This window comes from Streptomyces sp. NPDC058246 (assembly GCF_042881985.1).
Lineage (GTDB): Bacteria > Actinomycetota > Actinomycetes > Streptomycetales > Streptomycetaceae > Streptomyces.
In genome coordinates this window covers 397,849-492,775 of record NZ_JBHVWZ010000002.1, presented here as the reverse complement: position 1 = coordinate 492,775, position 94,927 = coordinate 397,849, and the positions used below count along the sequence as shown (strand labels likewise).

77 protein-coding genes, 3 pseudogenes and 1 riboswitch (1 of these 81 cut by a window edge) are annotated in these 94,927 nt (G+C 70.8%); of the genes and pseudogenes, 29 read left to right on the top strand and 51 right to left on the bottom strand.

Annotated features, from left to right (window positions below):
* Positions 1-288: 288 nt before the first annotated feature.
* The 11 genes and pseudogenes from ACFVXA_RS04715 to ACFVXA_RS04665 all read right to left on the bottom strand — a co-directional run bounded on the left by ACFVXA_RS04715 (position 289) and on the right by ACFVXA_RS04665 (position 15,985).
* Positions 289-1,383 carry a hypothetical protein gene (locus ACFVXA_RS04715; protein WP_390023812.1) on the bottom strand — a complete coding sequence of 365 codons (1,095 nt, stop codon included), beginning with the start codon at positions 1,381-1,383 and terminating at the stop codon, positions 289-291.
* Positions 1,383-2,045, bottom strand: coding sequence for an RNA polymerase sigma factor (locus ACFVXA_RS04710; protein ID WP_362021644.1), 663 nt, complete (start codon positions 2,043-2,045; stop codon positions 1,383-1,385). The genes ACFVXA_RS04715 and ACFVXA_RS04710 overlap by 1 nt, the downstream gene beginning before the upstream one ends.
* 612 nt (positions 2,046-2,657) lie before the next feature.
* Positions 2,658-3,350, bottom strand: a complete 693-nt coding sequence (locus ACFVXA_RS04705; RefSeq protein ID WP_389756647.1) for a hypothetical protein — start codon at positions 3,348-3,350, stop codon at positions 2,658-2,660.
* Between the two features lie 177 nt (positions 3,351-3,527).
* Positions 3,528-4,145 (bottom strand): RNA polymerase sigma factor, encoded by a 618-nt coding sequence (locus ACFVXA_RS04700; RefSeq protein ID WP_362022035.1) that lies wholly within the window; start codon positions 4,143-4,145, stop codon positions 3,528-3,530.
* A 128-nt stretch (positions 4,146-4,273) separates the two neighbouring features.
* Entirely contained in the window at positions 4,274-4,714 is a 441-nt protein-coding gene (locus ACFVXA_RS04695) for a hypothetical protein (protein WP_362021649.1), read from the bottom strand.
* A 251-nt stretch (positions 4,715-4,965) separates the two neighbouring features.
* Positions 4,966-5,235, bottom strand: a complete 270-nt coding sequence (locus ACFVXA_RS04690) for a L,D-transpeptidase family protein (protein WP_383911190.1) — start codon at positions 5,233-5,235, stop codon at positions 4,966-4,968.
* A 401-nt stretch (positions 5,236-5,636) separates the two neighbouring features.
* On the bottom strand, positions 5,637-6,107 hold the full coding sequence (locus ACFVXA_RS04685; protein WP_390023810.1) for an SMI1/KNR4 family protein: 471 nt from the start codon (positions 6,105-6,107) through the stop codon (positions 5,637-5,639).
* Between the two features lie 230 nt (positions 6,108-6,337).
* Positions 6,338-6,544: pseudogene (locus ACFVXA_RS04680) on the bottom strand (transposase family protein); the annotation flags it as partial.
* A 142-nt stretch (positions 6,545-6,686) separates the two neighbouring features.
* Positions 6,687-7,238, bottom strand: coding sequence for an SMI1/KNR4 family protein (locus ACFVXA_RS04675; RefSeq protein WP_390023808.1), 552 nt, complete (start codon positions 7,236-7,238; stop codon positions 6,687-6,689).
* A 573-nt stretch (positions 7,239-7,811) separates the two neighbouring features.
* The gene (locus ACFVXA_RS04670; protein ID WP_362021655.1) at positions 7,812-8,339 is read right to left on the bottom strand and encodes a hypothetical protein; all 528 of its coding nucleotides are present in this window, start codon (positions 8,337-8,339) and stop codon (positions 7,812-7,814) included.
* On the bottom strand, positions 8,333-15,985 hold the full coding sequence (locus tag ACFVXA_RS04665) for a DNRLRE domain-containing protein (protein ID WP_390023849.1): 7,653 nt from the start codon (positions 15,983-15,985) through the stop codon (positions 8,333-8,335). Before ACFVXA_RS04665 ends, ACFVXA_RS04670 begins: the two co-directional genes overlap by 7 nt.
* A gap of 1,382 nt (positions 15,986-17,367) precedes the next feature.
* Here ACFVXA_RS04665 and ACFVXA_RS04660 point away from each other — a divergent pair.
* Positions 17,368-17,907, top strand: a complete 540-nt coding sequence (locus ACFVXA_RS04660; protein ID WP_390023806.1) for a hypothetical protein — start codon at positions 17,368-17,370, stop codon at positions 17,905-17,907.
* 109 nt (positions 17,908-18,016) lie between these two features.
* Positions 18,017-20,770, top strand: coding sequence for an FG-GAP-like repeat-containing protein (locus ACFVXA_RS04655; RefSeq protein WP_390023804.1), 2,754 nt, complete (start codon positions 18,017-18,019; stop codon positions 20,768-20,770).
* A 115-nt stretch (positions 20,771-20,885) separates the two neighbouring features.
* Here the strand turns inward: ACFVXA_RS04655 and ACFVXA_RS04650 are convergent, their stop codons facing one another.
* From ACFVXA_RS04650 to ACFVXA_RS04630, 5 genes are all read right to left on the bottom strand, one after another.
* Positions 20,886-21,266, bottom strand: a complete 381-nt coding sequence (locus tag ACFVXA_RS04650) for a hypothetical protein (protein ID WP_362021667.1) — start codon at positions 21,264-21,266, stop codon at positions 20,886-20,888.
* Between the two features lie 119 nt (positions 21,267-21,385).
* Complete coding sequence (locus ACFVXA_RS04645) at positions 21,386-21,958, bottom strand: hypothetical protein (protein WP_383903842.1); 573 nt, start codon at positions 21,956-21,958, stop codon at positions 21,386-21,388.
* Positions 21,959-22,043: 85 nt separating this feature from the next.
* Positions 22,044-22,565 carry a hypothetical protein gene (locus tag ACFVXA_RS04640; protein WP_390023802.1) on the bottom strand — a complete coding sequence of 174 codons (522 nt, stop codon included), beginning with the start codon at positions 22,563-22,565 and terminating at the stop codon, positions 22,044-22,046.
* 243 nt (positions 22,566-22,808) lie between these two features.
* Positions 22,809-24,410 (bottom strand): glycoside hydrolase family 20 protein, encoded by a 1,602-nt coding sequence (locus ACFVXA_RS04635; RefSeq protein WP_390023800.1) that lies wholly within the window; start codon positions 24,408-24,410, stop codon positions 22,809-22,811.
* A gap of 52 nt (positions 24,411-24,462) precedes the next feature.
* The gene (locus ACFVXA_RS04630; RefSeq protein ID WP_362021678.1) at positions 24,463-24,624 is read right to left on the bottom strand and encodes a hypothetical protein; all 162 of its coding nucleotides are present in this window, start codon (positions 24,622-24,624) and stop codon (positions 24,463-24,465) included.
* A 74-nt stretch (positions 24,625-24,698) separates the two neighbouring features.
* Between ACFVXA_RS04630 and ACFVXA_RS04625 the strand changes: the two genes are divergently transcribed.
* The 9 genes from ACFVXA_RS04625 (at position 24,699) to ACFVXA_RS04585 (ending at position 31,517) form a co-directional block, all read left to right on the top strand.
* Positions 24,699-25,301: a 2-oxo-4-hydroxy-4-carboxy-5-ureidoimidazoline decarboxylase gene (locus ACFVXA_RS04625; protein WP_362021681.1), complete on the top strand. Its 603-nt coding sequence runs from the start codon at positions 24,699-24,701 to the stop codon at positions 25,299-25,301.
* A gap of 231 nt (positions 25,302-25,532) precedes the next feature.
* The gene (gene sdhC, locus ACFVXA_RS04620) at positions 25,533-25,913 is read left to right on the top strand and encodes a succinate dehydrogenase, cytochrome b556 subunit (RefSeq protein WP_362021684.1); all 381 of its coding nucleotides are present in this window, start codon (positions 25,533-25,535) and stop codon (positions 25,911-25,913) included.
* Positions 25,914-25,918: 5 nt separating this feature from the next.
* The gene (locus ACFVXA_RS04615) at positions 25,919-26,410 is read left to right on the top strand and encodes a succinate dehydrogenase hydrophobic membrane anchor subunit (RefSeq protein ID WP_362021687.1); all 492 of its coding nucleotides are present in this window, start codon (positions 25,919-25,921) and stop codon (positions 26,408-26,410) included.
* A 22-nt stretch (positions 26,411-26,432) separates the two neighbouring features.
* The gene (sdhA, locus tag ACFVXA_RS04610; protein ID WP_383735747.1) at positions 26,433-28,187 is read left to right on the top strand and encodes a succinate dehydrogenase flavoprotein subunit; all 1,755 of its coding nucleotides are present in this window, start codon (positions 26,433-26,435) and stop codon (positions 28,185-28,187) included.
* Positions 28,187-28,966 carry a succinate dehydrogenase iron-sulfur subunit gene (locus tag ACFVXA_RS04605; protein ID WP_362021692.1) on the top strand — a complete coding sequence of 260 codons (780 nt, stop codon included), beginning with the start codon at positions 28,187-28,189 and terminating at the stop codon, positions 28,964-28,966. The genes sdhA and ACFVXA_RS04605 overlap by 1 nt, the downstream gene beginning before the upstream one ends.
* Before the next feature lie 314 nt (positions 28,967-29,280).
* A complete protein-coding gene (locus ACFVXA_RS04600) occupies positions 29,281-29,691 on the top strand; it encodes a VOC family protein (protein ID WP_390023798.1) in 411 nt (136 codons plus the stop codon).
* Between the two features lie 86 nt (positions 29,692-29,777).
* A complete protein-coding gene (locus ACFVXA_RS04595) occupies positions 29,778-30,185 on the top strand; it encodes a hypothetical protein (protein WP_362021699.1) in 408 nt (135 codons plus the stop codon).
* Positions 30,186-30,190: 5 nt separating this feature from the next.
* Positions 30,191-30,706 carry a thiol-disulfide oxidoreductase DCC family protein gene (locus ACFVXA_RS04590; protein ID WP_390023847.1) on the top strand — a complete coding sequence of 172 codons (516 nt, stop codon included), beginning with the start codon at positions 30,191-30,193 and terminating at the stop codon, positions 30,704-30,706.
* A 10-nt stretch (positions 30,707-30,716) separates the two neighbouring features.
* Positions 30,717-31,517: a TetR/AcrR family transcriptional regulator gene (locus tag ACFVXA_RS04585; RefSeq protein WP_383735755.1), complete on the top strand. Its 801-nt coding sequence runs from the start codon at positions 30,717-30,719 to the stop codon at positions 31,515-31,517.
* Positions 31,518-31,649: 132 nt separating this feature from the next.
* Here ACFVXA_RS04585 and ACFVXA_RS04580 read toward each other — a convergent pair whose 3' ends face one another.
* Entirely contained in the window at positions 31,650-34,055 is a 2,406-nt protein-coding gene (locus ACFVXA_RS04580; protein WP_390023845.1) for an MMPL family transporter, read from the bottom strand.
* Positions 34,056-34,229: 174 nt separating this feature from the next.
* On the opposite strand from ACFVXA_RS04580, the gene ACFVXA_RS04575 reads away from it, so the two are divergent.
* The 3 genes from ACFVXA_RS04575 to ACFVXA_RS04565 all read left to right on the top strand — a co-directional run bounded on the left by ACFVXA_RS04575 (position 34,230) and on the right by ACFVXA_RS04565 (position 38,764).
* Complete coding sequence (locus ACFVXA_RS04575; protein ID WP_362021703.1) at positions 34,230-34,919, top strand: response regulator transcription factor; 690 nt, start codon at positions 34,230-34,232, stop codon at positions 34,917-34,919.
* Positions 34,920-34,933: 14 nt separating this feature from the next.
* Positions 34,934-36,478 (top strand): ATP-binding protein, encoded by a 1,545-nt coding sequence (locus tag ACFVXA_RS04570; protein WP_383735758.1) that lies wholly within the window; start codon positions 34,934-34,936, stop codon positions 36,476-36,478.
* Between the two features lie 294 nt (positions 36,479-36,772).
* Positions 36,773-38,764, top strand: a complete 1,992-nt coding sequence (locus ACFVXA_RS04565) for a sulfatase-like hydrolase/transferase (protein WP_390023797.1) — start codon at positions 36,773-36,775, stop codon at positions 38,762-38,764.
* A 109-nt stretch (positions 38,765-38,873) separates the two neighbouring features.
* Here ACFVXA_RS04565 and ACFVXA_RS04560 read toward each other — a convergent pair whose 3' ends face one another.
* The 3 genes from ACFVXA_RS04560 to ACFVXA_RS04550 form a co-directional block, all read right to left on the bottom strand.
* Complete coding sequence (locus ACFVXA_RS04560; protein ID WP_389512927.1) at positions 38,874-40,430, bottom strand: ABC transporter substrate-binding protein; 1,557 nt, start codon at positions 40,428-40,430, stop codon at positions 38,874-38,876.
* Between the two features lie 146 nt (positions 40,431-40,576).
* Positions 40,577-41,917, bottom strand: coding sequence for a metallophosphoesterase (locus tag ACFVXA_RS04555; RefSeq protein WP_390023795.1), 1,341 nt, complete (start codon positions 41,915-41,917; stop codon positions 40,577-40,579).
* A 39-nt stretch (positions 41,918-41,956) separates the two neighbouring features.
* Positions 41,957-42,199: an SCO4848 family membrane protein gene (locus tag ACFVXA_RS04550; RefSeq protein ID WP_390023793.1), complete on the bottom strand. Its 243-nt coding sequence runs from the start codon at positions 42,197-42,199 to the stop codon at positions 41,957-41,959.
* Between the two features lie 172 nt (positions 42,200-42,371).
* On the opposite strand from ACFVXA_RS04550, the gene ACFVXA_RS04545 reads away from it, so the two are divergent.
* Positions 42,372-43,652, top strand: a complete 1,281-nt coding sequence (locus ACFVXA_RS04545; protein ID WP_362021720.1) for a D-alanyl-D-alanine carboxypeptidase — start codon at positions 42,372-42,374, stop codon at positions 43,650-43,652.
* Here ACFVXA_RS04545 and ACFVXA_RS04540 read toward each other — a convergent pair.
* From ACFVXA_RS04540 to ACFVXA_RS04525, 4 genes are all read right to left on the bottom strand, one after another.
* Positions 43,606-44,619, bottom strand: a complete 1,014-nt coding sequence (locus tag ACFVXA_RS04540) for a YihY/virulence factor BrkB family protein (RefSeq protein WP_390023791.1) — start codon at positions 44,617-44,619, stop codon at positions 43,606-43,608. The genes ACFVXA_RS04545 and ACFVXA_RS04540 overlap by 47 nt on opposite strands.
* Positions 44,607-45,128: a GtrA family protein gene (locus tag ACFVXA_RS04535; RefSeq protein WP_390023843.1), complete on the bottom strand. Its 522-nt coding sequence runs from the start codon at positions 45,126-45,128 to the stop codon at positions 44,607-44,609. Before ACFVXA_RS04535 ends, ACFVXA_RS04540 begins: the two co-directional genes overlap by 13 nt.
* A gap of 95 nt (positions 45,129-45,223) precedes the next feature.
* Positions 45,224-46,168 (bottom strand): decaprenyl-phosphate phosphoribosyltransferase, encoded by a 945-nt coding sequence (locus ACFVXA_RS04530; protein ID WP_362021726.1) that lies wholly within the window; start codon positions 46,166-46,168, stop codon positions 45,224-45,226.
* Positions 46,165-46,671, bottom strand: coding sequence for a phosphatase PAP2 family protein (locus tag ACFVXA_RS04525; RefSeq protein ID WP_389747340.1), 507 nt, complete (start codon positions 46,669-46,671; stop codon positions 46,165-46,167). The genes ACFVXA_RS04530 and ACFVXA_RS04525 overlap by 4 nt, the downstream gene beginning before the upstream one ends.
* Between ACFVXA_RS04525 and ACFVXA_RS04520 the strand changes: the two genes are divergently transcribed.
* From ACFVXA_RS04520 to ACFVXA_RS04510, 3 genes are all read left to right on the top strand, one after another.
* Positions 46,621-46,758, top strand: coding sequence for a hypothetical protein (locus tag ACFVXA_RS04520; RefSeq protein WP_383736218.1), 138 nt, complete (start codon positions 46,621-46,623; stop codon positions 46,756-46,758). The two genes, ACFVXA_RS04525 and ACFVXA_RS04520, sit on opposite strands and share 51 nt — an antisense overlap.
* A gap of 124 nt (positions 46,759-46,882) precedes the next feature.
* Complete coding sequence (locus tag ACFVXA_RS04515) at positions 46,883-48,232, top strand: FAD-binding oxidoreductase (RefSeq protein ID WP_362021729.1); 1,350 nt, start codon at positions 46,883-46,885, stop codon at positions 48,230-48,232.
* A gap of 151 nt (positions 48,233-48,383) precedes the next feature.
* The gene (locus tag ACFVXA_RS04510; protein WP_362021731.1) at positions 48,384-49,139 is read left to right on the top strand and encodes a decaprenylphospho-beta-D-erythro-pentofuranosid-2-ulose 2-reductase; all 756 of its coding nucleotides are present in this window, start codon (positions 48,384-48,386) and stop codon (positions 49,137-49,139) included.
* Between the two features lie 25 nt (positions 49,140-49,164).
* Here the strand turns inward: ACFVXA_RS04510 and ACFVXA_RS04505 are convergent, their stop codons facing one another.
* Both ACFVXA_RS04505 and trpS read right to left on the bottom strand, forming a co-directional pair.
* The gene (locus tag ACFVXA_RS04505; RefSeq protein WP_362021734.1) at positions 49,165-49,749 is read right to left on the bottom strand and encodes a 2'-5' RNA ligase family protein; all 585 of its coding nucleotides are present in this window, start codon (positions 49,747-49,749) and stop codon (positions 49,165-49,167) included.
* Between the two features lie 263 nt (positions 49,750-50,012).
* Entirely contained in the window at positions 50,013-51,026 is a 1,014-nt protein-coding gene (trpS, locus tag ACFVXA_RS04500) for a tryptophan--tRNA ligase (RefSeq protein ID WP_362021737.1), read from the bottom strand.
* A 145-nt stretch (positions 51,027-51,171) separates the two neighbouring features.
* On the opposite strand from trpS, the gene ACFVXA_RS04495 reads away from it, so the two are divergent.
* Genes ACFVXA_RS04495 through ACFVXA_RS04485 form a run of 3 tightly spaced genes read left to right on the top strand, consistent with a single transcriptional unit; the run spans position 51,172 to position 53,353 of the window.
* Positions 51,172-51,741 (top strand): RNA polymerase sigma factor, encoded by a 570-nt coding sequence (locus ACFVXA_RS04495; protein ID WP_390023841.1) that lies wholly within the window; start codon positions 51,172-51,174, stop codon positions 51,739-51,741.
* A complete protein-coding gene (locus tag ACFVXA_RS04490) occupies positions 51,734-52,612 on the top strand; it encodes a hypothetical protein (protein WP_390023789.1) in 879 nt (292 codons plus the stop codon). The genes ACFVXA_RS04495 and ACFVXA_RS04490 overlap by 8 nt, the downstream gene beginning before the upstream one ends.
* Before the next feature lie 39 nt (positions 52,613-52,651).
* Positions 52,652-53,353 carry a hypothetical protein gene (locus ACFVXA_RS04485; protein WP_390023787.1) on the top strand — a complete coding sequence of 234 codons (702 nt, stop codon included), beginning with the start codon at positions 52,652-52,654 and terminating at the stop codon, positions 53,351-53,353.
* A 23-nt stretch (positions 53,354-53,376) separates the two neighbouring features.
* Here ACFVXA_RS04485 and ACFVXA_RS04480 read toward each other — a convergent pair whose 3' ends face one another.
* A complete protein-coding gene (locus tag ACFVXA_RS04480; RefSeq protein ID WP_362021745.1) occupies positions 53,377-54,825 on the bottom strand; it encodes a glycine hydroxymethyltransferase in 1,449 nt (482 codons plus the stop codon).
* 34 nt (positions 54,826-54,859) lie between these two features.
* A riboswitch (ZMP/ZTP riboswitch) is annotated at positions 54,860-54,948 on the bottom strand.
* 210 nt (positions 54,949-55,158) lie between these two features.
* Here ACFVXA_RS04480 and rocD point away from each other — a divergent pair.
* A complete protein-coding gene (rocD, locus tag ACFVXA_RS04475) occupies positions 55,159-56,373 on the top strand; it encodes an ornithine--oxo-acid transaminase (protein ID WP_390023785.1) in 1,215 nt (404 codons plus the stop codon).
* A gap of 11 nt (positions 56,374-56,384) precedes the next feature.
* Here the strand turns inward: rocD and ACFVXA_RS04470 are convergent, their stop codons facing one another.
* Together ACFVXA_RS04470 and ACFVXA_RS04465 are read right to left on the bottom strand one after the other, a co-directional pair.
* Positions 56,385-57,572: a glutathionylspermidine synthase family protein gene (locus ACFVXA_RS04470; RefSeq protein WP_362021750.1), complete on the bottom strand. Its 1,188-nt coding sequence runs from the start codon at positions 57,570-57,572 to the stop codon at positions 56,385-56,387.
* A 30-nt stretch (positions 57,573-57,602) separates the two neighbouring features.
* On the bottom strand, positions 57,603-57,953 hold the full coding sequence (locus ACFVXA_RS04465) for a hypothetical protein (RefSeq protein ID WP_362021753.1): 351 nt from the start codon (positions 57,951-57,953) through the stop codon (positions 57,603-57,605).
* A 140-nt stretch (positions 57,954-58,093) separates the two neighbouring features.
* Between ACFVXA_RS04465 and ACFVXA_RS04460 the strand changes: the two genes are divergently transcribed.
* Positions 58,094-58,936, top strand: coding sequence for a hypothetical protein (locus ACFVXA_RS04460; RefSeq protein ID WP_362022055.1), 843 nt, complete (start codon positions 58,094-58,096; stop codon positions 58,934-58,936).
* Positions 58,937-59,205: 269 nt separating this feature from the next.
* Here ACFVXA_RS04460 and ACFVXA_RS04455 read toward each other — a convergent pair whose 3' ends face one another.
* On the bottom strand, positions 59,206-60,597 hold the full coding sequence (locus tag ACFVXA_RS04455; protein ID WP_390023783.1) for a PLP-dependent aminotransferase family protein: 1,392 nt from the start codon (positions 60,595-60,597) through the stop codon (positions 59,206-59,208).
* A gap of 46 nt (positions 60,598-60,643) precedes the next feature.
* Between ACFVXA_RS04455 and ACFVXA_RS04450 the strand changes: the two genes are divergently transcribed.
* Both ACFVXA_RS04450 and ACFVXA_RS04445 read left to right on the top strand, forming a co-directional pair.
* Positions 60,644-61,153 carry a carboxymuconolactone decarboxylase family protein gene (locus tag ACFVXA_RS04450; protein WP_383903884.1) on the top strand — a complete coding sequence of 170 codons (510 nt, stop codon included), beginning with the start codon at positions 60,644-60,646 and terminating at the stop codon, positions 61,151-61,153.
* On the top strand, positions 61,150-61,899 hold the full coding sequence (locus ACFVXA_RS04445; RefSeq protein WP_389937426.1) for an isocitrate lyase/phosphoenolpyruvate mutase family protein: 750 nt from the start codon (positions 61,150-61,152) through the stop codon (positions 61,897-61,899). The genes ACFVXA_RS04450 and ACFVXA_RS04445 overlap by 4 nt, the downstream gene beginning before the upstream one ends.
* A gap of 81 nt (positions 61,900-61,980) precedes the next feature.
* On the opposite strand, the gene ACFVXA_RS04440 is transcribed toward ACFVXA_RS04445, so the two are convergent.
* The 5 genes from ACFVXA_RS04440 to ACFVXA_RS04420 all read right to left on the bottom strand — a co-directional run bounded on the left by ACFVXA_RS04440 (position 61,981) and on the right by ACFVXA_RS04420 (position 69,415).
* Positions 61,981-62,955, bottom strand: a complete 975-nt coding sequence (locus tag ACFVXA_RS04440) for an ABC transporter substrate-binding protein (RefSeq protein WP_362021763.1) — start codon at positions 62,953-62,955, stop codon at positions 61,981-61,983.
* A 1-nt stretch (position 62,956) separates the two neighbouring features.
* Positions 62,957-64,915 (bottom strand): ABC transporter permease, encoded by a 1,959-nt coding sequence (locus ACFVXA_RS04435; RefSeq protein ID WP_390023781.1) that lies wholly within the window; start codon positions 64,913-64,915, stop codon positions 62,957-62,959.
* A complete protein-coding gene (locus ACFVXA_RS04430; RefSeq protein ID WP_390023779.1) occupies positions 64,915-66,093 on the bottom strand; it encodes a glycine betaine/L-proline ABC transporter ATP-binding protein in 1,179 nt (392 codons plus the stop codon). The genes ACFVXA_RS04435 and ACFVXA_RS04430 overlap by 1 nt, the downstream gene beginning before the upstream one ends.
* A gap of 17 nt (positions 66,094-66,110) precedes the next feature.
* Entirely contained in the window at positions 66,111-67,679 is a 1,569-nt protein-coding gene (locus ACFVXA_RS04425) for a GMC family oxidoreductase (RefSeq protein ID WP_383903889.1), read from the bottom strand.
* Positions 67,680-67,903: 224 nt separating this feature from the next.
* Complete coding sequence (locus tag ACFVXA_RS04420) at positions 67,904-69,415, bottom strand: aldehyde dehydrogenase family protein (RefSeq protein WP_390023777.1); 1,512 nt, start codon at positions 69,413-69,415, stop codon at positions 67,904-67,906.
* 220 nt (positions 69,416-69,635) lie between these two features.
* On the opposite strand from ACFVXA_RS04420, the gene ACFVXA_RS04415 reads away from it, so the two are divergent.
* The gene (locus ACFVXA_RS04415) at positions 69,636-70,535 is read left to right on the top strand and encodes a GNAT family N-acetyltransferase (RefSeq protein ID WP_390023775.1); all 900 of its coding nucleotides are present in this window, start codon (positions 69,636-69,638) and stop codon (positions 70,533-70,535) included.
* Positions 70,536-70,654: 119 nt separating this feature from the next.
* Here ACFVXA_RS04415 and ACFVXA_RS04410 read toward each other — a convergent pair whose 3' ends face one another.
* From ACFVXA_RS04410 to ACFVXA_RS04385, 6 genes and pseudogenes are all read right to left on the bottom strand, one after another.
* The gene (locus ACFVXA_RS04410; protein ID WP_389755408.1) at positions 70,655-71,644 is read right to left on the bottom strand and encodes a malate dehydrogenase; all 990 of its coding nucleotides are present in this window, start codon (positions 71,642-71,644) and stop codon (positions 70,655-70,657) included.
* Between the two features lie 473 nt (positions 71,645-72,117).
* Positions 72,118-73,335, bottom strand: a complete 1,218-nt coding sequence (locus tag ACFVXA_RS04405) for a DUF2690 domain-containing protein (protein WP_390023773.1) — start codon at positions 73,333-73,335, stop codon at positions 72,118-72,120.
* A gap of 784 nt (positions 73,336-74,119) precedes the next feature.
* Positions 74,120-74,440, bottom strand: a pseudogene (locus ACFVXA_RS04400) (helix-turn-helix domain-containing protein); the annotation flags it as partial.
* A 445-nt stretch (positions 74,441-74,885) separates the two neighbouring features.
* Positions 74,886-74,981, bottom strand: a pseudogene (locus tag ACFVXA_RS04395) (DNA-binding response regulator); the annotation flags it as partial.
* Positions 74,982-75,061: 80 nt separating this feature from the next.
* The gene (locus ACFVXA_RS04390; protein ID WP_389937454.1) at positions 75,062-75,592 is read right to left on the bottom strand and encodes a DUF3017 domain-containing protein; all 531 of its coding nucleotides are present in this window, start codon (positions 75,590-75,592) and stop codon (positions 75,062-75,064) included.
* Positions 75,593-75,779: 187 nt separating this feature from the next.
* A complete protein-coding gene (locus ACFVXA_RS04385) occupies positions 75,780-76,634 on the bottom strand; it encodes a bifunctional methylenetetrahydrofolate dehydrogenase/methenyltetrahydrofolate cyclohydrolase (RefSeq protein WP_362021786.1) in 855 nt (284 codons plus the stop codon).
* Between the two features lie 286 nt (positions 76,635-76,920).
* Here ACFVXA_RS04385 and ACFVXA_RS04380 point away from each other — a divergent pair, with 286 nt between their 5' ends.
* Positions 76,921-77,574, top strand: coding sequence for a hypothetical protein (locus ACFVXA_RS04380; protein ID WP_362021789.1), 654 nt, complete (start codon positions 76,921-76,923; stop codon positions 77,572-77,574).
* Between the two features lie 315 nt (positions 77,575-77,889).
* Here ACFVXA_RS04380 and purH read toward each other — a convergent pair whose 3' ends face one another.
* Positions 77,890-79,467: a bifunctional phosphoribosylaminoimidazolecarboxamide formyltransferase/IMP cyclohydrolase gene (gene purH / locus ACFVXA_RS04375; RefSeq protein WP_362021791.1), complete on the bottom strand. Its 1,578-nt coding sequence runs from the start codon at positions 79,465-79,467 to the stop codon at positions 77,890-77,892.
* A complete protein-coding gene (gene purN / locus ACFVXA_RS04370; protein ID WP_362021794.1) occupies positions 79,464-80,084 on the bottom strand; it encodes a phosphoribosylglycinamide formyltransferase in 621 nt (206 codons plus the stop codon). Before purN ends, purH begins: the two co-directional genes overlap by 4 nt.
* A gap of 315 nt (positions 80,085-80,399) precedes the next feature.
* Between purN and ACFVXA_RS04365 the strand changes: the two genes are divergently transcribed.
* On the top strand, positions 80,400-81,239 hold the full coding sequence (locus ACFVXA_RS04365; protein ID WP_389463271.1) for a hypothetical protein: 840 nt from the start codon (positions 80,400-80,402) through the stop codon (positions 81,237-81,239).
* A gap of 204 nt (positions 81,240-81,443) precedes the next feature.
* Here ACFVXA_RS04365 and ACFVXA_RS04360 read toward each other — a convergent pair whose 3' ends face one another.
* Complete coding sequence (locus tag ACFVXA_RS04360; RefSeq protein ID WP_390023839.1) at positions 81,444-83,216, bottom strand: DUF6350 family protein; 1,773 nt, start codon at positions 83,214-83,216, stop codon at positions 81,444-81,446.
* Positions 83,217-83,341: 125 nt separating this feature from the next.
* Between ACFVXA_RS04360 and ACFVXA_RS04355 the strand changes: the two genes are divergently transcribed.
* On the top strand, positions 83,342-84,487 hold the full coding sequence (locus tag ACFVXA_RS04355) for a sigma factor-like helix-turn-helix DNA-binding protein (protein WP_383735826.1): 1,146 nt from the start codon (positions 83,342-83,344) through the stop codon (positions 84,485-84,487).
* A gap of 272 nt (positions 84,488-84,759) precedes the next feature.
* Here the strand turns inward: ACFVXA_RS04355 and sucD are convergent, their stop codons facing one another.
* From sucD to ACFVXA_RS04320, 7 genes are all read right to left on the bottom strand, one after another.
* Positions 84,760-85,644, bottom strand: a complete 885-nt coding sequence (sucD, locus tag ACFVXA_RS04350) for a succinate--CoA ligase subunit alpha (protein WP_164370410.1) — start codon at positions 85,642-85,644, stop codon at positions 84,760-84,762.
* Positions 85,645-85,665: 21 nt separating this feature from the next.
* On the bottom strand, positions 85,666-86,844 hold the full coding sequence (gene sucC / locus ACFVXA_RS04345) for an ADP-forming succinate--CoA ligase subunit beta (RefSeq protein WP_390023771.1): 1,179 nt from the start codon (positions 86,842-86,844) through the stop codon (positions 85,666-85,668).
* Between the two features lie 624 nt (positions 86,845-87,468).
* Positions 87,469-89,130 carry a hypothetical protein gene (locus ACFVXA_RS04340; protein WP_390023769.1) on the bottom strand — a complete coding sequence of 554 codons (1,662 nt, stop codon included), beginning with the start codon at positions 89,128-89,130 and terminating at the stop codon, positions 87,469-87,471.
* Positions 89,131-89,269: 139 nt separating this feature from the next.
* Positions 89,270-90,394 carry a hypothetical protein gene (locus tag ACFVXA_RS04335; protein ID WP_390023767.1) on the bottom strand — a complete coding sequence of 375 codons (1,125 nt, stop codon included), beginning with the start codon at positions 90,392-90,394 and terminating at the stop codon, positions 89,270-89,272.
* Between the two features lie 128 nt (positions 90,395-90,522).
* Positions 90,523-91,755: a VWA domain-containing protein gene (locus tag ACFVXA_RS04330; protein ID WP_384399189.1), complete on the bottom strand. Its 1,233-nt coding sequence runs from the start codon at positions 91,753-91,755 to the stop codon at positions 90,523-90,525.
* The gene (locus ACFVXA_RS04325) at positions 91,752-94,391 is read right to left on the bottom strand and encodes a DUF5682 family protein (protein WP_390023765.1); all 2,640 of its coding nucleotides are present in this window, start codon (positions 94,389-94,391) and stop codon (positions 91,752-91,754) included. Before ACFVXA_RS04325 ends, ACFVXA_RS04330 begins: the two co-directional genes overlap by 4 nt.
* Positions 94,388-94,927, bottom strand: the 3' portion of a protein-coding gene (locus ACFVXA_RS04320; protein WP_389463268.1) for an AAA family ATPase. The gene runs 627 nt beyond the window's last position; only the last 540 of its 1,167 coding nucleotides appear in the window; its start codon lies off the right edge, out of view — the gene reads right to left on this strand; it ends in the stop codon at positions 94,388-94,390. Before ACFVXA_RS04320 ends, ACFVXA_RS04325 begins: the two co-directional genes overlap by 4 nt.

Below are 94,927 nucleotides of genomic sequence, written 5' to 3'. Positions count from 1 at the left end.
GGCCCCGCGGGGGGCCATGGGTGGTGGGTTGGGGACCCCGCGGGGGGGGTGGCGGGCGGATTGGGGGGGGGGGGGGGGGGGGGCGGGGGGCCCGGGGCCCCCCCCGCGCCAATGTGCACCGGGCCATGGGTACGGGGGGAACCCCGGCTCAGTGCGACGGCCGATGACCAGTCGGCTCACTCATTACTGCGCCACGGCGGCCGAAAACGTCACACCCGAGCCGAAGAAACTTCAAAGAAAAACGAAACCGCAGGTCAGAGGCGTGCGCATGAGCAGGGGCCGGGCGGCTCAGTGGCCGGTGAGCAGCGCCAGTGCGCTGTACGTCCCGGACGGCGCCCCGGTCTCGGTCGGCTTCCTCGGCAGCAGCGGGCTCAGGGCCGACACCACCGGTGACGGGGTGAGGACGCCGCCGTTGCCACGGGGGTCATTGCCGCCCGGCAGTATGTGGTGGCCGTCACCGTCACCACCGTGGTCCTGACCGCCCTGGTCGGAGCCCTGCCCGGACCCCTGGCTGTCGCCGTTCCCGTCCTGGTTGTCACCGTTCTTGTCGTCGCCGGCCTGGCCCAGGATGCCGACGCAGTACGACTTCACCCGGCCGCCGCCGCCCGCCGCGTCCTCCAGGGCGCGTCGGCGACCGGCCGTGAGGTCCTTGCCGTCGAGGACCTCACGGCAGAACCTGCGCGTGCGGGTCCACCACTCGCGCGAACGGTCGGCGGTTCCCGACGCGTCGGACCCCGGCCGCGCGCTCGCCCCACCACCGGCCGCCTTGTCGTCGCCCGAGGAGCCCTGGTCCGACGGGCCGTTGGTGGTGCCGTCCGGTGTCGGGGCCTGGGAGCCGCCGGTCCCGGAGGATCCGGGCGACGGCGAGACGAGCGGGCGCTCCGGGGTTCCGGCGGCCGTGACCGAGGCGGCCGGAGTCGGCCGGTCGTTACTGAACGGAGTCGGCAGCACTCCGGTTCCGGCCGCGACGGCGACCCCGCCGAGCATTCCGGCGGCCAGCGCGGCGGCGATTCCGAAGCGGGCCGGGCGGCCCCAACGGGCCCGGGGACCACTCGGGGCCGGGCGTCCCAGCCGTACCAGACCGGCTTCGCGGGCGTGCGCCGCGGGCCGCGCGAGACCGCTCTCGCCGAGCCGCGCGGGCGCCTGGTCCCGGTCCGCCCGCGCCTTGCGGAACGCGGCCAACGCGGCTGCCTCGCCTGGGAGTTCGGCGTGTTCGGCGAGGTCGGCACCGTTCAGCGAGGGTGCGGCGGCCAGGGCGCCGAGGGCGTCGGCGAGGCGGTCCGCCTGCTCGCGGGTGTCGGCGTCGACGGCTTCCAGCGGCTCTCCGCGCAACAAACGCTCCGCTGCATCGCGGTCCAGCCACCTGTACTGCTCGTCGGCCATCACATGTCCTTCTGCGTCCGCGAACGCGTATGCGTCACACCCGCGGACGTCACCGCGCGTGTGCGCGATCCTCTTTGTGGGGGAACGGCACCGAGCGCCCCCGCGGATTCCGCATCCGCGCCGAGCAGCTCCGCGAGGCGCTTCAGTCCGCGGTGCGCCGCCGTGCGGACCGCGCCGGGGCGCTTGCCGAGGGTCTCGGCGGCGGACTTGGCGTCGAGGCCGACCACGACCCGCAGCACGACGGCCTCCGCCTGGTCCTGCGGAAGCTGGGCGATGAGCGAGAGGGTGCTGTCGGTGGCCAGGGACTCGATGGCCTCGCCGGCGGTGTCGGACTCGGCGGCCTTCCCGGTCAACTCGGTCTCGTCGCCGCCGATCGCAGGGCGGCGCCCGCGCATCCGTATGTGGTCGAGGGCGCGGTTGCGGGCGATCCGGGCGGCCCAGCCGCGGAAGCGGTCCGCGTCGCCGCTGAACCGCTCCAGGTCACGGGCGATCTGCAACCAGGCCTCGGACGTGACGTCCTCCGCGTCCGGGTCGCCGACCAGTGTCCGTACGTATCCGAGCAACCGTGGATGCACAGCGCGGTACACAGTCCGGAACGCGGTCTCGTCCCCGTCCTGTGCCGCAAGCACCGCGGCGGTCAGCTCCGCGTCGTCCCCCTGCACCGCGCCCCTCTTTGCGCCTAAACCGGCGCCGCTCTCGCGGACCGGGTCCTCGCCGTCGTGGTCCCTCAATTGATGGTTGCGGTCTCGGGTCCCTCGTCGTTGCGGTCGTCCGTCCTCCGCAGTCCGGCGCGAATGGCACGTTACGGCCTGAAACCGCTGCCCGTCCATGTTCGTACAGCATGCAACTATCCCGCGACGGGGAGAGGTGTGACACAAAACGCAGTCGCGGCGCTGTAGAAAGTACGGGCCGCCGCGCGGCCCGTGCCGCGCGACGGCCGGGGCCTCTCCTGTGGGGGGTGGCGGCCCCGGTCGTTGCCACGGTGTCTCCCTGCGTGGCCCAGCCGGCGCGAGACCTCATGGACACGGCAAACGGCTCGTCCTGGACCGCTACGGGGCCACGGCTCTTCCTCTTCCTCAGGCCCCGGCCGATCGATCCACTTTCTCGTGGCCGGCCCTGTCCTGGCCGTGCGGGCGCCGCTGGGCTGGACCTGCTTCCGCCGACGGGTGGGACGCGCAGAATCCGCCGCAGCCGCGTGAAAGGCCCTTGGCGACCATGCCGCGCACACGCTCGTTCGTGCCCTTGGGCTTCTGCTTCTCCATGTCCCCGGACTTCTAGTTGTTCTTGGACTTCGTCGGCTTCGGGGTCGACGTTGCCGCTGCCGGGGTGTCGGACGTGGTGGCCGGGCTCGGGGTGCTGTCCGCCTTGTTCGCCTTCTTCGTCTTCGTCGGCCTGACGGCCTCGCCCAACTGCTCGGCGCAGTAGGCCGCGACGTTCTCCTCACCGCCCGCGGCGGTGATGAGCCGCTGCCAGGCCGTCGAGTTCAGGGCCTTGCCGCGGCCCTTGACGGATGCGTACGCGCGGCAGTGGGCCTCGGTGTCCTTGGCCTGCGACGGACGGCCGGAAGGTTCGGCGTGCGCGGAGGCACCGGGTCCGGCGGAGCCCGGCGCGGAGGAAGCGGCATCCTCGGGTTCCGTGGTGTCGGCCGCGGACCGGTCCGGGCTGCTGCTCGACGTCCGGGTGCCGGACCTGCCACGGCCGTCGCTGTCGTCGTCCGACGACGAACCGATGGCCGCGACGGCGACCCCGCCCAGGGTCACGCTGGCCAGCAGCACGGCGAACGTGGCCTTCAGCGAGTGGCCCAACCTCCGCTGCTCGCGGGGGCGCCAGTCGTCCCGCCGCCGTGTCCGCGCGGCGTGCGCGCCGTTGTCCCGCGCGGCCCGGAAGGCGGCGACGGCCTGCGCCTCGGCGTGTGCGGCGGCCTCGGTACCGTTCACCCGGCCGCGTACGGCGGCGGCGAGGAGCACTTCCAGGGCGGTTTCTTCGTTCGGGGAAGTCCCCGGAGTCCCGGGACTCGAGGGAGTCGCAGGGCTCGACGGGTGCGCGAGCCGACGGTCGGAGGCCCCCCCGTCGCCGTGCCGTTCACCCATGTCCGATTCCATCCCTGCCCGAGAACCTCTTGCCGATCGACGACCTGCTGTCGTTCATCCCGACTCCCCCAGCGTCCGGGGTCCCTCATCCGTCACACCCGCGGCGCCGAGCTGCCGCGCGAGGCGCTTCAGGCCGCGGTGAGCGGCGGTGCGCACCGCGCCCGGACGCTTGCCCAGCACCCGCGCCGCCGACGGCCCGTCGAGACCGACCACGACCCGCAGCAGTACGGCCTCGGCCTGATCGCGCGGCAGCCGCGAGACCAGCTCCAGGGCGTACTCCGTGGAGAGAGTCTCCAGCGCCTCGTCGTGGGTGCTGTGGGAGCCGGGCAGTTCGAGTACGTCCTGCTCGAGCGCGGACCCCCGGGGCCGTACCTTCAGCCGTCGCAGATGGTCCAGCGCCCGATGCCGGGCGATGGTCGCGGTCCAGCCGCGGAACCCGGCACCGTCCCCGCGGAACCGTCCCAGGTCCCGGGCGATCTCCAGCCAGGCGTCGGACGCCACGTCCTCCGCGTCGTCACCGACGATGCCGCGCAGATACCCGAGCAGTCCTGGCTGCACGATCCGGTACGCGACCGCGAAGGCGGCCTCGTCCCCGTCCTGCGCCCGCGCAACGGCCACGCCCAGTTCCCCGTCGTACGCCTGCACGCGGCGGGATTCCCCTCCCTGGCCCAACACTGTCCTCGTTCGTACCGAGTTCGCCCGATTGCGCTCTGCCGACACGACGGTCGCGTCGACACCCCCATGGTCATCAGCGTCAGCCCCCACAGAAATGTCACAGCGCGTCAGACGCCCCGTCCGACTCAGGCGGACCGATGGCCGCAGATGACCGCGGACCTGGGGGCGCGTCCGTGCAGTTGCAGATACAGCATCCGCACGGACTCCCGCTCTCCCGTTTCGAAACGTTTCACGACCTTGCCGAGCGGATTCCACACCCGGCCGTCGGGCATCCGTACGCCGACGGGCTGGCCGAACAACTCCCGCTGCTCGGAGTCGAATTCGATCCACTGCGCCCCGGCGCGCCGCACCAGGACCTCTCCGGTGTAGGCGCCGAGCCCGAACAGCACATGCCGTACGTCGGCGCGCTCGGACTCCCCCTTCCGCAGCCCGTCGACGATGAAGTCGACGACCCGCAGACTGTTCACGGAGTAGTCCAGCGGCAACCGGTTCCGCGCCGTCACCTGCCGCACGAACTGTGCCGCGTGCCGCCGCATCCACACCGCGGCCGGCGTCCGCTCCTCCATGACTCCCCGCCCCTCGTCTCCATGGCCACATGACCCCGTACGACCGGGGCACACGACCGGGGCGTGGTCACGTCCCGGTCCACCAGACCCAGCGGGACGGAGGCGCCGAACATCACGTGTACCGCGCGTGATGAACGTCATGGGGCGAGGTTCCCTGTTCCGTACAACCATTTGCTCGACTCGAGCGTCCCGGAGCGCTCGGGAACCCTCTCGGCCGCGACGGCCGGACCGTGACACGGTCATCCCGCCGCTCAGCCGATGGCGATCCGCGGATGCGCGCCCGGCCTGATCCAGGCCATGATCCGGTCCATCGTCGCGCGCGGCACGGAGACGCACCCGGCCGTCGCGCCCTGCCCGTTGACGTGCAGGAAGATCCCGGCGCCGCGACGGGGCGTCGCCGGACAGCGGTTGAAGTCGATGACGAGCGCCTTGGCGTACTGGGTCGAGTGGTCGACGAGGTGCTCGCTGCCCCGTTCGCCGGCATCGGTGAGCGGGAAGTCGGCACCCGCGGCGGTGTGCATCGAGTTGGCTTGCTGACGATGGTCCCCGTCGAGTGGAGGGCTTCGGGCCGCTGGGTCCGCCGGACGGTGGCCGTGCAGGACGCGGCACTCGTCTGCCCTGGCAGGACGAGCTCCTGGCAGGACGAGTTCCTCGTTCCCCTTCACCGCGAAGGTCCACCCGCCCTCGGCCGTCATTGCCTCCCGGGCCCGCGCGAGGAATTCCTCCGTACTTCCGCTGGGGAACCTCGGCCGGATGTCGGTAAGCCGTGTGCGCGAGAAGCGCATGCACGGTTTGACGGGCGGGGGCCGGAAACGGAGACCTCACAGGCGACCGCGCCAGTCCCCGACCTACTGAATGGCGATCGCCCCCAGGAATCCTGCGGGCGATCGCTGTTCGCCTGTGCCTGCGGATCAGTTGCCGATCAGCCGATGCGGTCGCTCAGGCCCAGTACCTTCGGGTCGTCGGTGGGGAAGTCCCTGGGCATGCCCGGCACGTCGATGGTGCGCCCGTACACGCCGGCCAGGAACTCGACGGCACCGACCGGGAACTCGATCCAGTCGGCGTTGTCCGTGCGGACGACCACCGGCCATGCGTCCGGGTCCGCAGGGCTCGTCTTCCAGTACAAGACGTCCCCCGAATTGGAATCCCCCCAGGAAATCAGGCCTCCCGGCTGCGGATAGGGAACGTAGTCCTCGGTGTCGCCCATCTCGTACAGATCCTGAAGGATCTCGTCCTCCCTGGCCTCGGACGCCCACAACGCCTCGGTGCCGGGCCGGGGAACGGACACGCTCAGGAAGTCGTCGATGACCAGCACCGGGTAAGCCTCCGCCAGAGCGCGGAAGTCCGAGGGCAGCGCCGTCCCGAGGACCGCTTCAAGGGTGGCCCAGTCCACAGCGCGCCCTCCTGACACACGCCACCGCCTCATCGACGGCAGCGCGGCCTCCAACTCTCCTACCCTCAGCATGGCGTCTGTCACCTCAAGTCTTCCTGCCGGGAGCGTACGGGGTGGGGCGGCACGGACAGCCGCCCCACCCCGTGGGGCCGCCCGTACGTCTACGACGCCTCCAGCACTCGTGATGCGGGTGGTGGAGCGTCGGAGCTTGCGGAGGGGTCGCCAGGAGGGACGAACGCCTTTGCAGTTGCCGACCGGAGGGCTTCGGCGAGCGTGGGGGCGAGGGCGGCCAGGATCGCGACGGCCTCGTTGATGTACCGGTAGGCGGTTGTGGTCCCGATGCCGAACCCGGCGACGAGTTGGGCGCAGGTGTTGCCGATGCGCAGGTGGGCGAGGGTGAGCAGGGCCTGCCGGCCAGTGCCCAGGTGCCGCCACCGCGCAAACACGGCACCTTCGTGGATCTTGAAGCGTAGACAACTCCATGATCCATATGGGCTGTGTTCGCCTACTTCCGGGGCTCGCCACCGACATCAACCGACCCAACTTCGGGCGAGCCTGGCAAACGCCGGGGCCCTGTCGTCACAGGGTGTATCCAGGTTCGAATGTCGCTCCAAGGGCGTGTTGCGCAATCCCGAAGGGGCGGAAGTCGGTGTCCGTCAGGACACGGTACAAGAATTCCGAGGTTGACATGTCAGAGGTGTGCCACTGATCGATATCACCGGACCGTGCGAGGATCGGCCACTTACCGGATTCCGCAGAGTCCATCAGCCAGAAATATTGGTCGCCCCATTCCGTGGATCCCCACGAAACGAGGCCCTCACCGCCCGGCTCGTAAATCTTGTACGGAGTGACGGCGGACACGTCGCCGAGATCCGGGTCCCGGTCGGCGGCGAGAGCGGCCCGCCATTGCGTCACCAGGTCGAACACCTGGCCCTCGTCGTACGCCAGGAAGGTGACCGTGTCACTGAAGAGGCCCCCACCGAAAGCCTCGTAGAGCTCTTTGTAGTCGGGGGGCAGTGGCGCACCGATTTCCCTTTCGGTCGCCTCCCAGTCGACGGGGATACCGGCGGGCTCCCGTCCGACGAATTCCAGAAGTCGCTGGACCCACACATCAAGGCCTTTCGTGCGCAAGAGGAGAGCAGAAGCGGGAGGCACGGGCGGGCGGTGAGCGATCCACCGCCCGCCCGTGCCTCCCCAGGTGCAGTTGCAGCCCGAGTGAGCCCGGCACCGCGCCCGCCAACTCCCGTGCCTGCTCAGCGCGTTCCCTGGTCTGGCACAGGAAAGACCGCCATCGTCCACCCCGCCAGGGACGGGCAGGGCCTCGATTTCCTCGGCTTCCACCTCCGCAAGGTGGAGTAGTGGCGTCGGCGCGGCAGGTTCCACCTGCAACGCCGGCCGTCCAAGCGGGCGATGGGGGTGCTGCGGGACAAGATCCGCGCGGCCACTGGCCGTCAGCTCGTGGTGTTCCGCCTGTCCGGGAACGTACGCAGGTGGCAGCGCATGCCGGCCGGTGAACGATGTCGGTAAGCCGTGTGCGCGACAAGCACATGCAGGGTTTGACGGGCGGGGGCTGGAAACGGAGCCCTCACAGGCGACCGTGCCAGTCCCCGACCCTGCTGAATGACGATCGCCCCCAGGAACCCTGGGGGCGATCGCTGTTCACATGTGCCTGTGGATCAGCTGCCGATCAGTCGATGCGGTCGCTCAGGACACTACCTTCGGGGCGTCACTCGGGAAGCCCTCGGGCAGGCCCGGCACGTCGATGGTCCGCCGGTACACGCCGGTCAGGAACTCCACGGCACCGACCGGGAACTCCGACCAGTCACCGTTGGCCCCCCGCACCACCACAGGCCAGGAGTCCGGGTCGGGTGAGCTCATCCTCCAGTAGAGGTAGTCCCCCTCATTGGACTCCGCCCAGCGCAACAGACCACCGGGCCGCGGGTAGGGGACGTAGTCCTCGGTGTCGCCCATCTCGTACAGATCCTGGAGGATCTCGGCCGACTCCCTGGCCCCGGACGCCCATGCCGTCTCGACCCCGGGCCGCGGCACGGACAGGAAGAGGAAGTCGTCGATGACCAGTGCCGGATACGCCTCCGCCAGGGACCGGTAGTCGGACGGCAGCGCCGTACCCAGGTCCGCTTCGAGGGCAGCCCAGTCCACGCTACGACCCGCCGCCACACGCCACTGCGTCATCGACGGAAGCGCGGCCTCCAACTCTTCGACCCTCAGCATGTCGTCTGCCAATCCATGCTGTTCTGAACCACGACGTTGCTGAACAATGGCCCGTCCTCGGTGTAGGCGGACATGGTGATGCTGTCCGGTATTCCCGTGGTGTGACTGTAGTTGAGCTTCCCTGTGTACTGGACCCACTTTCCGGCCGCGAGCTGCTTCTCCATCTTGGTCTCGCACCGCCGCATACCACTGGTGTTCTGGCGCCCGAACCCGGTGAAGAGGTTCTGCGAGACCCAGTCGCCGCCCATCTTGTCCCCGAGGATGTGCGAGCGGTGGAAAATGGGGTCTCCGTTCAGGTCCTTGTTCTGCGCCGGGTCCGGGAATCCGTAGACGTCCACCTTGCTACTGGTGGACCTCTTCGCCCCCTTGGGCTTGTAGTCGCTGGGGCAGATCAGCGCAGTCGCCCCCTGGGAACGGCCCGCCCCGTCCAGCGGCTGGTACTGGAAGCGGGACGACTTGGGCTCGGAGTCACACCGCTGCTTGTTGTTCGAGTCGCCGGGCAGGGGACCGGGACGCCGGGGAGCCGGCTCCGGCTCCGGCTCCGGCTCCGGGTCGTCGTCGCTGCTGAAGAGGTCCGAGATGCTCGACGTGATCGAGGTGAAGGCGTCGTTGAGGGAGTCCGACACGTCCTTGTCGGTCGCGACCGCGTACGTCACGACCACGGCGACCACGACGAGCGCGCCGACGCCTTCGATCGCATCGTCGATGCCGAAGATGTGGCCGTCCAGTTCGACGTTGCTCACCGGGTTGCCGCCGCCGAAGGCGTAGCGGTTTCCGGTGAACGGGTCGGCACCGAGACCCATGTCGGCCAGCGCGCCGGTGTACATGTCCCGGCTGGTGAACCGGTTGAGGCCCGGGCTGTAGTCACGGAAGCCCATGTCGTACGTGCCGGACTGGGCGTCCCAGCGCTTGCCGTTGTACCGGTACGGGTTGTAGTCCTCCTTGGTGGGGTTCTGGGCGTCGGGCTTGTCGATGCCGGTGAACTCGGAGGTGTCGTCGCTGCCGTAGGCGGTGTAGCCGTAAGTGGCCTTGGTGTCACCGTTCTTGTCGGTCAGCGCGTCGACGTCGGTGTGGCTGTTGTAGCTGTAGTACGTGTCCTCGGTCGTGCCGTCCGTGTTCTGCTTGACCTGGGACAGGCGCTCGCCCCACGGGCTGTACTGGAAGGACTTGGACAGCTGGCCGGCGACCTTCTCATCCAGGACCTCGCTGGAAAGACCCAGGTATTCGAAGTCTGTGGTCTTGCCGTCGGCGGTCTTGGACAGGGTGCGGTCGAGCGGGTCGAAGGTGTACTTCGTCGACTTCATCGCGCCGGTCCCGTCCATCTTCTGGGAATCGACGACGTGGTCGAAGCCGTCGTACACGCTGCGGCCGACGACCTTTCCGTTGCTGGTGACCGACTCCTGGCGGCCGAACGGGTCGTAGTTGTACTGGAACGCCGTACCCGCGACGGACGCGCTCTGCAGCCGGTTGCGGTCGTAGGCAAAGGTCGTGGACGTGTCCTTGACCGTCTGGCTGATGACGTTGGAGTTGTCGTCGTGGACGTACGTGTCGGTCGACGCGCCGTTGCCGGTCTTGACCGACTTGGCGAGCCGGTCGACCGGGTCGTAGGTGTAGTTGGTCGTGGAGTCGAGGTACGCCGAGTGGTTGTCGGCGTTCATCTTCTTCGCGACGTCCTGTGCCTGGTTGCCGTTGGCGTCGTAGTCGTAGGTGTGCGAGGTCGCGAGGGTGCCGTCGGCCTTCTTCTCCACGGCGGTCTTGAGCGCACCGTCGAGGAAGTAGGTGTTGTCGACCGTGTTGCCGTTGTTCTTGGTCTCCCGCAGGACCTGACTGCGATCGGTGTACGTGTACGACGTGACCTTGGGAGACGTGTCCGTGGCGGACTTGCCGACCGAGATCGTCTTGGTCTGTTCACGCGCGTCGTACGTGTACGCGGAGTACTGGTCCGGGTGGGTGACCGTGAGCGGCTGGCTGTCGGCGTCGTAGCTGTAGGAGGTGGACTTCTTCTCCTGGCCCGCGAGCGACTCGGTGACCTTCTGGATCTGGTCCAGGCCCGTGTAGGCGACGGTGTAGTCGTCGACCGGCGCACCGGGTGAGGTGTCGTCGATCGTCGTCAGGTTGCCGTTGACGTCGTAGGCGTAGGCGAAGGTGTGCTTCTCGTTGTCCGTGTCGCTCGAGTTGTCGCGGACGAGCTTGACGCCGTCGGCGACGGTGATGCCGGTGCTGCTCTGGTCGAGCTTCAGCGTGGTGGCGTTGCCCTGCTTGAGGCTGTACGAGCCGAGCGACACCCACGTGCCCGTGCCCGCGTTCTGGTCCTTCGTGACGACCGGTTCGGTGGTCCCGTCGTGGACGAGCGTGTACTTGGCGCCCGTCGCTGCCCCGGTCACCTTCGGGAACTTCACGTACGCGGTGTACGTGCCGTCCTTCGGGATGTTGAGCGTCCAGGTGAAGGCGTCGGAGCCAGTGCCGGACGCGTGCGTCCGGTGGTCGTAGCCCTGCTGGCCGCTGATGTCACCCTTCGTCCACGTACCCGTGGACGAGGTGTTCTGGGTGTCGGAGTTGTCGACGAGCGGGACAGCGCTGCCGACCGGCACACCGTCGTCCGACTTCGACTTCAGCTTGCCGTCCGGGTAGAACGACCAGCTCATCGTGCGGTTGGCGGAGCCTCCCGCCGAGGTGATGGTGCGCGCGGTCTGCCGGCCCAGCTCGTTGTAGTCGTACGTGGTGACGATGTCCCACGGATCCGTCGACGACTTGGTCAAGCCGTTGTCGAAGTACGAGTACGTGGTGTCGTTGCGGACTGTCTGGCCCTCGGACGGCGGCATCGAGGTCTTGGCGACCCTGCCCACCGCGTCGTAGGACGTCTGGGTGTAGACGTTCGGGTTGTTGTAGCGGCCGTCCGCCGGGTCGTACGGCTGGAACTGCTTCACCGGGCGGTTCAGCTCGTCGTACTCGGTACGGGAGGTGAAGTCGTCGGCGGTCGCCGTTGCGACACCGCGCGGAGTGATCACCTTCGTGGTGTTGCCGACCTGGTCGTACTCGTACTTCGTCGACCGTGTCGTGGTGCCCTCGTGCGGGACCTTGACCTCGGTCTGCTTGCCCCGCTCGTCGTAGGTGATCAGGGTCTCGTTGTTCTCGGCGTCCTTGCTGGCGACGACGAGCGAGTCCTTGTCATAGGTACGCGAGCTGGTCTTGCCCAGCGCGTCGGTGACCGATACGACCCGGTGGTTCAGGTCGTAGGCCGACTTGGAGGTGTAGTCGGCGGGGTCCGTGGTCGCGTTCTTCTTCGGGTCGATGACCGTGACGACGTTGCCGACGTTGTCGTACTCGTACGAGATCTTGTCGCCGGCGGCGTTGACCACGGAGGTGGGCTGGTAGATCGCGTCGTAGTTGTAGGTGGTGGCGTAGTCGTTCGGGTCCGCGGTGGTCGCGGTTCCCTTCGGCTGGGTGGTCGACTTCAGGTTGCCGACCTTGTCGTACGTGTAGTCGGTCCTGCGCTCGGGACCGCTCGGCGTGTCCGTCGGGTCCGTCGACGAGACCATCTGGTCCGCGGAGTCGTACGTCGCCGTCATCACGGCCCCGTTGGGAGCGGTGGAGGTGGTGATGTTGTCGTTGGCGTCGTACACCGGCGCGGGGCTCGTGATCAGGACACCGGCTGCCTGGTCCTTGGGCACCGTCTTGACCAGCGGACGACCGTACGTGTCGTACGTCTGCGTGGTCTTCTTGCCCAGCGCATCGGTGATCTGGGTGACCTGACCGCGCTCGTCGTAGATGGACGACGTGGACTTGTTCAGCGCGTCCGTGATGGTGTTCGGGTAGCCGACCGGCGTGAAATCGCTGTACGTCGTCGGGTTGCCGTTGGCGTCCGTCGCTTTGGTCAGCTCACCGTAGGCGTCGTACTCGTACTTGGTGGTGTAGTCGTCCGGCACCGTGGTGGTCGCGACGCCCTTGGGGTCCGTGACCGTCTTCAGGTTGCCGAAGCTGTCGTACCCGAACTGCCAGGCCCGGCCCTCCGGGGAGGTCTTGCGGAACAGGTCCGCCGAGAAGCCGTCCGCACGCGTCTGGTACTCGTACTTCGCCGCGTTCGCCGGCCACTTGGAGGTGTCCGAGACACAGGTGGTCGTCTGGTCCGGCACTCCCGCCTTGTTGTTCTCCGCGTCGCGCTGCCAGAGCGGGTAGCCCGTCTTCTGGTCGTAGCAGTACGCGGTCTTGGCGCCGTTGTCCTCCTCCAGGTACGTGACGTTGTTGTCGGCGTCCCAGCTCATCTTCGCGGTCTGGGACTTGGCGTTGGTCGTCTGGACCGGGCGGCCGAAGTCGTCCGTCACGTACTTCGTGGCGTGCGTCTCGGCATCCGTCACCGTGCTGTCGGTGAACTTCGTGTTCGCGGTGTCCGCCGCGTATGCGAAGCCCGTCGCCCCGTTCAGACGGTCCGTGATCGTCTTCGTCCACCAGTGGTACTTCGGGTCGTCACCGTTCTGCGGCGCGTAGTACGCCAGCTTGGTGTCGTGGCCGCGCGGGTCGGTGGCCGTCACCAGCTTGACGTTCTTGTTGCCCTGGGTGGCGTCGTAGGTGAACTTGAAGACCTTCGGCTGGGACGAGCCGTCGCCGTCGGTGAACCGACCGAGCAGGCCCTTCGTCGTGTAGTAGAAGGAGACCTTGCGGCCCGAGATGTCCGTCATGGACTTCACGTGGTCGTAGATCTTCGAGTTCGTGAGGTTGGTGTCGCTGACCTTGGCGCCCGTGTCGTCGATGTAGTCGTACGACGCGTCGCCCTTCTTGTAGTAGGTGACCGTCAGGGACTGGCGGGACGCCGGGTCCGTTATGTACGTGAGGAACTTGGTCGGCTTGTTGTTGGACTTGCGTTCCTCGTATGTGAACGTCTGCGTGTTGCCGTTCTTGTCGACCGTGGACGTCAGGTAGCCGTCGCAGCCGAAGAGGAAGCGGGTGCCGTCGGGGCGCGTGAGCGTCCAGGCGTCGGGGATCGGGTCCTTGTTCGGCGTGCAGTCCAGGCCCGTCTTCATCGTGACCCTGTAGTGGACACCGGCCGGGGCCTTCCACGTACCGTCCGCCTGCTTGGTGAAGACGTGGGTCGTGCCGTCACCGTCCGGGAGACGGATCTCCGTCGGGTTCGGGTTGGGGTGGAAGTCCAGCGATGCGCCGAGGCGGATGGGACCGGCTGCCTGGCCGGACCAGCCCGCGCCGAGCACGGTGTCGGACGTGTCGAGTGAGTTGTACGAGAAGCGGGCGAAGGTGCTCAGACCACGGCCCGGGTTCGTGAACGCGTTGTACGACCACACGCTGTTGCCGGAGGCCAGGTTGTTCATGACCGTCGAGCCCGCGCCCGTGTTCTTCCCGGTGTACGAGTAGAACTTCTCCAGGCCCAGCGCGTTGGAGGTCGGGTCCTCGACCGCCACGTCCTGCTTCAGGGACGGGATGCCGCCGGTGCCGGCCGACAGCCAGCTGCCGTCCGAGACCTTCCTGACGTCCCAGCCCAGCACGTAGTCGGTGCGCTTGTTGCCCTCATCGGAGTTGATGGGGGTCTTGACCTGCGCCTGGATCGTCGCCGACTGGCCGGGCGAGAGCGCCGGGACGGCCGTGGAGAGCTGGTTGCCGCCGGTCGTCACGTCCGTGCCGTCCGGAAGCTTCCAGGTGTACGACATCACGCGCTCACCGGCGGCCCAGGCGGCGCTGGTGGTGTTGGTGACCGTCATGTCCACCGTGTAGGTGGAGTTGGGGGTCATCCGGGCCGGGGTCTGCGGCGCGTAGTACGTGTCGTCGGTAGTGGAGTCCACGTAGATCACGCGCAGCAGCGGGCCGAGCTGCGGGTCGGGGGCCTCCGACGACAGGAACAGCGAGCGCTCCTGCGGGCCGGTGGCGGACTCGTCCTTGAGCTTGACCAGCGCGCCCTTGTTGGAGGACGGGGTCTTGATCCAGCCCTGGGTGAGCGACGTGGCGTCCCAGAAGTGGCGGCCCACCTCCGAGACCGTCGCGACGGTGTCCGAGACGGTCGAGGAGAAGTCACCGCCCGGTGCCGTCCACGCCGTGCTCGACGCGGCGTTGTTCCAGGTGGCCGTCGTTTCGTCGAAGTCCTTGGTCAGACCATGGAGTTCGTAGATGGCGCCGTCGGTGCCGGTCGTGGTCTCCGCGCCCCACATGAACAGGCGCGACTCCAGCACGGTGGCCGTGGTCGGGATGCTCGACGTGGTGAACTTCAGCGCCGCGCGGGTCTTGCCGTAGGTGGTGGAGTTGTTGCCGACGCTCAGCCACTTCTGGCCGACACCGAAGGAGGCGATGGTGTCCTCGTTGGTGGTCGGCTGGCCGGACGCGAGGGTCGTGTCCGTGACGCCGGAGGTGCCCTGGATCAGCCGCATGGTGCGGCCCGCCTTCGGAACGCCGACTATGCGGGTCGGGGAGCCGAGCAGCCCGCCGTTCTTCGTCTTCACCGCGAGCTGGTAGTAGTACGACCGGCCGATCTCCACCGAGGAGGAGTCCGGCGTCGGGGTCGCGGTGGTGTCCGTGTAGGCGGTGGCCGACTTGTCGATCGGCGCGACCAGGGTCGCCGCGGACGGCGTGAACGCCTGTTGCGTGGAGCGGTGCAGCTGGTACTCGACGGGGTCGAGGCCGGGGTCACCGGTGGTGTTCGTGTACGCCTTCCAGCTCAGCTCCGGGCCGGTGCCGTGCACCACGGTCGGCGAGTTCAGCGTCGTACCGACGGTGCCGTAGGTGACGGTCAGCCGTGGGATGGTGGCCGTCTCACCGCCGTAGTCGCCGTCACCGGACTCGTAGCGCGGCCCGCCGGTGGGGGCGGTGGCCGTCTCGTCGGTGGCCTTGAGCACGAAGCCGTTGTTGGTGGAGGTGCCGTCCAGCCACTGCTGGACGGTGTCCGTCACCGGGAACTTGTGCCACTGGTTGTACTCGCCGACGTTTTTCACGATCGACGCCGGGTTCACGAACCGCACCGCGTCCGCGATCACCGCGGTCGTCGCGGAGGCCGGGCCGTCGCCGAGGACGACCTTCCCCGCCGTGCCCTTGTCGAAGTTGATCTGCGAGCCGCCGTTCAGCGACGCCCACACACCGTTGGTGCCGGACTGCTGGTTCACCGTGTAGGTGGCCGTGCCGTCCTTGGACGTCACCGTGTACGGCGCGTTCGTCGCCCGGTCCGTGGCCGCCACGTAGTGCGCGTCGACCCGATAGGAGGCGGTGTCCTTGATGTTCGGCTGCCAGGTGTAGGTGTCCCCGGCGACGGTGTCCTTGTTGGCGCGGTAGTCGGCGCCGATGCCGTACTGCGCCAGCGACGAGGTCGAGGCGGGCCAGCTGCCCACGGCCGCCGTGGTGCCCGCGTCGCCGTCGTCGACCTGGACGCTGGTACCGGACAGCTCACCCACCAGGGAGCTGGTGTTGGTCCAGTTCGCCGTCGACTCGGTCCACGCGCCGGTCGCCCGGTAGGCGCCGATGGTGACATCGTTGGCATTGGTGGTGTGCGCCTGATCGAAGTACATCTCCAGGCGCGCGGAGTCGACCTTCGTACCCGCGGGAATCTCGCTCAGCGGGAACTTGATCAGCGAGCGGGCGGTGCCCGTGTCGGTCTTGCCCGCCGCCAGCTTCCAGGTCGTGTTGAAGTTCGTCGACGCCTGGTCGGAGAGGACCATGGTGTCCTGGGAGTCGGTCGGCGACGGCGCGATGGTGATCGTCGGGTCGATGACGACCGGGTACTGCCGTTCCTTCGCGGCCAGCCACTTCGTGTCCGGCGTGACCGTCAGCTTCCAGGACGTGCCGTCGCGGGTCAGCTTCTGGCTGACCTTGGTGCTGTAGGTCTTCCCGAAGACGGACTTGTCCGCCTTCTTCGCGTCCGTCATGTACGGCGCCGGGATCACCAGCTCCGGGGTGTGCGGCAGCTCGCCGTACAGCGCGATGGAACCGTCCTTGCGGGCCTTCGGCGTCAGCCCGTCCGTGTCCAGGGTGAAGGTGAACTTCAGTGGACCGGTGGGGCGTTCGGAGAGGGTGATGTTCTCCTTCACCCGGCCGGGGCCGACGGCGTACTCCAGGTCCGCGCCGTGCAGCGCGTTCTTGTACGTGACCGTGGAGCCCTTGGCCGTCGGCTTCAGGTCGCCGGCCGCGCCCTCCGCGCCGAGAGTGACCGAGCGGCCGTCGGGTGCCGCGAAACGCACCAGGCGGTCGGCGTCCTTGCCGAACCAACTGCGGCCGTTGTTCGTGGTGTTGGCGAGCTCGAAGCCCTTCGCTCCGCTGCCGCGGACCGTCGTGTCGATCGACTTCCAGGTGGCCTTCTTGCCGGTGCCGTTGCGGTACGACGTCGGCACCGCCGACAGCTCCGCCTGGACGCTGCCGTCCGACATCTGCCAGAAGCGCGCGTCCGCCGTACGCCGACTCGTGAGCTCCTTGACCCGCTTGGCCCTGGGCGCGTTCCTGCCCTTCGGCAGCTTCTGCCGGTCGGCGATGTCCAGCTCGTCGTGGGACGGAGGCTCGGCGTGCCCCGCGCCGTCGCCGTCCGAGAACCAGTCCTTGAGCGTGTCGACGACACCCTTGCCGCCGCCGTCCTCCGTGGACGAGGCGGCGTAGGCGAGTTGTGGCAGCGCGGTACTCACGACCGCGGACACCACAAGACAGGAGATCACTCTCCCGTATCGGACTTTCACGTCCAATGCCCTCTCTGTTGCGGCGCCGCCCCCATTCCGGCCTTTCGCGTGCGGGTGACGCGCCTGCCGAAATGCGGGCACGCCGAACCACCAGCCGGGCGTTTCCCGGCCGGTCATGAACGAACGGCCTTTCCTGCTTTCCTGTGAGCCGCCTTTGCGGCAGGCCGAGTTCTAATCAGCTGGACGAGGCCATGTCAACGGAGGCGACAATCCGGACACCCACCTCAACGCAGGTCAGGACCGGTGAACCGGGCGGCCGATTGGTCGGATTTTTCCCGTCGTTGGATCGGGACAGGGCCCATGAGATATAACCGCACGGTTCTTCAGCCGCCCGCATTCATTCCCGGAATGCGGGCCGATCCGAAAGGGGGATCGCCATGCCATCCGCACCGAATCCGGACGACACCGGCGCCCCGGAAGTCGCCGATACGTCGGAATGCTCCGACACCCCGGAAGCAGCCGGGAATTCGCCGGAAGCATCGGAGAAAAGACCCTCGAAGGGCGCGGACCTCCGTGGAATCGCCGTGGGCGGCGTGCTCCTCGCCGGCTGTGCCGGAGTCGTCGTCTACGGCGTGCTCCACACCGCCGAGAAGCCGGAACGGCACCATGCGCCGACCGCCGCGGTGACGTACGAGGTCGAAGGCAAGGGCAGGGCCGACATCACGTACCAGGCGCGCAGCGAGTCCGGGGACGCCGTGGTGGCGGACGATGTCGCGCTGCCGTGGAAGAGGACCGTGAGCGTGCCGCTCGGCACGTCGCCCCTGGTGACCATCACCCTCGGCGAGAAGGGCGGCCGCGCCAGTTGCCAACTCGCCGTGCGGGGCCGGCACGTTCAGACCGCCACCGCCTTCGGGAAGTTCGGGCGGGCCACCTGCCAGAGCGAACTGCCCTCGCCGGAGCCGTCGGTTCCGCAGTGAGGTGCGGCGCACCTACCGCCGTGATGTTCGGCAGGTGCCGTGCGCTGCATAGGAAGCCACCCCCTGATGCGGGTGGGTCAACTGTGAAGGTTCTCTAGGGGTGGGGTAGTTGAGTCGCAGGACGACGCATGCGTACAAACCGCTGAGTCTGAAGCGCAGAGCGTGGATCACGATCGGCGCCGTCGTGCTCGGTGGTGCGGGCGCCGTCACATACGCCGTCGCGAACCCGACGCACCAGGCGGACAAGGCCGGCGGGTACCGCAAGCCCGCCGTGCACACGGTCAAGCTCAAGGACAAGGGCGCAGGCCGCAAGGGCCTGGACCAGCAGGGCACCGACCGGTTCAGCGCGGTGCTGCTGACCTGGAGCGACCCGGACGCGAAGCCCAAGGGCACACCCGAGGTCCGCTACCGCGAGCTGGAGACGGGCAGGTGGTCGGGCTGGCAGAAGCTGCCCGACGACCCGTTCTCGGCCGACGGCGACGAGGCCGCGCGGGCCGGAACCCGCGGCGGCACCGCGTCCCTGTGGACCGGTGACGCGAACGGCGTCGAGGTGCGCGTGATCGGAGCGGACGGGACACCCGCGAAGGACCAGCCGTCCGGGATGGACGTGCGGCTGCTCGACCCGGGCACCGATCCGGCCGGTACGACGACGAACACGGAGCCCGCCGCGTACGCCTACCCGGCGCAGGAGACCACGCCCGCCACGACCGACCCGGTGACCCCGACCGACTCGGCGTCCCCCACCGACACGGCATCCCCGACCGATACGGCATCCCCCACCGACACAGCGGCGCCGACCGGCTCGGCGACCCCGACGGACCCGTCTCCGCCCGCCGACACCACGTCGCCGAGCGCGAGCCCGACCGATACCGCCTCCCCGACCCCCTCCCCCTCCCCCTCCGACACCGTCCCGGCCCCCCGGCCGTCGACCGTCGTGAAGCCCCCCGTCATCTCCCAGGCACAGTGGGGCGCCTCGACGGACTACGACGGCACGCCCGAGTACGGCACCGAGATCAAGGCCGCCGTCATCCACCACACCGGCGTCGACAGCGACAACAAGCTCTCCTGCGGCGAGTCCCGGGCCCGGCTGCGCACCATCCAGCAGGAGCACTTCTCGCGCGGCTACTTCGACATCGGCTACAACTTCGTCGTCGACAAGTGCGGCCAGATCTTCGAGGGCCGCAGCGGCGGCATGGACCTGCCGGTGATCGGCGCCCACGACATCGGGTTCAACACCAACACGGTCGGCATCTCGTACATCGGCAACTACGAGACCGCGAAGCCGAGTCGGGCAGGCCTCGAGGCCATCTCCCGGATCGTCGCCTGGAAGTTCGGCATGTACGGGGTCGACCCGAACGCCAAGGTCACGCTGGTCTCCGGCAGCCCCAAGGGCCAGGACGGCAACCTGATCGAGAAGGGCACCTCGATCACGCTCCCCACGGTCTTCGGCCACCGCGACACCAACGCGACCGCCTGCCCCGGCGCCAACCTCTACCCGAAGCTCGCCGAGATCCGCCGGTACGCGGCGAGCGCCGGCAGGAACTCCGCGATCCCGACCGCCGACTTCAACCGCGACGGCGTCAGCGACCTCGTCGCCGGTACGCCCAAGGCCTCGGGCGGAGTCGGCAGCGTCACGCTCGTGCCGGGCGACCTCAACGGCCCGGTCCCCGCGTCCAAGGTGACGCTGACCCAGAACAGCGCGGGCGTCCCGGGCTCGTCCGAGGCGGGCGACAACTGGGGAGCCGCCACCGCGTGGGGCGACGTCAACGGCGACGGCTCCGCGGACCTCGCGATCGGCGCGCCCGGCGAGGACGACACCAGCGGCAACGCCGACCGGGGTTCGGTCACCGTGCTGTACGGTCCCGCCCTCAACACCGGTTTCTCGTACGCTACTTCGGGCGTCACCGCGGCCGGCGCCAAGCTCGGCTCGGCCGTCACGGTCGGCGACTTCGACGCCGACGGCAAGGCGGATGTGTTCGCCGCGGGCACCGGCAGGGGCGGCAACTGGAACGCCCGCCTGACCCGCGGCGCCACCCAGACGGGCACGCTCACCACCTCGACGAGCGCGATCGCGTACGCCGACGCCACGACCGGTGACTTCAACCGGGACGGTTACGCGGACGTGGCCCTCAACTACCGTGACGCGGGCGGCATCGGCCGGGTCACCTGGTTCAAGGGCGGCGCGTCGGGCCTGACGAAGGTCTCCACGCTCAGCGTCAAGGGCGGCCGTTCGATCGCGGCGGGCGACGTCAACGGCAACGGCTACGACGACCTCGTCATCGGCCAGCCGTACGCCTCCGAGTCCGGCTCGGCCTCCGGCGGCCAGGTCACCATGGTCCCCGGCACCTCCACCGGCTTCACCACCACCGGCATGACGACGATCCAGCAGGACACCACGGGCGTTCCGGGCACCAACGAGTCCGGCGACGCGCTCGGCGCGTCGGTGTCGGTCGGCGACTACAACCTCGACGGCTACGCGGACGTCTTCGCGGGCGCCCCGGACGAGGACATCACGCGGGACGGCGTCAACCGCTCCGACGCGGGTACGGCGATCCTCCTCAAGGGCACCTCGACGGGCCTCACCGGCTCGGGTGCGATCGCCGTCTCGCAGGACACCTCCGGCCTCCCCGGCTCCACCGAGACCGGCGACCAGCTGGGCTCGGCCGTCTCGCTCACCGACCTCTCCGGGTACGGGCGCACCGACCTGACCCTCGGCACCGAGGGCGAGGACGGCGGCGACGGCGTCCTGCTGTACGTGCCGAGCAACAGCACGGGACTCGGGCTCACCCAGGCCGCGGTCTACGGCAGGACCCAGCTCGGTACGCCGGCGGGGGCGCACCTGGGGCAGACGCTGACGCCGTAGCGCGCGGGCCTTCGCCATCCGGCCGGGGCGTGCACCGCGCACGTCCCGGCAGTCCCGCCGTCCGGCAGTCCCGCAGTCCCGCAGTCCGGCAGTCCGGCAGTCCGGCAGTCCCGCCCTACCTCGTGGCCTCCCTGCACAGCAGCCGCAGCGACCCGTCCCCCGCGTAGCAGCGGCGCGCCTCGTCGATCGGGTCCCACAGGCGGCCGTCGGGGGTGCGCAGCCAATGGTCACCCCCGGTTTCCCACCACTCGGCGCCCGTATAGCGCGCGACGACCTCGCCGGCGTACGCGCCGAAGCCGCGCAGCACGGTCTCCACGGCGGCGTACGGCGCCCCGTCCCGGCGTATCTCCTCGATCAGCCGGTCGACGCGCCACAGGCTCTGCGCCGAGTAGTCGAGGCGCAGCCGGGCGCCCTCGCGCATCGTCGCGACCGTGTCCGACGCCCAACGCAGGGGCTTCGTCGCAGCTGAGGGCCTGGTTTCCTGAGTTGCGTTCACATCGGGAAAAGCGCCCGCCGAGCGGAATTCGTCACCGGTCCCGGCCGTGTTCGCGACACCGGCTCAGGACCGCCATGTCCACCGCAATACGGTCACAGGAACCCCGCGCGGAATCAGGTTTACGCCCTCCCGCGCGCCCTGCGTGACACCACCGCGCGCAGTACGCGCCGCCCCTCCGTCGAGACGTGCAGAGCGAGGCGGAGTCCGCCGGCGCCATGGCTCGCGAGCAGTTCCAGGATGGTGACCTGGCGGCGCAGTTCGGCGGCGACCAGCGGCGACATGCCGTCCGTACGGCCCTCGCGGCGGGCTGTCACACAGGACGCCGCGTCCTCGGCGGCGTCGAGCAGCCGGTGGACCTGGAGCGCCGCCACCGAGCAGGCGTCGGCCCAGGTGCGCAGTGCGCCGGCCGAGGGCTCGGCGGGGATGGCTGCGAGCATCCGGCGGGCGAGTACGGCGGCCTCGTCCTCGTCGGTGACGGCCGGATCGGGGTCGCCCGCGTCCAGCTTGGCGCGCACCTGGTCCAGCTGCGTGCCCCATTCCTCCCACGTGTCCGTTTCCGCCAGACTCCCCCACAGGGGCCGCAGGCTGTCGTCCTCGCCGCCCAGCAGGGGCACGCACCGATCCAAACAAGCCAGACCGCTCACCGCCAGACCTCGCTCGTCGGCCTGAGCGATCAGTTCCACCAGGCTCATCACGCCTCCCTCGAATCCCTCGACAGGGCGCCTGTTTCTTACGGAGCCCGCACTTCCCCTTACTGCGTGCGACGGACCAGGAGTGTCACAGCGGCACTACACCGAGCCGGTCGAGGAACCGGAAGAAGAGGTTTTCGGCCAACTGGCCGCGCTCCGGGTCGGAGGCCTCGGTCAGTACGCCGAGGAGGGGCTGGGCGGGGACGGTGTGCCCGGCCTCGGCGGCCCAGGCGACGGCCCGGTCCACGGCGTCGGCCGGCTCCAGGAAGTAGTCGTCGACGCCGAGTTCGCCCTCGCCGCCCACATACCGGGCCATCGCCTCCCGTGCCAGACACGCCGTCCACGCGCCGCCGTCCGGCGCGGCCGCCTCGACGGCCACGCAGTCGCTGTCCATGACGTATCCGAAGAGCGCGGGCGCGCCGGTCTCCCGGGCGAGCGTGCTCATGTTCCCCATCTCGCCGTGGCCGCTCGGATACTCCCAGACCTGCCAGCCGTCGGGCGCCGTGGTCCGCAGCACCAGGCCGCCCCCGCCCCCCGCCTCCGCCAGCGCGTCCAGCTCCGCGAGCGGCCGCTCGCTTCTGCCCACGACGTAGTAGCCCCAGTAGCCCATGCCGGTTCCCCCCGGTGTCTCGGTTCGGCGGCTCGGGGCGAATACACCACAGCGGTGCGGGGGTTGGCCAGAGAACGGGACGATTCGGTCGGACCACCTCAGACGCCGACCGGCACCGGGCCCTGGTGCGCCTTCTCGTTCCGCATGCGGGTCAGCCGCAGCACGACCAGCCATCGACCAGCCCGTGCCGACCGCGCCCCGCGAGGCTCGCTCGCCCAGCCGCTCCGTCCCCGAGGCTGCTCGCTAGCCCAAGCCGTCGGCGAGTTTCTTGAAGTCGGCCCAGGACAGTGCGGGTCGGCCCGGGTCCCACAGCTTCTGCACGGTCGCGCGCAGCGGCATCCGGATGCCCGCCGCCACCTGGTCCTGGGTCTGCGCGGCCGAGCGATCGCACCAGACGGCGAAGACCCCGCCGAGGATCTGCCCGTCGTACCGCGCGGGGACCGCCGTGGAACCGCGCACGACGAGCGGGGTCCACTGCTCGTAGATGCGCTGCCCGGTCGGGTAGACGAAGGTCTGCGGCTGGCCGAGGACGTAGTAGAGGTACTCGTCGTTGTAGTTGATGAGCTTGCGCCCCGCGCTGAGGTACTCGACGGGCTGCCGGGCCCCGAGCTCCTTGCCGGTCCAGTACGCCACCTGCAGATCGCTGTCCGCCTTGACCGTGCCCCCACGGAAGAAGCCGTCGTTCCACGCCCGCAGGGTCCGGTGGTGTCCGCGCATGACCTGGGCGCGGTCGTTGAGCCAGCCGGTCGCCAGGTCGGCGACGGTCGCGCCGGATCCGTACTTGTTCCTGGCCGCGGCGGCCAGCTGCGGGAACGACGCCGCCGGGTTCGACACCGTCAGCGCCTGGTACTCGTCGCCGCCGAGATGCCAGTAGGCGCCGGGGAAGAGGCCGGCGTACTCGTTGAGGAGATCGTCGACGAGCTGTGCCGCGGCGGGCTTGGAGATGTCGACGGCCCCGCGCGTGGCGATCCCCTGGACGTTGCGCAGCTGGAGGTCGGGGTGCGCGGCGATGACGGCGCCCAGGTGGCCCGGTGAGTCGATCTCGGGCACCACCGTGATGTGCCGGCTCGCCGCGAGGTCGATGATCGCGCGCACCTCCGCCTTGCTGAGGTGCTGTTTCGACACGATCTCGGGGTGCGTGTCCGACTGGATGCGGAAACCCTGGTCGTCGGAGAAGTGCAGCCCGAGCTCGTTGAACTTCAGATCGCCCAGCTCCCGGACCCGGTCCTCGATCCAGGCCGCCGTGAAGTTCTTGCGCGCGATGTCGAGCATGAACCCGCGCTGCGGCTTCGCGGGCCGGTCCCGGACGACGCCCTCCGGCGCCGTACCGCCGCCGTGCACCTCCTGCTTGAGCGTGCGCGTGCCGTAGAAGACACCGGTGTCCTGCGGGGCGGTGATCGTGACCCGCCGGTTCTCGACCGTCAGGGTGTACGACTCCGGTCCCGCGGTCCCTTTGTCGAGGCCGAGCTCGACGTCCCCGTCCTGGGCATTCGTCTGTCCCGCGTACGCCAGCTTGAGCTCCCCGGCGAGCAGCCGCCCCTCGTCGGCGAGGCCGGGGTCGTCCACGACCACGCGGGCGCCGGCGGTGGGGCGCCAGCCGGGACCGCGCGCCGGGGTGTGCTCGCGTACGGCGGGGATGGTGCGCGGGGTCTGGGAGAGGGGATACGTGCCGGTCGGAGAGGGTGACGGCGAGGGAGTGGCCGTGGGCGAGCCGGCGGGCGAGGCCGCCGATGTGGCGGCCGGCGACACCCGCGCTCCCACCGGCGCTCCGGCGCCGCCGGAGGGCCACAGCGCGAGGGTCGCGGCGGCCGCTCCCGCCACCGCGACCCCGGTGGCGATCGCCACCGGCCGTCTCCTGCTCCCCGCCGGCGCCCGCCGCCTTCCCGTACTCACCACATCACGCCCCTGACTTCGCCATCGAGGTCCGCTTCAGGTCGTACATCTCCAGGATGTACGTCTCCACGTCGTGCGTCTTCTCGGGGAACCTAAGCCCCTGCCCCCGCCGCCGACCGTCCACCACACGTTCCGAAACTCTCCCGTGCGGGTGAAATTCGGGCATCCGTCGGACAGCTCCTGACACTCCTCGATAGCGTGAGCGGCACAACTCTCACTTCTTCCCCTGCCGAAACACACGTGGCGCCCACAGGACGTCAACGGATCCCCTCTCCATCCCACCGCCGAGGACCCACGCTGACGTCGCACCGTCTCCCACGCCTCCCCGGCCAGGTCGCCCTCCCCGAGCAGAAGAGCGCGGCGCCGTCCCCGGCCCGCCTGGAGGGGTTCAACGCCGCGCCCGCCGACGCGGTGGTGCGCGCCCTCCTGACCTGCTGCCGCAGCTTGCGCTGGGCCCATCGCCTGGCCGACCACCGGCCCTACCCGGACCTGGGCGCGCTGCTGGCCGCGGCCGACGAGGCGGCGTACGACCTGACCCCGGCCGACCTCGCCGAGGCGCTGGCCGGCGAGTCGCTCACGCTGCTCCCGGACGGCGCGTACTCCGCCGCCCACACCGCGCTGAGTGCCGCGCACGCCGCATACGAGAGCCGATTCGGACACGTGTTCGTCATCTGCCTGGACGGCATGGCCCCGGACGAGGCCCTGGACCAGGTGCTCGCCGCCATCCGATCACGATTGACAAACGATCCGGAGGAGGAACGGGTGATCACGGCGGAGGAGCTGCGCCGCCTGGCGAGGGGCCGCCTGACCCGTCTTGTACGCCACTTTCACGTGCCCCTTTGAGGGCGCGCGGAACCGCGCGACCAGCCACAGACCGCCCCGCGGGCGCCTGAGGGCCGCCCGTAATAGCCCGAACGTGCCTCATTGATTGCCAGTTTGATCACATAGATAGGGCCGCTGTAAACGTTCCGACAACACGTCGCTACGATGGCCAGGGCCGGTGGACCGTACCCGGCCGGGCCGACCGACACAGAAGCCGGCAGGCCCCAATCCCCGCTCCCGGAGGGTTCTTCCGTGCCGGCTGGAACGCTGTACCGCGGCCGGGAAGGAATGTGGTCCTGGGTGGCTCATCGAGTCACCGGCGTCCTCATCTTCTTCTTCCTGTTCGTACACGTGCTGGACACCGCTCTCGTCCGTGTCTCCCCCGAGGAATACGACACGGTCGTATCCACGTACAAGACGCCGATCGTCGCGCTGCTGGAGTACGGCCTCGTCGCCGCCATCCTCTTCCACGCGCTCAACGGCCTGCGAGTCATCGCCGTCGACTTCTGGTCGAAGGGCCCGCGCTACCAGAAGCAGATGCTCTGGTCCGTCGTCGGTATCTGGGTCGTGCTGATGGCCGGGGCCCTGTACCCCGTCCTCGGTCACGCATTCCGCGAAGTATTCGGGAGCTGACGCAGATGTCCACTACTGAGACCGCCGCTTCCGGCATCGGCCCCGTCGAGGGCGCGGGCGGGTTCCCGGCGTACAGCGTCGACAACCCGGCCCCGCTCATCGAGGCCCCGCGCAAGCGCACCAAGAAGACCCCGAAGTCGACCCGCGGCAACTTCGAGATGTACGGCTGGCTCTTCATGCGCCTGTCCGGCATCGTCCTGGTCGTCCTGGTCCTCGGCCACCTGCTCATCCAGCTCGTCCTCGACGGTGGCGTCTCCAAGATCGGCTTCGCCTTCGTGGCCGGCCGCTGGGCGTCCCCGTGGTGGCAGGCCTGGGACCTGGCGATGCTGTGGCTCGCCATGCTGCACGGCGCCAACGGCCTGCGTACCGTCATCAACGACTACGCGGAGCGCGCGAACACCCGCCTGTGGCTGAAGGGCCTGCTCTACACCGCCACGGTGTTCACCATCCTGCTGGGCACGCTGGTGATCTTCACCTTCGACCCGAACATCCGCTAGGCACGGGGCTGAGGCAACCACCATGAAGATCCACAAGTACGACACCGTCATCGTCGGCGCCGGTGGCGCCGGCATGCGCGCCGCCATCGAGGCGACGAAGCGCAGCCGCACCGCCGTGCTGACGAAGCTCTACCCCACCCGCTCCCACACGGGCGCCGCGCAGGGCGGCATGGCCGCCGCGCTGGCCAACGTGGAGGAGGACAACTGGGAGTGGCACACCTTCGACACCGTCAAGGGCGGTGACTACCTGGTCGACCAGGACGCCGCCGAGATCCTCGCGAAGGAGGCCATCGACTCCGTCCTCGACCTGGAGAAGATGGGCCTGCCCTTCAACCGGACGCCGGACGGGACGATCGACCAGCGCCGCTTCGGCGGTCACAGCCGCAACCACGGTGAGGCGCCGGTCCGCCGGTCCTGCTACGCGGCCGACCGCACCGGCCACATGATCCTCCAGACGCTGTACCAGAACTGCGTCAAGGAGGGCGTGGAGTTCTTCAACGAGTTCTACGTCCTCGACCAGCTCATCACCGAGATCGACGGCGTCAAGCACTCGGCCGGCGTCGTCGCGTACGAGCTGGCGACCGGCGAGATCCACGTCTTCCAGGCGAAGGCCGTGATCTACGCGTCCGGCGGCACCGGCAAGTTCTTCAAGGTGACGTCCAACGCGCACACCCTGACCGGTGACGGCCAGGCGGCGGTCTACCGTCGCGGGCTGCCGCTGGAGGACATGGAGTTCTTCCAGTTCCACCCGACCGGCATCTGGCGGATGGGCATCCTGCTGACGGAGGGCGCCCGCGGTGAGGGCGGCATCCTCCGCAACAAGGACGGCGAGCGCTTCATGGAGAAGTACGCGCCGGTCATGAAGGACCTCGCGTCCCGTGACGTCGTGTCCCGCTCCATCTACACGGAGATCCGTGAGGGCCGCGGCTGCGGTCCCGAGGGCGACCACGTCTACCTCGACCTCACCCACCTCCCGCCGGAGCAGCTGGACGCCAAGCTGCCCGACATCACGGAGTTCGCCCGCACCTACCTGGGCATCGAGCCGTACACGGACCCGATCCCGATCCAGCCCACCGCGCACTACGCGATGGGCGGCATCCCGACGAACGTCGAGGGTGAGGTCCTGAGCGACAACACGACCGTCGTCCCGGGCCTGTACGCGGCCGGCGAGGTCGCGTGCGTGTCCGTGCACGGTGCGAACCGCCTCGGCACGAACTCCCTCCTCGACATCAACGTCTTCGGACGTCGTGCGGGCATCGCCGCGGCCGAGTACTCCGTGAAGGCCGACTACGTCGAGCTGCCCGAGGACCCGGCCTCGCAGGTCGTCTCCCAGGTCGAGCACCTGCGCACCTCCACGGGCACCGAGCGGGTCGCCGACATCCGCCGGGAGCTCCAGGAGTGCATGGACGCCAACGTGATGGTGTTCCGCACCGAGCAGACGATCAAGACGGCGGTCGAGAAGATCGCGGAGCTGCGCGAGCGCTACCGGAACGTCTCGATCCAGGACAAGGGCAAGCGGTTCAACACCGACCTCCTCGAGGCCATCGAGCTGGGCAACCTGCTCGACCTGGCCGAGGTCATGGCCGTTTCCGCCCTCGCCCGCAAGGAGTCCCGCGGCGGTCACTACCGCGAGGACTACCCGAACCGCGACGACGTCAACTTCATGCGCCACACCATGGCGTACCGCGAGGTCGGCGACGACGGCACCGAGTCCATCCGTCTCGACTACAAGCCGGTCGTCCAGACCCGCTACCAGCCGATGGAGCGTAAGTACTGATGGCTACCCCGACCCTCGACAAGGCGGACAGCGCCGGCCAGCCCGAGGCGGGCTTCGCCGACTCCCCGTACATCACCGCCACGTTCCGCATCCGCCGCTTCAACCCGGAGATCTCGGCGGAGGCGACCTGGGAAGACTTCCAGCTGGAGATCGACCCGAAGGAACGTGTCCTCGACGCGCTGCACAAGATCAAGTGGGACCAGGACGGAACGCTCACCTTCCGTCGCTCCTGCGCGCACGGCATCTGCGGCTCGGACGCCATGCGGATCAACGGCAAGAACCGCCTTGCCTGCAAGACGCTGATCAAGGACCTCAACCCCGAGAAGCCGATCACGGTCGAGGCCATAAAGGGCCTGACGGTCCTGAAGGACCTGGTCGTCGACATGGACCCGTTCTTCCAGGCGTACCGCGACGTGATGCCCTTCCTCATCACGAAGGACACCAACGAGCCGACGCGCGAGCGTCTGCAGTCCGCCGAGGACCGCGAGCGCTTCGACGACACGACGAAGTGCATCCTCTGCGCGGCGTGCACATCCTCGTGCCCGGTCTTCTGGAACGACGGCCAGTACTTCGGCCCGGCCGCCATCGTCAACGCCCACCGCTTCATCTTCGACAGCCGTGACGAAGCGGGCGAGCAGCGCCTCGAAATCCTCAACGACAAGGACGGCGTGTGGCGTTGCCGCACGACCTTCAACTGCACGGACGCCTGCCCGCGCGGTATCGAGGTCACGAAGGCGATCCAGGAAGTGAAGCGCGCCCTGATCACGCGCCGCTTCTGACGTCTCTGCCTGTACGTCTCTGTGGGCCCCGTCCCGGCTTGTCGCCGGGGCGGGGCCCACGCCGTACCGGAGGCCGGGTCAGCTGCCCACGAGCACCAGAAACCCGTCCCCGGCGAAGGCCCTGAGCGCGAGCTCGGTCTGTGCCACCGACGGTACGAGCCACCACTGACAATCGGTCACCGCGAGTTCGATCGCCATGTCCCCCATGACGTCGAGACGGTCCGGGGTGGGCGCTTCACCTCAACGGGTGATCACATGTTCGGCCCGCGGTCAGCCCCCCGGGCCCCTGGAGGGCCCCGACCTAATCTGATGGCATGTCAGATGACGTGTCATACGAGCTGCTCGGGTTCGACAACGTGCTGCTGTCCGTCGGGGATCTCGGCGAGGCCGTGGGGTTCTACGAGCGGGCGGGGTTTCCGGTGGCGTTCCGGCTGGACGAGGCCGGGATCGCGCTGCTGAAGGTGGGCAAGGAGACGCCGGGCGTGCTGTTGCGGCTGGACGAGGAGCTGAGCCGTCGGCCGCCGTCGTGGGCCTCGCCGCGGGTGTGGCTGGAGGTGCGGGACGCGCGGGCCGCGGCGGACGCCCTGGCGTCGGCCGGCATTCAGCCACTGGACGCCCCCTTCCCCGTCGCCACCGGCTGGACCGTCGAGTTCGCCGACCCCTGGGGCAACGTCATCGGATTCACGGACTACGGAAAACGGCCCGAGCTCGGCCGCCCGAGCTGACCGCCCCCCTGACTTGAACATGTTCAAAAGCAGGTCTACATTCTTTCTCGACAGCGTTTTGAACGCGTTCAAGAAGGGGTGGGGACATGGACCTCACGGTCGTCGCGTACGTCGTCTATCTGCTGGTCAGCATCGGGCTGACCGTCTGGGTGGCGCGCACGCTGAGCCACAACGGGCGGATCTTCCTGGCCGACGTCCTGCACGGGAACGAGAAGCTCGCCGAAGCCGTCAACCACCTGCTGGTGGTGGGCTTCTACCTCGTCAACCTCGGCTTCATCGCGCTCTATCTGAGCGGAAGCGACGAGATCACGAACACCCGCCAGGTCTTCGAGGCCCTGTCGACCAAGCTCGGCGTGGTGCTGCTGGTCCTCGGCATCATGCACCTGGGGAACGTGTACGTGCTCAACAGGATCCGGCGGCGGGGCGCGATGGAGCGGGAGCAGCTGCCGCCCGTCGCCCCGACCGGGTGGGTCGCGCCGACGGCCGGGGCGTGACCTCGATGGCCGGCCTCGCAGCCGTCCGGGACCGGGGCGCCGCGCGCGTCCCGGTCCTCGGGCTCACCGTTCTGTACGACGCGCGGTGCTCCCTGTGCTCCTTCCTTCGGGACTGGCTCGGCAAGCAGGCGCAGTTGGTGCCGCTCCGGTTCGTTCCGGCCGGCTCCGAGGAGGCTCGGCGGCGTTTCCCCGGGCTCGACCACCGGGCCACCCTGGACGAGATCACCGTCGTAGGGGACGGCGGGCAGCTGTATCAGGGGGCCGCCGCCTGGGTCGTCACCCTGTGGGCCCTGCGCGAGTACCGGTCGCTCGCCCATCGGCTCAGCACGCCGGCCGGTGCACGGCTCGCGCGGGGTGCGACGCTCGCCGCCGCCAAGTGGCGGGAGGCCCGCGCCCCGGACCGCTGGGACGGTGGCGTGTACCACTGGGGCGACGGCTGGACCTACGACCCGAGCGCGGGCTGGACGTACGACCCCGCCGCCTGCGACTGCGGCGGCGGTGCCCCCGGTTCCACTCGTTAGGCTCGTCCCCGTGCCAGCACCAGCAGACAGCCCCGGACAGGACAGCTCCCGACAGGACGGCCCCGGACGGGACAGCTCCGACGAGGGCTCCGAAAAGGGCTCCGCGAAGACCCCCGCCAAGAGCGAGCAGACACGTGCCCTGATCCTGGAGACGGCGATGCGGCTGTTCCAGGAGCGCGGGTACGACAAGACGACCATGCGGGCGATCGCCCAGGAGGCCGGGGTCTCCGTCGGCAACGCGTACTACTACTTCGCCGGCAAGGAGCACCTGATCCAGGGCTTCTACGACCGGATCGCCGCCGAGCATCAGGTGGCGGTCCGGGATGTGCTGGACCACGAGACCGATCTGGAGGCCCGGCTCGGCGGGGTGCTCAAGGCATGGCTGGACATCGCCAGGCCGTACCACGAGTTCGCGGTGCAGTTCTTCAAGAACGCCGCCGATCCGGACAGCCCGCTCAGCCCGTTCTCCCCCGAGTCGGAGCACGCGCGCGTGGAGGCCATCAGCGTCCACCGGGAGGTGCTGGCCGGCGCGAAGACGAAGGTGCCGGCGGAACTCCGGGACGTGCTGCCCGAGTTGATGTGGCTTTCCCAGATGGGGCTCGTCCTGTACTGGGTCTTCGACCGGACCGAAGGGCGCGAGCGCAGCTACCGGCTGGCCGAGCGCGGGGCCCGGCTCACCGCGCGGGGCGTCTACATGGCCCGCTTCCGGGTGCTGCGGCCCCTCGTCCACGAGGTGCACGAGCTGTTCACGGACTTCCTGCCCGGGATGACCAAGGCCTTGCCCGACCCGGCCAAGAAGGGTGCCTCCTAGGGCCTGTCCGGCATGATCCGCCGGACAGGCCCCAGGGGACCGTTTTTGAACGGGTCCCCGAGAAGACCCGGTTGGGATTCAGGGCCCGGTAGGAATCAGAGCCTGGTAGGAATCAGGGCCCCGCAGAGCGGCTCAGTTCACCGCGTCGACCTCTCCCTCGGCCAACTCCACGTCGTACACCAGTGGTCCGTCCTCCACGACCACGTGCCGTGCGCGGGCGCCGTGCGACGCGGCCGACGCCGCGAGCAGGTACGTGCCGGGCGCCGGCACCGACACGATGTACGAGCCGTCCGCCAGCGAGGTGACACGGTCGAGTTGGCGGCCGCCCTTCGACAGAAGGGTCACCACCGCGGCCTCGACCGGGTCGCCCTCGGCGGTGCGGACGAAGCCGTGGACCACCGAGGCGCCGCCCACCGCGGGAGACTCCTCCAGGACCTCCTCCTTCGGCTCCACCGCCAGATGCGGCAACCGCTTCTCCAGCCCGGCGGGCAGCCACCAGTTGGACTTGCCGAGCAGATGCATCGCGGCCGGCACCAGGGCCGTACGGAGAATGAAGGCGTCGAGGGCGACGGCCGCGGCGAGCCCGACGCCCGCCATCGCGGCCCCCGAGTCACCGCTCAGCACGAAGGCCAGGAAGACACAGACCATGATCAGGGCGGCGGAGTTGATGACCCGGCTGGTCTCCGCGAGACCCACCCGGACAGCCCGCGCGTTGTCCTTCGTGTGCACCCACTCCTCGTGCATCCGGCTCACCAGGAAGACCTGGTAGTCCATCGAGAGGCCGAAGAGCAGGGACAGCATGATGACCGGCAGGAAGGCGTTGATCGGCCCCTCCTTGCCGAGCCCGAGCAGGTCCAGGCCCCAGCCCCACTGGAAGACCGCGGTGAGGACGCCGAAGGAGGCCGCCGCGGCGATCAGGTTCATCAGTGCGGCCGTCAGCGGCACCACCAAGGAGCGGAAGGCCACCAGCAGGAGCAGGAAGCCCAGACCGATGATCGTGGCGATGAAGTACGGCAGCCGGTCACCGGTGATGGACGCGAAGTCCTTGGAGACGGCGGTCACGCCACCGACGTGGGCGGTGGCCCCGGCGTCCGGAATCACCGTGTCGCGCAAGGTGTCGATGAGCTGGTCGGTCTGCTCCGACTGCGGTGAGGTCTTCGGCACCACCTGGATCACCGAGACCCCGTGCGCGGGCGGGAGCGCGGCGACCCGGGCGACCCCGTCGGTCTCACGGATGCCCCGCACCAGCGCGTCGGAGTCCCCGCCGGACGACACCACCTGCAACGGGCCGTTGAACCCGGGCCCGAATCCCTCGGCGAGCAGGTCGTACGCCTGCCTGGTCGTCGTCGAGGCGTCGTCGTTGCCCTGGTCGGTGGCGCCGAGGCGCAGCGACAGTACGGGCAGCGCCAGGACGGCCATGACGACCAGGGCCACGGCGGCGATCGTACGAGGGCGGCGCTGCACGTTCGCCGACCAGCGTGCCGCGGCACCGCTCGCCCGCTCCGGCTCGGGCCCCTTGGCCTCCAGCTTGCGGCGCTGGCGGCGGCTGAGCACCCGGGTGCCGAGGAGTCCGAGCAGGGCCGGCAGCAGGGTGACCGCCGCGAGCACGCTGAAGATGACCGTGAGCGAGGTGCCGATGACCACGCCGTCCAGGAAGCGCAGGTTCGTCACGAGCATCCCGGCGAGCGCGATGCACACCGTGCCGCCCGCGAACAGCACCGCCCGGCCGGAGGTGTTCAGGGCGGTGACCGCCGACTCCTGCGGGTCCATGCCGCGCAGGATGCCGCGCCGGTGCCGGGTGACGATGAACAGCGCGTAGTCGATGCCGACGCCCAGGCCGATCAGCGTGGCGAGCAGCGGGGCCAGGTCGGGGATGTCGGTGGTGTGGCTGAGCAGCTGCGTGGAGAACAGGCCCGTGCCCACTCCGAAGAGCGCGATGGCGATCGGCAGCAGCATCGCGAAGAGGGATCCGAAGGCGAGGAAGAGGACGAGGGCCGCGGCCAGGATGCCGACCATCTCGGCGAGTCCGGTGGGCGGTTCCTGCACCCGCTGGATCGCCTGACCGCCCAGTTCGACCTGAAGGCCGGAGCGCTCGGCGTTCTGCGCGGTGTCGACGACGCTCTGCACCAGTTCCTTGGGCACGGCGTTCGCCTGCTCGGCGAAGGTGATCTGGGCGTACGCGATCCTCCCGTTGAAACTGATCTGCGCCGCACCCTGTCGGCCCGAGTACGGGCTGGTGACGCCGCCGACGCCCTTCATCCTGGAGATCTTGTCCAGCGCGGGCTGGATCCGGGTCTCTACGGACTGGTCCCGTACCGTGCCCCCGTCGACCTTCCACACCACCGTGTCGGTGTCGCCCGCGCTGTCCGGGAAGGCCTTTTCCATCAGGTCGTACGCGCGTTTGGAGTCCGTGTTCGGGAGGGAGAAGACGTTCGCGTAGTCCGTGCCCGCGGTGGACGCCGCGAAGCCCAGTCCGAACAGCGCCCCCACCCACAGCAACAGGACCACCAGCCGGTGCCGATAGCACCACCGTGCCAATGTCGCCACGCTCAAGCTCCTTAGTTCACAGTCGATCGGTCCGTTGGTCCCCCAGGTCCTGGGCTACAGGATCGGCGGCGCCGCGCGCGCGTGGACACGACCCGCCCATGACTCTCAAGGAACTCCAAGGCGCGGACCGCCCCCGCTGTCGGTGCCGCTGCGGATACTGGGGGCATGACCGCACACGAGGGAGCCACCGTCCTCGTCGTCGAGGACGAGCCGAGCATCGCGGACGTCCTCTCCATCGCGCTGCGCTACCACCGCTTCGAGGTGATGACCGCGGGCACCGTCCGCCAGGCGCTCGCGCTCGCCGAGCGCACCCGTCCCGACGCGGCGCTGCTCGACGTGATGCTGCCGGACGGCGACGGCCGGGCACTGGGCCGCGAACTGCGACTGCGCCGGCCGGACCTGGCGATCGTCTTCCTCACCGCGCGGGACGCGCCCGCCGAGATCGTGGGCGCGCTCGGCTTCGGCGACGACTACATCACCAAGCCGTTCAACATTGACGAGGTCGTCGCCCGGATCACCGCCGTACTGCGACGTACGCGCCCCGACGACGTCCTGCCCCAGCGCCCGCCCCTGCGGTACGGCGACCTGGAGCTGGACGAGACGACCTATCGCGTCCACCGCGCGGGCCGCACGGTCGAGCTCACCCCCACCGAGTACGCCCTGCTGCGCTTCCTGGTCCGCAACGGCGGCCGGATCGTGCCCAAGGAGCAACTCCTGCGCCATGTGTGGCAGTACGAGCACTCGGCCGAGTCGACCGTGGTGGAGACGTACATCAGCTATCTGCGGCGCAAGCTCGAACCGCTCGGGCCGCCGGTGATCCAGACGCGGCGGGGCGTCGGGTACGGGCTCGCGTGAAGAGCCTGCCGCGCATGAAGATCCCGGACCGGGCGAAGTCCCTGGCACGCGTGAAGATCCCGGGGCGCGTGAAGAATCCGGGGGGCGTGAAGAACGCGGGGGGCGTGAAGAACGCGGGGGGCGTGAGGGGTCGGCGCCCGCTGTGCCGGCACGGTGTGCATTCCCTGCGCGGCAAGCTGACGCTCGCGAACGTGGGACTGCTGGCCCTCGGCATCGTCGTGGCGACCGCCGTCAGCCTGATGGGCATGCGGCACTACCTGCTCGACCAGATCGACACGGACCTCTCCCATACACGGGACTCGCTGAGCAGTACGCGGCTGACGATGCGGCAGATCGACTCGTTGAGCGCGCTGGCGCTCGTACGCGACCACATGCTGGCACCCACGGACGGGTCGGCGAAGCCGGACTCGATCTTCGCGGCGGTCGACGCGACCGGGAAGGCCGTCGACGTCGCCGGCTTCACGCCCACCAGCACCCAGCGCGCGCTCGCCGCCGCCGTGCACGACCCCCGCGCGCTCGCCGCCGACAGCGAGCCGCACGACATCACGGTGCACGGCGCCTCCTACCGGGCGACCGGGGCACGGCTCGCCGACGGGACGTACATCCTGCTGGCCAACTCGACCGACGCGCTGCACAAGGGCATAGCGAAGGCGCTCAAGCTCGATGTGGCGATCGGGACGCTGCTGTTGGCGCTGCTCGCGTGCCTGACGATGTTCAGCGTGCGCCGCCGGATGCGGCCGCTGGAGGACATGGTGGAGACCTCGTCGGCGATCGCCGAGGGGGATCTCACCCGGCGCGTGCCCTCCAGCCACCATCCGACCCAGGAGGTCGAACAGCTGCGGCTCGCCCTCAACTCCATGCTCCACCAGGTCGAGTCGGCGTACCGGACGCGCGAACGCAGCGCGGCCCAGCTGCGCCGTTTCGTCGGCGACGCCTCGCACGAACTGCGCACACCGCTGTCGGCGATACGCGGCTATCTCCAGCTGTACGAGAAGGGAATGCTGACCGATCCCGTCGAACGCAGGCGGGCCTGGGACCGGATGAACGCGGAGGCCGACCGCATGGGCCGGCTCGTGGACGAACTGCTCACCCTCGCCCGGCTCGACCAGCGGCCCGAACTCCGCTTCAGGAACGTCGATCTGAGCCGCCTGGTGCGGGACGCGGCCGAGGACCTGCGGGCCCAGCAGCCGGGGCGCCCGGTGACCGTGGGCGCCGACGGAACACTGCTCGTCCGGGCCGACGAGTCGGGGCTGCGCCAGGTGCTCGGCAACCTCGTGGGCAACGTACGCACCCACACCTCCGCCGAAGTGCCGGTGCGGCTGGGTCTGGAGCGCGAGGACGGCGTCGTACGACTGTGTGTCGCGGACCAGGGCCCGGGGCTCCCGGAGGAGGACGCGGCGCGCATCTTCGACCGGTTCTTCCGGGCGGGCGGCGGAGCGGGCAGCGGACTCGGGATGGCGATCGTGCAGGGCGTGGTGACGGCACACGGGGGCGAGGTGGCGGTACGGACGGCACCGGGAGCGGGGCTGGCGGTGACGGTGACCCTTCCGGCGCGGTGACGCTCGTGCCGTCGGGGCGGTGACACTCGTGCCTTCGGCGCGATGACGCTCATGCTTCCGGGGCGGTGACACTCGTGCCTTCGGCGCCATGACGCTCGTGCTTTCAGGGCGGTGATGGTGACATCTTCTCCACGGTGACCTGCTGGAACGGACTTGGGGAGAAGCTGACCTGGATGATTGAACACGGGCCGCCACGGCGCCGTACACAGATTCAGGTACAGATGAAGGCGGCCCCGACGTCCCCAGCCTGGTCCGCCGCGCCACCACCGGGCTTCGCACGGAAGGACCGCCGGGTTGTCGTTCAACACGAGCTCTCGACAGCTGCCGAACACGGACGAGGAGCCTCCGGAGGAGGGTCCCGCGCCGGAGGCCGCCGCGGAGGACACGGCCGAGCCGCCCACCTCGGGCGACCACGAGGCCCCGGCCACAGCCACAGCCACAGCCACGTCCGAGGACAGTGAAGCCCCGGCCACAACCCCGTCCGAGGACGGCGAAGCAGCCCCCGCCCAAGCAGCCCCCGCCCAAGCCACCTCCGAGGCCGGCGATGCCCCGGCCGAAGCCGCCGCCGAGGCCGGCGAAGCCTCCGCGGAAGGCGCCCCCGCCTCCGCCTCCGCGCCCACCCGCGGCCGGTGGCGCTGGCGCGGATGGCGGGAGAAGTACCCCGTGGCGGCCCGCACCCTGGCGTGGACCACGACCGTCGTGGCCGCCGCGCTGGTGCTGTTCGCACTGGTCATGCCGAACCAGGCCGACAGCTTCCGGCTCGCGGAGTTCATCCGCATCCCGGTGGAGGCGATCTTCGGCGCCGCCGTGCTGATCGTCCTGCCGCGCACTCCGCGGATCGCCGTGGCGGCGCTCGCCGGGCTGAGCCTGGGCGTACTGACCATCCTGAACTTCCTCGACGTCGGCTTCAACGAATACCTCGGGCGCGGATTCAACGTCGTCCTCGACTGGTCCCTGTTCAGCGACGCGCAGGCGTATCTCCAGGACACGTTCGGCAAGAACGGCGCGCTCGGCATCGTGGTCCTGGTCGTGGCGCTGGTGATCGCCGTACTCGCCCTGATGACCCTGTCGGTCGTCCGGCTGGGCAACCTGGTGGCGCGGAACACCGAGATGGCGACGCGTACGACGCTGGTGCTGGCCATCGTCTGGGTCACCTGCGCGGCGCTCGGCGTGCAGTTCAACGGCGTACCGGTCGCCTCGGAGCACACCACGCTGGCCGTCCAGGACCGTGCCACGCGGGTGCGGGCCACCCTGCGCGACGAGGCGGCGTTCGCCAAGGTGGCCAAGAAGGACACCTTCGCCGACACCCCCCCGGACCAACTGCTGACGGGGCTGCGCGGCAAGGACATGATGATCACCTTCATCGAGAGCTACGGCCGCAGCGCGATCGAGGACGCGGTCATGGCGCCGGGCGTCGACGCGACCCTCACCGCCGAGAACGAGAAGCTGACCCAGGCCGGGTTCGCGGCGAAGAGCGGCTGGCTGACGTCGGCGACGTACGGCGGAAGCAGCTGGCTGGGCCACTCCACCTTCCTGTCCGGCCTGTGGATCAACAACCAGCAGCGCTACCGCACTGTCACCGCGGGCGATCACCTGACCCTCCCCGGTGCCTTCAAGAAGACGGGCGCCTGGGACACCGTCGGTGTCATGCCGGGCGTCCAGAAGGCCTGGCCCGAGCAGCACTTCTACGGCATCGACAAGCTCTACGACTCCCGCGATCTCGGCTACAAGGGACCAAAGTTCAGCTGGTCGACCATGCCCGACCAGTACGCGCTGACCGCGTTCGAGCGCCTGGTGCACGGCAAGAAGCACGACAAGCCGCTGATGTCGACGATCATCCTGACCTCCAGCCACCAGCCCTGGGCGCCGATCCCCAAGCTGGTCCCGCAGGACCAGGTCGGGGACGGTTCGATCTACGACGCCATCGAGAAGGCGGGCAAGAAGCCCGGGGACATCGTCACCGACTCCACCAAGTCCAAGGAGGAGTACGGCAAGTCCATCCAGTACTCGGTGTCGAGCCTGATCAACTACCTGGTGAAGTACGGCAACAAGAACACCGTGCTGATCTTCCTCGGCGACCACCAGCCCATCGCCCGGGTCAGCGGCAACCACGCCAGCCGTGACGTGCCGGTCTCGATCGTCGCCAAGGACCCGAAGGTGCTCGACAAGATCGCCGACTGGGGCTGGGCGGACGGACTGCAGCCGAAGCACGACACCCCGGTCTGGAAGATGAGTGACTTCCGGGACCGCTTCCTGACGACGTACGGCTCCACGCCCCACCCCTGAGCCACCTGGGCGCCGCGGCCGGCGGCGCCCGACCGTGGGTCTCGGGGACACGACCACCGGCGGTGAGGTCACCGGGGTGCGGGAGCACCCGGCGAGATCACGTCAGTGGTCATATCCAGCCCAGCCGCCAGAGGCGGAAGACACCGGTCCCGTCCGACAGATACTGACCGCCTCCGACGTCCTCACTGCTGAGCACATACTCCTTGCGCTGCCACAGGGGAATCAGCGGCACGTCCTGCGCCACGACTTCCTGGAGCTGCCGGAAGGAGGCGGTCGTGCGGCTGCGGTCCTCGTACTGCCGGCTCTCCAGAATCACCTGGTCGGCCGCCTTGCTGCTGTAGCCGTTCTTCATGCTGTTGCCGGTGCCGACGAGCGGCGCGCCGAAGGTGTCCGGGTCGGGGTAGTCGGCGACCCAGCCGACCGCCCACGCGTCCAACTGGCCCTCGGCGTACCGCTTCTGGAAGTCGGTCCACTCGTAGCCCTTGGTCGACACCTTGAACAGCCCGCTCGCCTCCAGCTGCCGCTTGAGCTCGGCGGCCTCCGGCCCCGCGGCGCCGCGCCCCTCGGCGTACCCGTAGGTGAAGCGCACGGGCAGCGTCACCCCGGCCTCGGTCAGCAGGGCCTTCGCCTTCTTCGCGTCGGGCCTGGGGTAGTCGTCGAAGAACGACGTCGCGTGCCCCGTGATCCCCGCGGGGATCAGCCCGTACAGCGCGTCGGTGGTGCCCTTGTACGTCTGGCTGACCAGTTCCTCGCGGTTGATGAGCGCGGCGATGGCCTGCCGTACCCGCCGGTCGTGCAGGGGCGAGTTCGCGCGCACGTTGAGGACGAGGTTGCGCGTCTCGGCGCTGTCGACCTCCGTGACCCGCTGCTTCGGGTCACTCGGCGAGAGGTCGGCGAGCATCTCGGGGGGCAGCTGGCGGGCGGCGACGTCGAACTGCTTCGCCTTCCAGCCCGCTTCCAGCGCCTGCGAGTCGGCGTAGTAGCGCAGCACGATGGGCCGGCCGGTCTCCTTGACCGCGCCCTTGTAGTGCGGGTTGGTGGCGAGAACGGCCCGCTTGTTCTTCGTATACGTCTTCAGGGCGTACATTCCGGTGCCGTCGGCGCCGGTGTCGGTGCGCAGGGCGCGCTTGGGGTAGCGGGTGTGGTCGACGATCGAGCCGGCGCCGGTGGCGACCTTGAACGGGAAGGTGGCGTCGGGCGAGGACAGATGGAAGGTGACCGTGAGGTCCCGCGCGTCGACCGAGCCGAGAGTGGTGAAGAGGGACGCGGGTCCCACCTCGGAGTTGATGCGCTTCACCCGCTCGAAGGAGAACTTCACGTCCTCGGCGGTCATCTTGCGCCCGCTCGGGAACGTCAGGTCGTCGCGCAACGTACAGCGATACGTGCGCAGCCCGCTGCCCACGAAGCCGCAGCTCTTCGCCGCGTCCGGCACGGGGGCGGCGCCACCCGGCTCGAACGTCAGCAGCGACTGGAACACATTGCTGAACAGCGCCCAGGAGCCCGCGTCGTACGCGCCCGCCGGATCGAGTGACGTGACGGCGTCCGTCGTGCCGACCGTGATCGTCTTGTTGCTGTTCTGCTTCGCCGGCAGTAACTGCCAGCCACCCACACCCACGCCCGCCAGCACAAGAAGCGTCGCGAGAATCCGTATGCGAACCGATCGCATCGGTGCCCCTCCCCAGGCCCACCGCGTGTCACTCCCCTAGTGACGCGGATCACCTAACCACAGGAGTTTCAACCGGGGGAAGAGTTCCGGAAGAGTGGGCCGAGCGGATTCAAACGATCATTTCAGGCCTGTTTCACAGCCCACTCTCAGGCTTGTCCGGACGCCAGCTCCACGACCGTGATGTCCGAGGGAGCACCCACCCGCGTGGGTGGTCCCCAGGCCCCCGCTCCCCGGGAGACGTACAACTGGGTGTCGCCGTACCGCTCCAGTCCCGCGACTGTCGGGTTGGCCGCGGCGGCGATGAAGTTCCCCGGCCACAACTGCCCTCCATGGGTGTGCCCGGACAACTGCAGATCGACTCCGTACCGCACGGCCTCATGAATCTGCACGGGCTGATGTGCGAGCAGCACACACGCCCGCGCCGTGTCCCGGTCCCCGAGCGCCTTCCCGAAGTCGGGCCCCTGCCCCTCGCTCTCCCCCTGTACGTCATTCACGCCCGCGAGATCGAATCCGGCCATCTCGGTCCGCGCGTTCTCCAGCGGGTGGATCCCCAGCGCCCGTACTTCTTGGACCCACTGCTCGGCACCCGAGAAGTACTCGTGATTCCCCGTCACGAAGTACGCCCCATGCCGCGCCCTGAGCCGAGCGAGCGGTGCCGCCGCCGGACCGAGGTCCTTCACGCTCCCGTCGACCAGGTCACCGACCACGGCGATGAGATCGGGCTGCGTGGAATTGATGGTGTCCACGACCTTCTGCGCGAACCCGCGGCCGAGCACCGGCCCCAGATGGATGTCGCTGACCACCGCGATCCGGAACCCATGAGCCGACCTCGGCAGCTTCGCCAACGGCACGGTGACCCGCTTCACCCTGGGCCCCCGCAGCACGCCGTACGTCCCGTACCCGACCGTCCCCACGGCGGCGGCCGCGGCGGCCCCGCCCACCACCCGGGAGACGAAGAGCCGCCGCGAGGGGTCACCGGCGCTCGACGGGGGGCGGCCCGCACCCGCCGATCCGACCGAAGAGGACGCTCCGGACTGTCCGACCGCGGCGGAGGGCCCGTCGACGCCCTCGGCTTCCGAATCCGCCGATTCCTCCCCGGACCGAGGACGGACGCTCCGGGGCGGCTCCGGCTCACCCCCGGCGGCAGGCGCGGGCGGGAGGGCCGTTCGCCGCTCCATGACCCGCCGTGCCACCGGCCGTACGAACTCCCCCGCCAGCAGCGCCAGCACCAGATAGATCGCCAGTGCCATCCACAGGAACCCGGGCCAGGCCAGCACCCGCTGAAGCCAGAACGGTGCCCCGGCGCGCTCACTCGCGACGGCGCCGAGCATCGACAGGGGCCCCGCGACGAACAGGACCGCACCCACCCGGCGGGCCACCCCCGGCCCGGCCGTGGTGTCCCGCACCAACCGGCGCCACGCGTACCAGTGCAGCCCACCGAGCACGGCCAGCGCGGCCACGCCCGTCAGCACGAAGACGATGACCATGCCGCGCTGTCCCCCGTAAGCCGTATCCCCGTTGTCCCGTTATGACGTCTGGCGCAAAGCGCGCACCCCGCGCAACCCGATGACCCCGACGACCATCCCCAACACAAAGGAGACGACGGCGAGCGTCAGGTGCACCCAGAAGTACGCCGTCGGATCGCCCGCGTCGTCGAACGCGAGCCCGCTGCCGTCCTTCCAAAGGTTCTTGACGAAAGTGATCCAGATGACCCAGCTCCACACCCCGAAGGCGAGCAGGAACCAGGAGACGGGGCGGCTGAGCTTCATGGGTCCAGTATCGCCGCGCCCGTCCGGGACCCGGCGCCGGGGTGGGAAGGGCGAGAGGACCCGACCGATCGGTGGGGCGTACCGACCAGCCGATGGGGCTTCGCGACCGGCCGATGGGACTTCGCGACCCGCTGATGGGACTTCCCGACCCGATCCCTGTACTTTCTCGACCGTGCCCGCCACCAATAAGACCGCCAGGCGATCCTTGCTGGTCACTTCCGCCACCCTGTTGTCCCTTTCGCTCACCGCACCCGCGTTCGCGGACACGAGCCCGACAGCGACGCCGGCCACGAGCCCGTCGGCCACTCCCCCGGCGAACATGTCGAGCGTCGGAGGCGAACGGCTCGGCCGGCCCGGAACCCAGGTGAACCTCGGCAGCGGCGCCCCCGTGCTTCCCAAGGACCTCACCGCGCGCTCCTGGATCGTCACGGACGCGGAGTCCGGCGACGTGCTGGCCGCCCACAACGCGCACTGGCGGCTGCCCCCGGCGAGCACGCTGAAGATGCTGTTCGCCGACACGGTGCTGCCGAAGTTCCCGAAGAGCACGAAGCACAAGGTGGTCCCCACCGACCTGGCGGGCATCGGCGCGGGCTCCAGCATGGTGGGGATAAGGGAGAACGAGACCTACACGGTCCACGACCTGTGGCTCGGCGTCTTCCTGCGCTCGGGCAACGACGCCGTACACGTGCTGTCCGCGATGAACCACGGCGTGGAGCAGACGGTGAAGGACATGCAGGCGCACGCCGAGGAGCTCCAGGCCCTCGACACCCACGTGGTCAGCCCCGACGGCTACGACGCGAAGGGCCAGGTGTCGTCGGCGTACGACCTGACCCTGTTCGCCCGCTCCGGACTGCAGAAGAAGGACTTCCGGGAGTACTGCTCGACGGTACGGGCGACGTTCCCGGGCGAGACCACAAAGAACAAAAAGGGCAAAACAACCCGAGAGTCCTTCGAGATCCAGAACACCAACCGCCTCCTGACGGGCGACAGCGACGTCTCCACCTACCAGGGCATCGCGGGCGTGAAGAACGGCAACACCACCAACGCGGGCGCCACCTTCACCGGCGTCGCCGAGCGCGACGGCAGAGTGCTGCTCGTCACGGTCATGAACCCGGAGAAGAACGAGCACAACGAGGTCTACAAGGAGGCCGCGCGGCTCTTCGACTGGGGCTTCAAGGCGAGCGGCAAGGTCCAGCCGGTGGGTGAGCTGGTACCGCCGAAGGGCGTCGACACGAGCGCACAGCCCGGCGCGAACGCCTCCAGCCCCGCCGCGGGCAGGACCGGCGACGCGTCCACCAAGCCGGTGGCCGCCGCCACCGGCGCGCGGGGCCGTTCGAGCGGCTTCGGGGTCGCCCTGGCCGTGACCGGCGGCCTCCTGGTCCTGCTCGCGGCCGGTGTCTTCCTGGTCAACCGCCGGTGGCCGCTGCCGGATCTGATGCGCCGCCGCCGCTGACCCCCGGGGCCTTCGAGGCCGCCGAGTCCTTCGAGGCCTTCGAGTCCCTCGAGGCCGCCGAGTCCGTCGAGTCCGTCGAGTCCGTCGGATCCTCTCGATCCTGCCGGTCCGCCGGGGAGTCATCGCTCTGCGTCGCCGTCCAGGCGGCGCAGAACAACAGCAGCTTGGCGGTGAAGTTGATCCACAGCAGCAGCGCGATCGGCACCCCGAAGGCGCCGTACATGCTCTTCGACGCCACTCCCCGCATATAGCCGCTGAGCAGCAGCTTCAGCAGCTCGAACCCGGCGGCGCCGATGAGCGCGGCGACGATCAGCCGACGGCGCGGCGGCTCCACGCCGGGCAGCAGCGTGAGGACGTACAGCAGGACCAGGAAGTCGGCGAGCACGGCGACGGCGAACGCGGCGACCTGGAGCAGCACGCTTCCCCAGCCGTTCTCGTCGATGCCGAGGTGCCGGGCCGACCAACCCACCATCGTGGACGCGACGGTGGAGGCGGCGATGGTGACCAGCACGGCGCCGCCGAGCCCGACGAGTACGCCGGCGTCCGTGAGCTTGCGCAGGAAGGGGTTCTCCTCGCCGTCGGGCAGCTCCCAGACCGCACGCAGGCAGTCCCGCATCGAGCCGACCCAGCCGATGCCGGTGAACAGCAGGACGGCACCCGCGATGAGACCGATCGTGCCGGCGTTCTGCACCAGGCCGTTGATGTCCAGCTGGTCGGAGATTCCCGGCACCTGCTCGGCGATCTTGTCCTGGAGCTGCTGCTGCTGGCTGGTGCTCAGCGTGGCGGCCGCGACCGCGGCGGTGACCGTCAACAGCGGGAAGAGCGCCACGAAGCTGATGAACGTCATCGCCGCGGCGAGCCTCGTCCACTTCACCCGGTCCAGCCGCTCGTACGACCGCCACGCGTGCGTGGCCATCAGGCGCGTGACCAGGGGCCCCACACCGGGAAGCTTCTTCAGCCAGTCCATGATCCGACTCTGCCCCCGTCTCGCCCACCTCGAACACCTCGGAAAACCAAGGTCCGGGTACCCCAAAAACGCAGGACAGTGGCGAGTGCCATACCGATTCCGGCTCCGGAGACGGTGTCCGCGCGCTGCGAGGTGAACCCGAGGCCGTAGTGGCTGACGGCGATGCACAGCAGTTGGAGGAGGGCGCCCGCGACGTTCACCGCGAAGAAGATCACGTACTGGCGCGGGCCGCGTGTGGTCGTGTGCCGGTAGGTGCCGAGCGCGTTGCCCGCGTACGCCACCGAGCAACCGGCAACGAAGGCCAGCGCCTTGGCGGCGAGCGGGTCGAGGCCCACGGGGCCGCGCAGCCAGACGAAGAGGCCGAGGTCGGCGGCGTAGGCGAGGATTCCGGCGGTGGCGAAGCCGAGGAGTTCCCGGGCGAGTCCGTTGCGGGCGGTGAGCCTGGGGGCAACCGGCGCCCCGGCGACCGCCTCCGTGACGGCTGCCTCCGTGGCGACTGTCTCTGTGATGACTGCCTCCCTGACGGCTGCCTCCGTGGCGAGCCGCCCCTCGGCGACCGGCAGGTGGGTGACCGGCCCCGGGGCGACCGGCCCCTCGGCGACGGTCACCAGTTGGCCACGGCGAGGCCGTACATCGCCAGCCACACCAGTCCGATGAGCGCGAGCGGGCGGTCGCGCAGGACCACGTCCTCGGGTTCGCCCGCCGTGCCCCGGTCGGCGAACACGGCGTACCGCAGGATGGCCAGGATGAACGCGACCATCGACAACTGCCTCCAGGGGAGCACCCCGGCGCTGGGCACGCCGCCCTCCTCCAGGGCCCACAGGCAGTAGCCGAGGACGGAGACCCCGGCGGCCAGCTGCCAGACGAAGCGCAGGTAGCCGGTGGTGTACCCGGTGAGCAACGCGCGCGTGGCGCCCTCCTTCCCGGCCATCTGCACGGCTTCGGAGTAACGCTTCGCCGAGACCATGAACAGTGCCCCGAAACCGGTGGTGATCAGGAACCAGCGCGAGAGCGGAATGCCGAGGGCGAGACCGCCGATCATCGCGCGCATCAGGAACCCGGTCGTGACGACGACGAGGTCCACGACCAGGACGTGTTTCAGGGTGACGCAGTACGCCAGTTGCATGCCGACGTAGGCGGTCAGCAGCGCGGCGACGACGGGCGAGCAGAACCAGGCGGCGGCGGTCGGCGCGAGGACCGCGAGGGCGCCCCCGACGGCGTACGCGACCTGCACGGGGACCTGGCCGGCGGCGACCGGGCGGTGACACTTGACCGGGTGGGCACGGTCGGCGACGGCGTCCCGGGCGTCGTTGATCAGATACACCGCGCAGGCGCAGGCCGTGAACAGCGCGAAGACGAGCGCGAGTTGGGCGAGCGCGTGCCGTGCGAAGAGCTGGCCCGCGGCAGCCGGGGCGGCCACGACCAGCACGTTCTTCACCCACTGGCGGGGGCGCGCGGTCCTGATCAGCCCCTTGGCGAGGCCGGTGAGGCTCCTCGCGGGTGCCGCGGCGGCCGGTGGGCGCTCCAGGAGTGCGGCGCGCTCAGTCATTGGACGGCCCCGATCCAGCGGGCGCCCAGACGGGCCGTCAGGGCCCCCAGGGCGGCGCCCGCGGCGACGTCCGAGGGGTAGTGGACGCCGACGACCAATCGCGAGACGCACATGGCTGCGGCGAGCGGAGGGACCACGGACGCGCCGAGGGCGCCGTAGGCGACCGCGGCGGCCGCCGCCGAGGTGGCGTGCGAGCTCGGGAAGGAGTGCCGCCCGGCCGTGCGCACCAGCGGCACCACGTGCGCGGGGCGCGGACGGCGCACGATTCGTTTCACACCCATGCTGGCGGCGTGCGCGGCGGCGGTGAGCGCCGTCGCGCGCAACCACGCGCCGCGCCGCTCCCGGTCGACGGCCGCCCCCGCGAGCCCCGCCGCGAGCCACAGCGCGCCGTGCTCCCCACTCCAGGACAGGGCGCGCGCGGCAGCCGCCACGCGCTGGTCCATGGCCCACGCATGGAGTGCCGACAGCAGTCGGCGATCCATGTCATCACGTTGGTCGTCCATGCCATCAAGTCGGTGCCCGACGACGTCGAGCCGTCGATCCATGCAGTCATGGTCGTCAAGGTCGTCCATGCGATCTCACTCTTCTAGGGAGCGGGCGCAGAACCGAGTTAATTAATGACGACATCCCATTAATCACCCATTTCGGTGAGGAGCCGTGAGGGCTGGGGACATAGGGGCGTTATGCACCCATACCGGCGCTACGGTCACGGTCATGCCTGCCGACACCGTCTCCGTCACCGGTTGGGGCCGCACCTCCCCGACCACCGCCCGCCTGGTCCGCCCGCGCACCTACGAGGAGGCCGCCGCCGCCGTCCGGGAGTGCGGGACCCGCGGAGGCATCGCCCGGGGCCTCGGGCGGGCCTACGGGGACGCGGCCCAGAACGCGGGCGGGGCCGTGCTCGACATGACGGGCCTGGACCGGATCCACGCGATCGACGCGGCGGGCGGCACCGTCCTGTGCGACGCGGGGGTGTCCCTGCACCGGCTGATGGAAGTCCTGCTGCCCCTCGGCTGGTTCGTGCCGGTCACGCCCGGGACCCGCTATGTGACCGTCGGCGGCGCGATCGGCGCGGACATCCACGGCAAGAACCACCATGTGTCGGGCTCGTTCGCCCGGCACGTCCTCTCCTTCGAGCTGCTGACCGCGGACGGCGAGATCCGTACGGTCGGCCGGGGCACGCCCCTCTTCGACGCCACGGCCGGCGGCATGGGCCTGACCGGCGTGATCCTCACGGCGACCGTCCAGCTCCTGCCCGTCGAGACCTCGCTGATGTCCGTCGACACGGAACGCGCGGCGGATCTGGACGACTTGATGGCCCGCCTCGCCGCCACGGACCACCACTACCGCTACTCCGTCGCCTGGATCGATCTGCTCGCGCGCGGGGCGTCGATGGGGCGCTCGGTGCTGACCCGCGGTGATCACGCGCCCCTGGGCGCCCTGCCGCCACGCGCGCGGAGACACCCGTTGACGTTCCGTCCCTCGCAGTTCCCGTCCGCGCCCGCCTTCCTGCCGGAAGGGCTCCTGGGGCGTACGGCGGTGGGCCTCTTCAATGAGCTCTGGTACCGGAAGGCACCACGCGCGCGTACCGGTGAACTGATGAAGATCTCGACCTTCTTCCACCCCCTCGACGGGGTGCCGCACTGGAACCGCGTCTACGGGCGCGGCGGCTTCGTGCAGTACCAGTTCGTCGTCGGGTACGGGCGTGAGGAGGCCCTGCGCCGGATCGTGCAGCGCATCTCCCAGCGCCGGTGCCCGTCCTTCCTCGCCGTACTGAAGCGCTTCGGGACGGCCGATCCGGGCTGGCTCTCGTTCCCGATGCCGGGCTGGACCCTCGCCCTGGACATCCCCGCGAACCTGCCGGGGCTCGGCACCTTCCTCGACGAACTGGACGAGGAGGTGGCCGCGGCCGACGGGCGGGTGTACCTCGCCAAGGACGCGCGGCTGCGGCCCGAGCTGCTGGCCGGGATGTATCCACGGCTCGATGACTTCCGTTCCCTGCGCCGGGAGTCGGACCCCCGAGGAGTCTTCACCTCGGACCTGTCCCGCCGCCTCGCCCTCTAGGCCCCGGCCCCTGGTCCCTGATCCCCGGTCCCTAGCCCCCGGGTCCCTAGTCCCTAGTCCCTAGCCCCTAGCCCTGGCCCCTGGTCTCCAGACCCTGGCCCACCAAGCCCCCAGTCCCCAGTCCCCCCGTCCCCAGTCTCTAGGAGCTGTCATGAAGGACGCCTTCGGCATCCCCCAGTCCCTGCTGATCCTCGGCGGCACGTCCGAGATCGCGCTGGCCACCGCGCGCCGCCTGATCGTCCGGCGCACCCGCACGGTGTGGCTCGCCGGACGGCCGTCGCCCGCTCTGGAGCAGGCCGCCGAACAGCTCCGCACGATGGGCGCGGACGCCCGCACCGTCGCCTTCGACGCCCTCGACCCCGAGTCCCACGAGGCCGTGCTCGGCAAGGTCTTCTCGGAGGGCGACATCGACATGGTGCTGCTCGCGTTCGGAGTCCTCGGCGACCAGGCGCGCGACGAGCGGGAGCCCGTCGCGGCGGTGCGGGTCGCCCAGACCAACTACACGGGCGCGGTGTCCGCCGGCCTGGTGTGCGCGCGGGCACTCCAGTCCCAGGGACACGGCTCCCTGGTGGTGCTCTCCTCGGTGGCCGGCGAGCGCGCCCGCCGCTCCAACTTCATCTACGGCTCCAGCAAGGCGGGCCTGGACGCCTTCGCGCAGGGTCTGGGCGACGCGCTGCACGGCACGGGCGTGCATGTGATGGTCGTACGCCCCGGGTTCGTCCGTACGAGGATGACGGCGGGCCTGCCGCAGACACCACTGGCGACCACCCCGGAGGCGGTCGCCACGGCCGTCGAGGCGGGGCTGCGACGCCGCTCGGAGACGGTGTGGGTACCGGGGACACTGCGGCTGGTGATGTCGGCGCTGCGGCACGTACCGCGACCGGTGTTCCGGCGGCTGCCGATCTGACGTACCGCCGGAAAACGTGACGGGGCTACTGGCGCGCCGGCAGTGTGGCGTCCCGCTCGGGCGCGCAGGCCTGCGGGGGCACCACCGTGCCGCCGAAGGTGAACTCGCGGAGCTTGCGCCAGACGCCGTCCGCGCCCTGCTCGTAGAGCGCGAATCCGGTGCAGGGCCAGTCGGCCTCGTACCCGGACAGTTCCTCGAAGGCCCGGTCCATCGCCGCGTCGTCGATCCCGTGCGCCACGGTGACGTGCGGGTGGTACGGGAACTGCAGCCCGCGCGCGACGGGCCCGGAGGCATCCCGGACCTGCTTCTGCAGCCAGGTGCAGGCCTCGGCGCCCTCGACGACCCGTACGTACACGACGGGCGACAGGGGGCGGAAGGTGCCCGTCCCTGACAACCGCATCGGGAAGGGGCGCCCGGCCCCCGCGACCTCGACGAGATGCGCCTCGATCGCGGGCAGCGCCGAGTCGTCGACCTCCGTCGGCGGCAGCAGGGTGACATGCGTGGGGATGCCGGAAGCCGCGGGGTCGCCGAAGCCCGCGCGCCGCTCCTGGAGCAGGCTGCCGTGAGGCTCCGGGACCGCGATCGACACGCCGATCGTTACGGTCCCCACGTCGTCTCCTGTCGTTGTTCTCGAAGTTCTCGGAGGTCTCGAAGTTCTCGAAGGTTCTAAGGGCCGGTGCCTTCCGCGCGGGCAGGGGTGGCTGCTCGGCGGGTTCGGCTATCGACTGTACGGCGGTGTGGCCCGCCTTCGGCGGCCGTACGAGTGTCGCGCTCGTCTCGTACGGACTGCCGAACAGGCTGTGGTAGGGGCCGCCGTGCCGCTGTCGTGCGACAGCGGTGTCGGCTGCCGTACGGCGGCGGCGGTCTCGTTCGTCAGTGCTTGGCGGGCAGGAAGCCGACCTTGTCGTACGCCTGGGAGAGCGTCTCCGCGGCGACGGCACGCGCCTTCTCGGCACCCTTGGCCAGGATCGAGTCGAGCGTCTCCGGGTCGTCCAGATACTGCTGGGTGCGTTCCCGGAACGGCGTCACGAAGTCGACCATGACCTCGGCGAGGTCCGTCTTGAGCGCACCGTAGCCCTTACCGGCGTACTGCTGCTCCAGTTCCGCGATACCGGTTCCGGTGAGGGTCGAGTAGATGGTCAGCAGATTGCTGATACCCGGTTTCTGCTCCGCGTCATACCTGATGACGGTGTCCGTGTCGGTGACCGCGCTCTTGACCTTCTTGGCGGTGGCCTTCGGCTCGTCGAGCAGGTTGATGAGGCCCTTCGGAGTCGACGCCGACTTGCTCATCTTGATCGACGGTTCCTGGAGATCGAAGATCTTCGCCGTCTCCTTGAGGATGTACGGCTTCGGGACCGTGAAGGTCTCGCCGAAACGGCCGTTGAAACGCTCGGCGAGGTCGCGGGTGAGCTCGATGTGCTGGCGCTGGTCCTCGCCGACCGGGACCTCGTTGGCCTGGTAGAGCAGGATGTCCGCGACCTGGAGGATCGGGTACGTGAAGAGGCCGACCGAGGCGCGCTCGGCGCCCTGCCTGGCGGACTTGTCCTTGAACTGGGTCATGCGGCTCGCCTCGCCGAAGCCGGTGAGGCAGTTCATGATCCAGGCGAGCTGGGCGTGCTCGGGGACGTGGCTCTGCACGAAGAGGGTGCAGCGGTCCGGGTCGAGACCCGCGGCGAGCAGCTGCGCGGTGGCGAGCCGGGTGTTGGCGCGCAGGTCCGCGGGGTCCTGCGGAATGGTGATCGCGTGCAGGTCGACGACCATGTAGAACGCGTCGTGGGACTCCTGCAGGGCCACCCACTGGCGGACGGCGCCAAGGTAGTTGCCGAGGTGGAACGAGCCTGCGGTGGGCTGGATTCCGGAGAGCACACGGGGACGGTCTGAAGCCATGCTCACCATTCTCTCAGGTGTGGGCGCCCGGTCCGGAACTGGTCGGAAACTGAGGGGACACGGGTGGGAACCGATCGGCCTCGGGCGGTGTAGCAAGAGTGTGAGGACGCGGGAGGGGGGCCGCATCGTCGTCGACGAGGCCGCGGTGATCGCACGCGTACGCGCCGGAGAGCCGGAGGCGTACGCGGAGCTGGTCCGTGCCCATACGGGCATCGCGATCAGGGCGGCCAGGGCGCTCGGGGCGGGGGCGGACGCGGAGGACGTGGTGCAGCAGGCCTTCATCAAGGCGTACTGCTCGCTGGGGCGCTACAGGGACGACGCGGCGTTCAAGCCGTGGCTGCTCTCGATCGTCGCCAATGAGACGCGGAACACAGTGCGGACGGCGGTGCGCCGGCGGACGCTGGCCGGCCGCGAGGCGGCGTTCGCGGAGGCGGAGCCGCTGATACCGGAATCGGCGGACCCGGCGGTCGCGGCGCTGGAGACGGAGCGCCGTGCTGCGTTGCTGGCCGCCCTGGAGCAGCTGAGCGAGGAGCACCGCCTCGTCGTCACGTACCGCTACCTCCTGGAGATGGACGAACCGGAGACGGCCCAGGCCCTGGGCTGGCCACGCGGCACGGTGAAGTCCCGCCTCAACCGCGCCCTGCGCAAGCTGGGCCGACTGCTGCCGGGCTTGGGACCCGGAGATCCTCGGAAAGGGGGTGATGATCATGAGTGAGCGGTACGAGGAGGGGGGTGCGGTGGACCCGGAGCCGACCGGTGACGGCGGCCGGGGTGCCCGTGCGGGTGGCGCGCGGCTGCCGGAGGAGCTGCGGGCGCTGGGGCGGTCGCTGGACGGGCCGGGGGCGGCCGGCAGCGAGTCGATGGTCGAGCGGGTGCTGGAGCGGATACTCGCCGAGAGGATCCCGGTCCCGGTGGCCGAGCCGCCGGGGCCCCGCGAGCGGCTGAGGGCGGTGCGCCGCTGGGCGCGGGCGCGTCGGCGCGCGCTGGGCGCGGGTCTGTGCGGTCTGCTGACGGTGCTCGTGCTCACGCCTCCGGTGCGTGCCGCGGTCGTCGAGTGGTTCGGCTTCGGCGGGGTCGAGGTGCGGTACGACCCGTCGGCGGTGCCCTCGCCCGGGGCCCGCGTGCCCGGCTGCGGGCCGTCGATGACATTGGCGGAGGCGGGGCGGCGGGCCGGGTTCGCGCCCCTTGTGCCCGACGCGCTCGGGGTGCCGGACGCGGTGACGGTGACGCGCGAGCCGAAGGGGCGGCTCCTGATGAGCCTGTGCTGGCGCGATCATGGAGGCACGGTCCGGCTGGACGAGTATCCGGCGGGGCTGGACATGGGCTTCACCAAGACCGTGCGGGAGCCACCGGAGTGGGTGCCGCTGGGCGGAGCCGAGGACTACGCCCCTCAGGCGCTGTGGTTCGCGAAGCCACATCTGCTGAGCTTCTGGCTGATCGACGCGGAGGGCGACCGCTTCACCCGCTCCGAGCGGACCGCGGGGCCCACGCTGCTGTGGATGCAGGGCGGTGACACCACCCTCCGGCTCGAGGGGGTGGCGTCGAAGGCACGGGCCGTGGAGATGGCGAAGTCGCTGAACCACTGATGGGGGACCGATGAGGGGGGGACGGATGAGGGGGGACGGATGAGGTTCCAGGTCGGACGAGCGAGGTTGTGGCTCCTGGTGCTGGTCTCCATGGCGCTGACCGCGCTCGCCGCACCGCGAGCGCACGCCTCGGGGGGCACGACTGCGTACGCGAAGGCCGACACCCCGGATCTGGCCCTGGTCATCGCCGGTGACACGGGGCGGACGACCGTACTGCACGTAGGGGAGGAGGACTTCGTCCGGCTCTGGCGGTTGCTGGCGCCCAGATACACGGGGACGGAGCGGGTGCCCGAGGCGTGGGCGGCGGGGCACTACCCGCCGGTGCGGGCCACCGTGATCTGGGGCCTGAGCGGGGTCGGGGGCTGGCCGCAGACCAGCAGAGCGCCCGGCGGGGATGTCGCCATCGAGCGTGCGGACCAGGTGTTCGTCGCGGCGGACGGCACGCCCTGGGTGCGGTCGGATCCCTCACCCGACGTGGCGGACGACGACATCCGCTGGCATCGGGCGCCGCGCTCGGTGTTCGACCAGTTGGAGGAGCAGTCGGGCCTGTTCGGGCCGGTGAGCGCTCCGGCGAGTGTCACGGAACCCGCAGCGGCGGAGCACCCGAGATGGGCGATGGCAGGGCTGGCGGCGGGCCTGATCCTCGGTGTGGGCGGCACCCTGCTGATACGCCGCGCGGCGGCCCGGCGTGAGGATGCCGGACCACCGCGGGAACCACGACAGGAGCTGATCGACTTGTAGCCCCGGGTGGGGCGCCGGGCGCGTCAGCCGAGGTCGATCTCCGGGTAGAGCGGGAAGCCGGTGAGCAGGTCGGTGGCCCGGTGCGAGATCTCGTCGGAGATCTTCGGGTCCAGGACGTGCTGGGCCTTGGACGGGCTGCCCTTGGCGGTGGTGCCGGGCTCGGCGGCGGTGAGGACGCGGTCGATCAGACCGGCGATCTCGTCCATCTCGGTCGTGCCCAGACCACGGGTGGTCAGCGCGGGCGTGCCGATGCGGATTCCGGAGGTGTACCAGGCGCCGTTGGGGTCGGCGGGGATGGCGTTGCGGTTGGTGACGATGCCCGAGTCGAGGAGCGCGGACTCGGCCTGGCGGCCGGTGAGGCCGTAGGAGGAGGCGACGTCGATCAGGTTGAGGTGGTTGTCGGTGCCGCCGGTGACCAGCGTGGCGCCGCGGCGCATCAGGCCCTCGGCGAGGGCGCGGGAGTTGTCGACGACGGCCTGGGCGTAGTCGCGGAACTCGGGGCGGCGGGCCTCGGCGAGCGCGACGGCCTTGGCGGCCATGACATGCGGAAGGGGGCCGCCGAGGACCATCGGGCAGCCGCGGTCGACCTGCTCTGCGAGGGTCTCGTCGCACAGCACCATGCCGCCGCGCGGGCCGCGGAGCGACTTGTGGGTGGTGGTGGTGACGATGGGGGCGTGCGGGACCGGGTCGAAGTCGCCGGTGAGGACCTTGCCCGCGACGAGACCGGCGAAGTGCGCCATGTCGACCATGAGCGTGGCGCCGACCTCGTCGGCGATCTCGCGCATGATCCGGAAGTTCACGAGCCGCGGATACGCCGAGTAGCCGGCGACGATGATCAGGGGCTTGAACTCACGGGCGGAGGTGCGCAGTGCCTCGTAGTCGATGAGGCCGGTGGCACGGTCGGTGCCGTAGGAACGCTGGTCGAACATCTTGCCGGAGATGTTCGGGCGGAAGCCGTGGGTGAGGTGACCGCCGGCGTCCAGGGACATGCCGAGCATGCGCTGGTTGCCGAAGGCCTGGCGGAGCTCGGCCCAGTCGGCCTCGGAGAGGTCGTTGACGTTGCGGACGCCGGCCCGCTCCAGGGCGGGGGCCTCGACGCGGGCGGCGAGGACGGCCCAGAAGGCGACGAGGTTGGCGTCGATGCCGGAGTGCGGCTGGGCGTAGGCGTGCTCGGCGCCGAAGAGTTCGCGGGCGTGCTCGGCGGCGAGGGCTTCGACGGTGTCGACGTTGCGACAGCCGGCGTAGAAGCGGCGGCCGATGGTGCCCTCGGCGTACTTGTCGCTGAACCAGTTGCCCATGGCCAGCAAGGTGGCCGGGGAAGCGTAGTTCTCGGAGGCGATCAGTTTGAGCATGTCGCGCTGGTCGGCGACTTCCTGGCCGATGGCGTCGGCGACGCGGGGCTCGACGGCCCGAATCACTTCCAGGGCGCTGCGGAAGGCGGTGGACTCGGTGGAGAGGGGCTGCTCTGGCATGTCGGCCTCCGGACGGCGTGGCGTTCAGCGTTCACGGTTCGGCCCAGGCGCACGGCACACATTCGTCCGGAGCCGCTCCCCGATGGTCGGTCCCATCCCAGCGCGCCAGTCACGGCCCCGCCCGTCAGCCTACCGGGCGCGCCGGATCACCGGGTTCCCCCGTCCACCATGCGAGCGACGATAGGAAATGAGCCATGAGTCCGGCCGTCCATGACCGGCCGTCCGTGTCCGGCCGCCCGTACTCACCCGCCCGCCCCACTCCCCCGTGCCCGTACTCACCCGCCCGCCCCACTCCCCGTGCCGCGGGAACGTGCCGCAAGAAACGGAGATCCCGTGACCGCTACGGAGACGACGGAGGCGTTCATCGCCTCGGCCGACGCGCACAGCGCGCACAACTACCACCCGCTGCCGGTCGTCGTGGCGACGGCGGACGGGGCGTGGATGACGGATGTCGAGGGGCGCCGCTTCCTCGACCTGCTGGCCGGATACTCGGCGCTGAATTTCGGACATGGCAACCGGCGGCTGATCGCGGCGGCGAAGGCGCAGCTGGAGCGGGTGACACTGACGTCGAGGGCGTTCCATCACGACCGTTTCGCGGACTTCTGCCGGGAGCTGGCGGCGCTCTGCGGCATGGAGATGGTGCTGCCGATGAACACGGGCGCGGAGGCGGTGGAGACCGCGGTGAAGACGGCCCGCAAGTGGGGGTACCGGGTCAAGGGCGTCCCGGACGGGAGCGCGCGGATCGTCGTGGCGGGCGACAACTTCCACGGCCGTACGACGACGATCATCAGCTTCTCCACGGACGCGGAGGCGCGGGAGGACTTCGGGCCGTTCACGCCGGGCTTCGACATCGTGCCGTACGGGGATCTGGCGGCGTTGCGGGAGGCGGTCGGCGAGGAGACCGTCGCCGTGCTGTTGGAGCCGATTCAGGGCGAGGCGGGGGTGCTGGTGCCGCCGCCCGGTTATCTCCAGGGCGTGCGGGAAGTGACGCGGGAGCGGAACGTGCTGTTCATCGCGGACGAGATCCAGTCGGGGCTGGGGCGGACGGGCAGGACCTTCGCGTGCGAGCACGAGGGGGTGGTGCCCGACATGTATGTGCTGGGCAAGGCGCTCGGCGGTGGGGTGGTACCCGTCTCGGCGGTGGTGTCGAGCGGCGAGGTGCTCGGGGTGTTCCGGCCCGGGCAGCACGGGTCGACGTTCGGCGGGAATCCGCTGGCCTGTGCGGTGGCGCTGGAGGTGATCGCGATGCTGCGGTCGGGTGAGTTCCAGCGGCGGGCCGCCGAGCTCGGCGAGCATCTGCACCATGAGCTCGGTCTGTTGACGAGCACGGGCCATGTGACACAGGTGCGCGGGCGCGGGCTGTGGGCGGGTGTCGACATCGCCCCCGAGTACGGCACGGGGCGGGAGATCTCGGAGAAGCTGATGGACCGCGGTGTCCTCGTCAAGGACACCCACGGTGTCACGGTCCGGATCGCCCCGCCCCTGGTCATCAGCAAGGAGGACCTGGACTGGGGGCTCGCCCAGCTCCGCGCCGTACTGGGGGCGTAGGGAGCCTCGCGTCAGAGGATCACGTGCGGCAGGAAGCGGGCGTACTCGTCGGTGATCAGGCCGGCGGACTCGCGGATGCCGAGGCCCGCCGACTCGTCCTCGACGACCCAGGCGCCGAGGACGACCCGGTTGCCGTCGAAGGCGGGCAGGGGCGCCAGCTCCTGGTAGCAGCAGGGCTCGTCGGCGCGTACGACGGGGGCGGCGCCCGGTTCGTGGACCGTCACCCCGGCGCCCTCGCGGCCGAGGAGGGGCTTGGCGACGTAGCCCGTGGTGCGGGCCAGTTCGCGGGGGCCGTCGAGGTAGGCGGGGAGGAGGTTCGGGTGGTCCGGGTAGAGCTCCCAGAGGATGGCGAGGAGGGCCTTGTTGGAGAGAAGCATCTTCCAGACGGGCTCGATCCACAGGGTGCTGCCCGTGCCGCCGCCGTTGTCGAGGGTGTCCAGGACGTGGCCGGCGAAGCGGTCGGTGGTGAGCCACTCCCAGGGGTAGAGCTTGAAGCAGCTGCGGATGAAGCGGAGTTGGTTGTCGACGAAGCGGCCGGAGAGCGGGTCCCAGCCGATCTCCTCCATGGAGATCCAGTCGGTGTCCAGGCCGGCCTGTTCGGCGGTCTCCTTCAGATAGGCGACCGTCATCAGGTCCTCGCCGAGTTCGTCGGCGGCGGAGTGCGCGAAGTAGAGGGGGGTGCCGGGCGGCAGGAGGGCGGACTGTTTCTTCCAGGCGGCGACCAGTCGCTCGTGGAGGGAGTTCCACTGGTCGGCGCCGGGGAAGCGGTCCTCCATCCAGAACCACTGGGGGCTGGCGGCCTCGACGAGGGAGGTCGGGGTGTCGGCGTTGTACTCCAGGAGCTTGGCGGGGCCCGTGCCGTCGTAGCGGAGGTCGAAACGGCCGTAGACGGAGGGGAGTTCGGAGCGACGGTGCCAGGCCTCGGCGATGAGTTCGGCGACGCGCGGGTCGGTGATGCCGAGGTCGGCGAAGCGCCGCGCGGTGACGATGTGGCCGGCCGCCGCCAGGCACATGCGGTGCAGCTCCTCGACGACCTCCTCCAGCGCTTCGACCTCGGGCAGCGAGAAGACGTAGTACGCGCTCTCGTCCCAGTAGGGGCGCAGGGAGTCGTCGGGGTAGCGGGTGAGCGGGTAGACGAGGCCCTGTTCCTCGACGGTCCGCTGCCAGTCGGGGCGGGGGGCGGTGGTGCGGCGTTCCATGGCGTACGGCTCCGATCGTGTCCCGGTCGATCAGCCGCCGGAGCTGCCCTTGTGGCTGCCGAAGCCGCCGCGGTCGACGCCGCCGCCATGGCTGCCGCCGCTCGAACTTCCGGACCCCTTGCTGGGCTTGGTGAAGGAGCCGCCGTCGACCCAGCCGCTCTTCTTCTTGCCGCCGTAGTACCAGGCGCCGTTGACCGAGGCCTTGGTGGACTTGCAGTTCTTGTCGGCGACGGCCCTGTAGCCCTTGGCGAGGTTGTAGCTGTCGCGGTCGACGCAACGCTTGTCGGGGGCCGATGAGCAGGCGGTGAGCGCCGCCGCGAGGAGCCCCATGCCGCCGAGGACGACCGTTCCCGAGCGCAGTTGCCGTCGGGTGTCTGCCATGTTCGTTCCCCCGTTGTCCTGTTCGGTTCGTCTTCGCTTTGTTCTGATAGCTCGGCGATCAGATTAGAGATCACGCTCGGCAGGTGTGCGGTGGCCCCCCGCGATTCACCGTCCCCTACAGTCACTTCGTGCTCTTTGGAATGATGTGCGCCCTTGGCGCGTCGGTCTGCTTCGGTACGGCGACGGTGTTGCAGGCGATGGCCGCGCGCGCCGCGGCCGACGACGGGCCGGGCGGGGACAGCGGTCCGGGCAGCGGCGCGGCGCTGCTGCTCCGGGCGCTGCGGCAGTGGCGGTATCTGGCGGGGCTCGCGCTCGACGGCGTCGGGTTTCTGCTGCAGATCGCGGCGCTGCGGTCCATCCCGATCTACGCGGTCGGGGCGGCGCTCGCCGCGAGCCTCGCGGTGACGGCGGTGGTCGCCGCGCGGCTGCTGAAGGTGCGGCTGAGCCGGGTCGAGTGGGGCGCGGTGGGGGTCGTCTGCGCCGGGCTCGCGATGCTGGGGCTGGCCTCCGGGACGGAGGGACACCAGTCGGGGTCGACGGTGTTGAAGTACGCGATGCTGGCGACGGCGGTCGCGGTGCTGCTGCTGGGCCTCGTGGGAGGGCGGTTGCCCGAGCGGGTGCGGCCGCTCGCGCTGGGGCTGGGGGCCGGGTTCGGGTTCGGGGTGGTCGAGGTGGCGGTGCGGCTCATCGACGACATCGCGCCGGGGGCGCTGCTGAGCAATCCGGCGACGTATGCGCTGCTGCTGGGCGGCGGGGCGGCGTTTCTCCTGCTCACCTCGGCCTTGCAGCGGGGGTCGGTGACGACGGCCACCGCCGGGCTGGTCATCGGGGAGACCATCGGGCCCGCGCTGGTGGGGGTGGTGTGGCTCGGGGACCGTACGCGGCCGGGCCTTGAGTGGCTGGCGGTGCTCGGGTTCGCGGTTGCTGTGGTGGGGGCACTGGCGCTGGCGCGGTTCGGGGAGGCGCCGGGTGAGGATGCCTGAGGCCTGAGGATGCCTGAGGCCTGAGGAGTCCGGCTCGTTTCAGCCGGTCCGGCGTTCGCGGACGGGACCGTCCAGGCCGAAGCGAGGGCCTGGAGGCGGCAGCCCCCGGATGGAGGAGTCCGGCTCGCTTCCGCCCGTCCGGCGCCTGAGGACGAGGCCGTACAGGCCGAAGCGGGGGCCCGGGCGCGGCAGCCCCCGGATGCGGGACGGGTAGGGGGGGAGGGTCGGAGGGGGCGGAGGGTCGGAGGGGCGAGAGAAATCGCCGCGCGTCACGGAAGCGCGCGGCACAACGCGTCCAGTGCTCCCGACCACGCGTGGTCCGGCGGAGTGCCGTACCCGACCACCAGGGCGTCCCGCGGGCCGGGCGTCGCGTCGGGATGCCGGAAACGGGACAGCCCGTGGACCGCCAGGCCCTGCCAGGCGGCGGCCCGGACCACCGACTGCTCGGCGCCCCGCGGGAGTTGGACAACGGCATGCAGTCCGGCGGCGATACCGGTGGCGTGGACCGCCGGCGCGCGACCGGCGAGCGCCGCCACGAGGGCGTCCCGGCGGCGCCGGTAGCGGAGCCGGGCGGCGCGCACGTGACGGTCGTACGCGCCGGAGGTGAGGAACTCCGCCAGGGCCAGCTGGTCCAGGGCTCCGGTGGACCAGCCCCCTTCCCCCTTCAGCGACACGACCTCAGCCGCGAGTGAAGGTGGCAGCACCATCCAGCCCAGCCGCAGCGCGGGGGCGAGCGACTTGCTGGCGGTCCCGAGGTACACCACACGGTCGGGGTCGAGGCCCTGCAACGCGCCGACCGGCTGACGGTCGTAACGGAACTCGCCGTCGTAGTCGTCCTCCAGGATCAGCCCGCCGGTGCGACGCGCCCAGTCCACGACGGCGGCCCGGCGGTCCGGATGCAGCGGCACCCCCATGGGGAACTGGTGCGCGGGCGTCAGCAGAACCGCCCCTACGCCCGTCAAGTCGCCCGGCCGCGTGCCGAGTTCGTCGAACGGGACGGGGATCGTCCGCAGCCCCGAGCGGTGCAGGAGGTTCCAGTGGACGTCCAGCCCGTACGACTCCACCGCGAGCGAGCGCAGGCCGCGGGCCCGCAGCACCGCGCCGAGCAGCGTCAGGCCGTCCGAGAAGCCCGAGCAGATCACGATGCGGTCCGGATCGGCGCGTACGCCCCGGGCGCGGGAGAGGTAGCCCGCGAGGGCGGTGCGCAGTTCGGGGCGGCCGCGCGGATCGCCGTAGCCGAGAGCGTCGTACGGCGCGGCGGTCAGTGCGCGGCGGGCGGCCTTGAGCCACTCGGCGCGCGGGAAGGAGGCGAGGTCCGGGCTGCCGGGGACGAGGTCGTACGTGGGCCGGCCCTGCTCGCGTCGGCGCGGCGCCGCCTCCGGAGACGGCCGTACGACCGTCCGCTCGGCCACCCGCGTGCCCGAACCCTGGCGGGCGGTGAGCCAGCCCTCGGCGACGAGGTCGGCGTACGCGTCGGCGACCGTGTTGCGGGCGATGCCCAGGTCGGCGGCGAGCGAGCGGGACGAGGGGAGGCGGGTTCCGGGGGCGAGCCGGCCGCCGCGGACCGCCTCGCGGAGCGCGTCCGTCAGCCCTTTGCGGACGCGGGGTCCGGTCGGCTCCAGGTGAAGGTCGACCCCCAAAGTGGCCCATGATTCCGCCATGGAAATGGACCATACCCCTGGGCTACTCCACTCGTAGGGTCCAGACATGACGACGAACGACAGCGCAAGCGAAGGCGTCACGTACGCACCCGAGCACAGCCCCCGTCTGGAGTGGGCCAAGCTCGCCCCCGACGTCTACAAGGCGATGGTCAAGCTCGACGCGGCGGCCCGGCAGGGCGTGGACCCCGTACTGCTCGAACTGGTCAAGATCCGCGCCTCGCAGCTCAACCACTGCGCCTTCTGCCTCGACATGCACACCAAGGACGCGCTCGCCGCGGGCGAGAGCGTCGAGCGGATCGTGCAGCTCAGCGCATGGGAGGAGTCGAAGCACTTCTACACGCGGAAGGAGCTCGCGGCGATCGAGCTGACCGAGGCGGTGACCGTCCTCACGGACGGTTTCGTGCCGGACGAGGTGTACGAGCAGGCCGCCAAGCACTTCGAGGAGGCCGAGCTGGCTCAGTTGATCGCCGCGATCACGGTGATCAACGCGTGGAACCGGTTCGGCGTGACGTGCCGACTGGTGCCGGGGCACTACCGGGCGGGACAGTACAAGTGACCCCGGTCGAGAGCGAGCCGCGGCGCACGGCGCGGAGCGAGGTGGAGGTCTTCCGCGCACTGCATCAGGGCCGTCTCCCGGGCGATCCGCTGGTGCTGCCCGGGCCCTGGGACGCCGCGAGCGCGCGCGTGTTCGTGGACGCCGGGTTCCCGGCGCTCGCCACGCCCAGCGCCGGGGTCGCGGCCTCGCTCGGGTACGAGGACGGGGCCACGCCGGCCGAGGAGATGTTCGCGGCGGTCGCGCGGATCGTACGGGCCGTCGACGTGCCCGTGTCCGCGGATGTCGAGGCCGGGTACGGGCTGGCGCCCAAGGAGCTGACGGAGCGGCTGCTGGAAGCGGGTGCGGTCGGCTGCAATCTCGAGGACTCCGCCGGGGGTGTCCTCAAGGATGCGGCCCAGCACGCCGACTGGCTCGCCGAGGTGTGTGCCGCCGCCGGTGATCAGCTGTTCGTCAACGCCCGCGTGGACGTCTTCGCGTACGGCGATTCGGATGCCGAGCGGGCCATTGAGCGGGCCGCTCTGTATGTGGCCGCGGGGGCCGACTGCGTGTATCCGATCGGAGCGCCGCTCGATGTGCTTCCGCTGTTGCGGGCGGGGATCGAGGGGCCGGTGAATGTGTTCGCCCAGCTCGGTGGGCCCTCGGTCGCCGAGCTGGGGGAGCTCGGGGCGACGCGGGTCACCTTCGGTCCGGGGTTGCAACGGCGCTCCGCCGAAGCCTTGCGGGAGCTTGCCGTCAACTTGAGGTAGGGCTGCGCCGGGCGCCCCTTTGCGGGGCGCCCGGCATGGGGGGCTGGAGGCCTGGCCGGCCTGCCAGGCCGGCGAGGACAGCTACCGGAGCCATTGCCTCCATGTCGACTCATGGGACTCGACCCACTTCTTCGCCGCTTCCTGGGGGGACAGTTTGTCGTTGGCGATCATCAACGACACTTCGTTCTGGTCCTCGGTGGTCCACTTGAAGTTCTTCAGGAAGGCGGCCGCCTTGCCGCCCGTCTTGGCGAAGTCCGCGTTGAGGTACTTCTGGAGGGGGGTGTGCGGGTAGGCGCAGGCGACCTTCTTGGGGTCGGTGTCGCAGCCGTCCTTGTAGGCCGGGAGCTTCACCTCGGTCATGGGGACCTTCTTGAAGAGCCACTGCGGGGAGTACCAGTAGGTGAGGAATGGCTTCTTCTCCTTGGCGAACTGTTTGATCTGGGTGATCTGCGCCGCCTCCGAACCGGAGAACACCACCTGGTAGTTCAGCTTCAGGTTGTCGACCAGGGCCTTGTCGTTGGTGACGTACGACGGGGAGCCGTCGAGGAGTTGGCCCTTGCCGCCGCTCTCGGCCGTGCGGAGCTGGTCGGCGTATTTGTCGAGGTTCTTCCAGTCGGTCACGTCGGGGTGCTGCTTCGCGAAGTACGTGGGGACGTACCAGCCGATGTGCCCGGTCACCCCGAGGTCGCCGCCGCCGACGATCGTCTTCTTGTCCTCGACGTAGCGCTTCTCCTGGTCCGGGTGGCCCCAGTCCTCCAGGATCGCGTCGACGCGCCCCTGGCTGAGCGCGTCCCAGGCGGGCACCTCGTCGACCTGGACGGTGTCGACGCGGTAGCCGAGCTCGTGCTCCAGGAGGTACTGGGCAACGGACTCGTTGGCCTGCGCGCCGACCCAGGACTGCACGGACAGGGTCACGGTCTTGGCGCCCCGGGCGTTCGCGAAGGGCGAGGCCTGCTTGGTCATGTCGGCGGCGCCGCAGCCGGTCAGCAGCAACAGGGCCGAGGCGCCGGCCACCACAGAGACAGACACGGAAACAGTTGTCGTACGCAGTCGCATGTCACGCTCCCTTCTTCGCGCGGCGTTCGGTGGGCTGGGTCACCCGGTCGAGCATCAGGCCGAGGCAGACGATCGCCGCGCCGCCGACCAGGCCGGTCGCCAGGTCGCCCTGGGCGAGGCCGAAGACGACGTCGTAGCCGAGCGCGCCGCCGCCGACGAGACCGCCGATGATGACGACGGCGAGCACGAGCACCACGCCCTGGTTGACGGCGAGGAGCAGTGCCGGGCGGGCCAACGGCAGCTGGACCTGGCGCAGTTGCTGCCCGCTGGTCGCGCCGAGCGAGCGCGCCGCCTCCAGTGCGGCGGGGTCGACGGCGCGCAGGCCCTGGGTGGTGATGCGGACGACGGCGGGCAGGGCGTACACGACGGCGGCGGCCACGGCGGGCGCGCGGCCCACGCCGAACAGCGCCACCACCGGGATCAGATACACGAACTGCGGCATGGTCTGGAACACGTCGAGGACCGGCCTCAGCAGCCGCTCGACCCGGGCGCTGCGCGCCGCCGCGATACCGATCGCGAAGCCGAGCACGAGGGTGACCGCGACCGCGGCGAGCACCTGCGACAGGGTGTCGAGGGACGGCTTCCACACGCCCAGCACGCCGATCGCGGCCATGGCGAGGACGGCGGTGAGCGCGGTGCGCCAGGTGCCGATCAGCCAGGCGAGGGCCGCGACGATCAGCAGCACGGACCACCAGGGCAGCCACTGGAGGCCGTCGCGGAGCGGGTCCAGGATCCAGGTCGTGAAGTGGCCCGCCCAGTCGGCGGTGCCCCCGATGTACGGGACGCCGGAGTAGAGGTGGTTCGTCATCCAGTCGACGGCCTGGTTCACCGGCTCGGCGATGTGCACGGTCCAGGTGTCGGGCCAGTCGAGCCGCCCCGCGAGGCGTCCGGCGACCGCGACGACGACCGCCGCGGCGAGGGCGTACGCCCAGGCCATCGGGTTGCCCGGGGAGTCGTCCCCGAGCCGCTCCCCCGCCGCGCCGGTCACCCGGTCCAGGACGACGGCGAGCAGCACGATGGGGATGCCGGCGGCGAGCGCGGCGCCCACGTCGACGGAGGCCAGAGCCTGGTAGACGCGGTCACCGAGGCCGCCCGCGCCGATCACGGAGGCGATGACGGCCATGGACAGCGCCATCATGATCGTCTGGTTGAGGCCGAGGAGGAGTTCCTTGCGGGCCAGCGGGAGGCGGGCGGTGAGCAGCCGCTGCCGGGCCGTGGCGCCGAGCGAGGCGACGGCCTCCATCACGCCGGTGTCCGCGCCGCGCAGGCCGAGCGCGGTGAGGCGGGCCATGGGCGGGGCGGCGTAGACGACGGTGGCGAGTACGGCCGCGGGGACGCCGATGCCGAAGACCAGGACGACGGGGAGGAGGTACGCGAACGCCGGGAGCACCTGCATGGTGTCCAGCACGGGCCGCAGCGCGCGGAACGTGCGGTCGGACAGGCCCGCGGCGAGGCCGAGCAGCGCGCCCAGTACGACGGACGCGAGCACGGCGACCACCATGAGCGCCAGCGTCTGCATGGTGGGGATCCACATGCCGAGCAGGCCGCAGGTGAGGAACCCGACGGCGGTGCCGAGCGCCAGCCGTACGCCCGCCGCTCGCCAGGCGACGAGGGCCGCCACGGCTGTCACGCCGGCCCAGCCCGCCGCGAGCAGGACGAGGTAGACGGCGCGTACGGAGAGGACCACGGCGTTGCTGATGTAGCCGAAGAAGTACAGGAACAGGGGGTGGCTGTCCCTGTTGTCGATGATCCAGGTGCTGACCTTGCCGAGCGGGTCGGTGAGGTCGACCGTGAGGGCGTGGGGCCAGGTTCCGCTCGCCCAGCGGGCGTTGAGGACGGGCACGATGACGGCCGCCACCAGGGCGAGTAGGGCCAGCTTGCCGGCGGCTCGGTGGCGGAGCAGGGTTCTGGCCCGGTCCGCCAACCCGTTATGGCCCAGGGGTGCGGTAGCTGTAGCCATCAGGCCACCTCCTCGCCGGAGGCGGCAGGGGAACCCGCGTCGGGGCCGGCCGGGGGCCGGGTGTCGCGGGCCGGCGCTGTGCCTGCGCCGCCCTGCCTCGGGACCGACGCCGCCCCGGCGGCACGATGGCCCGCAGCTGACCCGGCTGTACCAGCGACCACTTCCAGCAGCGCGCCGGAGTCGACGACCCCGACGCAGCGGCCCTCGTCCATGACCCGGGCCGGGGAGCCGGTGCGCGCGACGGCCTCGATGGCCTCCGAGACCGTCGCCTCCGGTGTCACCGCCGGGCCCCGGCCCGCCTCCTCCGCGGACGCGGCGCGCATGGCCGTGCGCACCGTCATCACCTGCTCGCGCGGGATGTCGCGGACGAACTCGCGTACGTAGTCGTCGGCGGGCGAGCCGACGATCTCCTCGGGGGTGCCGAGCTGGACGATCCGGCCGTCGCGCATGAGGGCGATGCGGTCGCCGAGGCGCAGGGCCTCGTTGAGGTCGTGGGTGATGAAGACCATCGTGCGGCCCTCGTCGCGGTGCAGGCGGATGACCTCCTCCTGCATGTCGCGCCGGATCAGCGGGTCGAGGGCGCTGAACGGTTCGTCGAAGAGGAGGACTTCGGGGTCGACCGCGAGCGCGCGGGCGAGCCCGACCCGCTGCTGCTGGCCGCCGGACAGCTGGCCCGGCCTGCGCTGTTCCATGCCTTCCAGGCCGACCTTGGCGACGACCTCCGCGGCCCGCTCGCGGCGCTCGGCGCGGCCGACGCCCTGGATCTCCAGGCCGTACGCGACGTTGTCGAGGACCGTGCGGTGCGGCAGCAGGCCGAAGTGCTGGAAGACCATCGCGGCGCGGTGGCGGCGCAGTTCGCGCAGCCGGTTCTTGTCCATGGCGATGACGTCCTCGCCGTCGATGGACAGACCGCCCGACGTCGGCTCGATCAGCCGGGTCAGGCAGCGGACGAGCGTGGACTTGCCCGAGCCGGACAGGCCCATCACGACGAAGACCTCGCCCTTGTGCACGTCGAAGCTGACGTCCTGGACGGCGGCCGTGCAGCCGGTGCGGGAGCGCAGCTCGGCGGGGCCGAGCGCGGCGAGCTCGGGGTCGGCGGGGACCCGCTCGGCCTTCGGCCCGAAGACCTTCCACAGGTTGTGCACGGAGAAGACGGGCTCAGCGGCCTTACCGTTCATGGTGGTTGTCGTACGCATCACGCGGCACCACCGATCAGCTCGGCGCACTTCTCCCCGACCATGAGCACCCCGATCATCGGGTTCACGGCGGGCATCGTCGGGAAGACGGACGCGTCGGCGATCCGGATGCCGTCGAGGCCGCGGATGCGCAAGTCCGGGTCGACGACCGCGAGTTCGTCCGATGGCGCGCCCATACGGCAGGTGCCCGCCGGGTGGTACACGGTGTGCGCGACCTGTCGTGCGTACGCGCTGAGCTCCTCGTCGTCGGTGACGGCGGGACCGGGGCACACCTCGCGCTTGAGCCAGCCGGCGAGCGGCTCGGCCTTGGCGATCTCGCGGGCGATCTTGATGCCGTCGACGAGGGTACGGCCGTCGTAGTCGTCCTCGTCCGTGAAGTACCGGAAGTCCAGGGCGGGCTTGACGGAGGGGTCGGAGCTCGTCAGGTACAGGCGGCCACGGCTGTGTGGCTTGGGGATGTTCGGGGTCATCGAGACGCCGTGCGCCGGGCGCTCGTAGCCCAGCCGCTCCGGGTTGTCCGTGAAGGGGATCTGGTAGAAGTGGAACATCAGGTCGGGCCCCTGGTGCTCGGGGTCGCGGCGCACGAACAGGCCCGCGTCGGAGTCCATCGCGGAGTTCTCCGGGATGGGGCCGTTCGTTTCCCAGACGATGACGGACTCGGGGTGGTCGAGCAGGTTCTCGCCCACGCCGGGCAGGTCGTGCGCGACGGGGATGCCGAGCGCCTCCAGATCGGCGCGCGGTCCGATGCCGGAGTGCAGCAGCAGGCGCGGCGAGTCCACGGCGCCCGCGCACAGCAGGACCTCGTTGCGGGCCCGTACGAGGATCTCCTCGCCGTCCTTGGTGCGGACGTGCACGCCCGTCGCGCGCGTCCCGTCCAGCTCCAGCCTGTGCGCCCAGGTCTCCAGCAGCAGTGTCAGGTTGGGCCGGTGGTCCATCACCGGATGCAGATACGCCACCGAGGCACTCGACCGCTTGTTGTTCTCCGGGTGGTACGCCAGGTCGAAGAAGCCGACGCCGTCGGTGAACGGCTTCTGGTTGAAGCCCTCGACGCGCGGCACACCGAGCGCCGTCTGCGCGGCGTCGACGAAGTCGCGGGCGATCGCGTTCCGGTCCTTCTCGTCGACCGGGACGATGTTGTTGAGCAGTCGCGCGAAGTACGCCTCCATCGGCACCGCACCCCAACCCGTGGCGCCCGCCGCCTCCCACTCGTCCCAGTCGGACGGCAGCGGCTTGAACGCGATCAGCGTGTTGTGCGAGGAACAGCCGCCGAGCACCCGGGCGCGGCTGTGCCGGATGTAGGAGTTGCCGCGCGGCTGCTCGGTGGTCGGGTAGTCGTAGTCGAGTTCCCCGCCGAGCAGCCCCATCCAGCGGCGCAGGGTGAGGACGTCCTCGCGGTCCACGTCACTGGGGCCGCCCTCGATGACGGCGACGGTGACGTCCGGGTTCTCGGTGAGGCGGGATGCGATCACGGAGCCCGCCGTGCCGCCGCCGATGACGACGTAGTCGTACGTGTTCTCGTGCTGGGACATGAAGTGGTGCTCCTCTGCGGCGTGCAAGGTACTGCGCATAGTGATGGGGGGACGGGGAACTTGGGGGGACGGGGGACTCTGCCGGCGAAGGCTTCGCCGACGAAGGGCTTCAGCCGACGGCCCGACGGACCGACGGGCGGCGGGTTGCCGGTTTCGGCGGCTCGGGATCAGCCGGCGGGCCAGCGGGCGCCTGGCTCGGGATCAGCCGGCGGCCGGGCGCGCGCCTGGCTCGGGATCAGGCGGTGGGCCGGCCCGACCCGGTCTCAGCCGCCGAACCAGCGGACCGGCTTCGGCGCGAGGTTCTGGTACACGTGCTTGGTCTCGCGGTACTCGGCGAGACCGGCCGGGCCGAGCTCGCGCCCGACGCCGCTCTTCCCGAAGCCGCCCCATTCCGCCTGCGGGAGGTAGGGGTGAAAGTCGTTGATCCAGACGGTGCCGTGCCGCAGTCGTCCGGCGACGCGGCGGGCGCGGCCCGCGTCGGCGGTCCAGACGGCGCCGGCGAGCCCGTACTCGGTGTCGTTGGCGAGCGCGACGGCCTCGTCCTCGGTCCGGAAGGTCTCGACGGTGAGGACCGGCCCGAAGACCTCCTCGCGGACCACCGTCATCTCGCGGTGGCACTGGTCGAGGACGGTCGGCTCGTAGAAGTACCCGGTGGCGGGCCGGACGTCGGACGCCTCGGGGCGCTTGCCGCCGGTCCGCAGCACCGCGCCCTCGGCCAGCGCGGAGGCGACGTACGCCTCGGTCTTCGCGCGCTGCTGCTCGGAGACGAGCGGCCCGCACTCCACACCCTCCTCGGTGCCGCGCCCGAGCCGGATCCTCCCGGCCCTGCGCGCGAGTTCGGCGACGAAGCGCTCCCGCACGGACTCCTCGACGATGAGGCGGCCGCCCGCCGAGCAGACCTGGCCGCTGTGGATGAAGGCTGCGTTGAGGGCCTGGTCGACGGCGGTGTCGAAGCCCTCCTCCGTCGCGCAGGCGTCGGCGAAGACGACGTTCGGGTTCTTGCCGCCCAGTTCCAGGGCGACCTTCTTGACGGTCACGGCGGCCGCCTGCGCGACCTTCGTACCGCTGATCAGGCCGCCGGTGAAGGAGACGAGGTCGACGTCGGGGTGCTCGGCGAGGCGGGCGCCCACCGTGTGCCCGGGGCCGGTGACGATGTTGGCGACTCCGGCGGGCAGCCCGGCCTCGGCCAGTAGCCGGACCAGCGCGATGGTCGTCAGCGGGGTGATCTCGCTCGGCTTGACGACGAAGGTGTTCCCGGCGGCGAGCGCGGGCGCGATCTTCCAACTGGCCTGGAGGAGCGGGTAGTTCCAGGGCGTGATCATCGCGCAGACGCCCACCGGCTCGTGCACGACGACGCTGTGGATCTCGTCCGAGCCCGCGTCGACGACCCGTCCGCCGCCCTCCCCGACCACGAGGTCGGCGAAGTACCGGAAGGCGTCGGCGACGCAGTCGATGTCGACGCGCCCCTCTTCGAGGGTCTTGCCCGCGTCTCGGCTCTCCAGCAGCCCGAGCTCTTCACGGTCGCGCACCAGGAGATCGGCGACGCGGCGCAGGAGGGCGGCGCGGTCGGCGGTGGGGGTGCGGGGCCACGGGCCGTCGTCGAAGGCGCGCCGGGCGGCCGCGATCGCGGCGTCCGTGTCCTTCGTGTCACCCTCCGCGACCACGGCGAACGGCTTGCCATCCGCGGGGTCGAGGATCTCGCGGGTGGCGCGGGAGACGGCGTCACGCCACTCGCCTCCCACGTGGATGGTCTGCTGTGCCTGCTGTCCGGCCATGATCGGTGTTGCCTTCCGTTCTGTTCCGTGCCCCTGAGTCACACACGTGTCACCCTCGGAGGCCGGGAGCACCTGCCCCTCAACCCGGGATGCATGCACAACCGGTGACCAGAAGTGCGCCGCGTCACTGAAAAATCGCCCCAAATACTGAGGTATGGGGCGCCCCGTGCGCTGAGGGTGAGTAGACGCCTCCCTTTCCTTTGACTAAAGTCAAAGAAATATGGAGCAAGGGTCAGCGCATCACGTGAAGGCACTGCGCCGGTTCAACCGCTACTTCACCCGGCGCATCGGAGTCCTCGACGACCACTACCTGGGTCAGGACCGGCCCCTCGGCGAGGCACGGCTGCTGTTCGAGATCGGCGAGGACGGCGCCTCGCTGCGCGATCTGAGGAGCCGGCTCGGTCTGGACGCCGGGTACTTGAGCCGGATGATCCGGGCGCTGGAGGCGCAGGGGCTGGTCCGGGTGAGGGTGCACCCCGCCGACAACCGCCTGCGGATCGCGGAGCTCACACCGGCGGGCGTGGTCGAGGTCAAGGAGCAGGACCGGCGGTCCAACGCGCTCGCCGAGGGACTGCTGAGCGGCCTCGACGCACGGCAGCGCGAGGAGCTCACCGTCGCCGTCGCCGTGGCCGAACGGCTGCTGCGGCTGGCCGCGATCACCGTCGAACGCGTCGACGGCGCCTCCCGCGACGCCCGGGACTGCCTCGCCGCGTACGCCGCCGACATCGACGAACGGTTCCCGGAGGGCTTCGACCCCGCCTCCCTCGTACGACCCGAAGAGGTGTCGGGGGACGCGGGCGCCTTCCTGGTGGCGTACGAGGAAGGACGGCCGGTGGGCTGCGGGGCGCTGCGCCGGCTCGAACCCGGGGTGGGCGAGATCCGCCATGTGTGGGTGCACCCCGCGGCCCGGCGCCTCGGCCTCGCGCGACGGATCCTCGACGGCCTGGAAGACCGGGCCATCGAGCGCGGCTGCGAGGTCGTACGCCTCGACACGCACGCCGTGCTCACGGAGGCCCAGGCCATGTACCGGGCGTGCGGGTACACCGAGATCCCGCGGTACGACGACAACGTGTACGCGGCCCATTGGTTCGAGAAGCGGCTCGTCCGTCGAAGTGCCTGAGCCACCCCGCGTACGAGGGCACTTGGGAGCGGACGGCCGGACGGCCACCGCCCGTGAAAGCCCTGTGGGGCACCGCGACGAGCGGTGCCCCACAGGGGAAAAGCGACGAGCGAGTCGGCTCAGATGAGGCCGAGGGCGCGGACCGCCTCGCGCTCCTCCTCCAGCTCCTTCACCGACGCGTCGATGCGGGCGCGGGAGAACTCGTTGATGTCCAGGCCCTGGACGATCTCGTAGACGCCGTCCTTCGTGGTGACCGGGAACGAGGAGATCAGGCCCTCCGGGACGCCGTACGAACCGTCGGACGGGATGCCCATGGAGGTCCAGTCGCCGTCCGTCGTGCCGTTGACCCAGGTGTGGACGTGGTCGATGGCGGCGTTGGCGGCGGACGCGGCGGAGGACGCGCCACGGGCCTCGATGATCGCGGCGCCGCGCTTGGCGACGGTCGGGATGAAGTCCTCGGCCAGCCACTTCTCGTCGTTCACGGTCTCGGCGGCGTTCTTGCCGGCGACCGTGGCGTGGAAGATGTCCGGGTACTGGGTGGCGGAGTGGTTGCCCCAGATGGTGAGGCGCTTGATGTCCGCGACCGTCGTGCCGGTCTTCTTCGCGAGCTGCGTGAGCGCGCGGTTGTGGTCCAGACGGGTCATCGCGGTGAAGCGCTCGGCCGGTACGTCCGGGGCGGCGGCCTGCGCGATGAGCGCGTTGGTGTTCGCCGGGTTGCCGACGACCAGGATCTTGACGTCGTCCGCGGCGTGGTCGTTGATGGCCTTGCCCTGCGGCTTGAAGATGCCGCCGTTGGCCTCCAGGAGGTCGCCGCGCTCCATGCCCTTGGTACGGGGGCGGGCGCCGACGAGCAGACCGACGTTCGTGCCGTCGAAGGCGACGTTCGGGTCGTCCGTGATGTCGATGCCCTGAAGGAGCGGGAAGGCGCAGTCGTCGAGCTCCATCGCGGTGCCCTCGGCGGCCTTCAGCGCCGGCGTGATCTCCAGGAGGCGCAGCTTGACCGGCACGTCCGCGCCGAGCAGCTGGCCGGAGGCGATGCGGAAGAGCAGGGCGTAACCGATCTGGCCGGCAGCGCCGGTGACGGTGACGTTCACGGGAGTGCGGGTCATGGCGTTCTCCGTATGACAGCTGGCGGTGGGGCGTCGCTGCCCCGGGTGCAGGATCGTCTCCCGCGTCCGCCGTGATGATCGATCACCGGGGCCGATGATCGATCTCTTGGCGTCAAGAGAGATCCGCCCGTCAGGCTATCGCGCCTCCAGGACCCTGGACGTCCGGGTCCGTGTGGCCCGCCCCACAGAGCCTCGGAGGGAGGCGGCCGCCGGGCCCGGGAGAGTAGGCACGGCGACCGCCTTGGGGGTACCGGAGACACCGGATCCCGTGGGGGTTACCGTGCGCCTGCCCAGGAGCGGGGCGGCCAATCCCCCGAATTTCGGGGACCCCGAATTTTGGAGGCCCCGGAATTTGGAGGCCCCGGAAATTGGCGGCAGGGGGCGGACAGGGGCGGCGCGGGGAGAGAGAACCCGCCCATCCTGGGGAGAGGGAACCCGCCCACCCGCGCCACCGTCCGCCCGAGGGCGAACCGCTACTTCGTGCAGCCCTTCTGGCCCGACTTCAGCGTCGCGCAGGCCGTCGCGTCACCGGCGTCCTTCACCGCGACCATCGGGGTGTACGCGTCCGTGTCCGTGTCGACCGACCCGGTCTGCTTCGCCGCGGTGCCCGAGGAGGACACCTCCACCCGGTCACCGATCGCGGCCTGCGTGATGCGGGCCCAGGCGGCGCCGCAGGTCTTGCTGTAGCGCACCTCCACGAGCGTCGTACCGACGGTGACGCTGGTGGTGGTCCTGGCCAGCTGACCACCGCAGCCCATGTTCTCCGGGTCCTTGCCGGTGCAGTCCGCACCGCTGCACTTCACCCCGGCCGGCAGATCGGGGTTCGTACTGGCGGACGTCGCGGGCTTCTTGGGCGTGTCACCCGCGTTCTTCTTGTCCCCGCCCTGGGTGAGGTAGACGGCCACCGCGATGACGACCAGCGCACCGACGATCCCCGCGAGGAACATCCTGAGCCGCCGCCCACGCCGCGCCCCGTCCCCCGACCCGCCCCCGCCGGGCCGGGCGTCCTGCGGCGTACCTTCCGCCGACCGGGCCGGTCCGGCCGACGCCGGGGGACCGAACTGTCCGCCCCCGTCGGACGGCGAGGCGACGACTCCCCAACTGCCGCCGCGCCCCGCGCCCGCACCCCCGCGCGAGCCACCTCCGTACGACGAAGAAGCCCCGTACGACGAACCGCCGTACGGCGACGACTCCCCCGCGTCCGGGCCGGACGGCTGCACCGGCACGGACGGTACCGACGGCGGCACCGTCGGCGATACGCCCGCGGGCCCCGCGATCCCCGGTGCCGCGGTCGCGCTGCCGCCCTTCCGGGCGGTCTGCCGACCGTCGCTCCCCTTCGCCGGAGTCGGCCCGAACTCCCCGAGCGCGGCGCGCGCCTGGGAGATCCGGATCGCCTCCATGGTCATGTCGTGGCGCATCTCCGAGCGGCTCCAGGCGCGCTCGGCAAGCTCCCACATGGTGGTCAGATGGATGGGACTGGTCCCGGTCACCTCGGCCAGGGCGACGATCGCGCCCTTCGGCGCGAGGAGCCGGCCGTTGAGGTAACGCTCCCAGGACGTCTTGCTGTAGCCCGTGCGGTCGGCCACGGCGGCGATGCTCAGCCCGCTCCGGTCGACGAGCCGGCGCAGCTGACTGGCGAACTCCCTGACCTGCGGATCGAGTTCATCCGGCAAGGCCCTCCAACGAGGCATTGCTTCCCCCCTCTTTCCCCCCGTACGTGCACGACTGTTCCCCCGCGCGTGGCGCCCTCCGCCGAGTCCCCGTTCTGGTTACCCACAGGGATGCGCTCGGTCAGGATCTCAGTTCCCGGGATGGGGGCGCACGGGAGCATTCGGGCCGGAGCGCGCGTCGTTGCACGCCCGTTGGGCTGCGGTCCAGTGTCCCACCGGCGTCATGTACGGCCGGTCGAACCCCTGGCCTTCGCACGGGACATCCCGGACCGTCCCGATTGCCCACGTTAACCCGGCAGTTGTGAGGGATCAGGGCAAATCCCTGAACTTGTCAAGACATCGACACAACGAGAACACACGTGTGACCTCACGCGTCACGGGAGCGGTCACTTCACCCCAGGGTGACGGCGCCGACGAGGACGGCGAGGAGGAGAGCGAGCAGGAACAGGGCGCCGTAGAGGGGCAGCCGGCCCGCGGCGACGGGTGCGGGCGCCGGCGCGTCGGGCGACGGAGCGTCCCACCACGGAAGCGTGGGGTCGTCCTCGTACGGGCCGTCGTGCGCGTAGGGGCCGTCGTGCTCGTGCGGGCCGTCGTGCTCGTACGGGCCGTCGCCCGCGCGGCCGCACGCACCCTCGTGCGCGCCACCGCAGGCACCTTCGCCCGACGCGCCGCCGCACGCACCCCCGCCGCCGCACGCACCCTCGTCCGCGCCTTCCTGCGCGCCGAGAAGCGAGCCGCCCGCCGACGCAACAGCCGCCGAGCTGGTCGACGCCGGGCCAGCCACCCCCGGGGCGGTCGACGCCGAGCCAGCCGCTTCCGGGGCGGCCGACGGCAAGCCAGCCGCTTCCGGGGCGGCTGCCACCCCCACCCGCGGCCACACCCGCACCGCCAGCTCCCACCGCACACCGAACCGTTCGGCTTCCTCGCTCGCGAGACCCGCGACCCGGCACAGCGCGACGACCGCCTGGCGGGGCGGCGGCTGGGTCGCGTTGAGGTAGCGCTGCCAGGAGGACTTGCTGTACGCGGTGCGCGCGCCCAGGGCGACCAGGCTGAGGCCGGTACGGTCCTTGAGCCCTCGCAGCTGCTCGACGAAGTGGCGTACCTCGGGCGGAAGTTGCTCCGGCAGCGGCTGCCAGGCACTGGCGCCGGCACCGACACCGGCGGTCGCACTCGCACTCGCACCGGCACCGGGACGGGCACTGGCACGAGCGCGGGCACTGGCTCGGGTACTCATCGCTGACCTCCCTCGGCGTCCCCTGAGCGAGGGACGGCACCGGGCGGCGGACGGTTCCACGAGCGTCGGCGGCGCCGCGCGGCGAACGGTTCCCGGCCCACGGCACGGACCCCGTAGCGGAATGGTCACTTCCGTGCCACAGCGAACTGCCAGGTGTTGAACAGCCTGTTCCCGTGCACAAGTGTGGTCCCCGGGCGGCCAACCGCCCGATCGCGGCCCGTCCTGACTCGGGGGAGAGGATGGGCCGCGATCAAGCCCCCCGGACCGGACCATGCGCCCGCCCCCGGACCCGGACCAGGCCCCCGCCCTCGCCGCGCGGCACGAGGCCGCCCCGCGCTCAGCCGCCCGGTGTGACCAACCCCGTCTCGTACGCGACCACCACCGCCTGCGCCCTGCTGTCCAGACCGAGTTTGCTCATGGTGCGGTTGAGGTAACTGCTGAGCGACCACCCGAGAAGCACGGTGGCCCGCGTCCCCCAGGGGAGGCGCGGGCCATCGTCGTACGCGCGGCTGCTCAGCGCACCGTGAAGTGCAGTGTGTCGTCCAGGAACGGGATCTCCAGCCACGGGTTCGGCTGCGCCATCAGCGCGAGCAGCACGATGGCCACGCCGAGCACGCCGTACGTGAGCATGTCCGTGAAGCGGGAGCGGACCGCGAGCATGCCCACGCTCGGCAGCGTCCAGCGCATCACGGCGCCCGCGAGGAGCGCGACGCCGATGAGAATCGTCCCGAACCGGAACACGTCGAGCGCGGTCAGCAGCAGCCCGAGCCCGACGGCCGACAGCACGGCGAGGATCGGCCACTGACGGGCGGGCGCCGGGGCGTCCGAGGCCGCCGCCCGTCCGCCGCCCTCGGGCCGCGCGGTGTCCCGCGTGAACAGCGGGAAGCGCCGCGTGGTCCGCCGCGGCCTCCCCTCGGCGTCGGGGGCGCTGACGGGGTCGGTGACGGTCAGCTCGTCCCCGGCGTGCTCGGCGTCGTCCCCGGCGTACTCGGCGTCGTCCCCGGCGTGCTCAGCGTCGTTCTCGGCATGCCCAGCGACGTTCATGGCGCACCCAGCGTCGTCATCGGCGTGACCAGCGGCGTTCTCGGCGTCCCGCACGGCCGTCTCCGCATCTCGTACGGCCGCCTCGGAGCCCCGTACGCCCGCCTCGGCACCCCGCACGCCCGCCTCGGCGCCGGCGGTCCGCACGCGCCGCGCGTCACGCCCGGCCCCGCCGTCCTTGGCCCCGCCGTCAGTCGACACTGCGCTCCGCCGCTTCCACCACGTTGACCAGCAGCTGGGCGCGGGTCATCGGGCCGACGCCGCCCGGGTTCGGGGAGATCCAGGCGGCCACCTCCGCGACGTCCGGGTGGACGTCGCCGACGATCTTGCCCTCGGCGCTGCGCGAGACACCGACGTCGAGGACGGCGGCGCCCGGCTTCACGTCCTCGGCCCGGATGAGGTGCGCGGAGCCCGCGGCGGCGACGATGATGTCGGCGCGCTTGAGATGCGAGGAGAGGTCACGGGTGCCGGTGTGGCACTGCGTCACCGTCGCGTTCTCGCTGCGTCGCGTCAGCAGCAGCGGCATCGGGCGCCCGATGGTCACGCCACGGCCGACGACCACGACCTCGGCACCCTTGATCTCCACGCCGTAGCGGCGCAGCAGGGTGAGGACGCCGTTGGGGGTGCAGGGCAGCGGCGCGGGCTCGTTCAGCACGAGCCGCCCGAGGTTCATCGGGTGCAGGCCGTCCGCGTCCTTGTCCGGGTCCATCAGCTCCAGGATGCGGTTCTCGTCGATGCCCTTGGGGAGCGGCAGTTGGACGATGTAGCCGGTGCAGGCGGGGTCCTCGTTCAGCTCGCGGACCACCGCCTCGATCTCCTCCTGCGTGGCGGTCGCGGGCAGCTCACGCTGGATGGAGGCGATGCCGACCTGCGCGCAGTCGCGGTGCTTGCCCGCGACGTACTTCTGGCTGCCGGGATCGTCCCCGACCAGGATCGTCCCGAGGCCGGGCGTGACGCCCTTCTCCTTCAGGGCCGCCACGCGGGCGGTCAGATCGGACTTGATCGCGGCTGCGGTGGCCTTGCCATCGAGAATCTGGGCGGTCATGACCCCATACTCCCGGATGACCCGGCCCTGGTTCCAATCCGGGCGCCCGAGGGCCCACCCACCAGGCTTCGGCCGCCCTTCGACGCGCGTTCCAGTCGTATCCGGCCATGATCGGCGATGTTGCACTTGCACAACACATAGGGCATCCGGCTGGACAAGTAAGAGTCGGCTAAAGAACGATGAGCACACAGTGCCGCGGGCAGTACCGGGGGGACGGACCGCTCTGTAGAAATTCCTCCGAACCGTGCCGCGTCGTCCCCGCCCAGGCAACGGAGGAAAACCCGCCATGAGTTTCGGCGACCCGAACAACCCTTACGGGCAGCCGCCCCAGCAGCCCCCCGCCGCTCCGCAGGCCGCGCCCGGCTATGGCTACCCGCAGGCCCCGCCCGGCGTACCCCCGCAGGGCTACGGCTATCCGCAGCAGCCGGCGTACCCCGGCTACCCCGGCGGCAACCAGATGCTCCCGCAGTCGATGCCGGGCCTGCTGGTCACGGCCCGCGTCTTCCTGTTCATCATCTCCGCGGTGCAGATCCTGGCGGCTCTGGGCTGGTTCTACGTCGCCGCCATCGCCAACGACGTGTCCAACGCGGCGGACAGCTACAGCTCGTCGTCCGACGACCCGTTCAGCTCGTTCAGTGACGGTGCCGGCATCGCCTCGGGCGTCCTCGTGGTCATCGGCCTGCTCGCGGCGGGCCTCGCGGCCCTGTCGATCACGCTCGGCGTGAAGTTCGGCAAGGGCGGCCAGGGCATCCGTATCACCACGGTCATCTACGGTGCGCTCGGCGGGATCGTCGGTCTGATCCTGCTCTTCGTCGGCCTCGACTCCGGAATGGCCTCCGCGGTCATCTTCCCGCTGATCTGGGTCGTCTTCGCCGCCGTCATCACGGCGGCGCCGGTGGTGTCCAGCGGCACGGCCTGGTTCGCGCGCCCGCGTTACTGAGCAGCCTCGCGGCAGCTGCCACCCGCAGCAGGGCACACCCGCAGCACCGCACAACTCCGCAGCATCGCAGAACCGCACAACCAGGCGGCACCGAACAGCCGGACGCCACCGCGCAGTTCACGCTCTGCACACCAAAAGCCGTGTCCCACCCTGAACGAGGGGGGACACGGCCCTGGTACGTCTGTCCAGCATTGCCCCGGAAACTTCCGAGATTGCCCCGGGGCGAGAAGGGGCGCGGGTGCCCCGGGACGAGAAAGGAGCGCGGGTACCCCGGGGCAAAAAGGAGTGCGGGTGCCCCGGGGTAAGAGGGGCGCGTCAGTGGAAGAAGTGGCGCGTCCCCGTGAAGTACATCGTGATGCCCGCCTTCTTCGCGGCCTCCACGACCAGCTCGTCACGGACCGAACCACCCGGCTGGACCACGGCCTTGACGCCCGCCTCGGCGAGGATCTCCAGGCCGTCGGGGAACGGGAAGAACGCGTCCGAGGCGGCATAGGAGTCGCGGGCCCGCTCGGCGCCCGCCCGCTCGACCGCGAGCTTCGCGGAGTCGACCCGGTTGACCTGGCCCATTCCGACGCCGACCGACGCGCCGCCCTTGGCGAGCAGGATCGCGTTGGACTTCACCGCGCGGCAGGCGCGCCACGCGAAGGCCAGCTCGTCGAGCTCGCCCTCGCTCAGCGCCTCGCCGGTCGCGAGGGTCCAGTTCGCCGGGTTGTCGCCGTCGGCCTGGAGACGGTCGGTGACCTGGAGCAGCGCGCCGCCGTCGATGGGCTTGACCTCCGCGGGGTGGGAGGGCGCGGCCGGGGCCTTCAGGACCCGGATATTCTTCTTCTTGGCGAGAGCTTCGAGGGCCCCGTCCTCGTAGTCCGGCGCGACGATGACCTCGGTGAAGATCTCGGCGACCTGCTCCGCCATCTCCTTCGACACCGGGCGGTTGACCGCGATCACGCCACCGAACGCCGACAGCGGGTCACACGCGTGCGCCTTGCGGTGCGCCTCGGCGACGTCCGAACCGACCGCGATACCGCACGGGTTGGCATGCTTGATGATCGCGACACAGGTCTCGTCGTGGTCGTACGCGGCACGGCGGGCGGCGTCCGTGTCCGTGTAGTTGTTGTACGACATCTCCTTGCCGTGCAGCTGCTCGGCCTCGGCGAGACCGACACCCGTGCCGTCGACGTAGAGCGCGGCGGGCTGGTGCGGGTTCTCGCCGTAGCGCAGGGTGCTCTTGCGCTCCAGCGTGGCGCCCAGGAAGTCGGGGAACGGCGAGTCGTCGACAGGCGCGTAGGAGCTGGCGAACCAGCTCGCGACCGCGATGTCGTACTCGGCGGTGTGCCGGAAGGCCTCCGCGGCCAGCCGCTTACGGGTGGCGAGGTCGAAGCCGCCGTCCTTGACCGCGCCGAGGACATCGGCGTACCGCGCCGGGCTGGTGACGACGGCGACGGACGGGTGGTTCTTGGCCGCGGCCCGGACCATCGAAGGGCCGCCGATGTCGATCTGCTCGACGCACTCGTCGGGCGTCGCGCCCGAGGCGACGGTCTCGCGGAACGGGTAGAGGTTGACGACGACGAGGTCGAACGGCTCGACACCGAGCTCGGCGAGCTGCTCCCGGTGGCTCTCCAGACGCAGGTCGGCGAGGATGCCCGCGTGGACCTTCGGGTGCAGGGTCTTGACCCGGCCGTCCAGGCACTCGGGGAAGCCGGTCAGCTCCTCGACCTTGGTGACGGGGACCCCGGCGGCGGCGATCTTCGCTGCGGTGGACCCGGTGGAGACGAGCTCGACACCTGCCTCGTGCAGCCCGCGCGCCAGCTCTTCGAGGCCGGTCTTGTCGTACACGCTGACGAGCGCGCGTCGAATGGCCCGCTTGTTGCTCTCGGCGTTGGCGGTGGCGGTCACTGGATAACTACCTTTCGTCCCTCAATGCGATAGCCGTTGCGGGCGAGCCGCCCCACGACATCGACGAGCAGCCTTCGCTCGACTTCCTTGATGCGCTCGTGCAGAGCGCTCTCGTCGTCCTCGTCCCGGACCTCCACCACGCCCTGAGCGATGATCGGTCCGGTGTCGACACCGTCGTCGACGAAGTGGACGGTGCAGCCGGTGACCTTGACGCCGTACGCGAGCGCGTCCCGCGCGCCGTGGGCCCCCGGGAAACTGGGCAGCAGGGCGGGATGCGTGTTGACGAACCGCCCCCCGAACCGGGCCAGGAATTCCTTCCCCACGATCTTCATGAACCCGGCGGAGACGACGAGGTCGGGCTCGTACCCGGCGGTCGCACCGGTGAGCGCCGCGTCCCACTCCTCCCGGCTGCCGTAGTCCTTGACCCGGCGGACGAAGGTGGGGATGGCGGCCCGCTCGGCGCGCGCGAGCCCCTCGATGCCGTCGCGATCGGCCCCTACGGCCACGATCTCGGCTCCATAGGCCTCGGGCCCTGCCTCCGCGATGGCATCGAGCAGTGCCTGCAGATTCGTACCTGATCCGGAGACCAGCACGACGAGGCGCTTGGCCTTGGCCACGGCGGGGCCCTTTCTCGGGGAAGCGTTTGTACGGTCGTACGAATGCTTCACACCCCCGGATACGGGGAAGTCTACGAAGCGGCCGACCGTCAGCAACGATACCGGCACACCGGACGGCCCCCACGGGACGGGGGCGTGGCCGGAAGGTAGCGTCTGGGGAGGATCCACCCGGGGCCGCCGTCCAGTACGAGGGGAACGCCCTGCGTGCGCGGGACGTTGACCTGGGGACGGGTACCAACGCTCGGGTGCGAGCCCGGGGATATGACGCTCGGGGCATGAGCCCGCCAGAACCACCAAGGGGAAGACGCACACCTGATGCCGGACCGCAGTCTCCGACTCCCTCCGCTCCTGCTGCGCGAGCAGCGCCCTTCGCCTACGCCGCCACGGTCGAGCGGGGACGCACCGGCAGACGGGAACGGTTCCTCCGGCGGACGTGGTCCCGACACGCCTCCCTCAGGTCCGGGATCGGCGGACTCGGACGACAATCCCTTCGCGCCGCCACCCGAGGGGACGCCCGACCGCCCCTGGCAGCCGAGGCGCCCCGCGAACGGACAGGGCGCGGACGAGAACGGGAACGGGAACGGCGGGTCCGGCGAGGGCGGAAGCGGCCCGTCCCCGTGGGGCAGCCAATGGAGCGACCGGCAGCCCGGGCCCTCGACCGGCGGCCGTTTCGGTGACCGCCCCGGGGCTCCGCAAGGGCAGGGCGGCCAGAGCGGCCCGGACGGGCCAGGCAGCGGTCCGGGTACGGGTATGCGCTGGGACCCGACGGACCCGGCCCAGCGGCGTGCGCGCTACGCCCTGCTCTCCGGTATGTGGGCGTTCTTCTTCGCCCTCTTCAGCTGGCCGTACGTGGCGCTGCTGCTCGGTGCGCTCGCCCTGTACTGGGGCGGCAGCGCCCTGCGGGCCAAGCCCCGCACCCCGGATCCGGACACCCCGGCACCCGATCCGACCGCGCGGCCGCAGAAGACGGCGGCGGTGAGCGGGCTCGTCACCGCATCGCTGGCCATCGTCATGGTGGCCGCCGGCTTCACCGCCCAGTTCGTCTACAGCGACTACTACTCCTGCACGACCGACGCCCTCACCAACGCCGCGAAGCAGTCCTGCAACGACCTGCTCCCGAAGGAACTGCGAGGCGTACTGGGCACCCGCGGCTGAGGCCCGGTGGGGGGCCGCTGATTTTCAGCCCGTCCGGCGCTTGAGGACGAGGCCGTTCAGGCCGATGCGGGGGTCTGGCTTCCAGCCCGTCCGGCGCTTGAGGACGAGGCCGTTCAGGCCGAAGCGGGGGTCTGGGGGCGGCAGCCCCCAGTAACAAGGGACGGGTAGGGGCGGAGGGGGCGAAAACTCCACCCCCGACGCACCTCACGTCGGATCGGTCGGCTCCGGAGAGCCACCCCGCTCCGGCGAGCCACCCGGCTCCGGGGAGCCGCTCGACTCCGAAGGGCCACTCGACTCCGAGGGAGCGGACGCCTCCCTCAGCGCCGCCCACCGGATCTCGCGAGAGGCGTCCTCAGGCCACGGGACGTCCACGGGATCGGTGGGCAGAAAGTCGTACGGCCCAGGATCCTCAAGCAGGGACTCCCGCTCCAGGGACCCCCGTCCCAAGGCCCCCCGTTCCAGGGACCCCCGCACCGCAGCCTCCCGAACCGCAGGCTCCCGCGGAGCACCCTCCACCGGCCCCGCCGGAACCTCCCCCACACCCTCGCGCGACCGCGACCGCGACAACCACGGACCCACCGCCCCCCGAAGCGCCACCCCAACCCCTACCGAAGCCCCCCGCCCCTCCCGAACCCGCCACCCCCGCACCCCCACGGCCACCGGAACCCCCACCACCCAGGTCCACGCCACCACCGCCGCCCCCACCTGCCACCACACCGGCCCGAAGTGAGCCAGCGCCGCCACCCCCAACGGCCCCCCGGCCAGCGCGGCCAGCAGCGCGAACACGGCCCCGCACACTCCCGCGGCAAGCCCGACCGCGGCCACCGTCCGCCGCCCGGACCAGACCTCACCCGGCCCACCATCCCCACCCCCCGGCACCGCCGCCCGCACCACGAACCACGCCACCGTCACCCCCGCAACCACCGGCACCACCCCGCTCGACCAGCTCAACGGCCCTCCGCCCCCGGGCACCGCCGCCAGCAGCGGAAACGCGGGCAGCATCGGCCCTGCCACAGCCCCGGAGAGCGGCCCCGCCACATGCCCGGCGCCCAGGACGATCCCGGGACCGAGCCCGTACGCCGCCCCCCACACCGCCGCGTTCGGCACCAGCACCAGACAGAGCAGCAGCACCGCGAACCGCCCCGACCACCCCTCGGTGAGCTGCGAGAAGGAGTCACGGGCCGTCCCCCCGTGCCACACCAGCGACGCCGCCACCAGCAGCGCCCCACCTCCCACCAGCGCCGCCACCCCGGCACCGGCGGCCCGCACCACGGCCCCGGGAAACCGCTCGTCACCCCGGCCACCGTCGCCGCCGCCGATCCCGCGCATCCCGCCGATCCCGTCGATCCCGTCGCGGGTGGCGAGACGACGTACGGCCGAGGTCAGACGCGGCGGCACGGCCGCGGCGACAACCCGTCGCCCCCACGCCGGCATCGGCCCTTGCGGATGCCCGTACGCCGTCCAGACCCCCACCCCCGTCGCCACCGTGGCGAGCAGCGGCAGGCAGACGACGGTCCACACCCAGGAGGGACGCAACGCGCCGCCCGAGGCGTACAGCGCGGCGGCCATGCCGACGGTCAGATAGCCGGCGACGGCTCCGGCCCACGCCGTACGCGGCGCTGCCTCCGAGTCGGCGTCGGCCGCGTCGCGCCCCGCCCGGTGCAACAGCCACACCGGCAGCATGAGCAGCAGCAGCGGTGTCACCCCCACCGGCATGGGCAGGCCGGACAACGTATCGGTGCGGATCAGCTCCACGCCGTGCGCGAGCAGCCACAACGCGGCGGCGACATGCAGCGCTCCGCCCGGTCCGCTGTCCGGGTAGGGCGAGCTGATCCACAGCACCATGACGAGGACGGCGAACGAGCCGAGCCCGAGCCCCGCCGCGAGGGCGCCACTCAGGAGGCTGGCGGCCAGTCCGGGGGACGGGGCGCGCATCCGGGTGAGCAAGGACGACAACGACAGCCTGCGGTCGGTCATTTGGGTCACACCGCCATGCTCCCAACGACACGCGCTTTCCCGTCGTAACAGGCGAACCTCGGCTGTGTCGCTCAATATGCAGCTATGCACTTTTTCGTACGAAACGTCACCCAGTGGGGTGCGACATGACGCAGAGCCCTCCTGCCCCGCTGCCGGCCCCCGAGGAGCGCCGCCGTCTGCGTGAGGCCAAGTCGCTGACTCAGGCCGACGTCGCCGCCCGGGTGGGCGTCACCCGCAAGACGGTGCGCGCGTGGGAGACCGGCCGTACGACGCCGCGCGGCAACCTACGGGACGCGTACGTAAAACTGCTGACCGAGCAGGCGCCCAGCGACGCCGAGGTGACCGTACGTCAGGAACGCATCGCTCCCGCACCGGTGGGCACCGGCGTGCCACTCCCCGACAAGGAGAAGCCGCCCGCCGACACAGAACCCTCGCACGCGCAACCCGCGCCCGCATCCCCACCTCGGCCCGCCGCGCTGACGCCCGATCAGGCCTTCGACGCCCTCTACGCGTTCTGCTCCCCGACCCTCGTACGGCAGACCTATCTGCTCACCGGGCGACGCGAACTGGCGCGCGAATCCGTGGAGCGCGCCTTCCAACTGGCCTGGCACCGCTGGCCCGAGGTGGCCCTCGACCGGGATCCCGCCGGGTGGGTGCGGGCGACGGCCTACGAGTACGCGCTCTCCCCCTGGCACCGGATGCGCCTGCGACACCGGCACCCGGAGGCGCCGCCCGCCGACCCCGCCGACCGCGCGCTGCTCGACGTACTCCTGAAGCTGCCGCCCGTGTACCGGCGCACGCTGATGCTGTACGACGGGGTCGGGCTCGACCTGCCGGAGACCGCGGCCGAGACGGAGGCGAGCACGCCCGCGGCGGCCAACCGGCTGCTGCGCGCACGCGAGGCCGTCGCGGCGCGCCTGCCGGAGCTGGCGGTACCGGAGCAACTGCACCGGCGGCTCGCCGAGGTCGCGAGCACGGAGCGGCTGCGGGCGCCCCAGCCCCCCACGGTCCGCTGGAGCGGCGAACGCCGCGCCCGCCACTGGACCCGCGCCGCCATCGCCTTCACGGCCCTCCTCATCGGCGCCACCTCACTGACCCTCCGAACGGCCCCCGACCACTACGAGGCCCCGCTGTCCCGCGGCGAAACAGTCCAGGGTCTACCCCCCCGACCCGCCATGGGCCCGCTGTCCCAGGCAGAGCAACAGCTCCAGGCCAAACTCAAGTCGGAGACGGTGAACGGCCCGGGACGACTGGTGCCAGAGAGTCGTTAGCGCTGTGGGCGATCACTCCGTGCGAAAGCGCTGTGGGCAGCCGCTCCATGCGGAAGCACTGTGGGCAATCGCTCCATGCGGAAGCACTGTGGGCAATCGCTCCATGCGAAAGCGCTGTGGGCAATCGCTCCATGCGGAAGCGCTGTGGGCAATCGCACCGTGCGGAAGCGCTGTGGGCAGTCGCTCCACGCGGACGAGGTCCCAGGAAACGCCGGTGGGCCCGCACCCCCGCAAGGGGTACGGGCCCACCCGACGTTCACTCAGGAAGAAGCTCAGCCCGCGAGAATCTCACGCGCGAGCTTCGCCGTCTCGGTCGGCGTCTTGCCGACCTTGACGCCGGCGGCCTCGAGGGCCTCCTTCTTCGCGGCGGCCGTGCCGGAGGAGCCGGAGACGATGGCGCCGGCGTGGCCCATGGTCTTGCCCTCGGGCGCGGTGAAGCCGGCGACGTAACCGACGACCGGCTTCGTCACGTTCTTCGCGATGAAGTCCGCGGCACGCTCCTCGGCGTCGCCGCCGATCTCACCGATCATCACGATCAGGTCGGTGTCGGGGTCGGCCTCGAACGCGGCGAGCGCGTCGATGTGCGTCGTACCGATGACCGGGTCGCCACCGATGCCGACGGCCGACGAGAAGCCGATGTCACGGAGTTCGTACATCATCTGGTACGTCAGCGTGCCGGACTTCGAGACCAGGCCGATGCGGCCCGGCTTCGTGATGTCGCCCGGGATGATGCCGGCGTTCGACTGGCCCGGGGTGATGAGACCGGGGCAGTTCGGGCCGATGATGCGGGTCTTGTTGCCCTTCGCCTTCGCGTACGCCCAGAAGGCGGCGGAGTCGTGGACGGCGATGCCCTCGGTGATGACGACCGCGAGGGGGATCTCCGCGTCGATCGCCTCGACCACGGCGGCCTTGGCGAACGCCGGCGGCACGAAGAGGACGGAGACGTTGGCGCCCGTCTTCTCGATCGCCTCGGCGACCGTGCCGAAGACCGGGATCTCGGTGCCGTCGATGTCGACGGACGTGCCCGCCTTGCGCGGGTTCACGCCACCGACGATGTTCGTGCCGTCGGCCAGCATGAGCTTGGTGTGCTTCATGCCCGTGGCACCGGTCATGCCCTGGACGATGACCTTGCTGTCCTTGTTGAGGAAGATAGCCATGGCGGTTGTTTCCCTCGTCCCTTACTTCGCAGCCGCGAGCTCGGCGGCCTTGTCGGCCGCGCCGTCCATGGTGTCCACGCGCTGCACGAGCGGGTGGTTGGCGTCCGACAGGATCTTGCGGCCCAGCTCGGCGTTGTTGCCGTCCAGACGCACGACCAGCGGCTTGGTGACTTCCTCGCCCTTGTCCTTGAGCAGCTGCAGCGCCTGGACGATGCCGTTGGCGACCTCGTCACAGGCGGTGATGCCACCGAAGACGTTGACGAAGACGGACTTGACGTCCGGGTCGCCGAGGATGATCTCCAGGCCGTTCGCCATGACCGCGGCGGAGGCGCCACCGCCGATGTCGAGGAAGTTGGCCGGCTTCACGCCGCCGTGGTTCTCACCGGCGTACGCGACGACGTCGAGGGTGCTCATGACGAGACCCGCGCCGTTGCCGATGATGCCGACCTCGCCGTCGAGCTTGACGTAGTTGAGGTTCTTCTCCTTGGCGGCGGCCTCGAGCGGGTTGGCCGCCGCGTGGTCGACGAGCGCCTCGTGCTCCGGCTGGCGGAAGTCGGCGTTCTCGTCCAGCGAGACCTTGCCGTCGAGGGCGATGACCTTGCCGGAGGCGACCTTGGCGAGCGGGTTGACCTCGACGAGGAGGGCGTCCTCCTTGATGAAGGTGTCCCACAGCGTCACCAGGATCTCGGCGACCTGCTCGGCGACCTCGGCCGGGAACTTCGCCTGGGCGACGATCTCGCGGGCCTTCTCGATGCTCACGCCTTCGTTGGCGTCGACCGGGACCTTCGCGAGGGCCTCGGGGTTCTCCTCCGCGACGACCTCGATCTCCACGCCGCCCTGGACGGACGCCATGGCGAGGAAGGTGCGGTTGGTGCGGTCGAGGAGGTACGAGACGTAGTACTCCTCGACGATCTCGGGCGCGGTCTCGGCGATCATCACCTTGTGGACCGTGTGGCCCTTGATGTCCATGCCGAGGATGTCCGTCGCGCGGGCGACGGCCTCGTCCGGGGTGGCGGCGAGCTTCACGCCACCGGCCTTGCCACGGCCACCGACCTTCACCTGGGCCTTGACGACGGACTTGCCGCCAAGACGCTCGGTCGCCTCGCGGGCTGCCTCAGGCGTGTCGATGACTTCACCGGCCAGCACCGGTACACCGTGCTTGGCGAAGAGGTCCCTCGCCTGGTACTCGAACAGGTCCACGCGCGTCCGTCCCTATCAGTGATCTCGCGGTTCGTTGTCTGCGTGGGCGTGCCGCGAAGGGCAACGTGACGTCCGCTGTCACAAGGGTGGCGCACACGGTGTCCGAGCGCGCGGCATGTCCGTCTCGCAGGTTATCGCCGAGGGACGCGGGTCCCTAAATCGCAGATCACACCTGAGCGGTGATACCTGTCACAGATCTGGCCGGGACAGGGCCTCACCAGGCTGGGGTTTGCCTGGTGAGGCCCCTTGGACAGCCCCTCGCAAGAGGCTCAGGACGGGTGGTCCCCCACCCCAATGGGGGGCCACCCGCCCCAGCCGCAGGGTCCCGGTCGCACGGACCGACGGCTTTCGGCCGTACGGGGCCGTCGCCCTGCGGAGTCGGTCGGACGCCGTACATCGGCTTCGCCGGTTTCTTCCGACGTACGGCGGGAGTGCGGCGTGTACGGCGGGCGTGCGGCGTGCGTGTACGGCGGGGGTGCGGCGTCGCGCGTCGGTCGCCGTACGGGTGGTGGCCCGTCGGTCGCCCTACGGGAGGTGGCCCGTCGGTCGCCCTACGGGAGGTGGCCCGTCACACGCTGTACAGGAAGTGGCCCGTCAGACGCCGCACGTCGCGAGGGAGGACCGTCAGACGCTGTACGTGCCGTACTGCACGTACGGCGCGTCCTGCACCTGCTGCGCATAGCCCGGCGTGATCGACTCGGCGACACCCTGGGCGCCGCTGACGGCGTTGCCCGCGAGGGGCCCGCCGGTCGCCTCGGCGGTCCCGGTCAGGTCCTGCCGGAGGCCGCCGGCCTGGCCGACGACTCCGCCCGCGAACGGGTCGACCTGCCCGACGGTGTGGTCGGCGAACGGCCGCACATCACCCGCGACGCCGTACGCCAACCCCGTGGCGCTGCCCTCGACGCCGTACGCCAGCCCCGTGGCGCTGCCCTCGACGCCGTACGCCAGCCCGGTGGCGCTGCTCTCGACGCCCGCAACGACCGGCTGCGCCAGGTCCACGACCGGCTGCACGGCACCGACCGCGCCCCCGGCGAAGGGCCGCACGTCGTCCGCGACGACACCCTGTGCGAACGGGCCGACCTGGCCCGTGACCCCGTACGCGAGCGTCCCCGCGTCGCCGACAACGCCGCCCGCGAAGGGCCGCACATCGCCGACCGCGCCGTACGCGAGCGCGCCCGCGTCCCCGACGGCCTGCCCGGCGACCGGGACGGCACCGTGCGCGGCGGTCGCGGCGACGGGCGGCAGGACGGCGCCCGCGGTGTCGTCGACGATCTGGCCGACGACCCCGCCGGCGAGCGCGTGGACGTCCCCGACGGCGCCGTACGCCACCGGCGTCACCTCACCGACGGTGTGATCCACCACCGGGGTCCCGCCCTGGACCGCGGTCGCGGCGACGGGCGGCAGGACGGCGGCCGCGGTCTCGTCGGCGACCGGGATCGCGAGTCCGGTGGCGGTACCCACGGCGCCCTGGGCGTGGGCGGGGACTCCGGCGACGGTCTGACGGGTGCCGGTGACCATGCCGCCCGCGGTCCTTCCCGCGGTCGTTCCCGCGGTGGTGACCGTCCGCTGGACCGTGGTCCGCGCGGCGGACGGCACCGCGGCGGCGGCGCGCTGGGCGGCCGCGAGCTTGCTCTGCGCCCCGGCGAGGGCCTCCTCCAGCTCCGGGGCGAAGGCCCCGAGCGGACCGAAGAGGTAGTCGATCTCGTCCTGCGGTGCGCCGCCGACGTCGGCGACCGTCTCCTCGGCCTTGTCCGTCGCCCGGTGCGCGACAGCGTTCTTCGTCTGCGCGAGGTGGGTGACGGAGGGGACCTCGGCGTCGACGTATCGACAGGCCTGGTCGGCGGCTCCGCTCGTCGTGGCGGTGACGGTCTTCTTGATGCCGGAGGTGGCGGTTGAGGTGGAGGCGGAAGTGACGGAGCCGGCCGTGGACCGCGCCGTGGCGGCGGTGCCGGTGACGGTCGAGGCCGCGCCGTCGACGGCCGTGCCGTCGGTGACACCGCCGGTGACGCCACTGGAGAGGCCACTGGAGACATGGTCAGTGACACCTTCGGTGACACCGGCGACCGTGCTCCGCACGTCGCTCGTCACGTTTTTGGCGGCGCCGTCGACGGTGTCGGTGACCGAGCCGACCGTGTCCGAGGCCGAGACGGAGACATCGAGGCTCACGTCGGAAGCGGACGCGGACGACGACGGCAGCTCGTCCGCGCTGGCGACGGCGGAACCGAGCGCCCACGCGCCGGTGACGCCGGCGGCTATGACGATGGAACGGCGAATGTTCTTGTTCATGCGTGTGTCAGATCCTTCGGGATTCCGAGAGTTCGGGACATTCCGGGGGCTGCCGTCCGGCGATCGGAGGGGGGTCCGGACGGCGGGCAGACCTGTTCCGCCCCCGCGCGGCAGGTCGTACAGCGGGGGAAGGGCTGCCCTAGCCGGGGAAAACGGGAATGTCCCGGAACCTGTCCGGGGTCTCGTCCGCGGTCACGACCGCGGACGCGCCGGGCACGAGCCGCAGCGGCGCCCGGTGATGCGAAGTGACGGCATACGGATCGCCGTGCCGCGGCGTGCCGTTGTCGACCGCCGACTGATCGGCCGGCGCACCGACCGGGTCACCAGGGGGCGCCTGGGGCACGGAAGACCGTCCCGCCCCTGCCCCGTCACGGGCCCGGCTCGCGCCGCCGACACCCGTGTCCGCGCCGAGGAGGCTCGGACCGTACGCCGTAGTCGCGTGCGGGTCCGACAGCCGCCCGGCGTCGCGCTCGATCGCGATGCTCAGCGGCTCCGCCACCCCGCTCGCCGGGTGCGGCAACGCCGCGACCGGCGGAGTCCGCGCGCCCACCCCGGGGAGCGTGGGCAGGCCAGGCAGACCCGGCAGGCCCGGCACGTCGGGGACTCCCGGCAGGGACGACAGTCCCTGCCGCGGGGCTCCAGACAGCCCATCGGTGACCATCTTCACCAGATCGCCGATCGGCCGTACGCCCTTGCCGGCTGCCGGCCGGACGACTCGGTCACCGACCGGCTGCGGCTGGACAACACGGCGACCGGCGTCGGAGACGTGCGTGACCGCCCAGGGAACGAGCGCGATGGTTCCGGAAGCGTGCCTGACCGTCCCGGGAACGAGCGCGATGGTTCCGGAAGCGTGCCTGACCGTCCCAGAGACGAGCGCGCCGGTTCCTGAAGCGTGCCTGACCGTCCCAGAGACATGCGCGCCAGTTCCTGAAGCGTGCGTGGCCGTTCCGGAGGCGGGCTTGGCCGTGCTCGACGGGACGGAGTCGGACTCCGGGGCCGGAGTGCCCGGCGCCGACGATCGCCCCACCGCCCGCTCCACCGAACTCGAACCCGAACCCGAACTCGAACCCGAACCGCTCACCGCCAGCACGACGTGCGTCGGAACCGGCGGCTTCGCCCCTTCGGCCGCATGCGCCTGCTCCCCGCAGAGGAAGCCGAGCGCGAACAATGCGCCCACCAGCAGCGCCACTTGCAGCGCACGTCGTCCGGCCGTCGTACGCGTCATGCGCAGAGCGGCACCGGGCAGTGCGGCTGGCAGGGGCAAGAGGGGAGGTTCCTCCCGTACGAGGGCAGTCAAGGCGCTGAGGCCGCGTCGATCCTCGCACGGGACTCCCGAGGTTGCGCAAGTCCCCTGTTACTGATGGGTACTCATGTCCGGATTCTCCGATCCCCTCACCTGGTGTCCGGTATCGGCAGCGGACGCTTCTCGATCGCCGCCGCCATCACCTCGGGAAACAGGTCGGGCGTACACGCGAACGCCGGTGCGTCCAGCGCCGCGAGCGCCGCCGCGTGCTCACGGTCGTATGCGGGCGCTCCCTCGTCGGACAGCGCGAGCAGCGTCACGAACCGCACCCCCGACGCCTTCATCGCCGCGACCCGCTTGAGCATCTCGTTCCGTATCCCTCCTTCGTAGAGGTCGCTGATGAGCACGACCACCGTGTCCGCGGGCCGGGTGATCCGCGACTGGCAGTACGCGAGCGCCCTGTTGATGTCCGTGCCGCCGCCGAGCTGGGTGCCGAAGAGGACGTCGACCGGGTCGTCGAGCTGATCGGTGAGGTCGACGACGGCCGTGTCGAAGACGACGAGCCGGGTGGCGATGGACCGCATCGAGGCGAGAACGGCGCCGAACACGGACGCGTAGACCACCGACGCCGCCATCGACCCGGACTGATCGACGCAGAGGATGACCTCCTTCTTCACGGACTGCGCGGCACGGCCGTATCCGATCAGCCGCTCGGGCACGATCGTGCGGTGCTCGGGCAGGTAGTGCTTCAGGTTCGCCGCGATCGTGCGATTCCAGTCGATGTCGTGATGGCGGGGGCGGCTGAGTCGGGCGCTGCGGTCGAGGGCGCCGTTGAGCGTGGCCCGCGTGCGGGTGGCGAGCCGCTTCTCCAGGTCCTCGACGACCTTGCGCACGACGGCTCGCGCGGTCTCCTTCGTCGTCTCCGGCATGGCCTTGTTGAGGGAGAGGAGCGTGCCCACCAGATGCACGTCGGCCTCCACCGCCTCCAGCATCTCGGGCTCCAGCAGGAGGGCCGCCAGCCCGAGCCGGTCGATGGCGTCCCGCTGCATGACCTGGACGACGGACGACGGGAAGTACGTCCGTATGTCCCCGAGCCAGCGCGCGACCGACGGCGCCGATGCCCCGAGCCCCGCCGAACGGTCCCGCCCCGGCTGCGCCCTGCCCCGCTTCCCGCCCTCCCCGTACAGCGCCCCGAGCGCGCCGTCCATCGCGACGTCCCGCCCGGCCAGTACGCATCCGGTCCCGTCCGCCTCGTCACCGCCGAGCACCAGCCGCCAGCGCCGCAGCCGCTCGCCGCTCGCACCGGCCGAGTCGTGGGTGCCGGGTACGCCACTCGCGCCCGGTGCACGCGTCGCCTCGGGTGCCTTCCCCCGTCCGGTCATCGGGCCACCTCCACAAGGTTGTTGTCGTCCGACCCCTCCAGCCCCAGCAGCAGGCTCACCACCGGCAGTACGGCGTCCGCACGGTCAGGATCGAGGTCCGGGTCGAACCCGGGTATCCCTGAGGTGGCGACCGCGGCGCTGCGCGGCGCTCCCGGTCCCCGCCGGACCAGTTCGCCGAGCGTCCTGCGCACCCCCGCCTCGTACGCCGAGAACGTCCGCCGCAGCAGCGGCAGCACGTCGGTGAACGCCTCCGTCGGCACTCCGGTCAGCCACGCGTCCACCAGGCCCAGCAGCCGCTCGTCGTGCACGAGCAGCATCCCGCCCCCGGAGCCGCCTCCGACGAAGCCCTCGATCCACGCGGCGGCATCCCCGGGTGCGGTCCCCGGCGAGAGCACGAGCCCCATGAGCCGCGCCGCCTCGTCCTGCGCCAACCCGCCCTCGTCCAATAGGAGTCGCACGGCCCGCCCCCGGATCACCCCCGGCACGGTGTCGCGCCCGGCCAGCGTCCGCAGCACGGAGTACCAGCGACCGCGTATGCCCCCGGATGCCTGCGTGTCGGCTGTTGCCCGCGTGCCACCGGACGCCTCCGAGTCGGTGGGTGCCCGCGTGCGACCGGACGCCTCCGCGTCGGTGGACGCCTCCATGTCGGTGGACGCCTCCACGGCGCCGGACGCCTGCCTGTCTGCAGATGCATGCTCGTCTGCGGACGCATGCTTGTCTGCAGATGCGTGCCTGTCTGCGGATGCCGGTACGTCGCCGGATTTCCGTACGCCGCCGGACGGCTGTCCGCCCCCGCATGACGCCGCGCCCGCCTCCCCCAGCAACCCCACCGCCCCGTGCACCGCGTCCACATGGCGTCGCATCTCCTCGGCGGCCTCGGTGTCGAGGGACGCGCAGGCCGGTGGGAGGCCGACGAAGATCCGCTCGGCGAGGCCCGCCGCGACATCGGTGAGGGCGTGGGTGTCCGTGCCGCGCACATCGCCGTAGCGCAGGGAGCGGACCAGGGCGGGCAGGGCCTGGGCGAGGTGGCCGACGTCCGCGTCGAGGGCGGCCCGGTCGGCGAGGACCCGCATCACCACGGGCAACGCGTCCGGCAGTTCGGCGAGCAGGCAGCGCTCGGCGAGTGCCGTGATCTCCGCCAGCGCCGGCGCGGCGACGGCATCCGCCTCGGCCTTGGCCGTCGCGGCGCTGTGCACCGTGGTGCCCCAGACGCCGGCCTCGGCGACACGCACCGACAGCTCCGGCTCCCAGCGCAGCCGCCAGGTCTCGCGGAAGGTACCCGTGCTGCCGCGCGACTCTGTGGGCCCGCCCCACTCGACGCCGAGGAGCCGCAGCCGGTGCAGGAGCCTGCTGCGCCCGGCGTCGGTCTCCTTGCGCAGATCGAGCTCCAACTCCCGCTCCAGCGCCTCCGGTTTGAGCCGCAGCCGCCGCTGGTGCCGCGCGAGGTCCCGCTGCAACGGCACCGCGGGAGCGGACTCCGGCACCTCCCCCAGCACCTCGCCCACCACGAGCCGCTCCCGCACGAGCGCCAGCGGCACGTCCGAGCCCTCGCACATCACGGCCCGTACCGCGTCGGTGGTCTCGGTCAGTCCCGGCAGTGGGCGGCCGCGCATCGCGGCGAGCGTGTCGGCCAGCCGCACCGCCTCGATGACGTGCGCGGACGACACACTCCGGTCCTCGTCGCGCAGCAGCCGGGCCACCTTGGTCATCCACCGCTCGATCGGGCGATCGGGGGCGCTGAACAGATGCCCGTACCAACCGGGTGAGTCGATGCCCGCGCCGTACCCACTGACCCGGGACAGCCGGCGGTGTGTCCACGGCACCCACGTCATGGCGGCCTTGGCCTTGGGCAGCCCCTTGAGCAGCGCCCGGTCGGCTCCGGCCGTGGTCTTCTGCCGCAGCGCGGGAACGTGCCAGGCCCCGCACACCACGGCCACCTCGTCCCCGAACTCCCGCTGCGCCGCCCGCACCTGGAGTCGCATGTGCGCCTCCCGCACCAGGTCCCGGTCGTGCCCGCCGACCCCGTACGCCTCCCGCAGCGCCCCCATCGCCTCCTCCAGCACGGCGAACGGCGCGAACGGATCGCTCGCCGCCCCGCCGCGGTGCTCGACCACGTCCTCCCACCAGCGCTCGGGATCGTCGTAACCGGCCGTCTCGGCGAGTACGGCGAGGGGGTCGATCCGCACGGCGGACTCGACCGGGGGCCACGTCTCCTCCTTGTCCTCCGAGGAGCCTTCCGAGGGAAGGTCCTGCGAAGGGAGGTCCTGCGGAGGGAAGTCCTGCGGAGGAGAGTCCTCCCTCCCCCACGCCAGCGTGTGGGTCGCCGGAAGGTCGATGAAGCGGGCCGGGACATCGCGGTCGAGGGCCCAGCGGATCGCCACCCACTCCGGTGAGAACTCGGCCAGCGGCCAGAAGGCGGAGCGGCCGGGCTCGTCCACGACATGGGCGAGGAGGGCGACCGGGGGCCGCATCTCCTTGTCGGCGGCGAGCGGGATGAGCGCGTCCGCCTCCGGAGGACCCTCGATCAGCACGATCCAGGGAGCCGCCGCCTCCAGCGCGGCCCGCACGGCCCGCGCCGAGCCGGGGCCGTGATGCCGCACCCCCAGCAGCCACGGCCCGCCGGTGAAGTCCGTCATACGCTCACCTCCCGGCAGGCCCGGTAGAAGTCCTTCCAGCCGTCCCGCTCGCGGACGACCGCCTCCAGGTACTCCTGCCAGATGACGCGGTCGGCCACCGGATCACGGACGACGGCGCCGAGGATGCCGGCCGCGACATCGCTCGCCCGCAGCACACCGTCGCCGAAGTGGGCGGCCAGGGCCAGGCCGCCCGTGACGACGGAGATCGCCTCGGCGGTGGACAGTGTGCCGCTGGGCGACTTCAGCTTCGTACGCCCGTCGGCCGTGATTCCGTCGCGCAGCTCGCGGAAGACGGTGACGACGCGCCGGATCTCGTCGATGCCGTCGGGCACTGCGGGCAGGTCGAGGGAGCGGCCGAGCTGGTCGACGCGGCGCGAGACGATGTCGACCTCGGCGTCGGCGGTCTCCGGCAGGGGCAGCACCACGGTGTTGAAGCGGCGGCGGAGCGCGCTCGACAGTTCGTTGACCCCGCGGTCGCGGTCGTTGGCCGTGGCGATCAGGTTGAAGCCGCGGACGGCCTGCACCTCTTGCCCCAA

Coding starts and splice junctions, on each gene's coding strand:
- ACFVXA_RS04715 (WP_390023812.1), bottom strand. CDS start 1,383: ATGGCCGACGAGCAGTACAGGTGGCTGGACCGCGATGCAGCGGAGCGT.
- ACFVXA_RS04695 (WP_362021649.1), bottom strand. CDS start 4,714: ATGGAGGAGCGGACGCCGGCCGCGGTGTGGATGCGGCGGCACGCGGCA.
- ACFVXA_RS04690 (WP_383911190.1), bottom strand. CDS start 5,235: ATGCACACCGCCGCGGGTGCCGACTTCCCGCTCACCGATGCCGGCGAA.
- ACFVXA_RS04670 (WP_362021655.1), bottom strand. CDS start 8,339: ATGCTGAGGGTCGAAGAGTTGGAGGCCGCGCTTCCGTCGATGACGCAG.
- ACFVXA_RS04665 (WP_390023849.1), bottom strand. CDS start 15,985: ATGGTCCTCTCCGACCAGGCGTCGACGAACTTCAACACGACCTGGAAG.
- ACFVXA_RS04660 (WP_390023806.1), top strand. CDS start 17,368: ATGCCATCCGCACCGAATCCGGACGACACCGGCGCCCCGGAAGTCGCC.
- ACFVXA_RS04645 (WP_383903842.1), bottom strand. CDS start 21,958: ATGAGCCTGGTGGAACTGATCGCTCAGGCCGACGAGCGAGGTCTGGCG.
- ACFVXA_RS04640 (WP_390023802.1), bottom strand. CDS start 22,565: ATGGGCTACTGGGGCTACTACGTCGTGGGCAGAAGCGAGCGGCCGCTC.
- ACFVXA_RS04630 (WP_362021678.1), bottom strand. CDS start 24,624: ATGCCCGAATTTCACCCGCACGGGAGAGTTTCGGAACGTGTGGTGGAC.
- ACFVXA_RS04615 (WP_362021687.1), top strand. CDS start 25,919: ATGTCCACTACTGAGACCGCCGCTTCCGGCATCGGCCCCGTCGAGGGC.
- sdhA (WP_383735747.1), top strand. CDS start 26,433: ATGAAGATCCACAAGTACGACACCGTCATCGTCGGCGCCGGTGGCGCC.
- ACFVXA_RS04605 (WP_362021692.1), top strand. CDS start 28,187: ATGGCTACCCCGACCCTCGACAAGGCGGACAGCGCCGGCCAGCCCGAG.
- ACFVXA_RS04600 (WP_390023798.1), top strand. CDS start 29,281: ATGTCAGATGACGTGTCATACGAGCTGCTCGGGTTCGACAACGTGCTG.
- ACFVXA_RS04595 (WP_362021699.1), top strand. CDS start 29,778: ATGGACCTCACGGTCGTCGCGTACGTCGTCTATCTGCTGGTCAGCATC.
- ACFVXA_RS04590 (WP_390023847.1), top strand. CDS start 30,191: ATGGCCGGCCTCGCAGCCGTCCGGGACCGGGGCGCCGCGCGCGTCCCG.
- ACFVXA_RS04575 (WP_362021703.1), top strand. CDS start 34,230: ATGACCGCACACGAGGGAGCCACCGTCCTCGTCGTCGAGGACGAGCCG.
- ACFVXA_RS04570 (WP_383735758.1), top strand. CDS start 34,934: ATGAAGATCCCGGACCGGGCGAAGTCCCTGGCACGCGTGAAGATCCCG.
- ACFVXA_RS04560 (WP_389512927.1), bottom strand. CDS start 40,430: ATGCGATCGGTTCGCATACGGATTCTCGCGACGCTTCTTGTGCTGGCG.
- ACFVXA_RS04555 (WP_390023795.1), bottom strand. CDS start 41,917: ATGGTCATCGTCTTCGTGCTGACGGGCGTGGCCGCGCTGGCCGTGCTC.
- ACFVXA_RS04550 (WP_390023793.1), bottom strand. CDS start 42,199: ATGAAGCTCAGCCGCCCCGTCTCCTGGTTCCTGCTCGCCTTCGGGGTG.
- ACFVXA_RS04540 (WP_390023791.1), bottom strand. CDS start 44,619: ATGGACTGGCTGAAGAAGCTTCCCGGTGTGGGGCCCCTGGTCACGCGC.
- ACFVXA_RS04530 (WP_362021726.1), bottom strand. CDS start 46,168: ATGACTGAGCGCGCCGCACTCCTGGAGCGCCCACCGGCCGCCGCGGCA.
- ACFVXA_RS04520 (WP_383736218.1), top strand. CDS start 46,621: ATGGAGTGCCGACAGCAGTCGGCGATCCATGTCATCACGTTGGTCGTC.
- ACFVXA_RS04525 (WP_389747340.1), bottom strand. CDS start 46,671: ATGGACGACCAACGTGATGACATGGATCGCCGACTGCTGTCGGCACTC.
- ACFVXA_RS04515 (WP_362021729.1), top strand. CDS start 46,883: ATGCCTGCCGACACCGTCTCCGTCACCGGTTGGGGCCGCACCTCCCCG.
- ACFVXA_RS04510 (WP_362021731.1), top strand. CDS start 48,384: ATGAAGGACGCCTTCGGCATCCCCCAGTCCCTGCTGATCCTCGGCGGC.
- trpS (WP_362021737.1), bottom strand. CDS start 51,026: ATGGCTTCAGACCGTCCCCGTGTGCTCTCCGGAATCCAGCCCACCGCA.
- ACFVXA_RS04490 (WP_390023789.1), top strand. CDS start 51,734: ATGAGTGAGCGGTACGAGGAGGGGGGTGCGGTGGACCCGGAGCCGACC.
- ACFVXA_RS04485 (WP_390023787.1), top strand. CDS start 52,652: ATGAGGTTCCAGGTCGGACGAGCGAGGTTGTGGCTCCTGGTGCTGGTC.
- ACFVXA_RS04480 (WP_362021745.1), bottom strand. CDS start 54,825: ATGCCAGAGCAGCCCCTCTCCACCGAGTCCACCGCCTTCCGCAGCGCC.
- ACFVXA_RS04470 (WP_362021750.1), bottom strand. CDS start 57,572: ATGGAACGCCGCACCACCGCCCCCCGCCCCGACTGGCAGCGGACCGTC.
- ACFVXA_RS04465 (WP_362021753.1), bottom strand. CDS start 57,953: ATGGCAGACACCCGACGGCAACTGCGCTCGGGAACGGTCGTCCTCGGC.
- ACFVXA_RS04460 (WP_362022055.1), top strand. CDS start 58,094: ATGATGTGCGCCCTTGGCGCGTCGGTCTGCTTCGGTACGGCGACGGTG.
- ACFVXA_RS04455 (WP_390023783.1), bottom strand. CDS start 60,597: ATGGCGGAATCATGGGCCACTTTGGGGGTCGACCTTCACCTGGAGCCG.
- ACFVXA_RS04450 (WP_383903884.1), top strand. CDS start 60,644: ATGACGACGAACGACAGCGCAAGCGAAGGCGTCACGTACGCACCCGAG.
- ACFVXA_RS04440 (WP_362021763.1), bottom strand. CDS start 62,955: ATGCGACTGCGTACGACAACTGTTTCCGTGTCTGTCTCTGTGGTGGCC.
- ACFVXA_RS04435 (WP_390023781.1), bottom strand. CDS start 64,915: ATGGCTACAGCTACCGCACCCCTGGGCCATAACGGGTTGGCGGACCGG.
- ACFVXA_RS04430 (WP_390023779.1), bottom strand. CDS start 66,093: ATGAACGGTAAGGCCGCTGAGCCCGTCTTCTCCGTGCACAACCTGTGG.
- ACFVXA_RS04425 (WP_383903889.1), bottom strand. CDS start 67,679: ATGCGCAGTACCTTGCACGCCGCAGAGGAGCACCACTTCATGTCCCAG.
- ACFVXA_RS04420 (WP_390023777.1), bottom strand. CDS start 69,415: ATGGCCGGACAGCAGGCACAGCAGACCATCCACGTGGGAGGCGAGTGG.
- ACFVXA_RS04415 (WP_390023775.1), top strand. CDS start 69,636: ATGGAGCAAGGGTCAGCGCATCACGTGAAGGCACTGCGCCGGTTCAAC.
- ACFVXA_RS04410 (WP_389755408.1), bottom strand. CDS start 71,644: ATGACCCGCACTCCCGTGAACGTCACCGTCACCGGCGCTGCCGGCCAG.
- ACFVXA_RS04405 (WP_390023773.1), bottom strand. CDS start 73,335: ATGCCTCGTTGGAGGGCCTTGCCGGATGAACTCGATCCGCAGGTCAGG.
- ACFVXA_RS04390 (WP_389937454.1), bottom strand. CDS start 75,592: ATGAACGTCGCTGGGCATGCCGAGAACGACGCTGAGCACGCCGGGGAC.
- ACFVXA_RS04385 (WP_362021786.1), bottom strand. CDS start 76,634: ATGACCGCCCAGATTCTCGATGGCAAGGCCACCGCAGCCGCGATCAAG.
- ACFVXA_RS04380 (WP_362021789.1), top strand. CDS start 76,921: ATGAGTTTCGGCGACCCGAACAACCCTTACGGGCAGCCGCCCCAGCAG.
- ACFVXA_RS04365 (WP_389463271.1), top strand. CDS start 80,400: ATGCCGGACCGCAGTCTCCGACTCCCTCCGCTCCTGCTGCGCGAGCAG.
- ACFVXA_RS04360 (WP_390023839.1), bottom strand. CDS start 83,216: ATGACCGACCGCAGGCTGTCGTTGTCGTCCTTGCTCACCCGGATGCGC.
- ACFVXA_RS04355 (WP_383735826.1), top strand. CDS start 83,342: ATGACGCAGAGCCCTCCTGCCCCGCTGCCGGCCCCCGAGGAGCGCCGC.
- sucD (WP_164370410.1), bottom strand. CDS start 85,644: ATGGCTATCTTCCTCAACAAGGACAGCAAGGTCATCGTCCAGGGCATG.
- ACFVXA_RS04340 (WP_390023769.1), bottom strand. CDS start 89,130: ATGAACAAGAACATTCGCCGTTCCATCGTCATAGCCGCCGGCGTCACC.
- ACFVXA_RS04330 (WP_384399189.1), bottom strand. CDS start 91,755: ATGACCGGACGGGGGAAGGCACCCGAGGCGACGCGTGCACCGGGCGCG.
- ACFVXA_RS04325 (WP_390023765.1), bottom strand. CDS start 94,391: ATGACGGACTTCACCGGCGGGCCGTGGCTGCTGGGGGTGCGGCATCAC.